The sequence below is a fragment of the Blautia sp. SF-50 genome, from assembly GCF_900101315.1.
Taxonomy (GTDB): domain Bacteria; phylum Bacillota; class Clostridia; order Lachnospirales; family Lachnospiraceae; genus Blautia_A; species Blautia_A fusiformis.
Genome location: NZ_FMUW01000003.1, coordinates 1 through 115,343, shown reverse-complemented (window position 1 = coordinate 115,343; position 115,343 = coordinate 1). Strand labels below are relative to the sequence as shown.

86 protein-coding genes, 3 tRNA genes, 1 other RNA gene and 2 pseudogenes (1 of these 92 running past the window's edge) are annotated in these 115,343 nt (G+C 44.9%); 21 read left to right on the top strand and 71 right to left on the bottom strand.

All coding sequences use genetic code 11. From position 1 onward, the window contains the following. The 4 genes from BLP57_RS02885 to BLP57_RS02870 all read right to left on the bottom strand — a co-directional run. A protein-coding gene (locus BLP57_RS02885) for a DNA gyrase/topoisomerase IV subunit A (protein WP_092069336.1) crosses the window boundary here: on the bottom strand, positions 1 to 1,115 show its 5' end (the start). The gene continues 1,132 nt to the left of window position 1, outside the view; only the first 1,115 of its 2,247 coding nucleotides appear in the window; its start codon is at positions 1,113 to 1,115; the stop codon falls past the left edge of the window. Positions 1,116 to 1,130: 15 nt separating this feature from the next. After that, a complete protein-coding gene (locus BLP57_RS02880) occupies positions 1,131 to 3,056 on the bottom strand; it encodes a DNA gyrase/topoisomerase IV subunit B (RefSeq protein ID WP_022426613.1) in 1,926 nt (641 codons plus the stop codon). Positions 3,057 to 3,342: 286 nt separating this feature from the next. Further along, the gene (locus tag BLP57_RS02875) at positions 3,343 to 5,247 is read right to left on the bottom strand and encodes a GGDEF domain-containing phosphodiesterase (protein ID WP_235812324.1); all 1,905 of its coding nucleotides are present in this window, start codon (positions 5,245 to 5,247) and stop codon (positions 3,343 to 3,345) included. After that, the gene (locus tag BLP57_RS02870) at positions 5,234 to 6,913 is read right to left on the bottom strand and encodes a GGDEF domain-containing protein (RefSeq protein ID WP_059085221.1); all 1,680 of its coding nucleotides are present in this window, start codon (positions 6,911 to 6,913) and stop codon (positions 5,234 to 5,236) included. Before BLP57_RS02870 ends, BLP57_RS02875 begins: the two co-directional genes overlap by 14 nt. A gap of 213 nt (positions 6,914 to 7,126) precedes the next feature. Here BLP57_RS02870 and BLP57_RS02865 point away from each other — a divergent pair. Further along, a tRNA-Glu gene (locus BLP57_RS02865) sits at positions 7,127 to 7,198 on the top strand. A gap of 224 nt (positions 7,199 to 7,422) precedes the next feature. Beyond that, entirely contained in the window at positions 7,423 to 8,586 is a 1,164-nt protein-coding gene (locus BLP57_RS02860; RefSeq protein WP_092069333.1) for a ComEC/Rec2 family competence protein, read from the top strand. 127 nt (positions 8,587 to 8,713) lie between these two features. Here the strand turns inward: BLP57_RS02860 and BLP57_RS02855 are convergent, their stop codons facing one another. From BLP57_RS02855 to BLP57_RS02835, 5 genes are read right to left on the bottom strand one after another with little or no spacing between them, the layout of a single operon-like run. After that, positions 8,714 to 10,867 carry an RNA degradosome polyphosphate kinase gene (locus BLP57_RS02855; RefSeq protein WP_059085223.1) on the bottom strand — a complete coding sequence of 718 codons (2,154 nt, stop codon included), beginning with the start codon at positions 10,865 to 10,867 and terminating at the stop codon, positions 8,714 to 8,716. A 16-nt stretch (positions 10,868 to 10,883) separates the two neighbouring features. After that, positions 10,884 to 12,419 (bottom strand): Ppx/GppA phosphatase family protein, encoded by a 1,536-nt coding sequence (locus BLP57_RS02850; RefSeq protein WP_021650327.1) that lies wholly within the window; start codon positions 12,417 to 12,419, stop codon positions 10,884 to 10,886. A 34-nt stretch (positions 12,420 to 12,453) separates the two neighbouring features. Further along, a complete protein-coding gene (locus BLP57_RS02845; protein ID WP_044960616.1) occupies positions 12,454 to 13,770 on the bottom strand; it encodes an ATP-binding protein in 1,317 nt (438 codons plus the stop codon). 25 nt (positions 13,771 to 13,795) lie between these two features. Further along, positions 13,796 to 14,926: a prephenate dehydratase gene (gene pheA / locus BLP57_RS02840; protein WP_021650329.1), complete on the bottom strand. Its 1,131-nt coding sequence runs from the start codon at positions 14,924 to 14,926 to the stop codon at positions 13,796 to 13,798. Beyond that, positions 14,923 to 16,221 carry a bifunctional folylpolyglutamate synthase/dihydrofolate synthase gene (locus BLP57_RS02835; protein ID WP_092069330.1) on the bottom strand — a complete coding sequence of 433 codons (1,299 nt, stop codon included), beginning with the start codon at positions 16,219 to 16,221 and terminating at the stop codon, positions 14,923 to 14,925. Before BLP57_RS02835 ends, pheA begins: the two co-directional genes overlap by 4 nt. A 253-nt stretch (positions 16,222 to 16,474) precedes the next feature. On the opposite strand from BLP57_RS02835, the gene BLP57_RS02830 reads away from it, so the two are divergent. From BLP57_RS02830 to BLP57_RS02815, 4 genes are all read left to right on the top strand, one after another. Further along, on the top strand, positions 16,475 to 16,876 hold the full coding sequence (locus BLP57_RS02830; RefSeq protein ID WP_022426606.1) for a putative ABC transporter permease: 402 nt from the start codon (positions 16,475 to 16,477) through the stop codon (positions 16,874 to 16,876). Positions 16,877 to 16,945: 69 nt separating this feature from the next. Next, positions 16,946 to 17,869, top strand: a complete 924-nt coding sequence (gene pyrB / locus BLP57_RS02825) for an aspartate carbamoyltransferase (protein ID WP_022426605.1) — start codon at positions 16,946 to 16,948, stop codon at positions 17,867 to 17,869. Beyond that, positions 17,863 to 18,300, top strand: a complete 438-nt coding sequence (locus BLP57_RS02820; RefSeq protein WP_015525765.1) for an aspartate carbamoyltransferase regulatory subunit — start codon at positions 17,863 to 17,865, stop codon at positions 18,298 to 18,300. Before pyrB ends, BLP57_RS02820 begins: the two co-directional genes overlap by 7 nt. A gap of 555 nt (positions 18,301 to 18,855) precedes the next feature. Further along, positions 18,856 to 19,740 (top strand): hypothetical protein, encoded by an 885-nt coding sequence (locus tag BLP57_RS02815; protein ID WP_059085225.1) that lies wholly within the window; start codon positions 18,856 to 18,858, stop codon positions 19,738 to 19,740. A gap of 89 nt (positions 19,741 to 19,829) precedes the next feature. Here the strand turns inward: BLP57_RS02815 and rnpB are convergent. The 25 genes and pseudogenes from rnpB to purF form a co-directional block, all read right to left on the bottom strand. Beyond that, positions 19,830 to 20,180, bottom strand: an RNA gene (gene rnpB, locus BLP57_RS02810) — RNase P RNA component class A. 68 nt (positions 20,181 to 20,248) lie between these two features. Beyond that, complete coding sequence (locus BLP57_RS02805) at positions 20,249 to 21,622, bottom strand: sodium-dependent transporter (protein WP_092069463.1); 1,374 nt, start codon at positions 21,620 to 21,622, stop codon at positions 20,249 to 20,251. A gap of 678 nt (positions 21,623 to 22,300) precedes the next feature. Then, positions 22,301 to 23,335, bottom strand: a complete 1,035-nt coding sequence (gene selD, locus BLP57_RS02800) for a selenide, water dikinase SelD (RefSeq protein ID WP_330389301.1) — start codon at positions 23,333 to 23,335, stop codon at positions 22,301 to 22,303. 215 nt (positions 23,336 to 23,550) lie between these two features. Further along, positions 23,551 to 25,218: a nucleoside kinase gene (locus BLP57_RS02795; protein WP_175442942.1), complete on the bottom strand. Its 1,668-nt coding sequence runs from the start codon at positions 25,216 to 25,218 to the stop codon at positions 23,551 to 23,553. Between the two features lie 148 nt (positions 25,219 to 25,366). Next, positions 25,367 to 26,149 (bottom strand): Nif3-like dinuclear metal center hexameric protein, encoded by a 783-nt coding sequence (locus tag BLP57_RS02790; RefSeq protein ID WP_092069324.1) that lies wholly within the window; start codon positions 26,147 to 26,149, stop codon positions 25,367 to 25,369. Continuing rightward, positions 26,136 to 26,864, bottom strand: a complete 729-nt coding sequence (locus BLP57_RS02785; protein WP_330389300.1) for a tRNA (adenine(22)-N(1))-methyltransferase — start codon at positions 26,862 to 26,864, stop codon at positions 26,136 to 26,138. Before BLP57_RS02785 ends, BLP57_RS02790 begins: the two co-directional genes overlap by 14 nt. Beyond that, positions 26,857 to 27,984, bottom strand: coding sequence for an RNA polymerase sigma factor RpoD (rpoD, locus tag BLP57_RS02780; RefSeq protein ID WP_021651146.1), 1,128 nt, complete (start codon positions 27,982 to 27,984; stop codon positions 26,857 to 26,859). The genes BLP57_RS02785 and rpoD overlap by 8 nt, the downstream gene beginning before the upstream one ends. A 39-nt stretch (positions 27,985 to 28,023) precedes the next feature. Beyond that, positions 28,024 to 29,817, bottom strand: coding sequence for a DNA primase (gene dnaG, locus BLP57_RS02775; RefSeq protein WP_092069321.1), 1,794 nt, complete (start codon positions 29,815 to 29,817; stop codon positions 28,024 to 28,026). Between the two features lie 19 nt (positions 29,818 to 29,836). Then, positions 29,837 to 30,847: a deoxyguanosinetriphosphate triphosphohydrolase gene (locus BLP57_RS02770; protein ID WP_015525757.1), complete on the bottom strand. Its 1,011-nt coding sequence runs from the start codon at positions 30,845 to 30,847 to the stop codon at positions 29,837 to 29,839. A 289-nt stretch (positions 30,848 to 31,136) separates the two neighbouring features. Continuing rightward, positions 31,137 to 31,221, bottom strand: a tRNA-Leu gene (locus tag BLP57_RS02765). Positions 31,222 to 31,713: 492 nt separating this feature from the next. After that, positions 31,714 to 31,887 (bottom strand): annotated as a pseudogene (locus BLP57_RS18825) (leucine-rich repeat protein); the annotation flags it as partial. Positions 31,888 to 32,022: 135 nt separating this feature from the next. Next, positions 32,023 to 32,107 (bottom strand) — tRNA-Leu (locus BLP57_RS02755). A gap of 272 nt (positions 32,108 to 32,379) precedes the next feature. After that, the gene (locus BLP57_RS02750; RefSeq protein WP_015525755.1) at positions 32,380 to 32,706 is read right to left on the bottom strand and encodes a cupin domain-containing protein; all 327 of its coding nucleotides are present in this window, start codon (positions 32,704 to 32,706) and stop codon (positions 32,380 to 32,382) included. 287 nt (positions 32,707 to 32,993) lie between these two features. Then, on the bottom strand, positions 32,994 to 34,217 hold the full coding sequence (locus tag BLP57_RS02745) for an LL-diaminopimelate aminotransferase (protein WP_021651140.1): 1,224 nt from the start codon (positions 34,215 to 34,217) through the stop codon (positions 32,994 to 32,996). Positions 34,218 to 34,223: 6 nt separating this feature from the next. Further along, positions 34,224 to 35,663 (bottom strand): Asp-tRNA(Asn)/Glu-tRNA(Gln) amidotransferase subunit GatB, encoded by a 1,440-nt coding sequence (gene gatB, locus BLP57_RS02740; protein WP_092069315.1) that lies wholly within the window; start codon positions 35,661 to 35,663, stop codon positions 34,224 to 34,226. After that, a complete protein-coding gene (gene gatA, locus BLP57_RS02735) occupies positions 35,660 to 37,132 on the bottom strand; it encodes an Asp-tRNA(Asn)/Glu-tRNA(Gln) amidotransferase subunit GatA (protein ID WP_092069312.1) in 1,473 nt (490 codons plus the stop codon). The genes gatB and gatA overlap by 4 nt, the downstream gene beginning before the upstream one ends. A 15-nt stretch (positions 37,133 to 37,147) precedes the next feature. Next, positions 37,148 to 37,441, bottom strand: coding sequence for an Asp-tRNA(Asn)/Glu-tRNA(Gln) amidotransferase subunit GatC (gatC, locus tag BLP57_RS02730; RefSeq protein ID WP_015525751.1), 294 nt, complete (start codon positions 37,439 to 37,441; stop codon positions 37,148 to 37,150). A gap of 14 nt (positions 37,442 to 37,455) precedes the next feature. Next, entirely contained in the window at positions 37,456 to 38,787 is a 1,332-nt protein-coding gene (gene aspS / locus BLP57_RS02725) for an aspartate--tRNA(Asn) ligase (protein ID WP_092069309.1), read from the bottom strand. A 130-nt stretch (positions 38,788 to 38,917) separates the two neighbouring features. Continuing rightward, complete coding sequence (locus BLP57_RS02720) at positions 38,918 to 39,472, bottom strand: ANTAR domain-containing response regulator (protein WP_092069306.1); 555 nt, start codon at positions 39,470 to 39,472, stop codon at positions 38,918 to 38,920. 38 nt (positions 39,473 to 39,510) lie between these two features. Beyond that, positions 39,511 to 40,833 (bottom strand): type I glutamate--ammonia ligase, encoded by a 1,323-nt coding sequence (gene glnA / locus BLP57_RS02715; RefSeq protein ID WP_092069303.1) that lies wholly within the window; start codon positions 40,831 to 40,833, stop codon positions 39,511 to 39,513. Positions 40,834 to 41,062: 229 nt separating this feature from the next. Further along, entirely contained in the window at positions 41,063 to 42,550 is a 1,488-nt protein-coding gene (locus tag BLP57_RS02710; protein ID WP_021651136.1) for a glutamate synthase subunit beta, read from the bottom strand. Positions 42,551 to 42,563: 13 nt separating this feature from the next. Next, on the bottom strand, positions 42,564 to 47,117 hold the full coding sequence (gene gltB, locus BLP57_RS02705) for a glutamate synthase large subunit (RefSeq protein WP_092069300.1): 4,554 nt from the start codon (positions 47,115 to 47,117) through the stop codon (positions 42,564 to 42,566). Next, the gene (locus tag BLP57_RS02700) at positions 47,114 to 48,742 is read right to left on the bottom strand and encodes a CTP synthase (protein ID WP_022426745.1); all 1,629 of its coding nucleotides are present in this window, start codon (positions 48,740 to 48,742) and stop codon (positions 47,114 to 47,116) included. Before BLP57_RS02700 ends, gltB begins: the two co-directional genes overlap by 4 nt. A 321-nt stretch (positions 48,743 to 49,063) precedes the next feature. After that, the gene (locus tag BLP57_RS02695) at positions 49,064 to 49,297 is read right to left on the bottom strand and encodes an HPr family phosphocarrier protein (protein ID WP_431833604.1); all 234 of its coding nucleotides are present in this window, start codon (positions 49,295 to 49,297) and stop codon (positions 49,064 to 49,066) included. 278 nt (positions 49,298 to 49,575) lie between these two features. Beyond that, on the bottom strand, positions 49,576 to 50,970 hold the full coding sequence (gene purF, locus BLP57_RS02690; RefSeq protein WP_015525743.1) for an amidophosphoribosyltransferase: 1,395 nt from the start codon (positions 50,968 to 50,970) through the stop codon (positions 49,576 to 49,578). A gap of 391 nt (positions 50,971 to 51,361) precedes the next feature. Here purF and BLP57_RS02685 point away from each other — a divergent pair, with 391 nt between their 5' ends. Together BLP57_RS02685 and BLP57_RS02680 are read left to right on the top strand one after the other, a co-directional pair. Next, complete coding sequence (locus BLP57_RS02685) at positions 51,362 to 53,464, top strand: glutamine synthetase III family protein (RefSeq protein WP_092069297.1); 2,103 nt, start codon at positions 51,362 to 51,364, stop codon at positions 53,462 to 53,464. A 293-nt stretch (positions 53,465 to 53,757) separates the two neighbouring features. Continuing rightward, positions 53,758 to 55,482 (top strand): ammonium transporter, encoded by a 1,725-nt coding sequence (locus tag BLP57_RS02680; protein WP_092069293.1) that lies wholly within the window; start codon positions 53,758 to 53,760, stop codon positions 55,480 to 55,482. A gap of 111 nt (positions 55,483 to 55,593) precedes the next feature. Here BLP57_RS02680 and BLP57_RS02675 read toward each other — a convergent pair whose 3' ends face one another. The 9 genes from BLP57_RS02675 to BLP57_RS02635 form a co-directional block, all read right to left on the bottom strand. Beyond that, positions 55,594 to 56,244 carry a trimeric intracellular cation channel family protein gene (locus BLP57_RS02675; protein ID WP_022426741.1) on the bottom strand — a complete coding sequence of 217 codons (651 nt, stop codon included), beginning with the start codon at positions 56,242 to 56,244 and terminating at the stop codon, positions 55,594 to 55,596. Between the two features lie 217 nt (positions 56,245 to 56,461). Next, a complete protein-coding gene (locus BLP57_RS02670) occupies positions 56,462 to 56,974 on the bottom strand; it encodes a transcription repressor NadR (RefSeq protein ID WP_021651124.1) in 513 nt (170 codons plus the stop codon). A gap of 188 nt (positions 56,975 to 57,162) precedes the next feature. Next, positions 57,163 to 58,017, bottom strand: coding sequence for a carboxylating nicotinate-nucleotide diphosphorylase (gene nadC, locus BLP57_RS02665; protein WP_092069290.1), 855 nt, complete (start codon positions 58,015 to 58,017; stop codon positions 57,163 to 57,165). A 101-nt stretch (positions 58,018 to 58,118) separates the two neighbouring features. Continuing rightward, positions 58,119 to 59,378 (bottom strand): FAD-binding protein, encoded by a 1,260-nt coding sequence (locus BLP57_RS02660; RefSeq protein WP_092069287.1) that lies wholly within the window; start codon positions 59,376 to 59,378, stop codon positions 58,119 to 58,121. Positions 59,379 to 59,451: 73 nt separating this feature from the next. Further along, positions 59,452 to 60,357, bottom strand: coding sequence for a quinolinate synthase NadA (gene nadA, locus BLP57_RS02655; RefSeq protein WP_021651119.1), 906 nt, complete (start codon positions 60,355 to 60,357; stop codon positions 59,452 to 59,454). A gap of 438 nt (positions 60,358 to 60,795) precedes the next feature. After that, positions 60,796 to 61,716 (bottom strand): sugar phosphate isomerase/epimerase family protein, encoded by a 921-nt coding sequence (locus tag BLP57_RS02650; protein WP_015525733.1) that lies wholly within the window; start codon positions 61,714 to 61,716, stop codon positions 60,796 to 60,798. Then, positions 61,713 to 63,821, bottom strand: a complete 2,109-nt coding sequence (locus tag BLP57_RS02645; protein WP_092069284.1) for a cytidylate kinase family protein — start codon at positions 63,819 to 63,821, stop codon at positions 61,713 to 61,715. The genes BLP57_RS02650 and BLP57_RS02645 overlap by 4 nt, the downstream gene beginning before the upstream one ends. Before the next feature lie 45 nt (positions 63,822 to 63,866). Next, on the bottom strand, positions 63,867 to 64,700 hold the full coding sequence (locus BLP57_RS02640; RefSeq protein ID WP_021651116.1) for a sugar phosphate isomerase/epimerase family protein: 834 nt from the start codon (positions 64,698 to 64,700) through the stop codon (positions 63,867 to 63,869). Between the two features lie 202 nt (positions 64,701 to 64,902). Continuing rightward, entirely contained in the window at positions 64,903 to 65,907 is a 1,005-nt protein-coding gene (locus tag BLP57_RS02635; RefSeq protein ID WP_092069281.1) for a Gfo/Idh/MocA family protein, read from the bottom strand. A gap of 512 nt (positions 65,908 to 66,419) precedes the next feature. Between BLP57_RS02635 and BLP57_RS02630 the strand changes: the two genes are divergently transcribed. Further along, positions 66,420 to 67,703 carry an O-acetylhomoserine aminocarboxypropyltransferase/cysteine synthase family protein gene (locus BLP57_RS02630; protein WP_092069278.1) on the top strand — a complete coding sequence of 428 codons (1,284 nt, stop codon included), beginning with the start codon at positions 66,420 to 66,422 and terminating at the stop codon, positions 67,701 to 67,703. A 189-nt stretch (positions 67,704 to 67,892) separates the two neighbouring features. On the opposite strand, the gene BLP57_RS02625 is transcribed toward BLP57_RS02630, so the two are convergent. Then, positions 67,893 to 68,186, bottom strand: coding sequence for a phage holin family protein (locus BLP57_RS02625; RefSeq protein ID WP_092069275.1), 294 nt, complete (start codon positions 68,184 to 68,186; stop codon positions 67,893 to 67,895). 255 nt (positions 68,187 to 68,441) lie between these two features. Further along, entirely contained in the window at positions 68,442 to 69,155 is a 714-nt protein-coding gene (locus tag BLP57_RS02620; RefSeq protein WP_021885873.1) for a TraX family protein, read from the bottom strand. Between the two features lie 542 nt (positions 69,156 to 69,697). Here BLP57_RS02620 and BLP57_RS02615 point away from each other — a divergent pair. Beyond that, complete coding sequence (locus BLP57_RS02615; protein WP_092069272.1) at positions 69,698 to 70,690, top strand: aldo/keto reductase; 993 nt, start codon at positions 69,698 to 69,700, stop codon at positions 70,688 to 70,690. Positions 70,691 to 70,904: 214 nt separating this feature from the next. Here the strand turns inward: BLP57_RS02615 and BLP57_RS02610 are convergent, their stop codons facing one another. Together BLP57_RS02610 and BLP57_RS02605 are read right to left on the bottom strand one after the other, a co-directional pair. Beyond that, positions 70,905 to 71,915, bottom strand: coding sequence for a GGGtGRT protein (locus BLP57_RS02610; protein WP_015525727.1), 1,011 nt, complete (start codon positions 71,913 to 71,915; stop codon positions 70,905 to 70,907). A 40-nt stretch (positions 71,916 to 71,955) separates the two neighbouring features. After that, positions 71,956 to 72,648 carry an iron-sulfur cluster assembly scaffold protein gene (locus BLP57_RS02605; RefSeq protein WP_015525726.1) on the bottom strand — a complete coding sequence of 231 codons (693 nt, stop codon included), beginning with the start codon at positions 72,646 to 72,648 and terminating at the stop codon, positions 71,956 to 71,958. A 246-nt stretch (positions 72,649 to 72,894) separates the two neighbouring features. On the opposite strand from BLP57_RS02605, the gene BLP57_RS02600 reads away from it, so the two are divergent. Continuing rightward, a complete protein-coding gene (locus BLP57_RS02600; RefSeq protein ID WP_092069269.1) occupies positions 72,895 to 73,632 on the top strand; it encodes a TraX family protein in 738 nt (245 codons plus the stop codon). Positions 73,633 to 73,754: 122 nt separating this feature from the next. On the opposite strand, the gene BLP57_RS02595 is transcribed toward BLP57_RS02600, so the two are convergent. The 7 genes from BLP57_RS02595 to BLP57_RS02565 form a co-directional block, all read right to left on the bottom strand. Beyond that, entirely contained in the window at positions 73,755 to 74,423 is a 669-nt protein-coding gene (locus tag BLP57_RS02595) for a UDP-N-acetylglucosamine pyrophosphorylase (protein WP_059086308.1), read from the bottom strand. Next, a complete protein-coding gene (locus BLP57_RS02590) occupies positions 74,420 to 76,471 on the bottom strand; it encodes a DNA topoisomerase (protein WP_059086309.1) in 2,052 nt (683 codons plus the stop codon). Before BLP57_RS02590 ends, BLP57_RS02595 begins: the two co-directional genes overlap by 4 nt. A gap of 1 nt (position 76,472) precedes the next feature. Beyond that, positions 76,473 to 77,228, bottom strand: a complete 756-nt coding sequence (locus BLP57_RS02585; protein WP_092069266.1) for a formate/nitrite transporter family protein — start codon at positions 77,226 to 77,228, stop codon at positions 76,473 to 76,475. A 181-nt stretch (positions 77,229 to 77,409) separates the two neighbouring features. Continuing rightward, positions 77,410 to 77,646 carry a DUF3343 domain-containing protein gene (locus BLP57_RS02580; RefSeq protein WP_092069263.1) on the bottom strand — a complete coding sequence of 79 codons (237 nt, stop codon included), beginning with the start codon at positions 77,644 to 77,646 and terminating at the stop codon, positions 77,410 to 77,412. 99 nt (positions 77,647 to 77,745) lie between these two features. Next, positions 77,746 to 78,831, bottom strand: coding sequence for an aspartate-semialdehyde dehydrogenase (gene asd, locus BLP57_RS02575; protein WP_015525720.1), 1,086 nt, complete (start codon positions 78,829 to 78,831; stop codon positions 77,746 to 77,748). Positions 78,832 to 78,924: 93 nt separating this feature from the next. Continuing rightward, positions 78,925 to 80,304, bottom strand: a complete 1,380-nt coding sequence (gene argH, locus BLP57_RS02570) for an argininosuccinate lyase (RefSeq protein WP_015525719.1) — start codon at positions 80,302 to 80,304, stop codon at positions 78,925 to 78,927. Between the two features lie 151 nt (positions 80,305 to 80,455). Continuing rightward, positions 80,456 to 81,121, bottom strand: coding sequence for an epoxyqueuosine reductase QueH (locus BLP57_RS02565; protein ID WP_092069260.1), 666 nt, complete (start codon positions 81,119 to 81,121; stop codon positions 80,456 to 80,458). A 129-nt stretch (positions 81,122 to 81,250) separates the two neighbouring features. Here BLP57_RS02565 and BLP57_RS02560 point away from each other — a divergent pair, with 129 nt between their 5' ends. Continuing rightward, positions 81,251 to 82,018: an ABC transporter ATP-binding protein gene (locus BLP57_RS02560; protein WP_092069257.1), complete on the top strand. Its 768-nt coding sequence runs from the start codon at positions 81,251 to 81,253 to the stop codon at positions 82,016 to 82,018. Continuing rightward, a complete protein-coding gene (locus tag BLP57_RS02555) occupies positions 82,011 to 82,805 on the top strand; it encodes an ABC transporter permease (RefSeq protein ID WP_059086313.1) in 795 nt (264 codons plus the stop codon). The genes BLP57_RS02560 and BLP57_RS02555 overlap by 8 nt, the downstream gene beginning before the upstream one ends. A gap of 29 nt (positions 82,806 to 82,834) precedes the next feature. On the opposite strand, the gene BLP57_RS02550 is transcribed toward BLP57_RS02555, so the two are convergent. Beyond that, positions 82,835 to 85,261, bottom strand: a complete 2,427-nt coding sequence (locus tag BLP57_RS02550; RefSeq protein ID WP_242872541.1) for a putative bifunctional diguanylate cyclase/phosphodiesterase — start codon at positions 85,259 to 85,261, stop codon at positions 82,835 to 82,837. Between the two features lie 159 nt (positions 85,262 to 85,420). Then, on the bottom strand, positions 85,421 to 86,074 hold the full coding sequence (locus BLP57_RS02545; protein ID WP_015525717.1) for a DUF3786 domain-containing protein: 654 nt from the start codon (positions 86,072 to 86,074) through the stop codon (positions 85,421 to 85,423). Between the two features lie 356 nt (positions 86,075 to 86,430). Between BLP57_RS02545 and BLP57_RS02540 the strand changes: the two genes are divergently transcribed. Both BLP57_RS02540 and glgD read left to right on the top strand, forming a co-directional pair. Next, positions 86,431 to 87,570, top strand: a complete 1,140-nt coding sequence (locus tag BLP57_RS02540) for a glucose-1-phosphate adenylyltransferase (RefSeq protein WP_021651100.1) — start codon at positions 86,431 to 86,433, stop codon at positions 87,568 to 87,570. A 1-nt stretch (position 87,571) separates the two neighbouring features. Further along, positions 87,572 to 88,693, top strand: a complete 1,122-nt coding sequence (gene glgD / locus BLP57_RS02535; protein WP_092069254.1) for a glucose-1-phosphate adenylyltransferase subunit GlgD — start codon at positions 87,572 to 87,574, stop codon at positions 88,691 to 88,693. A gap of 86 nt (positions 88,694 to 88,779) precedes the next feature. Here the strand turns inward: glgD and BLP57_RS02530 are convergent, their stop codons facing one another. After that, positions 88,780 to 89,490, bottom strand: a complete 711-nt coding sequence (locus BLP57_RS02530; RefSeq protein WP_092069251.1) for a hypothetical protein — start codon at positions 89,488 to 89,490, stop codon at positions 88,780 to 88,782. Positions 89,491 to 89,660: 170 nt separating this feature from the next. Next, positions 89,661 to 90,659 carry an acyltransferase gene (locus BLP57_RS02525; protein ID WP_092069248.1) on the bottom strand — a complete coding sequence of 333 codons (999 nt, stop codon included), beginning with the start codon at positions 90,657 to 90,659 and terminating at the stop codon, positions 89,661 to 89,663. 234 nt (positions 90,660 to 90,893) lie between these two features. Here BLP57_RS02525 and BLP57_RS02520 point away from each other — a divergent pair, with 234 nt between their 5' ends. The 4 genes from BLP57_RS02520 to rfbD all read left to right on the top strand — a co-directional run bounded on the left by BLP57_RS02520 (position 90,894) and on the right by rfbD (position 95,158). Further along, on the top strand, positions 90,894 to 92,075 hold the full coding sequence (locus BLP57_RS02520) for a MerR family transcriptional regulator (RefSeq protein WP_021976536.1): 1,182 nt from the start codon (positions 90,894 to 90,896) through the stop codon (positions 92,073 to 92,075). Between the two features lie 129 nt (positions 92,076 to 92,204). Beyond that, complete coding sequence (rfbA, locus tag BLP57_RS02515; RefSeq protein WP_015525711.1) at positions 92,205 to 93,101, top strand: glucose-1-phosphate thymidylyltransferase RfbA; 897 nt, start codon at positions 92,205 to 92,207, stop codon at positions 93,099 to 93,101. Positions 93,102 to 93,194: 93 nt separating this feature from the next. Beyond that, a complete protein-coding gene (rfbB, locus tag BLP57_RS02510) occupies positions 93,195 to 94,229 on the top strand; it encodes a dTDP-glucose 4,6-dehydratase (RefSeq protein ID WP_015525710.1) in 1,035 nt (344 codons plus the stop codon). Further along, complete coding sequence (gene rfbD / locus BLP57_RS02505) at positions 94,226 to 95,158, top strand: dTDP-4-dehydrorhamnose reductase (protein ID WP_092069245.1); 933 nt, start codon at positions 94,226 to 94,228, stop codon at positions 95,156 to 95,158. Before rfbB ends, rfbD begins: the two co-directional genes overlap by 4 nt. Positions 95,159 to 95,279: 121 nt before the next feature. Here rfbD and BLP57_RS02500 read toward each other — a convergent pair whose 3' ends face one another. The 3 genes from BLP57_RS02500 to glmM all read right to left on the bottom strand — a co-directional run bounded on the left by BLP57_RS02500 (position 95,280) and on the right by glmM (position 100,433). Then, complete coding sequence (locus BLP57_RS02500; RefSeq protein WP_092069242.1) at positions 95,280 to 96,905, bottom strand: LCP family glycopolymer transferase; 1,626 nt, start codon at positions 96,903 to 96,905, stop codon at positions 95,280 to 95,282. Positions 96,906 to 97,124: 219 nt separating this feature from the next. Next, complete coding sequence (gene glmS / locus BLP57_RS02495; protein WP_092069239.1) at positions 97,125 to 98,963, bottom strand: glutamine--fructose-6-phosphate transaminase (isomerizing); 1,839 nt, start codon at positions 98,961 to 98,963, stop codon at positions 97,125 to 97,127. Between the two features lie 81 nt (positions 98,964 to 99,044). Then, on the bottom strand, positions 99,045 to 100,433 hold the full coding sequence (gene glmM / locus BLP57_RS02490; RefSeq protein WP_015525706.1) for a phosphoglucosamine mutase: 1,389 nt from the start codon (positions 100,431 to 100,433) through the stop codon (positions 99,045 to 99,047). 429 nt (positions 100,434 to 100,862) lie between these two features. Here glmM and BLP57_RS02485 point away from each other — a divergent pair, with 429 nt between their 5' ends. Both BLP57_RS02485 and BLP57_RS02480 read left to right on the top strand, forming a co-directional pair. Then, a complete protein-coding gene (locus tag BLP57_RS02485; protein ID WP_092069236.1) occupies positions 100,863 to 101,240 on the top strand; it encodes a hypothetical protein in 378 nt (125 codons plus the stop codon). Beyond that, the gene (locus BLP57_RS02480; RefSeq protein WP_092069233.1) at positions 101,222 to 101,878 is read left to right on the top strand and encodes an Rpn family recombination-promoting nuclease/putative transposase; all 657 of its coding nucleotides are present in this window, start codon (positions 101,222 to 101,224) and stop codon (positions 101,876 to 101,878) included. The genes BLP57_RS02485 and BLP57_RS02480 overlap by 19 nt, the downstream gene beginning before the upstream one ends. A 59-nt stretch (positions 101,879 to 101,937) precedes the next feature. Here the strand turns inward: BLP57_RS02480 and BLP57_RS02475 are convergent, their stop codons facing one another. From BLP57_RS02475 to BLP57_RS02430, 10 genes and pseudogenes are all read right to left on the bottom strand, one after another. After that, positions 101,938 to 103,386, bottom strand: coding sequence for a flippase (locus BLP57_RS02475; protein WP_092069230.1), 1,449 nt, complete (start codon positions 103,384 to 103,386; stop codon positions 101,938 to 101,940). A gap of 23 nt (positions 103,387 to 103,409) precedes the next feature. Then, positions 103,410 to 104,864: an O-antigen polysaccharide polymerase Wzy family protein gene (locus tag BLP57_RS02470; RefSeq protein WP_092069227.1), complete on the bottom strand. Its 1,455-nt coding sequence runs from the start codon at positions 104,862 to 104,864 to the stop codon at positions 103,410 to 103,412. Positions 104,865 to 104,866: 2 nt separating this feature from the next. Then, positions 104,867 to 105,910 carry a glycosyltransferase family 2 protein gene (locus BLP57_RS02465; RefSeq protein ID WP_092069224.1) on the bottom strand — a complete coding sequence of 348 codons (1,044 nt, stop codon included), beginning with the start codon at positions 105,908 to 105,910 and terminating at the stop codon, positions 104,867 to 104,869. Between the two features lie 9 nt (positions 105,911 to 105,919). After that, positions 105,920 to 107,149, bottom strand: coding sequence for a glycosyltransferase (locus BLP57_RS02460; RefSeq protein ID WP_175442941.1), 1,230 nt, complete (start codon positions 107,147 to 107,149; stop codon positions 105,920 to 105,922). Between the two features lie 87 nt (positions 107,150 to 107,236). Next, entirely contained in the window at positions 107,237 to 108,442 is a 1,206-nt protein-coding gene (locus tag BLP57_RS02455; protein WP_092069200.1) for an ATP-grasp domain-containing protein, read from the bottom strand. 15 nt (positions 108,443 to 108,457) lie between these two features. After that, positions 108,458 to 109,048 carry a sugar transferase gene (locus BLP57_RS02450; RefSeq protein WP_092069197.1) on the bottom strand — a complete coding sequence of 197 codons (591 nt, stop codon included), beginning with the start codon at positions 109,046 to 109,048 and terminating at the stop codon, positions 108,458 to 108,460. Positions 109,049 to 109,063: 15 nt separating this feature from the next. Next, positions 109,064 to 110,263 carry an ATP-grasp domain-containing protein gene (locus BLP57_RS02445; protein WP_092069194.1) on the bottom strand — a complete coding sequence of 400 codons (1,200 nt, stop codon included), beginning with the start codon at positions 110,261 to 110,263 and terminating at the stop codon, positions 109,064 to 109,066. After that, the gene (locus BLP57_RS02440) at positions 110,260 to 111,465 is read right to left on the bottom strand and encodes a DegT/DnrJ/EryC1/StrS family aminotransferase (RefSeq protein ID WP_092069191.1); all 1,206 of its coding nucleotides are present in this window, start codon (positions 111,463 to 111,465) and stop codon (positions 110,260 to 110,262) included. The genes BLP57_RS02445 and BLP57_RS02440 overlap by 4 nt, the downstream gene beginning before the upstream one ends. A 50-nt stretch (positions 111,466 to 111,515) precedes the next feature. After that, on the bottom strand, positions 111,516 to 113,564 hold the full coding sequence (locus tag BLP57_RS02435; protein ID WP_175442946.1) for a polysaccharide biosynthesis protein: 2,049 nt from the start codon (positions 113,562 to 113,564) through the stop codon (positions 111,516 to 111,518). Between the two features lie 267 nt (positions 113,565 to 113,831). Further along, positions 113,832 to 114,995 (bottom strand): annotated as a pseudogene (locus BLP57_RS02430) (sugar transferase); the annotation flags it as partial. Positions 114,996 to 115,343: the final 348 nt, after the last annotated feature.

Below are 115,343 nucleotides of genomic sequence, written 5' to 3'. Positions count from 1 at the left end.
AGGGTTGTATATTTTCTGGAATTTACTTCAAATACAAAGTCCACATGGTGAGCAATGATCTGCTTCAGTCCCAGTGTTTCCGGTCTTCCGTCTGCAACTGCCAGCATGTTGACACCGAAGGTATCCTCCAGTCGGGTCTTCTTATAGAGCATGTTGGTAAGGTTCTCCACGTCTGCATCGCGCTTCAGTTCCAGAACGATACGGATTCCCTCTTTGGAGGACTGGTTGGAAATATCCACGATATCTGTGGTCTTCTTGGTCTCTACCAGGGTTGCGATATCATTAAGGAATTTTCCGATGTTTGCACCAATCATGGTGTAAGGAATCTCTGTGATCACCAGCTGCTGGCGACCGCCCTTCAGCTTCTCTATTTCCACCCGTCCACGGATACGGAGCTTACCTGTTCCAGATTCATAGATCTTTACAAGGTCGTCCTTATTTACTACGATACCACCTGTCGGAAAATCCGGGCCCTTGAGATAACGCATCAGCCCACGGGTGCTGATATCATTATTCTTCATGTATGCCTTCACAGCATCCACCACTTCGCCCAGGTTATGCGGCGGGATGCTGGTAGCCATACCAACGGCGATTCCATCTGCTCCGTTTACAAGGAGGTTTGGAATACGCACCGGAAGTACTACCGGCTCCTTCTCTGTTTCATCAAAGTTCGGCATAAAGTCCACAACGTTCTTATCCAGATCTTCCAGAAAAACCTCCTGGGTCAGCTTCTCCAGACGGGCCTCTGTGTATCGCATGGCTGCGGCTCCGTCTCCCTCGATGGAACCAAAGTTTCCATGTCCGTCCACCAGTGTACGGCCCTTCTTAAATTCCTGCGCCATGACTACAAGCGCATCATAAATGGAGCTGTCACCGTGGGGATGATATTTACCCATGGTATCTCCTACGATACGGGCACATTTACGGTACGGGCGGTCGTAGCGGATGCCAAGCTCATACATATCGTAAAGGGTACGGCGCTGTACCGGCTTCAGTCCGTCACGTACATCCGGCAGTGCTCTGGAAATGATAACGCTCATGGCGTAATCGATATATGATTTCTGCATGATCTCCGCATAATCGGTGCGGATGATATTGTCCTGTTTCGTATTCATAGTTTATTCTCCCAATCAAATATCCAGCTCTGCATCGGTTGCATGCTCATAGATAAAGGCCTTACGTGGCGGAACATCGCTTCCCATCAGGATCTCTGTCACATCGGAGGCCATGCGGGCATCTTCGATCTCCACACGCTTCATCATTCTTGTCTCAGGGTTCAGGGTAGTCTCCCAGAGCTGCTGGGCGTCCATCTCACCGAGACCTTTGTATCTCTGGAGTGTGAAGCTTCCCGGTTTATGGCTCTTACGGTATTTCTCAAGAGCCTTGTCATCGTAGAGATATTCCTCCTGCCCCTTCTTCGGCATTACCTTATAAAGAGGTGGCATGGCAATATACACATGTCCCTCATAGATAAGCTCCGGCATAAAACGGTAAAACAAAGTCAGAAGCAGAGTAGAGATATGAGCACCATCCACATCCGCATCGGCCATGATCACGATCTTGTCATAACGAAGCTTTGTGATATCAAAATCATTTCCGTAGCCTTCGGAAAAGCCGCAGCCAAAGGCATTGATCATAGTCTTGATCTCTGCGTTGGCCAGCACCTTGTCGATGGTAGCCTTCTCTACGTTGAGGATCTTACCGCGGATCGGAAGGATCGCCTGATAGTTACGGTCTCTGGCTGTCTTGGCCGAACCGCCGGCGGAATCTCCCTCTACGATAAAGATCTCACACAGTGACGGATCCTTCTTCTCACAGTTGGCCAGCTTGCCGTTGGAATCAAAAGAATATTTCTGTTTGGTAAGAAGGTTTGTCTTGGCACGCTCCTCGGTCTTACGGATCTTGGCCGCCTTTTCCGCACAGGAAAGGACGATCTTCAGTGTTTCCAGATTTCGGTCAAAAAACAGTACCAGCTGTTCTCCTGCTACCTTGCCGGTGGCTCTGGATGCGTCCTGGTTGTCCAGCTTGGTCTTGGTCTGTCCCTCAAAGCGGGGTGCCGGATGCTTGATGGAGACTACAGCAGTCATTCCGTTTCGGATATCTGCACCTGTAAAGTTGGGGTCTTTATCCTTCAGTACACCGATCTCACGTGCGTAGGTGTTCATTACCGTTGTGAAGGTAGTCTTAAATCCGGTCAGATGAGTTCCTCCCTCTGCATTGTAGATATTATTGCAGAATCCTAGAACGTTCTCACGGAACTCATTGGTAAACTGAAAAGCAACCTCCACCTGGATCCCGTCTGCCTCTCCTTTAAAATAAACCGGATCATGGAGAGGCTGTGCATTCTTGTTAAGGTCACGGATAAAGCCTACGATCCCCTCCGGCTCATGATACTCGATATCCTCAGGAGTGTCCCCTCTTCGATCCTCAAAATGGATGGTAAGCTCTGGATTCAGATAGGCAGTCTCATGAAGACGGCTCTTTACATCTGCTGCTCCGAATCTTGTTTTCTCAAAAATCTCCGGATCCGGAAGGAAATTCACACAGGTTCCGGTACCTCTGGTCTTCCCTAATTTGGGGAGAAGTCCTGCTTCCAGTTCAATGGTAGGGATTCCTCTCTCATAGTGGTCATGATGTATATAACCATCACGGCTGATCTTAATATCCAGATACGTAGATAATGCGTTCACTACGGAAGACCCTACACCATGAAGTCCGCCGCTTGTCTTATATGCGGAATTGTCAAACTTACCGCCTGCATGAAGGGTTGTAAAAACAAGACGCTCCGCAGATATTCCCTTGGCATGCATATCCACCGGGATCCCTCGTCCATTATCCTCTACTGTACAGGAACCGTCCTTCTCAAGAACAACATGGATACGGCTGCAGTACCCTGCAAGGTGCTCATCCACCGCATTGTCTACGATCTCATATATCAGATGGTTCAGTCCCTTTCTGGATACGCTTCCGATGTACATACCGGGGCGCTTTCGCACGGCCTCGAGGCCCTCCAGGACAGAGATACTGCCCGCATCATAAGTGTCTTTTTTTGCCATTCCACTGATTCCTTTCTTTTTATACTCGAACGTTTGTTTGTATTATACTCAAAATATATGTACTTGTAAAGTCCACATGATCATCTTTTCTCTGCAATTTTTCCAAAAGATACGCGTGGCAGTTCAAGGAACCGATCTTCCGAAAAATCGCTTTCTTCAGCCGCCACAGCCTATCTATTCTATCAAAAGTATCTGTAAACTTCAAGCAATTTGTGTCTGCCAGAATACAATAGGCGGAAAACCCTGCTTTTTATAAAAGCATGTTTTCCGCCTGTTTCTGATCATTTCAGGAAATTTTTTCCAGAAGCTTCTCCTCGCACAGGGGCCTGGAAAAATAATATCCCTGTATCATATCCACACCCCATTTTTCCAGAAGCTTTACCTCCTTTTCGGTCTCAGCGCCTTCTGCGATCACCTTATATCCCATATGCTGCAGGATCATGACAATGCTGCGATAAAAGGTAGCCGTCTGAGGATCGCTGCTGACCCCGGACAAAAGAGAACGGTCCATTTTTACTGCTGAAAACGGAATTCGAAGAACTGCGTTCAGATTTGCATAACCGGAACCAAAATCATCTAGGCACATGTGGATTCCCACTTCTGCAAAATCATCAATGGCTGTGCAGAAGCTTTCGCTGTATTCGGTTGCCACGTTTTCCGTGATCTCAAACTGAAAATATCCCGGATCTAATCCATACCCCTGTATGATCCCGATAAGCACATGGCTGTATCCGGGTTTCATCAATTCGGAAGGAGAAAGATTGAATTTCACATTCCGGATCTTCTTCATGATATATTCATGTTCTTTTATAAAACGGCAGACCTTGTGAAGCTGAAGACATCCCACTGCCGAGATCATTCCCTGTTTTTCCGCGATCCCGATAAACACATCCGGCGGGATCATTCCCAGAGCAGGATGTTTCAGCCGGCTCAGTGCCTCCAGAGTAATAAAATCCTGGTTTTTTATAGAATATACCGGCTGATAATATACTTCAAACAGATCCTCTTTCACAGCCTTCTGAAGAAAATGCTCCACTTCCTGTTCATAGCGGAAGCCCTCCAGGATCTTGCTGTCCGACTGAATCAGGACCGTATCCTGACGGTTCTGTATCAGAGAGATCATATATTCAATATAAGAAAGAATACTATCCTCTTTTTCCAGTTTTTCCGCATTCATGATCCCGCAGATCGCAGCATGGAACGACACCTTTTCGTTTTCGATAAAAAACGGCTTTTTCAGAAATTCTTCTATGCCATCTCTGGCTTTTTCATAATCTGTCAGCGAGTCCAGCACTGCCAGAAAGCAATTGCCTGTGATACGAAAGATCTGCACTGAATCCGTGATCTCCCGAAATCCCTTCGCCGCCCGGATCAGCAGCTGATCTCCCACTCTGGTACCGTAGATCCGGTTGATCTGCTTCATATTGCGGGCATCCACAGCAAGCAGATGAAAGCTTTCTTTTCGATAGAGCTTTTCTCCGATCCATTTGTCAAAATACTGTTTGTCAAATAAACCTGTCATACTGTCCGTATATTCACCTGGATTGTTCATAGTAAGATAGATCAGCCAAAGTCCTACAGAAAGTCCGAAGCCGGTAAGCAGTATTCTTTCCGCGGCAATCTGGAGAAACAGGCAGGCTGCTTCGATAAACCAAAATCTCCATATGGTGCGCCGTATTTCTTTTTCTGCTGTTTTTCCATAAAGTAACATAAATGCAACGATCACCAGCATAAAAAAGAATACATATCCATAGAGCAGAAAATGAAAACTTCCCCGGATAAATCTACCTTCCTGGTCAAAATAAAAAAGCCATCCCGTCCGTAAGTTTGCTGTAACTGCCAGCAGCATTGCAGCCGGCAGGACCACCCAGCCGGTTTTCAGCCATTTATACTTCTCCTTCTGTCTTCCGGTGATGATCCGAATGTAGCAGAAAAGCCCATAGGTAAGTATGACATCACAGAAATAATAGAGCGTCAGGACCAGCGCTGACATTCTGCAGACTTCGCTGCTGCCGCCTCCCGCGATCACCGCACTCAGCATATCCAGCAGCACGTAAACGCCGCTGAAAGCCAGAAAACATACAAAATTCCTGTTTTCCGCATTGTTCAGTCTTTTATGAGAAAAATAATGTATCGCGATCATCGTCACCAGAACAAGGGATGTGATCTGAAAACAGTTAATATACTCCATTTTTCAAATCCTCCTTCTTTTTGTTCTCATAAAGCTTCCTGTCTGCCTCATATTTCCATTCTCCTATGGATTTCAGAGAACCATCCTTATTCCGCAGATGGCTGTATCCCAGAGATAACGAAAAACGATGTCTGCATCCTCTCCCAATATTCCGGAGCTCTTCTTTCAGGCGTTCCGGCCAGAATTCGTCCGGTACTTCCGGCTCATAGACCAGAACCGCAAATTCATCCCCGCCGATGCGGTAGCAGGTTCCTTTTTCCCGGAAAACGTTCTCCACACATCTGGCCGAGATCACCACCATCTCGTCTCCTGCAGCCCGTCCGTATTCTTCGTTGATCACGCGAAGCTGATCGATATCGATATACATAAGAAGGATATCCCGGTATCTGCCCATATCTGCGGAAATACTTTCCAGTTTTTTCTCAAAATTGGCTCTCGTCTCAAGTCCTGTCATCCCATCCTCTCTGGACAGTCGTTCGTAAGCCTGGGATTCCAGACGGTAACGGACATTGTCTGCCATCATCATGACTGCGTCTGCAATGACCAGCACAAGAAACACAAGATTTCCCAATTCAAAAATGGATCCATAGTAGGAAATCTCGAACAGCCAGTACAGGATCAGCGCTATGATACCACTTGTTCCCACGATGATATATGCAATGAGAAGCAGATGTATCTCACGCTGTTTATGCTTCCGGTACTCCCGGATCAGAAGTACCGCTGATATCAGGACCCACACAAACAGCAGGATATGTGTTACAAACAGCATATCCTTAAATTCAAAGACTCCCAGGATCACCAGAACTCCCTGTAAAACAGCATTCAGATAAAATGTAAAGATTCCAAGATCCAGGAGCCTGTATTTTTTCATGTTTCCGATATTCTGCAAAAAACGCAACATCGGAACTGCTAGCAGCATGAACATATAAAAAGAAATGAGACATAATACTTCGGGGCATCTGCTGTAGCTTTGTGCCAGTGATGAGTCCGTCACCAGCCAGATACTGCACATCATAAGGAACAGTGCCACATCCCGGAACCGTCTGTCCGGCATCTGCCTTATTCTCATATAGATGCAGATGCACAGGGCGATCATACTTAATACGATCATGATCGTTGCCGCCCCTAAAGGAATGGCTGCTTTTCTGATCTGATACCAGGCTATTGCACTTCCGGTTCCTATGCATACCGGCTCTATAACATATTTTCCTCTCTGAGGCGCAGAATAGCTGAACGTCAGGACTTTTCCCTCTGTGTCATTACCCAGAGCGGCGATGCACTGCACCTTGGAACGCATCTGCACATTTTTGGAAAACATGGCCTCCTTATATTCATACAGGATCTTTCCATTCAGGCGTATCACCAGATCGTACTGGGCTCCTGTAGAAACCACGGTCATTCCTCTGCTTTCCGCTCCCAGACTTTCATTGTACAGGATCAGCTTTTCACCTGTTTTTGCCGGAATTTCCGCAGGCAGGGTGATCTCCTGTTTTTTTCCGTCTTTTATGTAGTACCATCCTTTGTTAAGAAGCTGTACACTGTCCTGCTTCTGGATCAGCCCCCCTGTGTGGATCGCCGCAAAGATCGCGCCAAAAACCAGCAGTACCACAACAAAAAGAAAGGATTCTCCCTTCCATATCAAACTTTTCTTTTTTCTGTAATCCATACTCTTCCTCTTTATATTTTTTTATTCCATTTCGTTTTGTATCTATCATATCATCAATAGATTTTTCCGTCAAAAAAATCATCAAAAAACAGGGTGAAAAATTTTTTCAAAAAAAGAAAAAAAGTGCTTGCATTTTGTAAGAAAGTATTATATACTAACGAAGTCGGTTGCGGGAAACAACAGAAATCAAGAGCAAACGACACAAATGAATATGGCCAGTTGGTCAAGGGGTTAAGACGCCGCCCTCTCACGGCGGAAACACGGGTTCGATTCCCGTACTGGCTATCAACTGAAAGCAGTTAGGATTTTTATTCTGACTGCTTTTTTGTGATTGTTATACTTCACTTTTTCCTGTTATCGTTATCAAACGTTGCTCTGAACATTGCATATAAAAATTTCGTTCTTCCTGTTTATCTGTTTTCTGTATTTTCACATATATTATTTTGCATTTCTTTCTCTTCTGTTTTATAATTTCCCCTGAAAATACTTAAGATAAGGGGTGACTTCTCATGCATCACAAACGTTCTTTTCGCAGAAAGCTGCAGACATTTTTTCTTTCTCTGCTGCTTGTTCTGCTAACAGTCGCAGGAGTTCCCTCTGCTGCTTACACAGCCGAGGCTGCTTCTGCTGACACAACAATGGCTGTACACTTTCTGGATGTAGGGCAGGGGCTTTCGATCCTGGTCCAGTCACAGGGGCAGAATCTCCTGTATGACGGCGGTGACCGAGGACATTCCAGTTTCGTGGTTTCCTATCTACAGAAACAGAATATTTCCATCATTGACTATATGATCTCCTCCCATTATGACGAGGACCATGTGGCTGGTCTTGTAGGATGCTTGGACAGCTTTTCCGTAAAAAATGTGATCGGTGCAGATTATGTACAGGATACAAAGATCTATCAATCTTTTGAAAACAGTGTTGCCGCTCAGGGATTAACTGTGCAGCATCCGGAGCCCGGAACGGATTTTACTTTCGGAGGCGGGAAATTTACGGTGCTTTCTCCTCAATCGATCAGCAGCAACGATAACGACAATTCTGTTGCGATCCGGCTGGAAAACGGAAATAACCATTTTCTTTTTACTGGGGATGCAGAATCTGCCGGGGAGGAAGCGATCTGTGATCTGGGACTTGATCTTTCCTGCGATGTGATCGTTCCGGGACATCACGGTTCTGCCACTGCCACCACCTGGGATCTGCTTCAGAAGACTGTTCCGGAATATGCAGTGATCAGCTGCGGCGCCGGCAATTCCTACGGACATCCTCATAAGGATACCATGGATAAGCTTGCAGATATGGGAATACAGGTATTTCGTACTGATGAGCAGGGTACGGTGATCGCAGTCAGCGACGGAAGCAATATCCAGTGGAACCAGAGTCCCTGTAATGATTATTCTGCTGGAGATGAATCGGATACCGGCACACAGCCTTCCTCCGCTTATAAGGATTCCGGTGCGTCCGGCTATGGATCTTCTGCTTCGGCTGCTGCAGATCCTCAGACCGGAGTGCAGGCCGATCCGGAGCCAGTGGGTGATATGGTCTGGATCTCCGCTACCGGAAGCAAGTACCACCGGATCCCTAACTGTGGAAATATGAATCCGGATAATGCCACAGAAATGACACGCTCCCAGGCTGAAGCTGCAGGGTATAAAGCCTGCAAGAAGTGTTATTAGAAACGCCCGCATGCTGTCAGGTTTTCTGAATATCATGCAGTATTGACATAATATGGATAATCTTTGAGAACATTATTTAAGGACAGCTGTATCATAAATTGATATGACAGGCTGTCCTTTTCTTTTACTATTTTATAATATCCTCCGCCGGTTCAGCCGGTACGAAAACTCTCTTCTTTTCTTTTTTCTCCTTTTTTGCTGCCTTTGCCCGCTCGGTAGCCTCCCTGCAGAATTCCATCTGGGAATTTATCAACGTTTTGCCACGTTTGTCCTGCTTCTCATACAAACCGGAGGGTTGCAGGATATGTGCTTTTACATTGTCACGGAATTCCAGATCCAGCACATGCATGATCTCTTCCTTGATCCGCTCATCTTCCACAGGGAAAACAATCTCCACACGACGGTCAAGGTTACGTGGCATCCAATCCGCACTTCCCATATAGATTTCATCGGAACCTCCATTGCGGAAATAGAAAATACGGCTGTGCTCCAGGAAATTACCAACGATCGAACGCACGTGAATATTTTCGCTGATACCCGGAATGCCCACCTTCAGGCAGCAGATGCCGCGGATCAGAAGATCGATCCTGACCCCACAGGAAGAAGCATAATACAGCGCTGCAATGATCTCAGGGTCGCACAGAGAATTCATCTTTGCCGCAATGTGAGCCTCTTCTCCCTTTTTCGCATGCTCCGCTTCTCTTTCGATCATTTTTACAAAACGGTCCTTCATCCAGATCGGTGCAACGATCAGGCGATTCCAGCGCTTCGGCTCGGAATATCCGGAAAGCATATTGAACACAGCAGTTGCATCCTCTCCAAACCGTTCATCACAGGTAAATATACCACAGTCTGTATAAAGCTTGGCTGTGGAATCGTTATAGTTTCCGGTTGCCAGATGCACATATCTGCGGATCCCGTTTTCTTCTCTTCTCACAACAAGAGTGATCTTACTGTGTGTTTTCAGGCCCACCAGACCATAGATCACATGACAGCCTGCCTTTTCCAGCATTTTTGCCCAGACGATATTGTTTTCCTCATCAAAACGCGCTTTCAGCTCTACAAGAACAGAAACCTGCTTGCCGTTTTCTGCGGCTTGAGCAAGTGCCGCGATGATGGGTGAATTGCCGCTGACGCGATACAGGGTCTGCTTGATTGCCAGTACATCCGGGTCCTTTGCCGCCTGACGCACGAAATTCACCACCGGATCAAAGCTCATATACGGATGATGCAGGAACACATCACCCTCCCTGATCACCTGAAAAATATCTTTATCATTCTGAAATGCAGGCACTGCTGCCGGTTTGTATTTCGGTTCCTTGAACTGATCGTATCCGTCAATACCATAAACCTTCATCAGCATGGTCAGATCCAGAGGTCCGTTGATAAAAAAGATATCATCTCCATGAACCTGAAACTCCATTTTCAGAATATCCAGAAGCCGCGGATCCATCTTATCTTCCACTTCCAGGCGGATCACCTCTCCCCACTGGCGCTTTTTCAGCTGTTTCTGGATCTCAACCAGAAGATCCTCTGCCTCATCCTCGTCAATAGGAAGATCCGCATTACGCATGATCCTGTACGGATGGGCACAGATCACATCATAGCTTAAAAACAGCTTATCGATGTTGCGCTCAATGATCTGTTCCAGAAGTGTTACGGTTGTATGGCCTTTTTTCTCAGATGGAATGATCACTACTCTCGGAAGTACAGAAGGCACCTGTACAGTGGCAAAATCAATCTCTTCTTTTCCTTTTTTGGTATCTTTTTTGGAAAGAAGCGCTCCGATATTCAACGTTTTATTACGGATCAGAGGAAACGGTCTGGAAGAATCCATTGCCATTGGTGTCAGGACCGGATATACATTATCTTCAAAATACTGATCCACAAATTCTTTCTGCTTCTCGGAAAATGCCTCGTGCTCAAAGATCACATGAAGTCCTGCTTTTTCAAGTGCAGGGACCAGAGACCGGTTTAATGTACTGTACTGTACGTGAACAAGATCATGTGTCTGCCGGCTGATGGCTTTCAGCTGTTCCTTGGCTGTCATTCCTGCAATATCTGTTTTTTTGTACCCTGCATGAACCTGATCCTTCAGGGATGCAACACGGACCATATAAAATTCATCCAGATTGGATGAGGTGATACTCAAAAATTTCAGTCTCTCAAACAGAGGTAGATTTTTGTCTCTGGCTTCACTGAGCACACGATCATCAAATTTGATCCAGCTCAGCTCTCTGTTTACAAAATATTCCGGTTTGTCAAATTCCTTAAATTTCATACAAAAACCTCCTCCGTTATCTTCTTCCCTTCCGTCTCATTACAAGCCGGATTCCAAACACCTCTTCAAAAAATTCCTTTTTATCTTTCAGAAGCCCCAGCTCCAGAGAAACATCCCTTGCGGAATCCACCACCAGGTAAAGAATCCTGTCTTTTAAGGTTACATTAAGCGCTTTTACCTTCTGGTAATGGCTTCTGTCCATAGCATTGGCCAGGCGGAGAATCGCGGTCAGCTTCGCAGTTAGGAGATAATTTTCCCTGCTCATGGATGTTTCACGGTTGATCTCTTTGTAGCAGCCGAATTCTCTGGTATTGTACCTCACCGCACTAGCGATCACCTGCCGCTCCTCTGTGGAAAGACCTATGATCTCCGTAGCCATGATGATCCGGTAAGAGCATTCTGCCACCTCACTCATACTGATATATTTTCCGCAGTCATGAAGAAGAACTGCAATCTGCAAAAGAAGCCGTTCACGTTTTCCCATGCCGTGGATCTTCCTTGTGCTGTCAAAAATATCCAGTGCCACATCGGTAGTTCCTGCAATGTGGTTCTTTCCGCTGGAATACCTTTTGGCAATGTTCCTGGATGCCACCAGGATATCATTTTCAAAATTGTGTACACTTTTCAGATATTTGTTTTTTTCCGCATAGTCATAGGCAATCCCGTCCAGAAGAGAAACACCCGGGATCCAGAGTGCTTCTGCCTGAAAGATTTCTATAAAATTTCGGATGATAACCATGTTCGGCACGATCAGAGACGCATATTCCGGTTCCAACTCCATGGATTCGGCAAGGTCATGATCGGACATGTTTACAATGGTCTCGTATTTCTTCAGGAATTCCTCCTTTGTGATGATATTCTCTCCGGATCTGTCCTGAAAGATCGTATCTGTGAGAAAATCTCCCATCAGGATCAGATTGGAGATTTCCTTGTCCTTAAGATAAAGACGTTGAAAGCTTATCAGATCATTTCGGATAAATTCCTCTATCAGCCGGTCATAATGTGGAGTTGTTTTCTCCAGTTCTTTCAGACGTTCGCGGATACGAAGACTTCCCATACGGATACTCTGGGTCAGCACCAGAGCATCTTTGTCAAAGAGAGAGATCTGCAGATTTCCTCCTCCGATATCCAGGATCGCCGTCCCCTTCTGAATAGCCTTTTTGAAGCCGGATTCAATGGCAGCAATGGATTTATATCCCAGAAAATGCTGTTCCGCATTACTCAGGATCTCTACCCGGATACCAGTTCTCTGATAGATCTGCTCCAGGATGATCACCGGATTTTCCAGCTCACGGAGAGAGCTTGTTGCACACGCACGCCAGCTTTCTACCCCAAATTCAGCCATCATGCGTTTAAAATCATTAAGGATCTCGCAGAGCTCATCCACAGTCTCCATCTCTAGCCGTCCTGCAGCATAAGTTCCACGGCCCAGCTCCAGCTGGTAACGGACATCATTGATCTCCCGGAAGCCGATCCGCTTTGACATTTCAAAGATCTTCATACTGACTTCATAGGAGCCTATATCAATTGCTGCAAAGGTTGTCACCGCCATAGTTTTTCATCCTTTCCCCCAATACACAGGTAAACTATTTCTTTTTTTCTTCCTCTGTTCCCACAATGTAATCAATAAACTGCTGCGCTGCACGTCCGGTCAGTCCGCCGTGAGAGATCTCCCACTGGTTGGCTTTCAGAAGAAGTTCCTCCTCCGGCATGGTAACTCCATAACGGGCTGCCAGTGTGCGGACGATCTCCTGGAACTGTTTTTTGTCCGGTTTGCCAAAGTAGATACGGACGCCAAAGCGATATACCAGTGAAAGCTTCTCCTGCACGGTGTCGGAGGAATGCAGATCATTGTCATCTGCGATCTCCAGCTTATCTGTGGCACGCTCACGGACAAGATTACGCCGGTTGCTTGTGGCATAGATCAGGACATTGTCCGGTTTTTTCTCAAGACCGCCCTCGATCACGGCTTTCAGGTATTTATATTCAATCTCAAATTCCTCAAAGGAAAGATCATCCATATAAATGATAAAACGATAGTTACGGTTTTTGATCTGGGCGATGACTTCATTAAGATCCTGGAACTGATGCTTATAGGCCTCAATGATACGAAGTCCCTGATCATAATACTGGTTCAGGATTCCCTTGATACTGGAAGATTTACCGGTTCCCGCATCACCAAAGAGCAGACAGTTGTTCGCCTTTCTCCCCTGTACAAATGCCTCTGTATTATCAATGAGCTTTTTCTTGGCGATCTCATATCCTACCAGATCATCGATCTTCACATGTGCGATCCTTGTGATAGGCTGGATCTCCACCTTTCCCTCCTCATCGTGGCCGATACGGAATGCCTTATGGAGACCAAGCTTGCCAACACCGAAATCTTTATAGAAGGATACCATATCATCCATAAATTCTTCGGTTGTGGTGGCTGCTGCCAGGGTTTTGCTCATCTGGCAGATACGGTCACGGATCCTGGTATTAAAGAGCTTGCTGTTCTCATCCGGTGTCTGGTAATCACAGATCACCCTGCAGCATACAGTTCCGAACACTTTATCAAAGACCGTGATGTCAAAATCATACAATTCCTTGAAAATCTGGAAATCATTTTTTGCCAGGTCGTTAATGCTGCCCTTGATCGCTCCTCGTATCTCGCTTGCCATACTGAAAGCGTTCTCATGATTTACCAGAAGGAAGGTAAGATATGTATGCCAGATATTTCCGGAAAAACCGTACATTCCTGCCAGCTCCACCAGCCCGTTGACACTTTTGAAAAACTGGTCTTCTCTTGCCTTGAGTGCTTCTTCATCTGCTTCATAAAGATTAATAAGTTCTGTCATATCGTCCAGTATCTCACCGTTTGAAAATCCACGGTAAAGGATACATTCCTGAATTCTTGCCAACATAATAATTTAGCTCCTCTGTCTCTTAATAATTTCCAAGAACACGGAGAACATTCGCCTCCGCCTCGATTCCTCTTAACGCATTCTCCACAGCGCTTTCGCCAAGTTTCCCTGTGAAATCCACGAAAAAACGGTATTCCCAGGATTTTCCCGGAATCGGACGGGATTCAATTTTGGTCATGTTCAGTCCGTTGTAGATAATATGTGAAAGCATGTTGTAAAGAGTTCCGCTTTCATGAGGCAGCTCAAAACAGATGCTGATCTTCCCGGCCTTTTCCTCATATTCCGGTTTCCTGCTTACAATAATAAAACGTGTAGAGTTTGCTTTTTCTCTGCAGATATTTTCTGCAAGGACCTTCAGACCGAATACCTCACCAGCCTCACGGCTTGCGATAGCTGCCACGCCTTTGTCCCCCACCTCACTGACCTTTTTGGCCGCGCCTGCGGTGTTTTCCACTTCCTTCTTTTTCCAGGAAGGGTTTTCCTCCAGAAATGCCTTGCACTGGGCAAGCCCCTGAGGATGAGAGCAGACTTCCCTGATATCCCCTATCTGTGCATCCGGCATGCCCAGAAGCACATGATCCACACGGATGATCTGCTCGCCTACGATATACAGCTTGTACTCCATAAGAAGGTCATAGATATCAGCCACGATACCTGCAGTAGAATTCTCAATAGGAAGTACCGCATAATCGGCCTTGCCATGGGTTACATCCTCCATAGCTGTCCTCCATGTTTTTACATGGTAGCTTTCGATATTTTTCCCAAAGTACTGCCGCATAGCCGCATAGCTGTAGGCTCCCTCTACACCCTGGAACACAACCGTTGCGTTTTCAAGGGGAACATGCTTCACAGTTGTGAAATTGCGCTCTCCGTAAATCCCATGCTCTGTCAACAGCTGGTACTGTCTCTTACGGCTGATGGCCATGATCTGACGGAAAAGTTCCTGCACGCCGAGGCTGTTAAAGTCCCCGTGGGCCTTGTTTTTCAGCGTATGGATCTTCTGGCTCTCACGTGCCGGATCCAGTACCTGCTTACCGGTTTTTATTTTATATTCAGCGACTTCCTCACTCACCTTCATTCGTTTTTCAAAGAGACGTACGATCTCACTGTCGATCTCATCGATCTCGTCTCTGTATCTTTCCAAATCCGTCATTGGTTTCCTCCGTTATGTTTCCTGATAATTTCTGTAAGATCCCCCAGAAACGCCAGGGAACCAAAAGCAATGATCACATCCTCTTTTCCTGCCAGCTGATAGGCCTCTGCTACTGCGGCTTCGATGTTGTCAAAGGGCCTTACATCAGAATGAAATTCCCGCACCGCATCTGCCAGCTCCTGCGGGGTCAGAGCCCTGGGGTTATCCGGTGCCGCAATCGTCAGGATGGTATCTGCGTATTTTTCTGTTTTCTGGATGACCTTGCGGTAATCCTTGTCACGGAACATTCCCATGATGTAGATGATCCTTTTTCCCTTAAAATACCGTTCAATGGATGCAGCCAGCATGTCTGCCGCTGCAGGGTTATGAGCTCCATCAACCACAAAATCCGGTTCTGTCCCGAGAAGTGCAAATCTTCCCGGCCAGGTGGTACGTTTCAATCCATCCTGTCTCTGGACCAGTGTTGTGGGATATCCCTGTTCATTCAGGATTTCCAGTGCCCGGAGCGCTGCCACCGCATTTTCCTTCTGATAGGCACCTGCCAGGGATATTGTATATTTTTCTCCTTTATAAAGAAAGGTCTGGCCGGTTATGGATGCTTCCAGTACCTCTGCGCTGTCCCGGTCTGCTGCCTCGTATGGCACATTCTGTTCTTCGCATATTCTTCGTATGACCGCCTCTGCCTCCGGCTGCTGCTTTACAGTTACCATATGACTGTTCGGTTTAATGATGCCGGCCTTTTTTTCTGCTATCTCGCCCAGGGTATTTCCAAGAAATGCCGTATGATCCATACTGATGGATACCAGAATGGAAAGAACTGTAGTACTTATAATGTTGGTGGCATCCAGATCCCCGCCCATACCAACTTCCATTAATACCAGATCGCATTTCTCATCCCGAAAATAAAGAAATGCGGCTGCAGTTTCAATTTCAAATACTGACGGATGCGGTTTTCCCTCTTTTACGATCTCATCGATCACCTCCGCGATCCTTGTCACATATGCTGCAAATTTCTCTCTGCTGACAGGTTCTCCGTTAACCTCCATCCTCTCTCTGTAGGAATAGACCGCCGGGGAAATATATCTTCCGACCCGGTAACCTGCACCTGATAAAGCGGAATACAGATATGCGATCACAGAACCCTTTCCGTTAGTTCCCGCTACATGAACATACTTCAGTTCATCCTGGGGATCTCCAAGCCGCCTCATCAGTTCTCTCATATTTTCCAGTCCCAGAACAATTCCCTTTTTCAGTTCCGCAGCTCTGATGTAGGCACGACTTTCTTCATAATTCATCGTCTGTTTTCTCCTTCCGCATGTGTTGATGATCCATTACTGCTTTTTCACTTTGCAGTAATAATTTTGTTCATTATAACCCACGTGTATATTTTTTTCAAGGCAGGGAAGGCTATTAAAGACGCTTTTCCACGTTAAATATATTTAAAGTCCAGGCGGATATTCGCAGCCCCGCAGAGGACTTTCATAATTCAGTTAAACTGACATTTTTCCGGAAAGCGCAGGATTTCTGCTGATGAGAAGGAGCTTTAAAATGCAAAAGAAGGATTTTTTTCTGTGCGGTTTTACAGGCTGGTGTCTGGAGATCTTATGGACAGGACTGCACTCTCTTGTCACCGGACATTTTACTATGATGGGCAAAACATCTCTTCTGATGTTCCCTGTTTACGGACTTGCAGCACTGATCCGTCCGGCTTACTACAAGCTTGCCCGCTTTCCGGTTATGGTACGGGGGATCATTTACAGCTGCGGGATTTTTTTCGTGGAATTTTTAAGCGGATCTTTTTTTCAGAAGCTTCACATCTGTCCCTGGGATTATTCTCATGTTCCGCTTCAGTATAAAGGAGTGATCCGGCTGGACTATGCTCCTCTGTGGTTTTTTACCGGTCTCTTTTTCGAATGGCTTCTTCGACAAAATCCTCGGAAAGTCTCTTGAAAATCTCACAGTTATATTATATGATAACTGGAAGGAATCTTATTTCCAGTAAATAATTGGAGGTACAACATGAGACATTTAATGAGTCCATTGGATTTCTCGGTTGAAGAGCTTGATAAGCTTCTGAATCTCGCCGACGACATCGGGAAAAATCCAAAAAAGTATGCGCATACCTGTGATGATAAAAGGCTTGCGACATTGTTTTACGAACCAAGTACACGTACACGTTTAAGTTTCGAAGCAGCCATGATGAATCTTGGAGGAAAGGTTCTCGGTTTTTCTTCTGCTGATTCCAGCTCCGCATCCAAAGGCGAAAGCGTTGCCGATACTATTCGCGTTGTTTCCTGTTATGCAGATATCTGTGCTATGCGTCATCCGAAAGAGGGTGCTCCGCTTGTAGCTTCTATGTCATCCAACATTCCGGTGATCAATGCCGGTGATGGCGGCCACCAGCATCCTACCCAGACATTAACCGATCTTTTAACTATCCGTTCCCTGAAGGGCAGACTTGACAATATTACCATCGGCCTCTGCGGTGACCTGAAATTCGGCCGTACCGTTCACTCTCTGATCGAGGCTCTGGTCCGTTATGAAAATGTGAAATTTGTTCTGATCTCTCCGGAGGAGCTTCGTATTCCAAGCTATATCCGTGAGGATGTTCTGAAACGCAACAATGTCGAGTTTGTCGAGGAGGAACGTCTGGAGGATGCACTTCCGGATCTGGATATCCTGTACATGACCCGTGTTCAGAAGGAACGTTTCTTCAACGAAGAGGATTATGTCCGCATGAAAGATTTCTATGTTCTGGACAAACAGAAAATGGAGCTTGCACCGAAGGATATGTATGTCCTCCACCCACTCCCACGTGTTAACGAGATTTCTGTTGAAGTGGATTCTGATCCACGTGCCGCTTATTTCAAACAGGTCCAGTATGGTGTGTATGTCCGTATGGCCCTGATTCTTACATTACTGGAGGTGGAACTGCCATGTTAAACGTAGGTGCTCTTCGTGAGGGTTATGTTCTGGATCATATCAAAGCCGGCAAGGCAATGACGATCTATCATGACCTGAAGCTGGATAAGCTGGACTGTACGGTTGCTATCATCAAAAATGCCCGCAGCCAGAAAATGGGAAAAAAGGATATCATCAAGGTTGAATGCCCCATCGAGGATCTGGATCTGGATATCCTTGGTTTTATCGATCATAATATTACCGTAAATATCATCAAGGACGAAAAGATCGTTGCAAAGAAAGAGCTGAAGCTGCCGAAGCAGGTTGTGAACGTGATCAAATGCAAGAATCCTCGCTGCATTACTTCCATCGAGCAGGGACTGGATCAGATTTTTGTTCTTGCAGATGAAGAGAATGAGGTTTACCGGTGTAAGTATTGCGAGGAGAAATATAGAGGTAAACGGAATAAATAGAGTTCATATGAGCATGATTAACAAACGGACGCGTCCGGTCCCCGCTTCGATATTTGGCTGTTTCGGAGCCTAGTAATACTAAGCCTGCGAAAGACTGCTAAAAACATTTTCCAAAATCATGAACTCGCTCCTGACGTCGCTCAGACAGCATGATTTTGAAAAATAACGCAGTCTCCCGCAGACCAAGTATTACTACGGCTCCTGTAAAGGCCTGAATATCGACGCGGGGACCGGGCGCTGTGTTTTCATAGATTTTGAAATGGTGGGTTTCTGCTCATTGCTCCTCTGTTTTTTTATTGTTGACTTTTTATGTTAGATATTTTATTCTTTTAGAAACAGATTTGCATTTCCGGAAAGGATTGTCTGTATTACATTTTTTAGTTTTTCTATTTCTATTCTTATTATAATCTACCGATTCTGGTATTTTTTCATTTTATCAAGTTTACATACACATAGCTGTTGCGCAAAGGAAAATGTATTGTCTGTTTTTATTTTTTCTGTTATATTGTAATCAGACAATTTCTTTCTGATTTCCTTTTGCAGGAAGGATTTTTTATGACACAGAAAGAAATGATTACAAATGATAAAATCGGTTCTGCAACTGTATTTCAGCATGAAGATACGGTTCTAAAGACTGCCGCTCAATTCTTTGCCGAGGAGCTGATTCCTTATCTTGGCATTGATGGAAAGGTTGTATCTTCTGCTCCTACAGAGTCCATTGTTCTTAATCTTAAGAAATTCTATGAAGATATCAATCTCATCATGGAAGATGGTACGTGGAAACACTTTGAATTTCAGAGTAAGAATGAAGGGATTCCCGGTTTGAAGCGTTTTCGATCCTATGAAGCTGTGACCAGTTATCAGTATGGCGTTTCTATCACCACATACGTTCTTTATTCGGGAAATATCCGAAATCCGGTCACTTCATTTACTGAAGGAATAAATACTTATCGTATTATTCCGATCATAATGAAGAATCACAATGCAGATAGGCTGATTGAAACGCTGAAAGAGAAATTTTCCTCTGAAGACATTCTTACAAAGGCTGATCTCGTTCCGTTAACACTTATCCCTCTGATGGATGGTCAACTTTCTCAAAAGGAACGATTCATTCAGGCATTCTCTCTGACCGAAAATACAAAAGATATTCCATCGGAAGATCTGCAAAAAATTGAGGCAATGCTCTACACTATGGCAGATAAGTTTCTTGAAAATGATGATTTTGAACATGTAAAGGAGTGTATTCGTATGACACGTTTGGGTCAGATGCTGTTTAATGATGGTTTTAATGATGGTTTCAACAATGGTTCCCAGAAAAAGCAGCTTGAAATTGCCCGAAATCTGATAGGAAAACTCAGTGATACTTCTATCGCTGAAACTACCGGTTTGTCTTTGGATGTGATTTTGGAGCTGAAAAAAGAAAAAACTATGAAACTATAAAAAGCTGTCATTCTTTATCAAAAAAGCAACTGGTATTTCACAGATCAGATCTGCAAAATACAGTTGCTTTTATTATGTGCTTATTATCATACACAGTCAGACCGATAAGCCGGGTTATGTCGTTGGGTGATCATCTATCTAGGCCTTCCGTTGCCAGAAGGCTCCAGCGACCTACCTGAAAGCACGACGGGCCGCCGTATGGCTTTCTTCTCGGTCTTGCTTCGAATGGAGTTTACATGTGCCCGCTCTGTTACCACAGCGGCGGTAGTCTCTTACACTGCCTTTCCACCCTTACCCCGCAAAACGGGGCGGTTTATTTCTGTTGCACTGGTCTGGGAGTTACCTCCACCGGACGTTATCCGGCATCCTGCCCTGTGAAGCCCGGACTTTCCTCGTCTGGACCCTTTCGTCTGTCCAGCCGCGATCACCTGGCCTGGCTGCGCACCTGCTATTTTAACACAGGTGTATAGACTTGTAAAGTTGGAATTTTCTTGGTCTCCTATGTCTTTTACATGGAAATCCATCCAAATGCATTTGCCACAGAACTGAAAAGAATGATCGCCGCAAAGATTGGGCAAAGATACTGGATCATAAAATTAAAGATTCTTTTTCTGCGGAAAGTACCACCTTCCTGCAGTACTTCCTCTTCAATCTTCTTTGTACCAACTACTCTGGATATCAGAAGACAGGTAGCAATCGCTGCGATCGGCATCATGACAGAGTTCGTCAGGAAATCAAAGAAATCAAGGAACTGCATTCCAATGATCTTAACACACGCCAGAGGACCATAGCCAAGAGAAGAAAGACTTCCGAGAACAACCATGATAATTCCGACAAATACTGTTGCCTTCTTGCGTCCCCATTTCAGTTCATCCTGAAAAGTAGATACTGCACTCTCAGTCAATGCAATAGAACTGGTCAAGGCTGCACAGAGAACCAGTACAAAAAACAGGATTCCAACCAGAGTTCCAAATCCCATGCTTGCGAATACCTTCGGAATCGTAATAAACATCAGTGCCGGTCCCGCCTGTAACGTATCCGGATCTCCACCGGAGAATGCAAACACAGCCGGAATGATCATCAGACCTGCCATCATTGCGATCGCTGTGTCAAAAATTTCTACATTTTGTGTAGACCCTTCAATAGATACATCCTTTTTCATATAAGAACCAAAAGTTACCAGAATACCCATTGCGATCGACAGAGAATAAAACATCTGTCCCATTGCCGCAACCACTGTCATCCAGGAGAAGTTTTTGATATTTGGTATCAGAAAATATTTCACACCTTCCAGTGCTCCTGGCCTCGTTACCGAATAAATGACAATGACCACAGACAAGAATACCAGTATCGGCATCATTAATTTGGAAACTCGTTCCACGCCATTCTGCACACCTGCATAAATGATCACCAGCGTAAGCAGTGTAAAAAACAGGAAACAGGTTTCTGTAGAAAATCCATCCGCTATAAAAGCAGAAAAATATCCGTCTTCAGCAAGAGTCTGACTGCCTCCCTTTACATACTCCACCAAGTATTTAATTACCCAGCCACCGATCACGGAATAATACGGCACGATCAGAACCGGTATGATCGCATTGATCCAACCGCCCAAAGACAGCCACTTTGATTTACCAAAAGTTCCAAACGCACCTACCGGACTTTTCTTTGTCATACGTCCCAGAGCTGTCTCTGCCACGATCATAGAATATCCAAAGGTCAATGCCAAAATGATATAGATCAGTAAAAAAATTCCACCGCCGTACTTTGCCGCCAGATAAGGGAATCTCCATATATTCCCAAGCCCTACCGAAGCACCAGCTGCAGACAGTACAAATCCAATCTTCCCGGAAAATGTACTCCTCTCATGTTTATGTTTCTCCATAATTCTTCCTTTCCCGTCACATATTTGTTTTTCATATTCTTTATGTCTTCTCAATTTCCGCTCATATGATAATACCATGCTTTTATCCCTCAGGCAAACAATATATTAAAAAAATGCAGAGCCTATATTTCCTGAATTACTGTTCACTCCATTCTCAATAACACGCTTCGCGATGCTCAGAATTTATGCTAATCACATAAATTCGCACAGTATGGCTCGGGTTTTCTGTGACCTTCGCTCACAAAAAACACCTCGCGGAATATTACCAGTGAGCAGTAACTTTCCTTCTCTGCATCTCACAACCATACTCTCCGCACATTTTATGTTTTTCCTACCAGTTGGATGCACCAGCCTGGGGGAGAGGATATCGGTTTGGGCTGCTGCGGAGGAGGGGTGATAACTACTTGGGCTGCGGGAGTCGGCGTTATTGCGGCAGGGTCAGCTGTCTGAGCCAACGGCGAGTTCTGGCCCTGCCACAATGCTTTTAGCCGACTCACGGAGTCCTAGTAGTATCCCCCGACGGAGTCCCTGCCCGGACCGATATCCTCTCCCCCAGGCGTCCGTCGTCCGCCATCCACCATCCGTCATTCTGCTACCACCACTTTCCCCAGCAGTATCCCCCTACGCAACCATCCACTCTGACGTTATCGTCCAAACATTTGTTCGTAAATTAATTTCCTACCGGAGCACCAACGTCCACTCCTGCCGATCCACAACCTCACCGATCACCCCAGCCTGCAGACCAGCCGCATCCAGCCGCTTCATGATCTCCGGCACATCCCTCTCCGGAACCGCCGCCAGCAATCCCCCAGAAGTCTGCGGATCAAACACCAGATCCTCCCGCCAGAGTACCGCCGAACTCTTCACTCCGGTTTTCTCAGCAAACTCCCGGTTCCTGTAAGCCCCACCCGGAATCAATCCCATAGAAGCAAACTCCTTCACATCCGGAAGCACCGGCAGCTTCTCCGTATCGATCACAACCGTCCGGTCACTGGCCACAGCCATCTCCGTAGCATGTCCCCCAAGACCAAACCCCGTCACATCCGTACAGGCATGAACCTCAAACTTTTTTAAAACCTCACAGGCATCCCGGTTCAGTTTCTTCATGGAAGCCAAAACCGCCTTACGTGCACCTTCCGTCACCAGATCCGCCTTGATCGCCGTATTCACGATCCCCGCACCCAGCGCCTTCGTCAGGATCAGCTTATCCCCGGTCTGCGCTCCAAAATTCTTCCAGAACTTCCTCGGATCTACAAAACCCGTCACACTGAGCCCATACTTTGGTGTATCATCCTGGATCGTATGGCCACCGGCAAGAACCGCACCAGCCTCCATCACCTTATCTGCACCACCACGCAGGATCTCCCCGAGGATCTCCACATCCATATCCTTCGGAAACGCCACAATATTCAAAGCTGTCTTCGGAGTTCCACCCATGGCATATACATCACTCAATGCATTTGCCGCCGCGATCTGCCCGAAATCATAAGGATCATCTGCCACCGGAGTAAAAAAATCCAGTGTCTGGATCAGTGCCAGATCTTCGGAAACCTTATAAACGGCAGCATCATCCGAAGTGTCTGTTCCAACCAGAAGATCCGGATCAGAGAACTTTGGCAGCCCTCCAAGAACTCCCGCCAGAGTCCCCGGTCCTACCTTAGCTGCACAGCCACAGTTTGGAGCCAGTTTTGTCAGTTGTACTTTTTCTTTCATGATCATTTTCCCTTTCCTTTAAGCCCTGTAAATCCCGTTATCCATCCGCAGCACCACAGAAAACTTTAACTTTTCCGATTCACACTCAAAAGGCTCCACACACCACAGATCCTATGCACAGAGAAATCCTAATCTTCTCATCTTTGCGCCAACCGATATCTGCACTGCATAGAGCCTTATATCTACACATAGCTTTTTTTATTCATACAATTAATTTATACATTAAAACAACTACCGCCAATAAACTCCCTCAGAAGCGAATTAAACGGAACACCCTCACTGGGCACCGACACAAAATAATCCAGGAACTTCAAAAGCCGCTTCGCCTCCTGATACTCCGGTTCACTCTTGTCAATTCCAAAAAGCAGCGGTTCCGCATAAACCTTCAGGCAGGCAAGCTCATACACAAGAGCAGAATTAAACATCACATCTGCTTCCTCCTGGAACGGAAAAATATTCTGCTCCTCGCCTCTCCGTACAGAAGGCCACCTTGCAATGGTATCCTTTGCGGAAGTTCCACGTGTACGTGCATCACGGACAATCCGGCGGATCAGCCTTCCATCCGTTGTGGGGATCCGGTTATGCTCATCAATGTTCAGCTGTGTCAACGCACTGATATAGATCTTAAACTTACTCTCTTTTGGAAGGGCATAACTCAGCTTGTCATTAAGCCCGTGAATGCCTTCGATGACCAGGATATCATCTTTTCCAAGCTGAAGCTGGTCTCCCCGGTATTCCCTGCATCCGGTCTTGAAATTAAATGTAGGAAGATCCACGGTTTTTCCCGAAAGGAGATTCAGCATATCTTCATTAAACTGCTGCGTGTCAATGGCTTCCAGACACTCATAATTCTTTTCTCCGAATTCATCCAGCGGCGTATGTTCACGATCCACAAAATAGTTATCCACAGCAATGGGATGCGGCTTCAGACCATGAGCAGAAAGCTGAATAGATAATCTGTGAGAAAAACTGGTCTTTCCGGAAGAAGACGGACCTGCGATCATTACGAACTTTACATTGCCCCTTCTCCGGATCTCCTCGGCAATCGAAGAAATCTTGGCCTCATGGAGTGCCTCCTGAATCAGCATCAGGCTCTGCACACCTTCTCTTGTGATCCGGTCATTGAGATCTCCTACAGTGGCAACATCCAGCTTATCGCCCCACTCTTCCGATTCCTTCTGCACATGGAAGATCTTAGCCTGGGGTTCAAAAGGCTCCAGCACATCCGGGTTCTTCTGCCTCGGAAGGATCAGCACAAAGCCTTCATCATAAAGCTGCAGATCAAAATACTTCACATAGCCGGTATCTGGTGCCATAAATCCGTAAAAATAATCCTCGAAATTTTCCAGGCTGTAAATATTCACTCTGGAAACCCGTCGATAACGGAACAGCTTTTCTTTATCATACATATGATGCCTGTGGAACATGGAAACAGCATCATCCGTGCTGACACTGCGTTTGCAAATCGGAAGCTTCCGTTCTACCAGTTCCCGCATCCGCACTTTTACCCGGTCAAGAAGCTCCTGATCCAGGGTAGCACTGCCTTTCATGGTAAAATAAAGAGCATTTCCAATAGAATAATGGATCACAACATGATCCACATTCTCTTTTCCAGCTACATCAAAAATTGCCTTCAAAAGAATAAAGATCGCACTTCTCCGATAGGTTTTTCGACCGGCACTGTCCTTTGCGGTTATAAATCCCAGTGTACAGTCATGCTGAAGCTTCTTGTGAAGCTCACGGAGCTTTCCGTTCTCAGTCACAAGGATCACCGGATACTCTGTTTTGCCCTCATAATCCCTTATGATCTCAGAATACGGTGTCATTTTGGGGTATTCCCTTGTTTCTCCGTTTATGGTCACTTTAATCATTGTCTGTTCCATAACGATCCCCTCCACAGGCTTATATATTTATACAGCTGCCCGATTTTTCGGACAGCCATGTGTTTCACAATTCATTTTTCCGAAACGGATAATCGTATTCCGTCCCACTACATATTCATGAATACAAACACTTTTTTGCAATCCGCTTTTACAAAACAATATATGGATTTTTCACACTGGCGCAGGTTGTCTTAAGCGCAGGGAATGCCGCATTCAGCTCCTTCTCCATAGCTTCCGCAAAAATATACTCCGTACCGTAATGTCCGGCATCTACAATCGCCAGACCATCTGCCATAGTATCAATGGCAGTATGATAATCAATATCTCCGGTCACATATACATCCGCACCGGCGGCCATTACATCACCGATCATACTCTTTCCGCTTCCTGTACAGATCGCCACAGTCTCGATCTTCCGATCCAGATCACCGTAAACCCGCACATCCGGAAGATGATTGCATTCTTTTACATATTTTCCAAACTCACCAAGAGTCATAACATGGGGAAGCTTTCCCACTCTTCCGAACCCCTCCGGCTGCTCCCCGGATCCATCGGTAACTGTAAGCACCCTTGTATCCTGAAGCTTCAGATGCTCTGCACTTAAATCTGCCATTCCGATCACATCATAATTGGTATGCATGGCAAAATACGGGATATCCTCCTTTATCAGACGGAGGATCTTTCTTCCGGTAAAGGTATGATTGTTGATCTTTTTGATCCCGGAAAAGATCATTGGGTGATGGGTAAGGATCATATCCGCACCAGCAGCCACCGCCTCATCCAACACCGGTTCCGTAAGATCCAGCGCAAGAAATACATGGGAAATCTCTTTCTGGTCATCTCCCACCAGCAGTCCCACATTATCCCAGTCCTCCGCAAATTTTTGCGGATGGTGCTCATTCAGCCATTCGATCAGTTCATATGCTTTCATATCGTTTCAGAGCTGTATGGATCAGCTCCATTTCCTCCTTTACTTCTTCCAGACGAGTTTTTGCGGAAACAGACTCTGCCCCGGAAAGACCGGCAAGTAGTTTCTTACGGATCATTTCCTCCCGTAGAAGATACTCTTTAAGGACCGGGTGACATTTTTTCAGAAGGAGAGGTCCAAACCAGGCCTCTTCCTCTGTGTAAACAGTCTTTTCTCCCGAATTGTTACGTACCGCTTTCATCATAGGATAAAATTTTCCGTCTTCTTTTATCATTTCTTCCCTTACGATCTCCCAGCCGATCTCAGAAAGAAAATGCCGGAAATGAGGAAGGTCCGACTGAGGCTGCAGGATCAGTTCCTGAAACCCCTCCCGGACCTTCGCTCCATCCTTTAATATCCTTTCCATCAGAGGACCACCCATTCCCGCGATCACCAGGGTATCACCTTCTCCCGGCTCAAGCTTCGCAAGCCCGTCGCTCAAACGGGTCTCTATGTAATCTTCAAGGCCATAACGGGTAATATTCTCCCTGGCTCTTGAAAGCGGTCCCGGACGTACATCCATGGCAATGGCTGACGGAACTGTTTTTTCACTGACAAGCCAGATCGACAGATAGCCATGGTCACATCCTACGTCTGCCAGCCGGTTTCCTTTTGTTACCATACCGGCAATGGCACGAAGACGCATGGAAAGCTGTACGGATATATTTTTATCAGTCAAGATAATCCTTCAGCTTGCGGCTGCGGCTGGGATGACGCAGCTTGCGCAGAGCTTTTGCCTCGATCTGACGGATACGCTCTCTTGTGACATTGAACTCTTTACCAACTTCCTCCAGAGTTCTGGCACGTCCGTCGTCCAGTCCGAAACGGAGGCGGAGAACCTTCTGTTCACGGTCAGTAAGCGTACTTAAGACTTCTACCAGCTGCTCCTTCAGAAGTGTAAATGCAGCTGCATCTGCAGGTACCGGAACATTATCATCCTGGATGAAATCGCCAAGATGACTGTCTTCCTCCTCACCGATAGGAGTTTCCAGAGATACCGGCTCCTGGGAGATCTTAAGGATCTCACGTACACGGTCTACCGGCATGTCCATCTCCTCAGCGATTTCCTCCGGCGTAGGTTCACGTCCAAGCTCCTGGAGCAGCTGACGGGAAACACGGATCAGCTTGTTGATAGTCTCAACCATATGCACAGGGATACGGATGGTACGTGCCTGATCTGCAATGGCTCTTGTGATAGCCTGACGGATCCACCAGGTTGCATAGGTACTGAACTTGTAGCCTTTTCTGTAATCAAATTTTTCAACAGCTTTGATAAGGCCAAGATTTCCCTCCTGGATCAGGTCGAGGAACAGCATTCCACGTCCAACATAACGCTTTGCAATGCTGACAACAAGACGGAGATTGGCCTCTGCCAGACGTTTCTTGGCAGCCTCATCCCCCTTTTCCATTCTCTTGGCAAGCTCGATCTCCTCATCTGCACTTAACAGACTGACTTTACCGATTTCTTTCAGGTACATACGGACCGGATCCTCGATGCTGACACCTTCCGGTACAGAGAGGTCGATCTTATCAAGCTCTACCTCTTCTTCATCTTCCATCCCATCCATATCCATATCGTTATCAAGGAGGAGTTCGTCACCGCTGTTTTCTGTGATACGGAGAACGTCCACACCGCTGGCCTCCAGGAAGTCAAAAACCTTCTCCATCTGATCCACTTCCAGTGGAGAGTCCTTGAAAAAGTCGCTGATCTCCTGATATTCCAGCACATTCTTTTTCTTTTTTGCAAGTTCAAGAAGCTCTACAAGTTTCTCGCTGAATTTTGCCATATTCATTTCCATAGGTGCTCTATACCTCCATATAGTGTTTATATTTTATCCTTAATTGAAAGAAATATGCAGCTGCTGCCTCTTTCTTCCAAGGTCTTCCAGTTCTTTTTTTGCTTTTATCAGTTCCTGAAGCCCGGCCATGTCTGACGGGTCCCAGGTACGGTTTTTTTCTTTGAGGCTTTCTTCCTTGATCCGCAGCAGCGCATCGGAAAAAGCCCTCTGCTGTTCTCCTTCGTTTTCCAGATGGATGGTGGCGTTAAAAAGAGATGCCACCTCCCGCTGCTCCTCACTGTCTGTAAAGGCGTTGAGAAGCTTTCCCGGATTGGTCTCTCCCTCCTTATGCTGTTCAAACAGCATCTGGGCTACCTCTTTATACAACGGTACCACAAAATCGGAAGGGGAAATGTATTTTTCCACCTGTTCAAAAATACCCGGATAATTTACAAGCCAGGTCAGCATCAGCTTCTGTGCTTTGTCTGCGGCGGATTCCTTTTTCTTTGTTTCCGGAGTCCCGGACTTTGGCTGGATCCGTTTCTCTGCAGGCGTTCCCTTCAGAGCCAGCGTGTTGACCCTTTTCCGGATATCCTCCGTGCCCACTCCATAGCGGCCGTATTCCTTTACAATGGCTTCTATATAAAGATTCCTCTCCAGTTCATCGGAAAGCTCCAGAAGCATCCCGGCACACCGCTCAAAAAACTGATTCTGTCCCTGGGGTGCATCCATGGCAAATTCCTGTTCCGCAATATGTACACGGAACATAAAGCTGTCCATGGCCCGGTCCAGACGTTCCTCAAAGGCCTCCGCTCCTTCATTCTTGATGAACTCGTCCGGATCCTTCCAGGGCTTCAGGCTTACTACCCTGGACGTGACTCCCGCCTCCCGCAGGATCGGGATCGCACGAAGGGCCGCCCGGATCCCTGCACCGTCACTGTCATAAAGAAGCAGGACTTCCTTGGTGTAACGTTTCACAAGACTTGCATGTCCGGAGGTCAGTGCAGTTCCAAGCGACGCCACTGCATTGGTAAAGCCTGCCTGATGCATGGCGATCACATCCATATATCCCTCACAGAGGATCAGATAATTCTTCCTGGTGGTCCTGGCCACATTCAGCCCGTAAAGATTCCGGCTCTTATCAAATATCTTCGTCTCCGGTGAATTCAGGTACTTGGGCTTGCCATCTCCCATGACACGACCTCCGAAACCAATGACCCGGTTGTTTACATCCATGATCGGGAAGATCACACGGTTCCAGAACTTATCATACATGCCTCGCCGCTCATCTACATTGAACAGGCCGGATTCCCTGAGAAGTTCATCACTGTAGCCCTTACCCTTAAGATATTTGTACAGATCATCACTATACTTATCCGAATATCCAAGACCGAATTTACGGATGGTTTCCTCGGAAAGACCTCTTCCTGTCAGATATCCGTAAGCCGTCTTTCCGCCTTCTCTCCGGAGCTGATAATAAAAGTACTGTGCTGCCAGCTTGTTGATCTCCAGAAGATTTGCTCTCTGTTCTGCTTTTTCTCTGGCTTCTCTGGAATACTCGATCTTCGGAAGCTCTACCCCTGCCCGGTCAGCCAGATATGACAGCGCCTCACCAAACGAGTAATTCTCATATTCCATGATAAAATTGTATACGTTTCCTCCTGCCCCGCAGCCAAAGCAGTAATACATCTGCTTGGATGGTGTTACGGAAAAGGAAGGGGTTTTCTCATTATGGAAGGGACACAGCCCAAAATAGGAACTCCCCCTCCGTGTCAGTTTCACATACTGGGATATCACGTCTACAATGTCATTTTTCATTCGGACTTCTTCTATGATGTCATCTGAATAACGCATGCTTATCCCTCTTTTCCATTTAATAGACCTCCCAGGCTCTCGGTATATAGATCTCCCTGAATTTCTCCATGGAATACTGATCCGTCATTCCCGAAATATAATCACATACTGCCTGTTCCTTAGGTACTCCCCGGTATTCCACCAGTTCCCTGTATTCCCGGGACATTGCCTCCGGATGGTCAGTATAATATCCGTACAGTTCACTCAGCATCTGGATCACTTTATCCTCTTCCTTCCTGGCAACCGGATTCTCATAGACATTCCGGAACATCAGCGCCCGAAGCTCCATCATCGCCTCAAAAACATCCGGCGACATGGAGATGCTGTCTTTCCCCATACTGTTCTCTATAATATTATGTACGAAAGTATTCAGCCGTTCTCTCGTGGTATAGCCCAGAAAAGTTCTCATTGTGACAGGAATATCATCTTCTGTGATGATCCCTGCCCGCTGGGCATCGTCCATATCATGGTGGATATAGGCGATCTTGTCAGAAAAACGTACCACCTGTCCTTCCAGTGTGAAAGGATTTCCGCTGGTGCGGTGATTCATGATCCCATTGCGGACTTCCCAGGTAAGGTTCAGCCCGTTTCCGTTCTTCTCCAGTACTTCCACAACCCGGACGCTCTGCCTATAGTGTGCAAAGCCACCCGGATGTACCTGATCCAGTGCTCTCTCTCCTGCATGTCCAAAAGGCGTATGCCCCAGATCATGTCCCAGAGCGATGGCTTCCACCAGATCTTCATTTAAGCGAAGTGCCTTGGCAATAGTCCGGGCGATCTGCGATACCTCCAGTGTATGTGTCAGCCTGGTACGGTAATGATCTCCCTGTGGTGCCAGAAACACCTGTGTCTTATCCTTCATACGGCGAAAAGCCTTACAATGAAGGATCCTGTCTCTGTCTCTCTGATACGTTGTCCGCACATCGCATTCCTCTTCCGGGTGCTCCCGGCCTCTGGTATCTGCGCTGTGAGAAGCATAAGGACTCAAAAGCTCCCGTTCTCTCTGTTCCATGCTCTCTCTGATGTTCATAAGCATTTCCTCCACAGTCTGACAAACAGCGGCGACAAAATACCCTCTGTTAATTATATTCTACACAAAACCACAAATTCCTCTTTTCTGAAAAAATAATTCAAAAAATATTGGGGTTACGGTCTGATCAGCACTTAAGATGTCCAAAATTATCCTATTGTATATGAAACGAATACAAATATATCATGCAGATCTTCCCATTTTAGCTTCTCACCAGTGCAGGCATGCAATAATTTACTTTCATATAGCCAAAAACAGAGCTGCAATTCACAGCTCTGTTTTTTAGTCATGCGGAAGATGGGACTTGAACCCACACGAGCGCAATGCTTACAAGATCCTTAGTCTTGCTCGTCTGCCAGTTCCGACACTTCCGCATGACCGCATTTCCTTGGGATTTTTTATTTTCTCCCTCGCGACAAGTGATAGTATAGCAAAGTGGATCTTGTATGTCAACACCTTTTTTCAAAAGTTTTCTATTTTTTCGGTTTTTCTGTTATTTTGTCACGATTATCTTTGGTCCGGCACCCTTTGCACGGAGGAGTTTCGTCGGGATCGTAAGGGCCTTTCTTGCTGCCTTGTCCGTAGCTCCGGTAAAGACTACGGTTCCCTTGCCGGACGTGTCTGCATTGGATATCTTATATTTCAGCCTGCTGACTGTATAGACCGCGTTTTTCTGAACCGTGATCCGGAATTTTTTTGTAACAGAACCGTTATATTTTCCTTTTCTTTTGATAGTAACGCATGCAGTTCCGATGTTTTTATTATTCTTCCAGGTAAGGGTGTAATCCCTTCCGTTTACAAGCTTCTTACCGCCGTAGGTTATGGTGAGTGCCTGGGTCAGCGGCTTTCCGGTAAAGGCCCTGGTCTTAAGTGCGGATATCTTTGTTTTGCTGACTGTTATAACGTATTCCTAATGCCAGTTCGCCAATATTCGTAACTGATTTCGGAATACGGATCTTTTTCAGCTTAAGGCAATCATGAAACGCCCAATCTTCGATCTTCGTCAGTCCCTCATGTAAGGTCACACTGGTCAGCCCGGTATTGCGAAATGTGTCATACTTGCTATCATATCATATAAACACGATATATTCTATCCGGATTCCTTTTTTACAGATATTTTTAGGCAGCAAAAAAACCCGCATCCGTTTCCAGATGCAGGTTTCCTAAATAAAAAATGCGGAAGATGGGACTTGAACCCACACGAGCGCAATGCTCACAAGATCCTTAGTCTTGCTCGTCTGCCAGTTCCGACACTTCCGCATATCGCATTTCTTCGGGATTCTTTATCTTCTCCCTCGCGACAAGTGATAGTATATCAAAGTGCTTTTTGTATGTCAACAGTTTTTTTCTAAAAAAATCCAAAAATATTTTTTGTTTATACAATTAATACATTTCGTTTAATAACAATCTGAGACAGAGAATCTTTCATCCCAGAATTTATACTCCGACACAGGTTACGCCTCAGTCGTAAAAAGAGCAGCCTCTTCAAAAAGGCCGCCCTTCTGTCTCACTTCTGTTTTCTTCTATATGGATCAGTCAAAAATGATCAGTGCCATAAACACAAGATCTGTGTCACCTGTATTGGTAAGACCGTGTCCTTTTCCATCTGGTGTGATGGTGATGTCGCCGGCCTTTACCGGACGTTTCACGCCATTATCGTCGTACTCGCCTTCACCGCTTAAGATATAGTAGGTTTCTGTCTCGCCATGATGCTCATGGTATCCCAGAGAACATCCTTTTTCGATGGTAACCTGTGCGTAAAGTCCGCATTTCCCTTTCAGCTCGTCTCCCTCAAGAATGTCTTTGATGATCACATGGCCTTTACCGCCGCACATATTTTCTACTCTTCTGATACCCATGATAAAATCCCCTTTCGTGATTGCGTAAATTTGTGAAATTTTATGAACACAGACTTTCTGCGGCCTGTGCCTTACTTCCTGTACAATTATAAATGATATGATAAATTTTCGCAATCCTTATTATTATTTTCACAAATTAACTTACAGGCAAATTTTTCCCACTGCTGATTGCTTTTCGCAACCCTGCCGGGAGCTTCTATTCGCAATTGAAGCAGGATACTTCTTTGATCCGGTTAAAAAACGAAGCAGCTCTTTTCCAAAGACCTGCTCCGCAATTTATACTCATATTACAGATTTTTAATTCTCTCAATTGCCTCAAGAGTATTCTCATAGCTTCCGAATGCTGTCAGACGGAAATATCCCTCGCCGTGTGCACCAAAGCCTGAACCTGGTGTTCCTACGATGTGTGCTTTCTCAAGGAGATAATCAAAGAACTCCCAGGAGGTCATCTGATCCGGTGTTTTCAGCCAGATATATGGAGCATTTTTTCCACCAGACACGGAAAATCCTGCTGCGGAAAGTCCCTCCAGGATCGTCTTTGCATTACGCATGTAATAAGCGATCTGCTCCTTCAGCTGTGCTTTTCCCTCCGGAGAGTAAACAGCCTCGCCTGCTCTCTGTACAATGTACGGAGCACCGTTAAACTTGGTTCCGTGGCGTCTTGCCCAGAGACTGTGAAGCTCTACGCCATCACGCACCAGTTCCTTCGGAACAACGGTAAAGCCAAGACGAACGCCTGTAAAGCCAGCATTTTTGGAAAAGCTTCGAAGCTCGATGGCACAGGTTCTCGCACCCTCGCACTCATAAATGCTGTGCGGGACATCCTCCTCGGAAATATATGCCTCATATGCTGCATCATAGATGATCACGCAGCCGTTTTTGTTGGCGTAGTCGACCCACTCCTGAAGAGCTGCCTTTGTGATCGCACCACCGGTGGGATTGTTCGGGAAGCAGAGATAGATCAGATCCGGTACCTCATCTGCCGGGATCTCCGGAAGGAAACCATTCTCCTCTTTGCAGGGCATGTAGATCACACCGTCAAAGTTCTCACGCTCTTTGTTATAAAGGCCAGTACGTCCAGCCATAACGTTAGTATCTACATATACAGGATAAACCGGGTCGCAAACTGCAACCTTGTTATCCAGTCCGAAGATCTCCTGGATGTTTCCGGAATCACTTTTTGCTCCATCGGAAACAAAGATCTCGTCTGCGCTGATGTCGCAGCCTCTGGACTGATAATCATTTTTTGCAATGGCACTTCTTAAGAATTCATATCCGAGATCCGGAGCATATCCGTGGAAGGTTTCTGCGTGTGCCATCTCGTCTACGGATTTATGAAGGGCATCGATGATCGCCGGTGCAAGGGGCTGTGTCACATCACCGATTCCAAGACTGATCACAGAATCCTTAAATTCCGGATTGGCCTCCTTATATGCGCTTACCTTCTTTGCGATATTGGAAAACAGATAGCTTCCCGGAAGTTTTAAATAATTCTGATTTACTGTAACCATAGTATTTTATCTCCTTCTCTCAATTTCCTCTGCCAGTGCTTTTCTGACGCTGTCAGGATTTGCCTTGCCTTTCAGTTCTCTCATCAGCTGTCCTACAAAAAATCCCATAACCTTATCCTTGCCGCCCAGAAGTTCTGCCAGCGGTCCAGGGTTTGCATCTACGATCTTTTTCACAGTTTCGGTGAGAAGTCCTGTATCTTCTACGATCTTAAGACCATTCTCTTCTATATATACAACCGGATCAATATCCTCGTCAAACACTTTTTCAAATACTTTCTTGGCATTCTGTGCGCTGACCTCTTTTTTCTCCACCATGGAAAGAAGGTCTGCCAGATGCTTCGGGGTAAAGCTTACCCTTTCCGGATCAAGGCCCTTGTCCTTTGTCAGGCGGAGAACCTCCACCATAAACCAGTTTGCCACCTTTTTCGGGTTTCCGAGAAGAACTGCTGTCTCCTCAAAAAGTCCTGCCAGATGTCTGGATTCGGTCAGGATCCCTGCATCATAAGCCGGAAGCTCATACTCCTTCTGATAACGCTCCATCTTGGCTTCACGAAGCTCCGGAATGGAAGTACGCAGCTCTTCGATCCATGCATCGGAAATGTGGATCGGCGGAAGATCCGGGTCCGGGAAGTAACGGTAATCCTTTGCATCCTCCTTGGAACGCATAGCATGAGAAGACTCTTTGTTATCGTCCCATCTTCTTGTCTCCTGTACAACGGCTCTGCCTTCCTCCAGAAGCTCGATCTGACGTTCTCTCTCTCCTTCGATCGCTCTCGCAATGGCCTTGAAGGAGTTCAGGTTCTTCATCTCTGTTCTTGTTCCGAAGGTCTCACTTCCCACCTCACGGACGGAAAGATTGACATCGGCACGCATGGAGCCCTCCTGGAGCTTACAGTCAGAAACTCCAAGATACTGCATGGTGCAGCGGAGCTTTTCCAGATAAGCGATAACCTCCTCGGAGCTTCTCATATCCGGCTCGGATACGATCTCGATCAGCGGTACCCCGCTTCGGTTGTAGTCAACCAGGGAGCAGTCTTCCCACTCGTCATGGATCAGCTTACCGGCATCCTCCTCCATATGCATCTCATGGATACGTACAGTCTTTTTGCCTGCGGAAGTCTCGATCTCAACAGCTCCGTCATAGCAGATCGGCAGATACAGCTGAGAGATCTGATAGTTCTGGGGGTTATCCGGGTAAAAATAGTTCTTACGGTCAAACTTACAGTACTGATGGATATGACAGTTTGCCGCAAGACCTGCCTTGATGGCAAACTCTACCACTTTTTTGTTGAGGACCGGAAGAGAGCCCGGCATACCGGTGCAGACCGGGCAGGTATGTGTATTTGGTGCGCCTCCGAATTCTGTGGAGCATCCGCAGAAGATCTTTGTTTTTGTGGCAAGCTCCACATGCACCTCAAGTCCTATGACTGTCTCATACTGTTTCATACCTTTTCTCCCCCTTCCATTGCTGTTCCGAAATCACCGCGTTTTTTCTCATAGGCGTGTGCTGCGCGGAACAGGTTGTTTTCTTTGAAGCAGTCACCGATCATCTGGATCCCGATCGGAAGTCCTGCTGCGTCTTTTCCGCATGGAACTGTGATTCCGGGAAGTCCGCACAGGTTTACTGCTACCGTATAAATATCGCCAAGATACATGGCAAGAGGATCTTTCAGACTCTCTCCCAGCTTCGGCGCCGTAAAGGGTGATGCCGGGGCAAGAAGAACGTCATATTTGGAAAAGGCCTGATCAAATTCCTTTTTGATAAGGGCTTTTGTGCGAAGTGCTTTCAGATAATAAGCATCGTAGTAACCGGAGCTTAACACAAAGGAGCCAAGCATGATACGGCGTTTTACTTCCTCGCCGAAACCTTCAGTCCTTGTCTTCTTGTACATATCATGAAGTCCCTCGTACTCTTTTGCACGGAAGCCGTACTTCACACCGTCAAAGCGCTCCAGATTGGAGCTGGCCTCTGCGCTGGCAATGATGTAGTAGGCAGGGATCATATATTCTGTTGTCTTCATGGAGAAAAATTCTACCACTGCGCCCATCTCAGTAAGGCTCTTCAGCGTATTCATAAAAGCCTCTTTTACCTCCGGGTTCAGTCCCTCTGAGAGATATTCCTTCGGCACGCCGAATTTCATTCCCACGATCTTATCCGTCATAGAAGCGGAGAAATCAAGATTCTCTCTCTTCATGGAGGTGCTGTCCTTGGCATCGTGTCCGGCAATGATCTCAAGAAGTGCCGCACAGTCTGCAACATCCTTTCCTACCGGTCCGATCTGATCCAGAGAGGATGCATAGGCAACCAGTCCGTAACGGGATACTGTTCCGTAGGTCGGTTTGATTCCGGTAACACCGCAGTAGGAGCTTGGCTGACGGATGGAACCGCCGGTATCAGAACCCAGTGCCAGGTAAGTTTCCCATGCTGCCACTGCCGCACAGGAGCCGCCGGAAGATCCGCCCGGAACATGCTCCAGATCCCACGGGTTTCTGGTGACGCCGTAAGCGGATGTCTCTGTGGTACTTCCCATGGCGAACTCATCCATGTTTGTCTTTCCGATGATCACAAGACCCGCCTGTTCCAGACGGTCAATAACCTCGGCATTGTACTGCGGCACAAAATTCTCAAGGATCTTTGATGCACAGGTAGTTGTTTTTCCCTTAATGCAGATATTATCCTTAATTGCAATAGGTACACCGGCAAGAGGTCCTGTATAGGTTCCATCCTCAATGCCCTTCTGTACCTCTTTTGCTCTTGCATAGGCTTCTTTTTTGTAAGTATCAAGATAAGCGTGGACCTTGTCCTCTTTTGCTTCGATCTGATCAAATACGTATTTCACACCGTCCAGGACGCTTATCTGATGCTGCTTGATCTTTTCCGCAAGCTGTAATGCGGTTAATTTTCCCAAATCCATGTCCTGTCTCCTGTCTTATCCAATTGTTTTCGGAACCTGATACTGGTTTTCTTTCTGCTTCGGTGCATTGGCAAGCATCGCCTCATGGTTGTCTCCGTTTGTCACAACATCTTCACGGAATACGTTTTCGTCCTCAAAAATATGGGACATAGGCTCTACGGAAGAGGTGTCAAGCTCATCCAGCTTGTCTACATAGTCCAGCATCTTCTGCATATCCTCTTTTGCTTTTTCCTTCTCATCCTCTGTCAGAGAAAGCTTTGCAAGGATGCAGACATTTTCCATTGTTTCATCATCGATTATCTTTGCCATCTTTTTTCTCCTTATTACGGCTCAAGTCTGTTCATATCACGTGGGAACAGACAGGTCTCACGAACGTTTTCTTCTCCGAGGATCTGCATGGTAAGACGTTCCAGTCCGATTCCAAGTCCTCCATGAGGCGGCATTCCATGCTTGAAGGTATCCAGGTACTGCTCCATACCCTCTTCATCCATACCACGGGCTGCGATCTTATCCTTCAGCATCTGATAATCATGGATACGCTGTCCGCCTGTAGTTACCTCAAGTCCCTTGAACAGAAGGTCAAAGCTTAATGTAAATTTCTCATCTGACGGATCATCCATTGCGTAGAACGGACGCTTCTTAGACGGATAATGTGTGACAAAAACAAAATCAGCATCATATTCTTCTTTGAAATATCTTCCGATCAGCGCTTCTTCCTCCGGCTCCAGATCATATGGGTTGCGGATCTTACGTTTATATTTTTCAGCTACCAGCTCTTTGGCCTTGTCAAAACGTACTGCCGGGATCTTGTCCACCTTCGGAAGCTCCACCTTCAGAATGGAAAGCTCATGAGCGTAGTCTTTCTTAAGAAGTTCTACCGCATACTGGAGAAATCCGGTTTCCATCTCCATGATATCCTCAAATCCGTTGATATAGCCCATCTCAAAATCAAGGCTTGTATATTCATTCAGATGACGTTTTGTGTTATGCTTCTCTGCACGGAATACAGGACCGGTCTCAAATACACGGTCAAAAACACCTACCATCATCTGTTTATAAAACTGCGGGCTCTGTGCCAGAACTGCCGGTTTATGGAAATAGCTCAGCTTGAACAGGTTTGCACCACCCTCTGCACCTCTGGCTCCGATCTTCGGTGTGTGGATCTCGGTGAACCCCTTCTCATAGAGGTAATCACGAAATGCCCGCACCAGAGCCTCCTGGATCTTGAATTTTGCACGCTCCTGCACATTACGCAGGGCGATAGGACGATAATTCAGCTTTGCCTCCAGGGAAGTGTTCAGCTTCCATTTGTCGATGGCCAGCGGAAGAGGCTCTGCAGGTGAGGAAAGGATCTCCACATGGCTGATGCGGAGTTCTCTTCCGTGAGGCGCTCTTTCTTCCTCATGAAGAGTTCCTGTGAGGCGCACACACATTGCCTCCTTCAGATCATGAATGGAAACATTTGTCTTGTCGTTTTCATATACGGTCTGAAAAAGCCCTTCTTTTTTTCGAAGTATCACAAATGCCACGTCACCCATATTACGGATGCTGTGTATTGCACCTTCCACTATTGCTTCCTGGTCTTTCATGCTCTCGGAAAGAAGCACATCCCAGGCACATTCTCTAGTCTTACAGATTCCATCCATAAATTCCATTCCCTCATCCTCCAATTCAAAGTAGTTTCACCGAATCAGGAAATCCCCTGCGGAATTTTTCCCGATCCGGTGTGATATCAGTCATTCAGAACAGATCATTCCTGTCCGCTCTGCTGTTTTTTGTTGTTTTTTACATAGAATCATATAAAAGCATCAGAACCATCTGGGCTGTCTCCACCATATTGGTCCCGGAATCCATACTGCATTTCTGGATATAGCGGTATGCGTCATCCTCGCTCAGGTGATTTCTTTCCATTAGAAGCATCTTTGCATTTGAAATATAATTCTGTTCTTTCCATGAACGCTGCTTCGGCTTTTTCTTATCTTTTTTCCAACGCCTTTCGATCTGGGAAAGCATCATGCTTACCGTATTTACCAGATCTCCGACTTTCAGAGGCATTCCCACGCATAAAATGGATGTTGGCGCCTCACTGATCACTCCCCGGGAAGCCATAAGCAGCATTTCAAAATAATCCGGCATATAGTCCAGAAGATCACGGTAGTACATATCCTGAAGATGATAACCGCAAAGCAGAACGCCGCCATCAAGCTCCGAGATACTGGCAAGGGCATTGGCACCTGAATTGCATACTGCCGCCACCGTGAATCCATATCGGTTAAGGACTGTGCGGATCTTTTTTGCATCTTCTATTTTCGGTAATGCAATCACGATACTCGTGTTCATAAGCCGCCACTCTCTTTCGTCCCATTATGCCTCGTTCATCAGATCCGATACAGATACTCCTCGATCTCCCAGTCGGAAATCTCCTGGGAATAACGCAGCCACTCTTTTCTCTTTGCCTGCGCATACTGTTTGCAGAAAGCTTCTCCAAGGATTTCCTTCATCCAGCTGCTGTCCTCAAACAGTGTGATCGCTTCCCGCAGGTTCTCCGGTAAATTCTCGATACCCTGTTCCTTCTGATCCGACTCGGAAAGAGAACGGTTAGAAGCTTTTGTAGGATAGATCTTCTTCTGGATTCCATCCAGGCCCGCTGCCAGGCATACCGCAAAAACAAGGTATGGGTTGGATGCAGCATCCGGGCTTCGAAGCTCGATCCTGGTATCAGCACCATTGACTCTCGGGATCCTTACCAGTGAATTCTGGTTATTTCTCGTCCAGGTCAGCTCTGTAGGCGCATCAAATCCAGGTACAAGACGCTTATAAGAATTTACAAGCGGATTGGTGATCAGAGTCATCTCACGGCTGTGAGCCAGAAGACCTCCGATAAAATAGTATGCCTCTTCACTTAATCTGGTCGGATCCTCCGGATCCACGAAAATATTTTTTCCATTTTTAAACAGCGAAAAATGGATATGCATGGCTGAACCGTTTACTTCCCGTCTTGGCTTCGGCATAAATGTCGCATGAAGTCCATGACGTTTGGCTACAGTTCTTACCGCCATCTTAAAGGTTATAACTTCGTCTGCCATCTCACGCGCTTCCCCGTAATGAAGGGCAATCTCATGCTGTGCGGGTGCTGTCTCATGATGAGAGGATTCCACCTCAAATCCCATATCCTCAAGAGTCAGTACCATGTCACGTCTTGCATTTTCGCCCAAGTCCACCGGACTTACATCCAGATATCCGGCCTTTTCGTGAGAAACCGTTGTAGGCATTCCGTTATCATCAATATGAAACAGGAAAAACTCGCATTCCGGGTCAACATAACAGGTATACCCTGCCTCCTCTGCTGCCTGCGCTGTTTTTTTCAGAATATATCTGGAGCTCATCTCATGCTCAGACCCATCTGCACGGCGCATATCACAGATCAGTCTTGCGACCTTTCCCTGCTGAGGACGCCATGGGAGAATTGAAAAGGTATCATAGTCCGGATACAGGATCAGATCCGGCTCCTTCTCTCCCACAATGCCCGCAATATGAGAGCCATATACAACGCACTGGTTATCCAGGGCTCTTGGAAGCTCTCTTGCTGTGATCGCAATATTTTTCAGAGTTCCAAACATATCTGTAAACTGGAGGCGGATGAACTCTACGTCTTCCTCCTCTGCCATTGCAAGAATCTCTTCTCTGGTATAATTCCCCATAGTATTCTCTCCTTTATTTCCTCATCACACAAAATAATTACCCTCAAAATCAGAAAAAGGGTGCACTTCAGAGAGCTTCCGCTCCTGAAGAACACCCTTGTTCATGGACGTAATTATAGCAATCGGTCAATTCTTTGTCAACCATTTTTTAAAAGGGGCAAAAGTTCAAAAGCTTTATCGCGGAAACACGAACAGTTTTTTTGACCTTTTGCCCCTGGTATCTGTTATTTTACTGTAAATATGAATAGCTCATCAGTGATTCATCCACTGCTTTCGCAGCCTCACGTCCCTCATGGATCGCCCATACGACAAGGGACTGTCCACGATGCATATCACCTGCTGTGAACACACGATCTACGCTTGTTGCATACTGCTCCGGTTTTGTTTCCACATTAGTTCTTGGTGTAAGCGCTACACGGAAGGCATCTGTCACATATTTCTCGCTGCCAAGGAAGCCGGCTGCAATAAGGACCACATCTGCAGGGATCACTTCCTCACTGCCCTCAACCGGTACCATATTGAATCTTCCGGTCTTTTCATCCTTTACGCTTTTCAGTTTTACGATCTTGGCCTTGCAGACATTTCCTTTTTTGTCCTTGATAAACTCGGTAACGGTTGTCTGATAGATCCGAGGATCATGGCCGAATACTGCAATAGCCTCTTCCTGGCCGTAATCGGTTTTCAGGACCTTCGGCCACTCCGGCCATGGATTGGAAGGAGTTCTTGCTGCAGGAGGCTGCGGCATCATCTCAAGCTGTGTTACAGATTTCGCCCCCAGACGGATGGATGTTCCCACACAGTCATTACCGGTATCACCACCGCCGATGACCAGAACATTTTTGCCCTTTGCAAGCTCATATGGGAATTTTGCAAAATCTGTATCCAGAAGACTTTTTGTTACCTGCTTCAGGAAATCCACTGCAAAGTAAATTCCCTTAGCATCTCTTCCCGGAACCTTGATATCTCTCGGATGAGAAGCTCCACAGCAGAGAAGGACACGGTCATAATCCTTCAAAAGCTGTTCTGCAGTGATGTCAACACCAACATTGATATTGGTAACAAATTTCACGCCTTCCTCTTCCATCAGCTTCAGTCTGCGGTCAATGACCTTTTTCTCCAGCTTCATGTTCGGAATGCCGTAGCGGAGAAGTCCTCCGATACGGTCGTTTCTCTCAAATACGGTTACGCTGTGGCCACGGCGGTTCAGCTGCTGTGCTGCTGCCAGTCCGGAAGGACCACTTCCGATGACTGCGATCGTCTTTCCTGTGCGGACAGGCGGGATCTGCGGTTTTACCCATCCTTCTGCATAGGCTGTCTCAATGATCGCTTTCTCATTCTCCTTTGTGCTGACCGGATCTCCGTTCAGGTTACAGGTACATGCAGCTTCGCAAAGTGCTGGACACACTCTGGATGTAAACTCCGGAAAGCTGTGTGTCTTGTTTAAACGAAGGAATGCCTGCTTCCAGTTTCCTGTGTACACAAGATCATTTGTCTCAGGAACCAGGTTGTGCAGCGGGCAGCCGGAAGCCATTCCGCCGATCATCATACCTGACTGGCAGAAGGGGACGCCGCAGGCCATGCAGCGTGCTCCCTGAAGTTTCTGTTTTTCTTTATTTAATGGAATACGAAATTCGTTGAAATTCTGAATACGTTCCTTTGGCGGCAGAACCTTTGCCGTTTCTCTTTCATAATCTAAAAATCCAGTTGGCTTTCCCATTTCCTCATCCTCCTTAATGTTTCACGCCGATGCTCTCATAGAACGCTTCCATCTGTGCCTGCTGGCTGGTCAGACCTTTTTCTTCCAGCTTTGCACTTAATGTGATCATTCTCTTGTACTCATCCGGAATGAGTTTTTTGAAGTGAGGCAGATAGGAATCAAAATCAGCCAGCACCTTCTTACCGATCTCAGAGCCTGTTGCTTCCACATGAGCCTCGATAAGATCACGAAGCTCTTTTTTATCATATTTATTATCCACTTTTTCAATGGAGATCATTGCTTTATTGAGGTTCTTGTAAAGAACGTTATCCACATCAAGGACATAAGCGATACCGCCGCTCATACCTGCTGCAAAGTTCTTTCCTGTTTTTCCAAGAACTACCACACGGCCGCCTGTCATGTACTCGCAGCCATGCTCGCCAACACCCTCAACAACTGCAACCGCACCGGAGTTACGTACTGCAAAACGCTCACCGGCAACACCGTTGATAAATGCAGTTCCGCTGGTCGCACCATAGAGTGCCACGTTTCCGACGATGATGTTCTCTTCAGCCTTGTATCCGGCCTTCTCCGGAACCTTAACGATCAGCTTTCCACCGGAAAGGCCTTTTCCGAAGTAGTCGTTGCTGTCACCGGTCAGTTTCAATGTCAGTCCTTTCGGAATAAAGGCACCGAAGCTCTGTCCGCCTGCACCTGTACAGTTCACAGTTACCGTATCCTCCGGAAGTCCATCCTTATGATTTCTTGTGATCTCAGATCCGAGGATGGTACCAAATGCACGGTCTGTATTGGTAACATTTACATCAACAGAAACTTTCTCACCCTTCTGGATCGCCGGTGCACATTTCTTGACCAGAACTTTTTCATCCAGAGTTTTCTCAAGATTGAAATTGTATACAGCCTTCGGATCAAAGGTTACTTTGCCCTTTCCTGCATATGGGTTATTCAAGATGGCACTTAAGTCAACCTTACCCTTATGCGGCTCCTGCACACTGTCAGAAACTGTAAGAAGGTCTGTACGACCTACCATCTCATCGATGGTGGCAACACCAAGGCGTGCCATGTACTCTCTCAGCTCCTGTGCAATAAAGCGCATGAAGTTCTCCACATACTCCGGTTTTCCGCGGAATCTCTTACGCAGCTCCGGGTTCTGTGTAGCCACACCTACCGGGCAGGTATCCAGATTGCAGACTCTCATCATCACGCAGCCCATCGTTACAAGCGGCGCTGTTGCAAAACCGAATTCCTCTGCACCGAGAAGTGCTGCAATGGCAACGTCACGGCCGCTCATCAGCTTACCGTCTGTCTCGATACATACACGGTTACGAAGTCCGTTCATGATCAGCGTCTGGTGTGTTTCTGCAAGTCCAAGCTCCCATGGAAGTCCTGCATTATGGATAGAGCTTCTTGGCGCTGCTCCTGTACCTCCGTCATATCCGGAGATCAGAACAGTCTGTGCACCGGCCTTTGCAACACCGGCTGCAACCGTACCAACACCCGCCTCAGAAACCAGCTTTACGGAAATATCCGCATATTTATTGGCGTTTTTCAGGTCATAGATCAATTCTGCCAGATCCTCGATAGAATAGATATCATGATGTGGCGGCGGAGAGATCAGGCTGACTCCCGGTGTGGAATGACGGGTTTTTGCGATCCACGGATATACCTTCTTTGCAGGAAGATGTCCACCCTCACCCGGCTTTGCACCCTGTGCCATCTTGATCTGGATCTCTCTTGCGGAAACCAGGTAACGGCTGGTAACGCCGAAACGTCCGCTGGCTACCTGTTTGATTGCAGAGCAGCGGTCATTGTCTGTTCCTGCTGAATCCAGACGCTCATCACTTTCACCACCCTCACCGGTATTGGATTTTCCATGGAGATGGTTCATGGCAATAGCCAGTGTCTCATGTGCTTCCTGGGAAATAGAACCATAGGACATGGCACCTGTCTTAAATCGTTTTACAATATCCTCAACACTCTCAACCTGGTCGATCGGAATAGGCTCCTTGGCAAACTTAAAGTCCAGAAGACCTCTTAAGTTTCCATGACCCTCGTCATCTACCAGTTTTGTATATTCCTTGAACATCTCATAGCTGCCCTGTTTTGTGGACTGCTGGAGAAGATGAATGGTACGCGGGTTATATTTGTGCTCCTCACCCTGGCTTCTCATCTTATGGGCACCTACGCTGTCCAGAGTAAGATCTGTGGCAAGTCCAAGGGGATCAAATGCCTCAGAATGAAGTTTTTCTACATTATCCTCGATATCTTCCAGTGTGATTCCGCCTACACGACTTACGGTTCCTGTAAAGTAACGATCGATCACATCCTGGGAAATTCCGATTGCCTCAAAGATCTGAGATCCCTGATAGGACTGGATAGTGGAAATACCCATCTTGGAAGCGATCTTTACGATACCGCTGATCACTGCATGATTGTAATCATCAACGGCTGCGTAATAGTCCTTATCCAGCATATGTGTATCGATCAGCTCATGGATCGTATCCAGTGCCAGATACGGATTGACTGCACTTGCACCATATCCGAGGAGTGTTGCGAAATGATGTACCTCTCTCGGCTCACCTGACTCCAGGATCAGGGCAAGGGAAGTGCTCTTCTTTGTTTTTACAAGATGCTGATGTACTGCGGAAACCGCCAGCAGGGACGGGATCGGCATATGGTTCTCATCCACACCGCGGTCAGAAAGGACCAGGATGTTTGCTCCCTCACGGAAGGCTTTGTCTACCTCTACGAACAGACGGTCAATGGCACGTTCAAGCTTTGTGCTCTTATAATATAATGTAGAAAGTGTTACAACCTTGAAGCCGTCCTTTTTCATATTCTTGATCTTCAGCATATCGGTGTTGGTCAGAATCGGATTGTTGATCTTCAGCACCTGACAGTTCTCCGGCTTCTGGATCAGAAGATTTCCGTCTTTTCCTACATATACACTTGTAGAAGTAACGATCTCCTCACGGATCGCATCGATCGGCGGGTTTGTTACCTGTGCAAAAAGCTGCTTGAAATAATCGAACAACGGATAATGTTCCTTGGAAAATACCGCAAGGGGAGTATCATGTCCCATGGCTCCGATGCTTTCTGCGCCGTTTAATGCCATGTTTCGGATCGAAGTACGGTACTGCTCATAAGTATATCCAAAGGCTTTCTGAAGGCGTGCTCTCTCCTCCGGAGTGTATTCGACAACTCTCTGATTCGGGATCTTGATATCACGAAGCTGTACCAGATTGCTGTCCAGCCACTCACCATAAGGCTGTTTTTTCGCATATTTTTCTTTGAGCTCATTGTCATCAATGACACGACCCTGAACGGTATCAACCAGAAGCATTTTTCCCGGATGAAGACGTTCTTTTAATACGATCTTCTCCTCATCCACAGGAAGAACACCAACCTCGGAGGAAAGGATCATATAGCCATCCGATGTGATATAGTATCTGGATGGACGAAGACCGTTTCTGTCAAGAACTGCTCCCATCACATCACCATCTGAGAACAGAATGGACGCAGGACCGTCCCATGGTTCCATCATAGTCGCATAGTACTGATAAAAATCTCTCTTCTCCTGAGAAATCGTATCGTTGTTTGCCCATGGCTCCGGAATCGTGATCATCACTGCAAGTGGAAGATCCATTCCACTCATAACCAGGAATTCCAGGGTATTGTCAAGCATTGCAGAGTCAGAACCATTGCGGTTAACTACAGGAAGGACCTTGTGAAGCTCATCCTTCAGATACGGAGACTCCATGTTTTCCTCACGTGCAAGCATCTTATCGGCGTTTCCGCGGATTGTGTTGATCTCACCGTTATGTACGATGAAACGGTTCGGATGTGCTCTCTCCCAGCTTGGATTCGTGTTGGTACTGAAACGGGAATGTACCACTGCAATGGCAGACTCGTAATCCTGGCTCTGAAGATCGCCAAAGAAGGTACGGAGCTGTCCTACCAGGAACATACCTTTGTATACGATGGTACGGCTGTTCATGGAAACTACGTAAGTATTATCATTACTCTGTTCAAATTCACGACGTGCGATGTAAAGCATACGGTCAAAGGCAAGACCTTTTTCCACATCCTCCGGTTTTTTAACAAATGCCTGCATAATGCACGGCATGCACTCTTTCGCTTTATGACCAAGAACCTCCGGGAAGACCGGTACTGTACGCCATCCAAGAAGTTCCAGGCCCTCTTTTTCCACGATGATCTCGAACATCTTCTTTGCCTGGGCACGTTTGATCTCCTGCTGTGGGAAAAAGAGCTGGGCTACACCGTATTCTCTCTCTCCGCCGATATCAAAGCCTTCTTTTTTACAGACCTTCTTAAAAAATTTGTGGGAGATCTGAAGAAGGATACCGACACCATCACCGGTTTTTCCTTCTGCATCCTTACCAGCACGATGCTCAAGATTCTCTACGATCTTAAGAGCATTGGCAACTGTATCATGTGTTTTCTTTCCTTTTATATTAACAACGGCTCCGATACCGCAGTTATCATGTTCAAATTCAGGGCGGTAGAGGCCCTGCTGCTGATTTGCTACTTCTCTCATTTTTCTCATCCTTTCATTGCAGCTTCTTCTGCCGTCTTTTTATCAACTGCCGCCTGCACAAATCCACGGAACAGTGGATGTGCATGGTTTGGCCTGGATTTAAATTCCGGATGTCCCTGTGTTCCCACAAAGAACGGATGTCCGGCAATTTCGATCATCTCAACAATGTGAGCATCCGGGGATGTTCCTACAATGGACATTCCCTTTTCGTCCAGTTCCTTACGGAATGCGTTGTTTACCTCATAACGATGTCTGTGACGTTCCTGGATCTCTTTCTTTCCAAAAAGCTCATAGGATCTGGAGCCTTCTGCAAGCACACACGGATAGCTTCCAAGACGAAGAGTTCCTCCAAGATCTTCCACATCCTCCTGATCCGGCATCAGGGCAATGACCGGATGTGTTGTTTCCGGTGCCAGCTCAATACTGTTGGCATCTTCATATCCAAGCACATGGCGGGCAAATTCCACAATAGCCATCTGCATTCCCAGGCAGATCCCAAGGTATGGGATCTTATGAACTCTTGCATACTGTGCCGCAAGGATCATTCCTTCTGTACCACGGTTTCCGAATCCTCCCGGAACCAGGATTCCATCTACAGAATGGAGAGTCTGATCCAGATTTTTTTCATTGAGTTCTTCGGAGTCCACCCAGGTGATATCAACCTTTGCACGGCAAGAGATCCCGCCATGCTTCAGTGCTTCCACAACACTCAAATATGCATCATGAAGCTGTGTATATTTACCAACCATGGCGATCTTTACTGTTTTATCCGGGTGGCGGAGATTTTCTACCATATTTTCCCAGTCTGTAAGATCTGGTTTGCGATTCTCCAGTCTTAAGCTCTGCAGTACTACGTCTGCAAGCTTTTCTCTCTCCATTGCAAGAGGAGCTTCATATAAATATTCCACATCCAGATTCTGAAGCACATTGCTTACAGGCACATTACAGAACAGGGCGATCTTTCCACGGATATCCTCGGTAAGAGGATATTCACTTCTGCATACCAGGACATCCGGCTGGATTCCCATTCCCTGAAGTTCTTTTACACTGGCCTGGGTGGGTTTGGTCTTCATCTCTCCGGAAGCACGGAGATACGGGATCAGAGTTACATGGATAAGGATCGCATTGTCATGTCCCACATCATGCTGGAACTGACGGATGGATTCCAGGAACGGCTGGCTCTCAATATCACCGACTGTACCACCAACCTCGATGATGGCAATTCTGTCTTCGTCTGCGGATTTTGCTCTGTAAAAACGGCTCTTGATCTCATTGGTAATATGCGGGATCACCTGAACGGTACCTCCGCCGAAATCACCATGACGCTCTTTCTGAAGAACAGACCAGTAAATCTTACCGGTTGTCACATTGGAATTTTTGTCAAGGCTTTCATCAATGAAACGCTCATAATGTCCAAGGTCAAGGTCAGTCTCTGTACCGTCATCCGTTACAAAAACCTCTCCATGCTGAATGGGATTCATAGTTCCCGGGTCAATATTAATGTAGGGATCAAATTTCTGCATGGTCACCTGATACCCTCTGGCTTTCAGAAGGCGCCCAAGAGACGCTGCGGTAATTCCTTTTCCCAGACCGGAAACAACTCCACCTGTTACAAAAACATACTTTACTGCCATCTTCGATTTCCTCCTCCATTTTGTGTCCCACAACAAAAAGGCGTCCGGAACAGATTCCAAGGGGTGAGAATTCCCCTGTGGTATCCGTTCCTGACGCCTTTGTCAGTTATCTTTCATATAAAATATGGTTTACTATAAACTATTTTTTTTTATTTGTCAATAACTGATTTTTCATATAGTCTGCGGAATTTCTTCCTATGAAATGGATGCAAAGAAAAAACAGACGCCTGCTGAGGATTTCAAACTGATCTCCTGTCTCTGCAGTCACGTCTGCCTTTTCTTTTTATGTCTTTCATATCTTGTCTGTCTCTGCACTGTCTGTCAGGCAACTGCATATTTCTGAAGGAAACGATCAAACTCATGATCCTCGCCATGACAGGTTACTGTAAGAACTCTGGTCAGATCCATGCTGAGGATTCCAAGAATAGATTTTGCATCAATTAAAATTCTGTTATATGAAATATCTACATCAAAATCACATTTACTTGCAGCCTTAACAAATTCTTTAACATCCTCTGTCGCATTCAATCTAATTTTTTTAGACATAAATATCATCCTCTCTTTTATCTCGGCAAAAAACCGGCCTTTTTTCGGCCTTGCTGTTTTCCTGTATATTCCAGACCAGCGGCCTTTTTCATCTGGCTGTTCCACATTATGTCTCATGTTGTCAGATTTGTCAAGTTGATGTTTTTTATCGTTTTTAAGAGTCTTTCTATAAAAACCCGGATTTTATATGACAAAATCCGGGTTTTTTATATATTTATTGTGCAGTTTTTACATTTTCGTTTTTCAATCCATTATTTTTTACTGTGAGATTAATTCCACATAGTTCATTAATCCTGTTTGATTTCTGCCGGTATTTCCATCGGATAATTGCCATCAAAACATGCTTTACACAGCGGAAGTCCACCTGCCATGCCTTCCAGATAATCGATCTGCATATAACCCAGGGAGTCTGCACCGATCATCTTACGGATTTCTTCCGTGCTGTGCTGTGCTGCGATGAGCTGGTCATTGGACGGCACATCGGTACCAAAATAACAGGGATGTAAAAATGGCGGGGAGCTGATACGTACATGGACTTCTTTTGCTCCTGCTTCTTTCAGCATGTGGATCAGATTGGCAATGGTAGTTCCGCGGACAATGGAATCATCCACCAGAACGATTCTCTTCCCCTTCACCACGGATTCCAGAACGCTCAGCTTCAGATGGACACTGGACTCTCTCTCCTGCTGTGTAGGCTTGATAAAAGTTCTTCCAATGTAACTGTTTTTATAGAACGCAAAGCCAAACGGGATTCCGGATTCCTCAGAATAGCCTTTTGCTGCCGGAAGTCCGGATTCCGGTACACCGGTCACCAGGTCCGCTTCTACCGGATAGGATTTTGCAAGAGATTTTCCTCCACGGATCCTTGCATCATAGATTTTCACGCCATCCATGGTGCTATCCAGTCTTGCAAAATAAATATATTCAAAAACACAATGAGCATGCTTTTTCTTCTCAGTCAGTTTACTGGATTTCAGTCCGTTCTTGGTGATCGTGACGATCTCACCCGGTTCAATATCACGGATAAATTCCGCTCCTACAGATGTCAGCGCGCAGCTTTCAGATGCAAGGACATAGGCATTATCTCTTTTTCCAAGACAGAGGGGTTTCAGTCCGTAAGGATCACGGGCACCGATCAGCTTCCGGGGGCTCATGATCACAAGAGCATATCCTCCGCGGATCTTCTCTACGGTTTTATGTACTGCTTCCTCTACAGTGGCAGAATGCACACGTTCTCTTGCGATATGGAACGCGATAACCTCTGAGTCGGTAGTTGTATGGAAAATTGCGCCTGTCTGAATCAACTCCCATTTCAGAGCTTCTGTATTAACCAGATTTCCGTTGTGCGCAAGTGCCAGACTTCCCTTGATATAAGAAAGTACCAGCGGCTGTGCATTCTCTGCGACAGATTCTCCGGTGGTGGAATAACGAACATGTCCGATTCCAATATCACCATTCATATTATGTACAACATCTTTTCGCAAAACTTCGCTTACCAGTCCGAGATCTTTATGGAACTGTACGTTTCCTCTTTCTCCGTCCGTCCTTGAAACGGCCATTCCGCAGGACTCCTGTCCCCTGTGCTGCAGCGAGGTAAGACCATAATAAATAGATGGTGCAATATTCCCTCCATCCAGATCATAAATCCCGAATACGCCACATTCTTCCTTTACTCCTGACATATTTCCCTCCATCTGTTCTTTCCGTATTGTACATCTTTGTCACTGGTCAAAAAGCTTCTTTTGCCTCAATCACTTATAGCGATTGCTGACTTTTCGACTGTATAACTACGATATCAGATTATAATAAAAGGACAAGATTTGTCAACCCTGCCTATTTTCCGACAGTCCGATCGCCCTGGTCAATTTTTTAGATTTTTTCAAAAAAGCTCTTGACAATATTTTATTTTGGTGTATACTGCAACACATAAAGCAAAGGCGCTTTGGATACGGCAAGTATCTGAAGCGCTTTTTTTGTTTTCCGGTCCGTTTATACCCGGTTCTTCCGGCAGCGGTCCTTATAAAATAATTAAAAATTATAATGAATGAGTGAAATCGAAAGGAGTGTACCTATATGGCACAGAGTATCCCTGAAATGTATGGCAGCCTTGTATTCAATGACAAAGTGATGCGAAGCAAACTGCCAAAGGACATGTACAAAGCATTAAAGAAAACAATTGAAAACGGAACTCATCTGGAACTGGACGTTGCAAATTCCGTAGCAGTTGCAATGAAAGAATGGGCTACTGAAAACGGTGCGACACATTACACACACTGGTTCCAGCCGATGACAAACGTAACTGCTGAGAAGCATGACAGCTTCATCTCCCCTACAGGTGACGGACAGGTGATCATGGATTTCTCCGGTAAAGAGCTGGTAAAAGGTGAGCCGGATGCATCCAGCTTCCCGTCAGGCGGACTTCGTGCTACTTTTGAAGCAAGAGGATATACAGCATGGGATCCTACTTCACCTGCATTCATTAAAGATAAAACTCTTTACATTCCTACTGCATTCTGTTCCTACAGCGGAGAGGCACTGGATAAGAAAACTCCTCTTCTTCGTTCCATGGATGTTCTGAACAAAGAAGCGGTTCGTATTCTTCACATCCTTGGAAACAAAGAGGTCCGTCACATCGACACAACCGTAGGACCTGAGCAGGAATATTTCCTGGTTGACAAGGATCTTTACAAAAAGAGAAAAGACCTGATCTTCTGCGGCCGTACTCTTCTGGGCGCTTCTGCACCAAAAGGACAGGAAATGGAAGATCATTACTTCGGAGCCCTGAAGCCTCGCGTTGCTGCTTACATGCATGATCTTGACGAAGAACTTTGGAAGCTTGGCATTCCAGCAAAAACAAAACATAACGAGGTTGCTCCTGCACAGCACGAACTGGCTCCTGTATTTGATACCACAAATGTTGCTGTTGACCACAACCAGCTGACCATGGAGATCATGAAGAAGGTTGCCGACAAGCACAACATGGTCTGCCTCCTTCACGAGAAACCATTTGAGGGAATCAACGGAAGCGGTAAACACAACAACTGGTCTATGAGCACAGACACAGGTGTAAACCTTCTTGATCCAGGAAAAACACCGGCAGAAAATACACAGTTCCTGGTATTCCTGGTAGCTGTCATCAAAGCCGTTGACGATTATGCTGATCTTCTCCGCGTATCCGTTGCAAGCGCCGGAAACGATCATCGTCTTGGAGCAAACGAGGCACCTCCTGCGATCGTATCCATCTTCCTTGGAGATGAGCTGACAGACGTACTGAAATCTATTGAAAACGATACCTTCTTCAGCAATAAGCATGCGGTACAGATGGATATCGGAGCAAAGGTACTTCCGCACTTCATAAAGGATACCACAGACAGAAACCGTACTTCACCATTTGCATTTACCGGAAACAAATTTGAGTTCCGTATGCTTGGTTCTGCAGCATCTGTCGCAAACCCGAACATCGTACTGAATACCGCTGTTGCAGAGGTTCTTGCAGAATTCAGCGCAGCTCTTAAGGATGTTCCGGAAGAAGAAATGGAAAGCGCAGTACATGCACTTCTTAAGAAGACCATTGAAGAGCATAAACGCATCATCTTTAACGGAAACGGATATACAGACGAATGGGTTGAAGAAGCTGAGAAACGTGGTCTCTACAATCTGAAAACAACTCCGGATGCACTTCCGCATTTCATTGCTGAGAAGAACATTGCGCTGTTTACAAAGCATGGCATTTTTACAAGGGAAGAGCTTTTCTCCCGTTACGAGATCTGGCTTGAGAACTATTACAAGACCATCAACATCGAGTCCAACACTCTGGCTGAGATGATCCAGAAGCAGGTAATTCCTTCTGTATATACATATGTTGAAAAGCTTGCAGATACTGCAGCTGCAAAGAAATCCGTAGTAGCTGATATTTCTGTAGCAAGTGAAGCTGCTCTGATCTCCAAACTGAGTACACTTGCAGATACCATGGCAAAAGATCTGGAAACTCTGAAAGCAGATACAGAAAAAGCTCTTGCTTCTTCTGACGATGTACTTGCATGCTCCAAGGCTTATCAGGAAACTGTTCTGGAAGACATGGAAACTTTAAGAAAATCTGCAGATGAGGCAGAGGCTCTGATCCCGGATGAGTTACTTCCTTATCCGACCTACGACGAGCTGTTATTCTCCATCTGATCACGGATATCAGATAACAATTTCATACGGTAAATACAGGGGATATCCCTTATGAACTCTACTTCATAATTCATTATCGATTTCCTCATCCATTAATCACACGATACAGATATCCCCTGTTTTACATATACTAATTTTGATTTCGTAAAGGCGCGGAAGAGAATTTCCTCTCTCCTGCGCTTTTTCGTTATACTGATACTGGATAAATTCTATCTGTTTTTTTCTGTCCGGTATTACAAAAATTCTTTCTATACATAATAAGAAAGAAAAAAATTGGGAAAGGGAGTGTTACTATGTATTCTTCAGTAAACACAACTTGGGTCCTCGTCGGTGCAGCACTGGTCTTCTTCATGCAGGCTGGATTTGCAATGGTCGAAACAGGATTCACAAGAGCAAAAAACGCAGGAAATATCATCATGAAAAACCTGATGGACTTCTGTATCGGTACACCGGTCTTCTGGCTGGTTGGATTTGGCATCATGTTCGGTGCAGGAAACGGTTTCTTCGGCAAGATTGGCGGAATCGCCTCAGAGGCAAACTACGGAAACGCAATGCTTCCGGATGGAGTTCCTTTCTGGGCATTTCTCATCTTCCAGACTGTATTCTGTGCTACTTCTGCTACCATCGTATCCGGTGCCATGGCAGAGCGTACTAAATTCATCTCCTACTGTATCTACAGTTTACTGATCAGTCTCGTTGTATATCCTGTATCCGGTCACTGGATCTGGGGCGGCGGCTTTATCAGCCAGATGGGATTTCATGATTTCGCAGGTTCCTGTGCCGTTCACATGGTTGGTGGTGTTGCTGCACTGATCGGTGCCATCATCCTCGGACCTCGTATCGGAAAATATTCCAAATCCGGTAAATCCAGAGCGATCCCGGGACATAACCTTACAGTTGGTGCACTTGGTGTATTCATTCTCTGGTTCTGCTGGTTCGGTTTCAACGGTGCATCTACTGTCAGCATGGAAGGCGATGCCATTGTAAGCGCCGGAAAGATCTTCGTAACAACAAACCTTGCAGCTGCTGTTGCTACTGTAACAGTTATGCTGATCACATGGATCCGCTATAAAAAACCGGATGTTTCCATGTCCCTGAACGGTTCTCTTGCAGGACTGGTAGCCATCACAGCAGGCTGTGATACCGTATCTCCTACATCTGCAGCTATCATCGGAATCCTCTCCGGATTCATTGTAGTATTTGGTATTGAATTTGTTGATAAAGTTCTCAAAATTGATGACCCGGTTGGTGCTGTTGGCGTTCACGGTCTTAACGGTGCTTTCGGAACTCTTGCTGTCGGTCTTTTCTCCGACGGTGCAGGTACCGAGTGGAAAGGTCTTCTCACAGGCGGTGGTTTCCATGGCTTCGGTGTTCAGTTTATTGGTATGGTTATCACCATCGCATGGGTTGCTGTTACTATGACAATTATCTTCCAGGTGATCAAACACACGATCGGACTTCGTGTTTCCGCTGAGGAAGAGATCGCAGGTCTGGATATGAAAGAGCATGGCCTCGCAAGTGCATACAATGGATTCTTTGTACAGGATACCATGACAAAGGCTCCGACTCCAATGGGAACTTCCGTAAAAGCCCCTGTTGTAAAGCATGCTCCTTCTGCTCCTGCTGAATCTGTTCCTGAAATTCCTGCAGACGGCGTACATAAACTGACAAAGGTTGTTATCATCACACGTCAGAACAAGCTGGATGAGTTTATGCAGGCTATGAACGAGATCGGCGTAACCGGCATCACTATCACAAACGTTATGGGCTGTGGTGTTCAGAAGGGTGCTCCAACCTACTATCGTGGTGTTGAAGTCGACATGAACCTCCGTCCGAAGGTTAAGATCGAGATCGTTGTAAGTCTTGTACCGGTTCAGAAGGTTATTGATACTGCAAAAGAAGTTCTTCATACCGGTCAGATCGGTGATGGTAAGGTCTTCGTTTACGATATCGAAAACGTTGTCAAGATCCGTACCGGCGAGGAAGGCTTCCTGGCTCTGCAGGATACAGACGCATGATTCTCTTATGAGAGGAACAGATAAAATCTTCTACGCAATATAAACCAAATAAAAGCCAAAAAACTCCGGAACATTATTCCTTAAATGTTCCGGAGCTTTTCATAGCTTTTTTTATTCTCTTCTCAGTCTCGGCAGATTCCACCGGTAATGTGCCGCCAGGTACCGGATCAGGATCACTACTACCGTTCCGATCACCATGGCCGGCACTCCGCCCCACAGCCTGTATATCCAAACACAGGCAATGGCCCCTACAATAGACGCACAGGCATAAATATGGCGCACAAAAATATATGGCGGTACTCCTGCCATCATATCACGGATAAGGCCGCCTCCAACTCCTGTGACAGTTCCAAGAAATACAAGAAAAAATGTTCTTTCCATATACCCCTGGGAAATCCCCTTATCAACCCCCATGACAGTAAACACACCAAGGCCAACCGTATCCATCACCAGCATCACCTTATCATAGACCAGCCGGTTCCCGCCTTCCAGCAGCTCCTGCTTCCAGTACATCACTGCAAAAACAATACAGGACGTCACGGTTGCCACAATGGTATACAGCGGATCCTGAAACATTCCCGGCGGCACGATTCCCAGGATAATATCCCTGGTAGCTCCTCCGCCCACTGCAGTCACCACTCCAAGAACGCAGACCCCGAAAATATCCATTCCTCTCTGCGCCCCCACCATAGCTCCGGAAGCAGCAAACGCAATAGTTCCTGCCATCTCCAGCATAAATGTAAACATACTCTGATAATCCATTTCCCCCTCCATGCATATCAAGCCGTATTTTTTCTCACCCTCATATCTGCATTCTGTTTTCCCTGTCTGCACATTTCCACAAGGTGCACATTTCCGCAGGGTGTAAGAAGGAACCCTGCCATGCAGGATTCCTTCTCCTATTTTCGTGATCACTATATTTTCATATTAACAGAATTTTCTCATTCTGTATATCTTTTCTTTTTGTATCTGACTTCTGCTATTCTGCTTCGATCAGAAATCCTCGTCGTTTCAGCATATCCTGGATCATATCCAGGATTTCCTCGGATTCTGCTTCTACTTTATGATAATGATAATCCGATGTGATATTCTTCAGAGGACTGGACTTGCCGCTTCGGATATCCTCCATAAAATTCTCAACCTGGCGCCTGGAGCTGATATTCAGTTCTGCCTCGATATGCCCGTAAACTCTGTGATTCACCATTACGTTGATCACTTTTCCGCCAAGATCCACAATCCCGCAGAGCTCGTTTTCCAGATCTGCATCTGTATGATGCACCTTGAATATCCGGCTCACAGTATGGGGAGCAGTAAAAATATATCCTCTGTTGGTGGAGATCACGTCATTTCCCTCCGCGCGTATCAGCGCAATATCCTGCACGATCACCTGTCTGCTGACCTGAAATGTTCTGGCCAGAGCACTTCCTGAGACCGGCCGTTCACTGTTTTTAATTTGATCCATGATCGCTGTCCTGCGTTCTGAACCAGTCATTTAAGTTCCCCTTTCCTGGCTGTGCCTGTACTTTTTATTCCGATACCTCTCTCCTTCATTCTCGCGATCTCTCCAACCCGGCCCGACATCACCTGCTATGCCTCTGCTTCCGGCAATTCACGCTTCTTTTCTGATATTCGGGGTATTTCCTGGCACAGCACTCGGTATTCTGTAAAATCCTGCATTTTTCAGGAAAGCGGATGAAGATTCTTAAGCGAAATATCAAGGATCGGTGCAGAATGCGTTAATGCACCACTTGATACATAGTCTACACCAACATCCCTGATCTTTGCAATGTTTTCTTTTGTAACATTTCCAGAACATTCAGTTTTTGCTCTTCCGCCGATCAGCTGCACCGCTTCTTTCATCATCTCCGGAGTCATGTTATCAAGCATGATGATATCTGCGCCGGCCTCAACAGCTTCTTTTACCTGATCAAGAGTTTCTACCTCAACTTCGATCTTGCGGACAAAAGGAGCGTACTCCTGCGCCATTTTTACAGCATTCGCAACGCTTCCTGCTGCTCCGATGTGATTGTCTTTCAAAAGAACTCCATCTGAAAGATTATATCTGTGGTTCTGTCCGCCGCCTACACGAACAGCATATTTCTCAAAAATACGCATATTCGGCGTCGTTTTTCTGGTATCCAGCAATGTGATCCCTGTTCCTTCAAGAAGTGACGCAACCGAATGTGTATAGGTTGCGATCCCGCTCATTCTCTGAAGATAATTCAGCGCCACACGCTCGCCGGAAAGAAGCACCCGGATATCTCCTGTAACTTTTCCCATTTTCTGACCTTTTTTTACTTCATCGCCGTCCTTGCAGAACAGCTCCACTTTTGTGTCAACATCCAGAAGCATAAATACACGGCTGAAGATTTCCAGTCCCGCAATGATTCCATCCTCTTTACAGATCAGATCTACCTCTCCCGGAACTGCTTCTTTCATAACAGAGTTTGTGGTAACGTCTTCACTTGAAATATCTTCCTTTAAAGCCTCCAGAATCAGGTGATCTACCTGAAGTGTCATTGTGATCTTATTCATTTTACAATCCCTTCTCTTTCTTAATTATCACAGCAGCCCTGTTCTCCAAAGCAAGGCTGCTCCTGTCTTTCATAATACGGATATTTATATTACGGCTGCATTTATGCCGCACCTGCAGCACTTTTCTTTTCTGCTGAGATTGCTTTGGCTGCACGTTTTGCAAATACAAGGCTCTCCAGCAGGGAATTACTTGCCAGTCTGTTCGCGCCATGTACACCGTTGCAGCTGGTTTCTCCCACTGCATAAAGCTGGTCCATGCTGGTCTTGCTGTCAGAATCCACCCAGATACCGCCCATGAAATAATGCTGAGCAGGAACAACAGGGATGCATTCTTTTGTCACATCATAGCCTTCTTCCAGACACCTCTGATAAATATTCGGAAAATGATTCAGGATCGTATCTTTATCAATATTTTCCATGGAAAGCCATACATGGTCTGTTCCTTCTTTTTTCATTTCTTCCCGGATCGCATTTGTTACTACATCTCTTGGAAGAAGTTCATTGACAAAACGCTCTTTTTTGCTGTTATAAAGCACTGCACCTTCTCCTCGAACCGATTCTGAGATCAGGAATCTGCGGCCCGGTTTCTTGGAATACAGCGTTGTCGGATGGATCTGCACATAATCCAGATGTTCCAGACGCACATTGTGTTTTTTTGCAATATCAAGAGCATCCCCTGTAAGATGCGGATAGTTGGTGGAATGCTCATATCTTCCTCCGATCCCGCCGCTGGCCAGGATCGTATCCTGTGCATAAATCTCTACCTGGATCTCTCCGCCCGGCTGGATCTCTTCCTGGGTTTTCACTACTTTTCCGGCTTCCATAGCTTCAAGACGTGCCCTGTTCGCTTCTGCGGAAACTGCCTTCAGGCCTGTACATTTGCCATTTTCCACCAGAATATCCTGCATGGTAGTATATTCCAGAATTGTTACATTTTCAAGCTTCAGAACCTGCTGGAGCAGTTTTTCGGAAATTTCTTTTCCTGTGATATCCTCATGATAAAGGATCCTCGGTCTGGAATGTGCACCTTCTCTTGTATAGGCAAAATCATCTCCATCCATCTTGAAATCCACGCCATATCCGACAAGATCATTAATGATGTCTCTGGAGCCTCGGATCATAATGTCTACCGACTCTTTTCTGTTTTCGTAATGTCCTGCCTTCATGGTGTCTTCAAAATAGCTGTCGTAATCGTTTTCATCACGGAGCACACAGATTCCCCCCTGCGCCAGGAAAGAATCACTACTCCTCATATCCTCCTTTGTGATGATCACGATCTTTTTGTCCCGCGGAAGCTTTAAGGCACTGAACATACCCGCAACACCTGTTCCCACGATTACTACGTCTGTTTTAATTCTCATTGCTTTTCGCCTCTCTGTCTTGATTTCTCTTTTCAGCCAACTCAGACAAATCTTTTATACAAATGTGTTTTATTTATTTTGCCAGTTCCAGCATCCGCTCCAGCGGTCTCTTCGCGTTTTCACGGGTCTCGTCTGTTACATGAACCTCATTCTCCCCGGTTTTCAGAACGTGGAGAACTTTTTCCAGAAATACTTTTTTCATGTTTTTGCAGACCGGTACGGTTTCTGTGAAATAGAATTTTTTATCCGGGCAGGTAGTTTCCAGCTTGTACTGAACGCCACATTCTGTGCAGATGATAAATTCTTTGTTGTCACTTTCCTGTGCATATTTGATGATTCCCGATGTGCTTCCGATGTAATCAGCCTGTTTCAGAACTGTCTGGGGACATTCCGGATGTGCCAGAACCAGTGCATCCGGGTGCGCTTCTTTTGCCGCTTTTACTTCTTCCGGATCCATAAATTCATGGACAATACAGAAACCTTCGTTATAAATAAAGTTCTTCTCAGGAACCTGTTCTGCAATAAAATGTGCAAGATTTCTGTCCGGGATAAAAAAGATGTTTTTGTTCGGAAGCGCTTTTACGATCTTTACTGCATTTGCGGAAGTAACACATACATCAGAAAGCTCCTTCAATGCAGCTGTGGAATTAATGTAACAGACAACTGCCACATCGTCATATTCCTCTCGCACCTTGCGGATACCTTCTTCTGTTGCCATATGAGCCATCGGACAGTCTGCATCCATGGCAGGCATCAGAACAGTTTTATCCGGACTTAAGATCTTGGCGCTCTCTCCCATAAAGCCTACTCCACAGAACACGATCGTCTTCTCTTTCGCGCTGGCTGCGATCTTGCTGAGATAAAAGGAATCTCCTATATAATCAGCTACATCCTGTACTTCGGGACGCACGTAGTAGTGTGCAAGGATGATGGCATCTTTTTCTTTTTTTAATTTCTGGATTTCTTCTGCAACTGTCATTATCTTTCACCTTTCCTGCAGGATTTCTTTTTTGAATTCCTGCTTTTGCTTTCTAGTACAGCGAATATTAAGTAACCGCCATATTGACTTGTCTGATTTTTCATCTGCTGCGTCAATATAGCAGAAACTTAATTTTCGCTGTACTAGTCTTTATTATGCAGATACTTCTGATCTGCTTTTTATTATCATGTAACTTTTTTCAAAACATCTTACACATAATACCACAGTCCTTTACATGTGACAAGACAGTTGTTTGATATATGTAAAGTTTTTTTGTAAAGAAAGACATCAAAAAACACGGTTTCCACAATGAAACTTTCATCCTGGAAACCGTGTTTCTGCACACATTCATTATTTTATCAGTCTTATTCACCGTTCTGCGTACTGTCAGCTGCTCATTTATTACAGTTTTCTTTCTGATCTGCCGCGATCACCCGATCATTTCCCCAGCAGTTCTCTCTCAATCCTCTCTCTTGCTTCCGGTGCCTGCTTATCCATCTTTTCCGGAAAACCAAACATGGAAACGCAGGCAATGTTATCGCCGCCGGCTTTCGGTGCATCCGGTTTCAGCTGCTTGCTGGCAAAATCCATTTCTCTCAATGTTTCAAAAATACCATCAAAATCCACATCACCCTCACCCATTGCAAGATGCTGATGCACCGTCACATCCGCTTTTCCACGGCCATTCAGCCACGGCGGATTTAAAATGTATCTGCAGTCCATGGTCTGGTTAAAGGTATCCGCAAAAAGTACATGGGTCAGTTCATCTCCCGCATATTTCAGCATGGACCGCACATCTCCTTTGCCCTCATCGTAGAAGAAGCCATGAGGAGAAGAATACACATAACCAAGGTTTGGAGAACGGAAGGATTTCACCATATCACAGGTCTCATTATTCAGCTCACAGAAATCATAAGGATGAGACTGGATCTCCACACGGATACCCTCACGCTCGATCAGCGGAAGCAATTCCTCCATGGATCTAAACCACATTCCATTGCAGATTTCCTGCTGGTTCGGATCACCCGAAAGTTCTGTATTGATAACCTTCACTCCCATATCTCCGGCGATCTGGATCATTCGTTTCCAGTTTGCAACTGCAAACTGTCTCTGTTCCTCCGTCGGACCAGACCAGCGATACACCACGATAAAGGACGAAATCTCAACGCCAGTCTCTTTAAGAGCCTGTCTGTATTCCTGTTCACATTCTTTTGAAAATAACGGATGCTTATAGAACGGATTGATCCTCGGATGCGGAGACTGTTCAATATATTTATATCCCCAGTCCGCCACCTGATGGACCATACGGTTGATATCCATCTGTTTCGCAAGAACATCTACGTCAAATGCAATCTTCATGATGCATTCCCTCCTTTTTCCTCTTCTTTATTCCGGATATAATCCAGGATCAGGCTGGCCGCTCCGGCTACACCTGTTTTGGATACATTGATCACCATATCGTAATAATGGGGATCGTCTCTGCGGATTCCGGTAAACTTCTCATAATATTCATTTCGGATCTGATCACGTTTCTTCAGTTCTCCAAGAGACTGGCCTTTATAATATTCCTGGCCCTCTTTTTCCCGGTAAGCATCATCTGCATAAACGAAAAAGCTGTATGTATGCGGCTCTCCACGAAGCACATAGTTGGCACATCTTCCCAGGAATACACCTGGTCTTCTCTCAGAAAGCTCACGAATGATCCGGCTCTGCACCTCAAACATCTGAACACCTGTATAATCTGCTGCCGCACCTGCCGATGAATGTCCATACGGGGAAAATGTAAGCTCAGAATCCTCATAATTGTAGGAATCCAGATACTGCCTTACACTTTCCAGATCTGCTTTTTCCATACCGAACTTTTCTGCCATAAGACAGATGATCTGGCGATCATAAACCTTGCAGTCCAGTGCTTTTGCAACACCCTCGGCAATCTTTCTTCCACTGCTGCCATACAGTCTTCCAATTGCCACGTTGATCCGGTTTCCGGAAGCTTCCGGTAACGGCATGGACTGAATCTCACCCGGCACAGAGACGCTTTCCTCTCCCGATTCTCGCTGGATCAGTTCACGCATCATTTTGTCATAAACTTTGTCCAGCTGGTAGCATGCTGCGATCACAAACATCACTACCCAGATTGCTATCGGAACATACAGATAAAATCCCTTGATCACGCGGATTGCCTCTGCAGACTGCTCTGCCGCTGTCGCCTTTGTTCCGTCAAAGTATGCCGCCGAAAGAATTCCTCCCATAATAGCAGAAGTCAGTCCGGAACCGGCTTTCTGACCCATGCTCATAGATGAGAACATCAGACCCTCCACACGCTTGCCTGTTTTCCACTGGCCATACTCAATCGCATCGCTTGGAAGAGAATACTGCACACCATAGAATGGGGCGATTCCGATACCTCTCATGATACAGGTTACAACACCAAGCGAAACACTGGTAATATTCATCAGGAACAGAAGCTGTCCTGCAACGCCCAGGATACAGCCGGCACAGATGAGATTTCTTTTTCCATAGCGGGGAAGCACCTTCGGCAGAAGGGCAATTCCTGCCACAGTTGCCAGTTTCTCAGCTGCGGAAAGAGGCATGACGAGGTCTACATTTCCGAGTACATACTGGCAGTAATAGGTAAGGTCCGTTCCGATAATGATCTGATATGCGGTATAAAAGATCATCAGCCCCAGAGCGATAAGGAAATACCGGTTGGTAACGGTTGCTTTAAATGCTTCCACAAAAGGAATATCTTCCTTTTCCTGTTTTGCTGCAGAAACACGCTCTGTACAGACCATATAAGTATTCACAAGTACACCGACAGAAATGATCGCATAGCCGGCAGTTACCAGGATCCAGGCCATCTGCTGATTGCCGGTAATATTCGCTACGATGTTGATCAGCGGCAGTGTGAACGCAGTAATGATCATACTTGCTGTGATCGACAATACCATGCGGATGTTACAGATCACATCACGTTCACGACGGTCACGGCTCATCAGAGATCCCAGTGCATGGAATGGCTGGCTGATAGCCGTGTATACAACCGTATTCATGATATTATAGGTAACAAAAGCATAGATGATCTTTCCCATATTTCCCATTGGCGGCATGGTGAACAAAAGCACCGCTGCCAGCGCATAAGGAACCGCAAGTCTTAAGATCCAGATCCTGGCTTTTCCATACTTGGAATGAGTCCGGTCGATAATAGTTCCCATCAGCACATCGGAAAATCCATCAAAAACACGGGACAAAAGCATGATCATTCCTACCGCACCTGCTGATATTCCAACAACGTTGGTATAAAAATAGATCAGCAGAGTTGTAGTCATGGTATACATCAAGGTCAGTGCCGGATCACCAAAACAGTATGCCAGCTTTTCCGACAACGGAACCTTGATGAATTCATTCAAGTCTTTCCCCTTCTGCTTGTAATTCAACAATTCAGGGATTCCCTTACCAGCCATAGTATCTACCTCCTATCGGTTTAAGGTCGGACCTTTCTGAATGAATTATCCGAAATATTTCTGCACAAAGTCTCTGGTAACTTCCGCAGCCTTTTTCACGTTGTCCTCATGGCTCATTGCATAGTATTCCGGACGGAACTCTTCGATGGTGCAAACGCCATCAAAACCGATCTCCTTCAGTGCAGCTGCGATTCCTGCATGATCTACAACACCCTCACCCGGCCACAGTCTCTTGTCGTCTCCGCAGGAGCCAAGCGGAAGATCCTCACAGTCATTTAAATGGTATGCAAAAATCTTCTTGCCATCAGCAGCCCTCAGGTCCTCAAGGCGGGAGCACATCTCATGGAAATGGAAGGTATCCACGGTAACGCCTACATTATCTCTGTCTACTGCTTTTACCACATCATAGGCTGTTCCAAACTGATTGATGGAGCAGTTCGGTGCACCACAGAACTCCAAGGAGATCTTCATATCCGCGCCAACCTTATCGGAAAGATAACGAAGACGTGCAACTGCTTCTTCTTTGATCTCACTGACAGATTTGTCTTTTACATCAAAGCTTGGAACGGTGATCAGCATTTTCATTCCGATCGCTTTGGAAACCTTCAGGATAAAATCAACTTCTTCGTCAATCTCTTTTTCCCCTGCCTCATCTCTCTGGTTAAAGAAGATCAGAGTGTTGTATGCCCATGGTTTCAGATGATGATTCTTAAACCAGTCTGCAAGTTCTTCCAGTGTATGCTCTTTGAGATAGTCCTTTACGCAGTCAAAGCGGATCTCAATATAATCAAAACCATATTTCTCGCACATCTCCAGGTCTGCCATAAGAGACTGTCCTTTACATTCCAGTGCAGTTGCTTCATTAAATCCTAATTTCATCTTCAATACCCTCCATATGTTTTTACTTTTCAGCCAATTTTTCCAGTTAATCTCACCGGCAGGTTTTCCACTGCAGTTTCAACAAAGCCGAAGCGGAATCGGATCCGGCCGGTAACTGCCGCCGCAGACTCATTGGGGAAGTCTGTAGCAATAAGTTGGTATGATAACTCACACTTGATGAGGTGGAGCTCGTAAAATATATTTATTTATAAAATTCCGGCTTCTCAACCGCTGTAACGATCTTTTCGATCTGTCCGGTTTCCTGCGCTTTTACAAGAGCATCTGCAGTGATCGCTGCCAGGTATCCATCCCATGCATTCGGTCCTGTGATCACTCCTGCCTCTGCGTTATCAACCCAGTCCTGAACCTCTTTATCATAAGCGTCTTTAAATCTTACGAAGCAGTCTGTGTCAATAGCAGTGGACACTGCCGCATTCTTGCGGATAGACGGGTAAGCCGGCTGTGCCATTTTCAGTGCACCATCCTCGCATACAACTTCACAGTTGATATCATATCCGAACTTGCAGTTAACAAATACTTCTACATCAATGCATACACCTTTTTTAGTACGAAGCATCATGATCTGCGGATCTTTCAGCTCGGAGTGGGAATATTTCGTCACTTTTGGCATTACTACCTGTGCTGATTCATACTCATCATCTACAAGCCAGTGAAGGACATCGATCTCATGGATTGCGGTATCGTGCACAGCCATTGGTGTATTGTAATTGGTACCTACCTCCGGATTTCTGTGTGTACAGTGAAGGATCAGCGGCTCGCCGTATTCTCCGGTTGCAAGTGCTTCCTTGATCTGCTGATATCCCTTGTCATAGCGTCTCATAAATCCAAGCTGGATGAGATGTTTGCCGGCTGCCTCCTCTGCCTTTACTACTTTCAGGCAGTCCTCAGCAGTTGTACATAATGGTTTCTCACAGAAAATCCTCTTGCCGGCCTCGATTGCCTGAAGAAGAGAATCTACATGTGCAAAGCCCGGAGATACGATAAATACTGCATCTACGTTCTCTGCATTGATGAGCTCCTTACTGTCTGCATAGACTTTTGCTCCGCAGATCTCGGCTGCTTTCCTGGCACTTTCCTCAAATACATCGGAAACAGCTACTACTTCTGCTCCCTGAATCTTCTCTGTCAGTCTTCTGATATGATCTCTTCCCATTCCGCCGCATCCGATAACTCCTACTCTTAACATTTTAAATTCCTCCGTTCATTTTTTATTGTTTTCTGTTTTTGTGTTCTTTTTGATGATGTTATATTATCATTTTGTGCACGTGAACGCAATGTCTTTTTTGTACAAAATTTCCATTTTGTTTTTATGCGATTTTCACTATTTGTTACTTCATTCACATATTTTGTTTGTTTTACAGTATTTTTTCGGCATTCACTCACATTTTCGCATCTATAAAATGACTTACTATGCTTATTATAAACGTTGATCATATAGCGTTTTATTATGTGCACCAGAACGCAATATTTCATTTCCCTTATACCCTAGTAGAGTTTATGTAGAATATTATTGTATTTCAACACATAAAGAGTTATACTTGTATGTAGTTTTATTTAAAATACACAAATGCATTTTTCATACTTTATTTAACCGAACTGTAAGGATCAAAGCTTCCCTCAGAAATCCCTGAAACGCAGGCAAACTTCCCTGATTCGGTTAAATTCATACGAAAAACACAGCAGAAAGGACTTATCCCTATGAGCGACTATAATTTAGAAACTAAATGTATCCACTCCGGCTATACCCCATCCAAGGGCGAGCCCTGTGCACTTCCTATCTATCAAAGCACTACTTACAAATATGACACCACTGACGAAATGGGCCAGTTATTTGATCTGAAGGCAGACGGATATTTTTACACCCGTCTCCAGAACCCGACCAACGATGCCGTAGCTGCAAAGATCGCAGATCTGGAAGGCGGTGTTGCTGCGATCCTAACTTCTTCCGGACAGGCAGCCAACTTCTACGCAGTATTTAATATCTGTGAGGCAGGCGATCACGTTGTTGCCGCTTCTACCATTTACGGAGGAACCTTCAACCTTCTTGCCGTCACCTTCAAGAAGCTTGGCATTGACTGCACCTTTGTTGATACCGATGCAACAGAAGAAGAGATTGCTGCCGCATTTAAACCGAACACAAAGGTTCTTTTTGCAGAAACCATCGCCAATCCGGCTCTGGTCGTCCTGGACATCGAGAAATTTGCACACGTTGCACACCAGAACGGCGTACCTCTTATTGTGGATAACACCTTTGCCACACCGGTAAACTGCCGTCCCTTCGAGTGGGGTGCAGATATCGTTACCCACTCCACCACCAAATATATGGACGGGCATGCCGTTCAGGTAGGCGGCGCCATTGTCGACAGCGGTAACTTCGACTGGGATGCCTATGGCCATAAATATCACGGTCTGACAGAGCCGGATGAATCCTATCACGGTGTTGTCTATACAAAGCAGTTTGGAAAAAAAGCTTACATCACTAAGGCTACTTCCCAGCTGATGCGTGATCTGGGCTCTATTCCGTCTCCGATGAACTGCTTCCTTCTGAACCTCGGCCTGGAAACGCTTCCACTGCGTGTTGAACGCCATTGCTCCAATGCCCAGAAGATCGCAGAATACCTAAACGCACACGAAAAGGTTTCTCATGTAAATTATGCAGGACTTCCGGAGGATAAATATCACGCACTGGCTCAGAAATATATGAAGGATGGCCGTACCTGCGGCGTTATCTCCTTTGAACTGACCGGTGGCCGTGATGCAGCAGTCCGTTTTATGGACAGTCTGAAGCTTGCCACCATCGCAACTCATGTTGCTGCTTCCATCACTATGGTCCTTCACCCAGCCAGCCATACACATCGCCAGATGAACGACGAGCAGTTGGTTGAAGCAGGAGTTTCTCCTGGAATGATCCGTCTTTCCATCGGTATCGAAAATGTGGATGATATTATCAAAGATCTGGAACAGGCACTGAAAAATGCATAAATAACCAATTCAAAAAGGAAGGATACATCTGCTCATGCATGATGTATCCTTCCTTTTTATGATATATTTTCTCCTACTCTCAATTATGGCATTTCCGCCAATTACCTGCATCCTGTTCTGAACGGCTTTCTTCTGGCACATAAATTCCTGCAGCTGCTGCAAGTATCTGAAACTACCTTACAAAATCCATTATTCATCTTTTTCCAGCTGTTTGATCAGCTGGTTCACATATGTAGAAAGCCCCGCCACCAGGACTCCCTGTGTTGTGGATGTAAATACTGCCATTGCAATATCCTGTGCATTTTTACAGGAACAGGTAGCAAAAACATAAATTCCGCATATAAGGATTCCTGCACACCCCAATATCAGCGGAATATATTTGTCCTTCACAGCCTGAGCCTCCTTCAGTGCGATCCCCATAAAATACAAAGCGATTGCTGTGATCAGCAATTCCGGTTTAATATAATTCACAAGCGCTTCCATGAATATTCTCAGTATCTCCCCTGCCGCTTTGATTTATTTTATGAATTTCTCCAAGAAATATTTCACAAATTCCCCAAAAATGTAAGCTACGTGTAAGCTATCTGTAAGCTACGCATAAATTTTCATGCGTTCTCAGACTGATTTGTTCTATTTTTCTTTAGACACAAAGAAAGGGGCTGTGAAATAACAGTCATCTACGCAAAAAGAGGACTTTTCGTTCATTTTAAAAGAAAAGTCCTTTTTTAAATTTCATATTCAAATCTTAAGACACATTCTTATAATTCCTAAAATCAGCAAATGTACTGGATAAAAAAGATAATTAAACCACTTATTCTGTTTTCCACGTTCTCCATTATAAGTAAGTGTCAGGCCAAATCCAAGCAAAGCCCATGGTTCTTTGAACATGGAAAGATAGGAAAATGGAATCGCAAGTGCCTGTCGGTCATGAAAAATATAATAGAAATATCCAATCAGCACCGCATGGTGTTCATAATCTAATCCCAGATTCATTGCAGCAAAGCACAATACTGCCACAATGAGAAATGATACGAAATACCATAAAGCTTTCGGCAATGCTGCCATCTTTTCCTTGAGTACATCAATCAGCCAGATCATGGCAAGCACCAAGGCTAACGTAAACATAATATTGTTCCAGTTGGCTTCAAAAAATGTAGCTGTTGTACACATATCAAAAGGAATTTCTGATATTACTCCAAATACAAGAAGTGTAATTAAATACTTCCATTTATTTTTTGTGTGGAAATAGCCTTCCACGAGAAGGAAGATGAATATTGGAAATGCGATTCTTCCTAAAATATCAAAAAAGTCACTCAACCGATTCAATGCTCCTCCATCCAAATTCGGATAGATTAACGCTTTGTTTGTGTGATCGATAAGCATAGATAGAAAAGCAATGTATTTAAGCTGCGCCCCTGAAAATATTTTTATTCTTTCTTTTATATTGTTCATAAAAAATAGTCCTTTTTTTAATTTCTTCAATTACATTCACTTATTGGGTCATCTTTACCCACCCCACTGGATATGGCGAAAAGGAACCGTTGAATAGTAGAAAGCTAAGATTGTGATAACTCTATATTACTATAGTTGTTTTGAAAAAACTATATAAAAGAAGAGTTTATGAAGCATAAAGCTTTAAAGAAAATCGAAGGAGGAAAGTCCACTCAAAGAGTGAATATACAAAAACAAAAGATTAAGGTGCAGAAACTTCATCTGGAATTGTTGGAGAAATTGCAGTAGCATACAGGTTACTGTTCACTCCCGTGTCAATCACTTCGCTGATTGACACGGAGGATGCATGTTTTGGCTTGAATGCATCTCGCCCCATCGCCAAAGGCAATTTAAAATGGCGAGATGCGTTGCTGGTCGCACATCGTGTGAACAGTAACGCATACAGCGAAAACAGAGGCTGAAATGAAGAGCTGGATGCAATTGAAGAAAAAATATGATATCCTAAGTGTAGCAGAAAGATATAATCATGGAGGTATATACACATGTACATTGCAGACAAAAAAAGATACGACACAATGGTTTACAACCGCTGCGGTAAAAGTGGCTTGAAGCTGCCTGTTGTTTCACTTGGACTCTGGCACAATTTTGGTGATACAAGTATCTACGAAAATATGAAGCAGATGTGCTTTACCTCTTTTGACAATGGAATCACTCATTTTGACCTTGCCAATAATTATGGGCCTGCTTATGGCAGTGCAGAACGCAATTTCGGCAAGCTTTTCAGGGAAGAACTTCATCCATACCGAGATGAAATGCTCATCAGCACAAAGGCCGGATTTGATATGTGGGAAGGACCTTATGGCAATTGGGGAAGCCGCAAGTACCTTATTGCAAGCCTGGACCAGAGTCTTAAGCGACTTGGACTTGATTATGTCGATATCTTCTATCATCACAGAATGGATCCTGAGACACCACTTGAGGAGACTATGGGTGCTCTTGACTCTATCGTTCGAAGTGGAAAAGCCCTTTATGTAGGTCTTTCAAATTATGATGGTCCCACACTTAAAAAAGCTACAGAAATCCTAACCGATTTGAAATGTCCTTTCGTAATCAACCAGAACCGTTATTCTATCTTTGACAGAACAATTGAGAATAACGGGCTTAAGGACACTGCCTATGAGCTTGGAAAAGGTATCATAGCTTTCTCTCCTCTCGCACAGGGACTTCTTACGAAGCGCTACCTCAATGGTATCCCTGCTGATAGCAGAATTGCCACTGACGGACGATTCCTTAATGAGACTGCACTTACATCAGAAAAGCTTTCCCAGATTCAGGCACTTAACGAAATTGCTATGGAAAGAGGACAGACGCTTGCCGAGATGGCTCTTAGCTGGATTCTAAAAGATGATAAAGTAACAAGTGTCCTAATTGGAGCTTCAAAACCTGAGCAGATTCTTGATAATATCAAGATAATCGGACATACTGATTTTTCAGATGAAGAACTTAAGAAGATTGATGATATCGTTAATTCTTAATCAATGAAAGGGGCTGTGATCGGCTCTTCTTTTTGTTTCCTTCGCTCTGTTACCTACTTGTTACCTACCTGTTGCCTATCTTACCATTTTCAAGACTTCTCACACTGACTCAAATTACATCTTCTTTTTTACGATCAAAATTAAGAAAAGTACCGCAGCCCTTGGAACTACGGTACTTTCAAGGTTTGTTGACTCTTTAATTAAAAAGGTTTTATTAGAACTTGCCAGCGTCAGCAGCTTCCTGTACGGAAACAGCTACAGCAACTGTCATACCAACCATCGGGTTGTTTCCAGCGCCGATAAGACCCATCATCTCTACGTGAGCCGGTACGGAAGAAGATCCTGCGAACTGAGCGTCAGAATGCATACGTCCAAGTGTATCAGTCATACCGTAGGAAGCAGGACCTGCTGCCATGTTGTCCGGATGAAGTGTACGTCCTGTACCACCGCCGGAAGCAACGGAGAAGTATTTTTTACCTTTCTCGTTGCACTCTTTTTTGTATGTTCCTGCTACCGGATGCTGGAAACGAGTCGGGTTTGTAGAGTTTCCTGTGATGGAAACGTCAACGCCCTCTTTCCACATGATCGCAACACCTTCCGGAACGCTGTTAGCGCCGTAGCAGTTAACTTTTGCACGAAGTCCCTCTGAATAGGATTTACGGAATACTTCCTTAACCTCGTTCTTATATGGATCATACTCTGTCTCTACATATGTAAAGCCGTTGATACGGGAGATGATCTGAGCAGCGTCTTTTCCAAGACCGTTCAGGATAACACGAAGAGGTTTTTTACGAACTTTGTTTGCTTTCTCGGCGATACCGATAGCACCCTCAGCTGCTGCGAAGGACTCATGTCCTGCAAGGAAGCAGAAGCAGTCTGTCTCTTCCTCAAGAAGCATCTTTCCAAGGTTTCCATGTCCAAGACCTACTTTACGTGTGTCTGCAACGGATCCCGGGATACAGAAAGCCTGAAGGCCTTCTCCGATAGCTGCTGCTGCGTCAGCGGCTCTTCTGCAGCCTTTTTTGATCGCGATAGCTGCACCTACTGTGTAAGCCCAGCAAGCGTTCTCGAAGCAGATCGGCTGAATGCCTTTGATCTGATCGTAAACGTTCAGTCCTGCGTCTTTAGTGATTTTCTCAGCTTCTTCGATAGAAGCGATTCCATAGCTGTTTAAAACAGAATTGATCTTGTCAATTCGTCTCTCATATGATTCAAATAAAGCCATTTCCTGTAACCTCCTGATATTTTTACCTTACGAAGTGTAATTACTCTTTTCTTGGGTCGATGATCTTAACAGCATCTGCAACACGACCGTACTGACCTTTTGCTTTCTCCCATGCTGTGTTCGGGTCATCACCTTTCTTAATGAAGTCAGTCATTTTTCCAAGGCTTACGAACTGATATCCGATGATCTCATCGTTCTCATCAAGAGCGATACCTGTAACATAACCCTCAGCCATCTCAAGGTAACGAGGTCCTTTTTTCAGAGTTCCATACATTGTACCAACCTGAGAACGAAGTCCTTTTCCAAGGTCCTCAAGACCAGCTCCTACTGCAAGTCCGTCCTCGGAGAATGCAGACTGGGAACGTCCGTAAACGATCTGAAGGAAAAGCTCTCTCATAGCTGTATTGATTGCATCACATACAAGGTCTGTGTTCAGCGCCTCCATAACGGTAAGTCCTGGAAGGATCTCAGAAGCCATAGCTGCAGAGTGAGTCATTCCTGAACATCCGATCGTCTCAACAAGTGCCTCCTGGATGATTCCCTCTTTAACGTTAAGGGAAAGCTTACAAGCACCCTGCTGCGGAGCACACCAGCCAACACCGTGTGTAAATCCGGAGATATCCTTTACTTCTTTTGCCTGAACCCATTTTGCTTCTTCCGGGATCGGAGCGGCACCATGATGTACGCCCTGTGCCACTGGACACATTTCTTCTACTTCGCGTGAATAAATCATTTTAAAACTCCTTTCAAGTATAGATTGACCGATGTTATTGAGAAAAAAAGTTCGATAACACCCTATGGCTATTTTCTCACAAAACCTTTGTTTCGTCCAGTCATATTTGATAAAATTTTGCCATAAAACGCATAATATTGGTAGTTATTCCGGCAGTATTGCATGCCTAACTGTCAAATATTTCTGGCAACTACTGTATGTATGTGATAATATATTAGCAAGTTTAACCTTGGAGGTATATTTTTCATGAATGCATCTGTGGATTCTGTTTTTCCAGAAAAATACCGCATTCTCAGCGGAAGCGCTCTGAAGATGATCGCGATCATCACCATGCTGATCGATCATATCGGAGCTGTGCTGCTCAGTATGTATCAGCCTGCACAGAAAATCCTGTTTACACTTTTCGGCAGAGAATATACTGTATATCTTATTTTCCGCGATATCGGAAGAGCTGCTTTTCCCATCTTCTGTTTTCTCCTGCTGGAAGGCTTCCGTCATACACGGAGCCGGTTCCTCTATGGAAGAAATCTCCTTCTTTTTGCGCTGCTCTCAGAAATTCCGTGGAATCTGATGTTTACAAATACGCTGCGTTACGAAAGACAAAATGTGTTTTTTACGCTTTTCCTCGGATATCTGGCCTTTTGTGCCATTGAATATTTCCAGGCCAGACCTTCGATGCAGCTTCTCTGCATCCTTGGACTGCTTGTCATTTCCATTTTTCTGAAAGCAGACTATGGATGGCGGGGGTATATCTTCCTGCTGATCATGTTCTATATGCGAAACGATAAGCCAGGCCAGGCAATCCTCGGAAGCTGCTGGCTTTACTATGAATGGAGAGCCTCCTTTGCCTTTCTGTCCATTAACCTGTACAATGGAAAAAGAGGCTTCATCCGCGGAAAATCAGCAAAATATTTCTTTTACTGGTTTTACCCAGTCCATATTATAGGACTGGTCATACTTCGACAGCTTTTGTTTTTATCTTAATCCCGCCCGCTCCCGGTCGGTTCATCCTTCCACGACCAATACTGTTGCATCCATCACCCCATCAAAAAAGCTGCACTCTCTCAAAAGTGCAGCCTAAATGCGTGTCCAGAAGAATCTGTTTCTTATTTTTTCTTTACGATCTCTTTTGCATTTTTATAAATGGAATCTGCAGGAACACATCCACGTACCGGTGACAGCGGGTAGATATTAGAATTCCGTCCGATCACAGTACCGGGATTCAGCACAGAACCGCATCCGACTTCAACATGATCTCCGAGCATCGCTCCGAATTTCTTAAGACCGGTTTCGATCTCTTCATCCCCGTCTTTTACGACAACCAGCTTCTTGTCTGATTTTACGTTGGAACAGATCGATCCGGCACCCATGTGGGACTTATATCCCAGCACAGCATCTCCAACATAATTATAATGAGGAACCTGAACCTTGTTAAACAGCACTGCATTCTTAAGCTCTGTGGAATTTCCCACAACTGCGCCCTCACCAACGATAGCCTTGCCGCGGATAAATGCACAATGGCGCACCTCGGCGTCTCTGCCAATGATAGCCGGTCCGGTGATACTTGCAGTCGGCGCAACTGTAGCGGACCTTGCGATCCATACATTTTCGCCCTTCTCCTCATATTCAGAAGGATCCAGTGTTTTTCCCAGCTTAATAATGAAATCTCCGATCTCCGGAAGAACCTCCCACGGATAGGTTTTTCCCTCAAAAAGCTCTGCTGCAATGGTCTCATTCAGATCCAGCATATTGCTGATAGTAAAATCTTTCATCATGATGATCTCTTTCCTCCCTGTCCGGAAGCTCGCTCCGGCTTCCTGTAGTTTACAGCGGCCGCATCAAAAAACTGCCGCAGGTTATACTGATAATTGCTTGCCTCCACCTGCCGGGTACGTACCCGCACAAAATGCTCCAGCTTGTCCATATATTCCTGTTCCGTGATGCTGCCCTCTGCCACATAGGTGAGGCCCTTTTCCCAGCTTGCCGTAAGCTCCGGGTTCAGAAGCTGCCGGATAGAACAATTTACCACATCGAAGATCATTTCCCCAAGAAGTGTTGGAGTGATCACCTGGGTCTTTTTGTTCAGTGCCAGATATTTGATGTTAAAAAGCTTCTTCAGGATCTCGGCACGGGTAGCACTGGTGCCGATCCCGCTTCCCTTGATCTGGGCTCGAAGCTCCTCATCCTCGATCAGCTGTCCTGCATTTTCCATGGCAAGGATCATGGAACCGGAATTGTATCGTTTGGGCGGTGAAGTCTCACCCTCCTTGATACTCAAACCGTTCACAGGAAGTATATCACCCTTTTTCAGCTTCTGCAACGCCTCCAGGAGCACAGTATCACAGGAAACCTCGTCTTCCTCTCCATTTCTATTTTTCTCACTGTCTGAAGCCCTTTTCTGCGAAAAAGAATTCGTGGCGATCTTCAGATAGCCTTCTTCTTTGAGAACCTTAAAGGATGAAAAGAATGCCTCGCCGTCCAGTTTCGTCACAAGACTCACCTTCTGATAAACGGCCGGCGGATAAAAAATACACAAAAATCTCCGTACAATAGTCTCGTACACACGCTGCGCAGTAAGAGACACGCTTCCCAGTGCATTCAATCCCTGACCGGTAGGAATGATCGCATAATGGTCTGTGATCTGCTTGTCATTCACATATCTGGTCTTTGCAATGCTTTTCCAGGATTCCATCCCCAAAACCTCTGCCGCCGCAGCACCGGCCTGCTGATAATTTCGAAGACCGGATATATTCTTGTATATCTCCTTGGCCACTGCCGTGGAAAGAACTCTGGCATCCGTTCTCGGATAAGTCACCAGCTTCTTCTCATAAAGCTCCTGTACGATCCGGAGTGTCTCGTCCGGACTGATCTTAAACAGCTTTGAGCACACATTCTGAAGCTCCGCCAGGTTAAAAAGAAGCGGCGGATTTTTGTTTTCTTTTTTTCGTTCCACCTTTTCCACAATACAGGAAAGGGGCTGGTTCACCATCAGCTGATCGATCAGCATCTGTGCATGCTCTTTTTTCCTGAAGCCGTTTTCTTTATAAAGATACGGGGACTGAAAATACCTGCTGCCTTCCACAGCTCTCCATTCACCGTCAAAATTTTCGCCTGCAAGTCCAATACTGCCAAGGACACGATAGAAGGGTGTCTTCACAAAGACACGGATCTCCCGTTCTCTCCGCACCACCATGCCAAGAACACAGGTCATCACACGCCCAACTGCAATAGCCTGATATTTGGAATGGAGATAATTGGTGACACTGCTTCCGTAGCGCAGGGTCAGAACTCTGGAAAAATTGATTCCCATAAGATAATCTTCCTTTGCGCGGAGATACGCAGACGCTGCCAGATTATCATACTCCGAGATGTCCTTCGCTTCACGGATCCCTCTTAAGATCTCTTCCTCTGTCTGGGAATCGATCCACACACGTTTCTGGACTTTTCCCTTTACTCCTGCCATCTGGGCTACCAGACGGTAGATATATTCACCCTCACGTCCGGAGTCGGTACACACATAAATGGTATCCACATCCGGCCGGTTCAGCAGTCCTTTTACGATCTCGAACTGCTTTTTGACCCCGGGGATCACTTCATATTTGAATTCGCGCGGCAAAAAAGGCAGGGTATCAAAACTCCACCTTTTAAACTTGATATCATATTTTTCGGGATAGCTCATGGTAACCAGATGTCCTACACACCAGGTTACCACAGAATCATCAGATTCCAGATATCCGTCTTTTCTCTGACCGTTGATCTTCAAAGCCTTCGCAAATTCCTGTGCCACGCTGGGCTTCTCCGCTATGTATAAAGCCTTTGCCATACTATTTATCTGCACTCATCTTTCTAAGCGGCCATGCCAGAAGCACAGCTCCGCCAACTATATTTCCCAGTGTTACGATCACCATGCTTTTAAGCATAGCGCCGACAGACAATCCTGGCACCATACAGAATGCAACTGTAAAAATACCCATATTTGCAATACAATGCTCAAATCCGCTGACAACGAAACCTGAAATACAGATCACGATCATCAGGAACTTGCCTGACTCACTCTTCAGCTTAATGCCGCAGAGAACAGCAAGACAGACGAAGAAATTACAAAGTACCGCACGGAAAAACATCTGTCCTGCCGGAATACTCAGTTTTCCGTTTATAAATCCGGCAAAATAATCTGCTGTACCGGACGCTCCGGCACCTACAAAGATCAGCGCCAGGATCAGGCATCCCACAAAATTGCCGATGTAACTGATTCCCCAGACCTTTCCAACATCTTTCCATGATACGCTCTTGTCATACGCACCAAAAGCCATTACCAGATTGTTACCGGTAAACAGCTCTCCTCCTACCATTGCGATCAGCAGGACCGCAATAGAGAACACGATGGCTCCAAGGAATTTCCCCCATTCCGGGAATGTCTTGGAAAATACATTTCCAACAACGTTACTGTAGATCATCGCCACATCAATAAAAAATCCGGCCATGATCGCCCGCATAAAGTATTTTCCGAAATTGCTGTTCAGTAAGTTTATCTTACCCTTCGCAGCGGTTGACAGTTTCTCTACATCCTCCCTGTTCATAAATAGCACCTCCACATATTTTTAGCAAGCGTGGCACTTTGTTGCTGCTTCTTTGTTCACAGCAACACGCTTTCCGGAAATCTGCTTGTTATATTGTAACACTTTACTAATTATTTAACAATAAAAATGCGAAAATTTTCAAAAATTTCCGTTTTGTTACATACAACAAACAATATCCGTTTTATACCAGAACACGATAGATGCCATCCCAGGCCAGTTCCTTTTTTTTCAGGAAATTTTCTGTTTCCTCCTCTGATTGCTCCACGCATTTCCATGCCAGTCCGCACTGGGCACTGATCTCTGAAGGGATCGGGATCAGCCTTCCCGGAAATTCAGATTTCCTGGCCATTTTTTCCATTTTCATGGCAGCCGTGGTTGTGGAAAATGTCACAACTGTAGTAATTACTTTTCTGCGCATATCTCCTTTGTTCCTTCCATATACGCAAAAACAGGACACCGGAAAAACCGATATCCCGTTTCTGATGATTTTCTTTATTTCCTGTAAAGGATCCAGTTCTTATTTAGCCTGGATATATCCTTTCGCTTTCAGAGTTTCTGCACAGAGAACTGCTCCGCCTGCGGCACCTCTTACTGTGTTATGGGAAAGTCCGATGAACTTGTAATCATAAACAGTATCCTCACGAAGACGTCCTACAGATACTCCCATTCCATTCTCATAGTTTACATCCATCTGTACCTGCGGACGGTTGTCCTCCTCAAGATACTGGATGAACTGCTTCGGAGCGCTTGGAAGCTCAAGCTCCTGCGGAAGTCCCTTAAACTCAACCAGCTTCTGGATCAGCTGCTCTTTGGTAGGTTTCTTGCGGAATTTAACGAATACAGCTGCTGTATGTCCGTTGAGGACCGGAACACGTACACACTGGCATGTGATGACAGGTGTGGTAGCCGGAACGATCACGCCGTCCTCGATCTTGCCCCAGAGTCTTAATGGCTCCTTCTCACTCTTCTCTTCCTCACCACCGATGTACGGAATGATGTTGTGCTCCATCTCCGGCCAGTCCTTGAAGGTTTTTCCTGCTCCGGAAATAGCCTGGTATGTAGTGGCAACTACTTCATACGGCTCGAACTCTTTCCATGCGGTAAGTACCGGAGCGTAGCTCTGGATAGAGCAGTTCGGTTTAACAGCTACAAAGCCGCGTTTTGTTCCGAGACGTTTCTTCTGGAATTCGATAACCTCGAAGTGCTCCGGATTGATTTCCGGAACTACCATCGGAACGTCCGGTGTCCAGCGGTGTGCGCTGTTGTTGGACACAACCGGTGTCTCTGTCTTTGCATATTCTTCCTCGATCGCCTTGATCTCATCCTTAGTCATATCAACTGCGGAAAATACAAAGTCAACAGTAGCTGCAACCTTCTCAACCTCGTGGATATCCATAACAACCAGCTTCTTTACTGCCTCCGGCATCGGAGTATCCATTTTCCATCTGCCGCCTACAGCCTCCTCGTAGGTCTTGCCTGCGCTTCTCGGGCTTGCCGCTACAGTAACCACCTCAAACCACGGGTGATTCTCCAGAAGAGAAATGAATCTCTGACCAACCATTCCAGTTGCACCTAAAATACCGACTTTAAGCTTTTCACTCATAATAAAACTCTCCTCATCTTGTGTCCCTCCATGGCACACATTTGTCTTTTCTGTAAATACTATACCAATTTTTTCTAAAATGCAAGCATTATCTTAATTTTTTTCAAGATATTCTTTATTCTGAGCGATCACCTGCTCCATCACGTCCGGTCCCGGCGCTCCCAGAGTCACACGTTTTTCCACGCAGGTCTTCATACTGATGGCTTCATAGATGTCCTCCTCAAACACAGGACTGATCTCTTTGTACTCGGAAAGCGGAAGCTCATCCAGAGAGATTCCCTTATCCAGACAGAGAAGGACCAGTCTTCCGACGATGCCGTGAGCATCACGGAACGGTACACCGTGGTTAACCAGATAGTCTGCTGCGTCTGTGGCGTTTGTAAAGCCTCTCTTTGCACTTGCCTCCATGTTGGCTTTGTTGAACTGCATAGTGGAAACCATGCCGGTAAACAGGGCGATACAGCCCTTTACAGTGTCGATGGCATCAAAGGTCAGCTCCTTGTCTTCCTGCATATCTTTGTTGTATGCAAGCGGGATTCCCTTCATGGTTGTGAGAATAGATGTCAGCGCTCCATAAACACGGCCTGTTTTTCCACGGACAAGCTCTGCGATATCCGGATTCTTCTTCTGCGGCATGATACTGCTGCCTGTGCTGTATGCGTCATCGATCTCAACGAAACGGTACTCATTGGAATTCCACAGAATGATCTCCTCTGAAAAACGGCTCAGATGCATCATGATCGTAGAAAACGCACTGAGAAGCTCGATGACATAATCTCTGTCAGATACGGAATCCATACTGTTTCTGGTTGGTGCATCAAAGCCGAGAAGCTCTGCAGTATAGGCACGATCCAACGGATAAGTGGTTCCTGCCAGTGCTCCCGCTCCAAGCGGACAGGTATTCATTCTCTTACGGATATCAAAAAGTCTGTCACGGTCTCTGCGGAACATCTCAAAATATGCGCCTACATGGTGTGCCAGAGTTACCGGCTGTGCCTTCTGAAGGTGGGTAAATCCCGGCATGTAGGTGTGAACATTCTCTTCCATGATCTTCTGCAGGGCAAGAAGAAGGTCCTTCAGCTCCTTATCTGTCTCATCGATCTCGTCGCGGACATAAAGCTTCATATCCAGAGCTACCTGGTCATTACGGCTTCTTCCTGTGTGAAGCTTCTTTCCGGCATCTCCGATACGGTCGATCAGGTTTGCCTCCACGAAGCTGTGGATATCCTCATACTCCGCTGTGATCTCCAGCTTGCCTGCTTCCACGTCTGCAAGGATACCGTCCAGTCCTTCTGTGATCTGCTCCTTTTCTTCCTCTGTCAGGATCCCCTGTTTTGCAAGCATGGCAACATGTGCCTTGCTTCCACGGATATCCTGTCTGTAAAATTTTTGATCAAAGGAAATGGATGCGTTAAAATTGTAAACCAGCTTGTCCGTTTCTTTTGTAAAACGGCCTCCCCATAACTGTGCCATATTGATTCTTCCTCACTTTTCTTTTTTGCGGCAGAACTGTCTTCTCCGGACATACACGAGCTCCGTCTCCCGGACGTCTGCACTTTTCTGTGTTAGTGTAACATATTTTTATAAAAATGCAAAGTTTTTCATAATTATACGTTTGCTGTCTTCAGCCGTTGTTACTGTTCACTCGATTCTCAGTAACCAGCCGTTCTCTGTCCATGGCTTCTTTCTTTGAAAATACACAGCCGCAATAATTCTGCCGGTACAGAGCATGCTCATGAGACAGTTCAATAGAACGCTTGTAGCCATTCTTTTTCTTAAAATCCGAAGTCAGATGTGGCACTTTATAGATTTCTGCCAGCTCCTCGCCAATCTCATTGATCTTCTGTGCATTTTTCAGCGGACTGATACTTAAGGTTGTGGTGAAATAATCATATCCGCCCTCCTTCGCCAGTTTTGCCGCCTCTTCCATCCGCAGACGGTAACACCGAAAGCACCTCTCTCCTCCTTCCGGAACATCTTCCAGGCCTTTTGCCATTTCATAAAATTCCTTCGGGTCATACCGGCCCTCCATAAGAGTTACCGGATGGACAAATTCCATCTCCCCGATCAGGCGGCGGATCTCAGCCACGCGGTGTGAATATTCCTCCACCGGTGCGATATTGGGATTATAAAAAAATATCGTGATTTCAAAATACTGCGATAGATATTCCATCACATAGCTGCTGCATGGCGCACAGCAGGCATGCAGAAAAAGTCTGGGGGTTTTCCCTTCTTTCTGGTTTCTTTCAATCAGTTTATCCAGTTCTTTCTGGTAGTTTCTCTTGTTCAATGTTTGTAATTCCTTTCTCTATGACTGTTTTCAGGCAGACATCAAAGTATGCATCTCTGCCATTGGCCTTCTCATGTTTCAGACATATGATAATATTATATCATTATCTACGAAAAGGAGGCAACATCCATGAATCCTGTCCTGAAAGTGCGGGACGTGTGTCTCTCTTATCACACATTGTCCGGTGAGACACCCGCCCTTTCTCATATATCCTTTGATCTGATGCCCGGTGAATTTCTGTCCATTGTAGGACCTTCCGGATGCGGAAAATCCACTCTTCTGAATCTCATTGCCGGCCTGCTCACTCCTGAGCACGGTTCCATTACTCTGGGAGGCCGGCCGGTATCCTCCGGCAGTGCCGCTGTAGGATATATGCTCCAGAAGGATCATCTTCTGGAATGGCGGAGCATCTACAAAAACATCCTTCTCGGCCTGGAGATCCGGAAAGAGCTCACACCTGAAAAGCTGGCACATGCAGAAGCCCTTCTTCAGACCTACGGTCTGGACCGTTTCCGTGATGCCCGCCCTTCCCAGCTTTCCGGCGGTATGCGCCAACGTGCCGCTCTGATCCGGACCCTGGTGCTGGAACCGGAGCTCCTTCTTCTGGACGAACCATTTTCCGCTCTGGATTACCAGACCCGCTTAAATGTCAGTGATGATATCGGAAAAATCCTCAAAAGCTCCGGCAAACCTGCGATCCTGGTCACTCATGACATCTCCGAAGCCATCAGTATGGCCGACCGGGTACTGATCCTTTCTGCACGTCCTGCCACTGTACGAAAGATCATTGATATCGATCTGGATATCAGCGACCGCACTCCCCTCTCCTCCAGAAATGCTCCGGATTTTAAAAAATATTTTAACATCATATGGAAGGAGCTCAATGAAAATGCCTGAAATTTCCAGACAGCAGAAACAATATCTTGCACGGCAGAAAAAAGAAAAAAACATTATCCTGGCTGCGCGGACACTTCTTTTTGTTCTGTTTATGGGACTTTGGGAAATATCCTCTGATCTTGGATGGATCGATTCCTTTATCTTCAGCAGTCCTTCCCTGATCGCAAAGACCTTTCTTTCCATGTGCAGGGATCAGTCCCTGTTTGCACATATTGCCGTGACACTGGCAGAAACTCTTGTCAGTTTCTTTTTTGTTGTGATCCTGGGTGTAGGAACCGCAGTACTTCTCTGGTGCTCCCGACGGATCGCACGGATCCTGGAGCCATGTCTGGTGGTACTGAACAGTCTCCCGAAATCTGCTCTGGCCCCTCTTCTGATCGTATGGCTTGGTGCCAACGAACGTACCATTGTGGTCGCCGGCATGTCTGTAGCCATCTTCGGTTCCGTTATCAATCTGTACTCCGGCTTCTGCCAGGCAGATCCGGAAAAGCTGAAGCTGATCGAAACTCTGGGGGGACACAAAAAGGAAAAGCTTCTGAAGATCGTCCTGCCCTCCTCCGTTCCTCTTATCCTGAGTGTGATGAAGGTCAACATCGGGCTTTGCTTGGTAGGCGTGATCATCGGAGAATTTATCGGTGCCCGAAAAGGCCTGGGATACCTGATCATTTACGGAAGCCAGACATTCAGACTTACATGGGTCCTGATGTCCATTGTGATCCTCTGCATCATTGCCATGCTGCTGTATTTTGCACTTTATCTTATTGAAAAACAGGTCCGGAAACATTAGCTGTAAAAAGGGCGTGTAAAAATGATCTCTCATTTTTTACACGCCTCTTTTGCTCTTATAACCTTTGTTTCAAAGTTTTCCCACGGCAAAGGCCGTGCATAATAAAAGCCCTGGATCTCATCGCAGCTCAGGCTTCGCAGGATCTCCACCTGTTTTGCTTTCTCCACGCCCTCGGCAAGAACCTTCATTCCAAGGCTATGTGCCAGCGAAATGGTATGACGGATCACCTGCTGCCCACGAAAATTCTCTATGTAATCGATCAGACTTTTATCCAGCTTCAGAGTATCGAATGGCAGCTGGTTCAGGCTTGTCATAGATGAATAGCCGGAGCCAAAATCATCCATATGCAGCTCGAATCCTGCATCCACCATCTTCTCTATGAGCTTACTGATCCGATCATTATACAACGCAGCAGTTTCTGTCAATTCAATGGGAACAGAAGAAAACGGAATGCCATTTTCTTCCACGATCTTCACATAACGACAGATCATATTATCGTAATGGATACTGGCACGTGACAGATTCACCGAAATCGGAAGTATCTTTTTCCCTGATCTTATACGTTCCCCCTGGATGCTGCATACCTTTCGGAAAACATATTCATCAAGGCGTACGATCAGACCATCCTTCTCAAAAAGAGGGATAAATTCTCCCGGCGAAACCATAGTTCCTTCCGCTCTCTTCCAGCGCACCAGTGCCTCCGCCCCAACGATCTCTTCTGTCTCCACACTGTATTTCGGCTGCAGGTAGACTACGAATTCTTCATTGCGTATAGCCTCCACGAAAGCATTCTCCATCTGTCCGTTACGGATATGCCTCTGTCTCATCTCATCATCATAAAAAGCGATCTGGTGCTCATAGTCATCCCGGATACTCTTCATGGCCAGAAAAGCCCTGTCACAGATCAGGGTAAAAGGCAGTGTCTTATCCACATTCTCATAGACCCCATAGTTGACCACCAGATTAGGAATCGGCGCTCCGCTCTCGACCCTGTGGATAAATTTCTCCATATCTGTCATACGGATCTCTTTCTTTCCATATATGATGGCTACAAACTGGTCTCCTCCATATCTGCCCACCGTCCCGTAGCGAACCTGATTTCTATACGTATCTCCCAGATAGGTAAGAACCTGATCACCGGTCTTCTCTCCATAGGTTCCGTTGATCCATTTAAAGTTCTTTATATCTGCCACCACCACATGAAAATCCTGATTCGTATTAAAGCGCATCAGCGTCTTTGCATGATGGAAAAAGGCCTGTCTGATATAAAGCCCTGTAAGATCATCATATTCCAGAGCTGAGAGTACCATCACGGACTCTCTCAGCTTGATCACATTGTTGATCTTACTTTTTAATATACGGACATTATACGGTTTCCGTACGAAATCCACTGCTCCCAGTTCCAGACATCGCACCTCATCCTCCAACCGGTTACTTCCGGTTATGATGATCACAGGCACAGAGGTCAGCATCACATCATCACGGATCAGCTCCAGAAACTGAAATTCATCACATACCGGCACACTCATATCAAGAAGAATTGCAGAAAGGGTTTTGTAATTCTCAGACAGACGCTTCATCCCCTCTGCTTCATTCATCGCAGAGATAACCTCAAAACTGCCCTCCAGATGTTCTGTAAGCGCTTTCCGATCCGTCTCGTCATTCACTACAATAAGAAGTTTTCTTCCGGATGCTGTTCCTCCTGGTTCCAGTATGGCCTCCATCTCACTGTACCGTACATCCATATCCTCATTGGCAAAAGCAAACACCACGGTCTGAAAATCCTCAGCCGTTCCTACCCTGGCACATTTCACATAGAAATATTCAATCCTCCCGTTGCTTCGGCGTACACGATAATGTACCATCAACTGGGGAATCCTTGTAAGACGTTGGCATATCTTCTCAAAATCCATCATCTGATGCATCCGGATCCTGTCCTCTGCCGCAACACTGCTCTCAATATAAATATCCATGATCTTCTCATAGGATTCATCCCTGCGAAGTCCCTCCTCCCCATAAGCTCCACTCTGCCCCTGGAAGCGGCATACCTGGACCTTATGAGTCTCTCTGTCAACAGAGTAGATATTGATAAAATTTTTTCCGAGAACATTAATGATCCCCATAAGAATCGGATTCTCCATCATTCCGCTGCTGATCTCATCATTCGTCTCTGTATCCGAAAAAACAAGGGCATGTCCTGTCCCGCCGGATTCCAGCGGAATCTCCACAGCATCAACCGAACGCAGGATATTCCGTCCCGGTTCCAGATAATTCTTCGGACCTTTGATCCCGTTAACGACCGGACAGATCTCACAGGGAGTTTCTCTGTTTCTCAGACAGTGATAGCATTTCTCGCCCCTCTTCAGCTGCGGATAGATCTCACGTGCTGCCAGGTTATAGCTGATAATCTTATAATCCTCATCTATGACATACATTCCCGATGCATTTTTCCCCACGAGCATCACCTCCGGATTCGTAAATTTCTCATAGATCCTTCGTGACAGTTACTGTCTCAAAATCCTTAAATATTCCTTCATTATATACGATTTTTCTGATAACTGCAATTATCTTTCGTATTATTTATTTTTCATATTGGTTTTATTATATTTCGGTTATCAGCGCATCTGAAAAGATTTCCCCCTGAGCGGAACCCCGGCAAGCTCCGCAAGCCTTTTGATCCCGGAATCTGCTATGGATACCGCACTCTCCACATGATTGAAATCTGTGGCACTGTAATCAAACAGGATATTTCCCTGTGCTTCAAACTCCTCGTCCCGTTCCCAGAAAAAGAATCTCATAGGCATACAGTCAAAGGCCCTGATCTCATATCCCACATCACCCTGGGGCAGTTCCCTGCCGTCAAGCTTCTGAAACGCCTCCCTCAATTCCTTTTCATGGCCGGAAAATGTAGCACTGAACACATCCGTCTCTCCGATCTGATACGCCGGCGCAAATGGTCTTGCATTCCTGAGATCTGCAAAAGGGACCCACTTATCCATAATAAAAGCCCCCTCTTTCGCATACCCCAGAAGCGTATAAATATTCAGCATCTCCGTAGTATCCGGTTCTCTCTGTCCATCCAGGCTCCGGATACTGCCGTCTTCCAGACTCACCCCATATCTTCTTCCGAAATGAATGATCGTGAGAAACCCGTTTTCTTCCTTCAGTTCCGGCACCCGTTTATGCAGATCTGCCTGATCCATCTTCAAAAAGCGTTGTGCCCACTCTTCACATAGTTTTACATAATTGGAAATTCTTTCTTCTTTCATCCTGTCTTCTCCCTGTCTGATATCAATATCCTTTCTCCGCTGTATTCCGGACTTTTTTTACAGAATACACTGCTTTCACATTTTCCGCAAGAATCTTCGCCGATGTATCCGAAATCCGGCTATTTTCAGTGTTACTGTTTTTTCAGCATCCCGGAACCTTCTTAAGCGTTTCTTTTTTTCGACAGATCATCCATCAATTTTCCCAAATCCGTCTAATTTCCCAATATAAAAATAACGTTTTTTTGCACAAAAAACTGGATTTTCTTTTTTAAAAGGTGTATAATATTAACAAAGTTTATTGTTTTTATGGTTAAAGACACCTGGCAGTAAACAAGAAATGAAAGTGAGGATTCGCCATGAAACAAAACAGTATGTTAGCAATGATCCTGGCCGGTGGAAGAGGAAGTCGTCTTCACGAGTTGACGAATAAAGTTGCCAAGCCAGCCGTTGGTTATGGCGGTAAATACCGTATCGTGGATTTTCCGCTCAGTAACTGTGCCAACAGCGGCATTGATGTCGTAGGTGTACTGACACAGTATGAATCAGTTTTACTGAACAGCTATGTAGCAGCCGGTGGCCGCTGGGGCCTTGATGCCAAGGACAGCGGAGTTTATGTACTTCCTCCACGTGAGAAGGCTGATGCCGGTCTGGATGTATACCGTGGAACAGCTGATGCGATCTCTCAGAATATTGATTTCATCGACTCACAGAACCCGGAATACCTTCTGATCCTTTCCGGTGACCACATCTATAAGATGAATTATGCAAAGATGCTTGATGACCATATCCAGCATAAGGCAGATGCGACTATTGCAGTTATCGAGGTTCCCATGAAGGAAGCCAGCCGTTTCGGTATCATGAACACCGGTGAAGATGACCGCATCGTGGAATTTGAAGAGAAACCGGAACACCCGAAGAGCAATCTTGCCTCCATGGGTATCTACATATTCAACTGGAAGCTTCTGCGCAAGCTCCTGCTGGCAGATATCAAAAATCCGGATTCCAATCACGATTTCGGTAAAGACATCATCCCTACACTCCTTGCACAGGACAAGGCACTCTACGCCTACAAGTTCAAAGGCTACTGGAAGGATGTAGGAACCATCGATTCCCTCTGGGAAGCAAACATGGATCTTCTCAGTCCTAACAGTGAACTGGATCTTAACGATCCTACCTGGAAAATCTACACTGAGGATGCTACCTCTCTTCCACAGTATATCTGTGATACAGCTGTGATCAACACTGCTTTCATTACTCAGGGCTGTGTTGTAGAAGGTGAGATCACCAACTCCGTACTTTTCACAGGCGTCAAGGTCGGTCCTGGTGCCAAGATCATCGACAGTGTCCTGATGCCGGGTGTTGTTGTTGAAGCAGGTGCCGTTGTCCAGCGTGCTCTCGTTGCAGACGGAGTCGTGATCGGTGCCAATGCTCGTGTCGGTTCCAAGGACAGTGAGCACATCGAACTTGTATCAAAACGTGTAAAGGGGGCTGAGTAATATGTTTAAAGCATTTGGAATCGTGAATTCCTCAGAAAGAAATATCCATGTGGAGGGGCTTCAGGACTACCGTGCGATCGGCGCCTTTTCATTTCTCGGAAGATATCGTGTCATCGACTTCCCAATCTCAAATATGACCAACAGCGGAATTGAGTACATTCAGGTCTATGTAAAGAACAAACCCCGTTCTCTTGTAGAACATCTCGGAACCGGACGTCACTACAACATCAACTCCAAGAGCGGTAATCTCCAACTCCTCTTTTCAGAGCATTCCGGAGTCAACGATATCTATAACACCGATATCGACAACTACTACTCCAATCTGGAGTGCATCGAAGCAGTTCATTATCCGTATGTTGTTATCGCTCCGAATTACATGATCTACACCACCGACTATTCCAAGCTGATCGATGCCCATATCGAATCCGGTGCAGATGTGACCATGCTTTATCATTCCGTTGATAATGCCAAGGAGAACTATCTGAACTGCCACATCCTGAACCTGAACCGTCAGAAGGGTGTTCTCTCCATTGAGCACAACCACGGCAATGCAAAGAACCGCAACATTTTCATGGATACCTACGTAATGAGCAAGGAGCTTTTCATCAGCCTCATCCATAAGGCAAAAGAGATCTCCTCTCTTTATACCCTTGCAGACGTGATCAATGCCGGCTGCAGAGACGGTGAGCTGGATGTACGTGGTGTATCCCATCGCGGATATTTTGCATCGATCACTGATTTCAAGAGCTATCACGATGCAAATATGGATCTGATCGACTACAAAACTGCAACGGATCTTTTCCATGATAACTGGCCAATCTATACACGCACCAATAACTCCTGCCCGACTCATTATTTTGACACAGCCAATGTTTCCAACTCCGTTATCTCCAACGGCTCCATGATCGAGGGAACTGTAGAGAATTCCATTGTCGGACGTGGCTGTACCATCAAAAAGGGCGCTGTTATCAAGAACTGTGTCGTTCTTGCAGACTGCACCATCGGTGAGAATGTCCATATCGAAAATCTGGTGGTAGACAAGCATGCCAAGATCACGCATGCCAAGGAGCTCATCCGTCCTGCGGATGAGCCTGGCTACATCAAACGTAACGATACACTGTAATATTCATATATAATAAGGCCTCCGGTTCCTGTGTTACGAACCGGAGGCCTTATTTATCTCTGTACTCAGCTAAGCATATGGATCCATCATTTCAGAACAGACTGGATCCATTTCAACGCATTCTCTTTATTCTTCACATTACCCGGAAGGCAGATGCACACCGGATCATATCTCAGGCCAAATTCCTGAGCAACACTACTACTGCCGTCAAGCTCCAGATGCTGATCATCCACAGCGCCCAGAGACTCAAACACCTCATCTCCAAACGTTTCCCTGAGATTTGCATACATTCCGCTATCTTTCTCATGTTCATAGAGTTCCTTCGGCATGATCAGGACATCAACGGTAGCACTCTGGATTTCCGTCACATATGCGATCCTGGCATAGTAATCAAAATCCTCTCCTGTCTCGTCCGTCATCAGATTCTGCGCCACACTGACTTCTGCATATTTATCCTCTGTTCCCAGTGTCTTCAAAACATCCTCTTCCACCTTCTCAGAGTCATAATTCCCTGCATTCACCACCGCAATGGAAAGCACCGTCTTCATCTGTGCGTGACGATAAATATTCACTCCCAGACAGACTCCGCCAATGGCAAGAAGCACGCACAGCATATGTATCTTATAATACATCCAGATATACTGAATCTTCTTACCTGTTCCCATTCCCTTCAGTTTCTCTCTTTCGATCCGGCGGCGTTCCTTCTTCGTCAGATCAGTTTCGTTGGGCATCTCCGGATTCAGTACACTCTCATCGTGTCCGTCACTGCCGGCCTCCGCTCTGTTTTGTAAATCCATAAAAATCTCCTTTTTCTTTCATGTCTCAGTATTTCTTACCCTGAAGCGGGATATTCCAGTCGCTTTCCCCTCATCCTCCGGGTGGGTGCTGTGACTTATCAATAAAGGATATTTTAGCATATTTTGGTACAAAATCACAGCGCATAAATATGAAAATACCATAAACTCTTCTATTTCCGGCAGATCTTCATTCCATATCCATACATTACCGCCACAGCAGTCACAAGAACACAGACCATCACCGGTCTCATCCACAGATATAAAAGATTTTTCTCAATTCCAGCTACCACAGCCACATCCTTCAGGATATCAGCCACGCAGAGATGGAACAGATAAATAAAAAACGCATATTTCTGACCGATGGCTGCCGGAAGCTCGGGCACTTTCCGATTCTTTCCCATGATCGCAATGAGAAAAAGACCAACAGCCATAGATACTGACCCCAGAAACAATTCCAGTTTGCCAAAATACCGGTATTCCAGCAGACTTGCGATCCCGCCGCCAGCTGCCATGCCATACAAAAGAAGCACTTTTTTTCCGGCAAACCAGGCTTCCAGCTTTTCCTGATGTCTGTGTATCAGATGTCCCAACATAAAAAACGGAAATCCGGTAAACAGATAGTTTCGAAACTGCATAACACGGAAATGCTTTTCCGGGAACAGGAAGGTCGAAAATTCCTCCATTCCGAAATGGATCAGAAGAAGCACCGGTATCAGAACATATACCTGCTTACAAATCCGGAATCTTGCTGCCAGGGCAAAAAGAAGATAACAATAGAGCAGTGCCGGGAGAAACCACAGATGCCATTTCACCTGAGAGCTGTTATTATATAGAAGAAACTGGCGGATATGTTCCCCCGAAACCAGGGCTTCCAGCCATTCCTTCTGGCTTGCTCCGTCGATGTGGTTCTGGATCAGCTCCCACAGACAGCAGACCGGAAATGCCACAAGCATCAGCTTCAGAACATGCCGGATCTTTTTTCCGGTTCTTATAAATTCCGTATCATCGCCACGGAAACAAAAATATCCGGATACCATAAAAAACACAGGTACTGCAAATCTGGCAAGTACATTGGCTATAATTCCGGCATTTCCCGGAAAATGGACGTGAAGAAGCACAACTGCATAAGCACAGATTGCCTTTACCATATCCAGAGTACGGTTTCGCATAAAAATTACTCCTTTTTATATCGAACGCTTATCCCGGAAATATGATTCCGGGGTTCCCTTTTTTTCGAAACGATATACTAACAAACCAGCAGAATTTTGTCAATGCTGTTTTTCTCCTGTACGGTTTGCTCTTATACGTTTTACTCTTGTACGGCTTCCGGATCTGAATTATAATTCTTTTATGACTTCTATGACAGGATGTTTGTTATTTCCTCAGAAAGGATTCTATTTTTTATGAAAAAAGACGGCTACTATTCTTCCGGCGAATTTGCACGCATGGCACACGTAACTCTGCGTACTGTCCGCTATTATGATAAACAGGATATCCTGAAACCCTCTCTCGTCACCGAATCCGGCGCACGTTTTTATACAGATGAGGATTTTGCAAGGCTTCAGCAGATCCTCCTTCTGAAATACCTGGGCTTTTCCCTGGATGACATCCGTGAAATGACCATCGGTGATTCCGATTATCATTTCATGCTGAATTCTCTGAATATCCAGCTTCGTCTGGTCCGTGACCGGATCGAACAGATGCAGCTGGTGGAAAAAGCGATCCAGGATACCGCACAGATGATAAAGGAACAGCACACCATTGACTGGAGCCAGATGCTGAACCTGATCCACCTGACCGGCATGGAAAAAAGCCTCAAGAATCAGTATCAGAATGCCACCAACATTTCCTCCAGGATCAACCTCCACAGCCTGTACTCCCAGAACAAACAGGGATGGTTTCCCTGGATCTTTGAGCAATGCCGGATCTCACCCGGTCTTCGTATTCTGGAGCTGGGCTGCGGGGACGGAACGTTATGGACCGACAATCTTTCCCTTCTGCCGGAGGATATCTCCATCACACTTTCCGATATTTCCAGCGGTATGCTCCGCGATGCCAGACGAGCCATCGGTTCCTCGGATACCCGGTTTGCATTCCGGGCCTTTGACTGCAGAAAAATCCCCTGCAAGGACGAAAGCTTTGATCTGGTGATCGCCAATCACGTGCTTTTTTACTGCGATGATATTCCTTCCGTCCTGAAGGAAGTCCGCCGTGTCCTCGCTCCCGGCGGAAGATTTCTCTGCAGTGCTTACGGAAAGGCACATATGCAGGAGGTCAGCCAGCTGGTGCAGGATTTTGATGAACGGATCGTGCTTTCCGCAGACCGGCTTTATGAACGGTTCGGACGTGAAAACGGTCAGAGTATCCTAGCGCCTTTTTTCCCAAAGGCTCAGTGGCTTTCTTATGAAGACTGCCTTCTGGTCCAGGATGCGGAGCCGCTGATCTCCTACGTCCTCTCCTGCCACGGCAACCAGAATCAGTATATATTGGACCGTTACAAGGAATTCCGGGCCTACACCGCCAGAAAAACTGCCAAAGGATTCCGCATTACCAAAGATGCCGGCGTATTTCTTTGTGAAAAATAGCCAAAAATAAAAAATATGAAAAAAGCTCTTGAAGGTGACCTTGCGTCACCTTTTATAATACAGTTACAGTAACAAAGTTATGTGCAGGCACGACTTATGCTGCACATCATCACGCAAAGGAGAAAACATATGAAAGGAATTATTTTAGCCGGAGGCTCCGGAACACGTCTTTACCCACTTACCATGGTGACCTCCAAACAGCTTCTGCCGATCTTTGACAAACCGATGATCTACTATCCTATGTCTGTTCTTATGAACGCAGGCATCCGTGATATCCTGATCATCTCCACCCCGCAGGATACCCCGAGATTTGAGGAGCTTCTCGGTGACGGCCATCAGTTCGGTGTCAACCTTACCTATGCTGTACAGCCAAGCCCGGACGGACTTGCTCAGGCATTTATCATCGGCGAGGAATTCATCGGCAACGACACCGTATGTATGGTCCTTGGTGACAACATTTTCGCAGGACATGGCCTCAAAAAGCGCCTGAAAGCTGCTGTAGACAACGCAGAAACAGGCAAAGGTGCCACTGTTTTCGGATACTATGTAGATGATCCGGAGCGTTTCGGCATCGTGGAATTCGACCAGAACGGAAAAGCGGTTTCCATTGAAGAGAAACCGGAAAAGCCCAAAAGCAACTACTGTGTAACCGGTCTCTACTTCTACGACAACAAGGTTGTAGAGTACGCAAAAAATCTGAAGCCAAGCGCAAGAGGCGAGCTTGAGATCACAGACCTGAACCGTATCTACCTTGAGAAAGGACAGCTGAACGTTGAGCTTCTGGGCCAGGGCTTCACATGGCTGGATACCGGTACACATGAAAGCCTTGTAGAGGCAACCAACTTCGTAAAAACCATGGAGCAGCATCAGCACCGCAAGATCGCATGCCTTGAGGAGATTGCTTACTTAAACGGCTGGATCACAAAGGAGGACGTGCTCAAGGTTTACGAAATCCTTAAGAAAAACCAGTATGGCCAGTATCTCAAGGATGTTCTGGATGGAAAATATCTGGACGCGCTTCACTAAGCCGATCTGATTTTCCGACACTGAATTTACCTGCGGACTCCGTTTCGACGGAATCCGCATAAGATCAATCATTTATTATAAAGGAGATTTTTTATGACAATCATCGTTACCGGCGGCGCCGGATTTATCGGAAGCAACTTTATTTTTCATATGATGGAGGCTCATCCGGATTACCGTATCGTATGCCTGGACTGCCTGACCTATGCCGGAAACCTTTCCACTCTTGCACCGGTCATGGACAAACCGAACTTCCGCTTTGTAAAGGAAAGCATCACAGACCGTGACGCTGTTTACAAGCTTTTCGAGGAGGAGCATCCGGACATCGTGGTAAACTTCGCAGCTGAGAGCCACGTAGACCGTTCCATCGAAAACCCGGAGGTATTCCTTGACACCAACATCAAGGGTACTGCTGTTCTCATGGATGCCTGCCGTAAATACGGAATCCAGCGTTATCATCAGGTTTCCACAGACGAGGTTTACGGAGATCTTCCGCTTGACAGACCGGACCTCTTCTTCACAGAGGAAACTCCGATCCATACAAGCAGCCCGTACAGCTCCTCCAAAGCAGGTGCTGACCTTCTTGTTCTCGCATACCACAGAACCTACGGCCTGCCTGTGACCATCAGCCGCTGCTCCAACAACTACGGCCCGTATCACTTCCCGGAAAAGCTGATCCCGCTGATGATCGCCAACGCTCTGAACGACAAACCACTCCCGGTTTACGGAAAGGGCGAAAATGTCCGCGACTGGCTCTATGTTGAGGATCACTGCCGTGCCATCGACCTGATCATCCACAAAGGACGTGTAGGCGAGGTTTACAATGTAGGCGGACATAACGAGATGAAAAACATCGATATCGTAAAACTGATCTGCAAGGAGCTTGGCAAACCGGAAAGCCTGATCACACATGTAGCAGACCGTAAAGGCCATGACATGCGCTACGCTATCGACCCGACCAAGATCCACAACGAGCTTGGATGGCTTCCTGAAACAAAATTCGCAGATGGAATCAAAAAGACCATCAAATGGTACCTTGACAACAAGGAATGGTGGGAAACCATCATCTCCGGTGAGTATCAGAACTACTACGAAAAAATGTATGGAAACCGCGAGGAGGTTAAAGCATGAGATTTTTCGTAACAGGTGTTGGCGGCCAGCTTGGCCATGACGTAATGAATGAACTGTCCGGCCGTGGACATGAAGGCGTAGGAAGTGACATTGCTCCTTCCTACAGCGGCATCGCTGATGGTACTCCTGTTACCACCATGCCTTATGTGCAGCTTGATATCACAGATAAAGAAGCGGTAGCAAAAACCATCCGTGAGGTAAAGCCTGATGCAGTGGTACACTGTGCCGCATGGACAGCCGTAGACGCTGCAGAGGACGAGGAAAACCGTGAAAAGGTACGTCTTGTCAATGTTGTAGGAACACAGAACATTGCGGACATCTGCAAGGAGCTTGGCATCAAGATGATGTATATTTCCACAGACTACGTTTTTGACGGCCAGGGAACCACACCATGGGATCCGGACTGCAAGGACTACGCTCCACAGAACGTATACGGTCAGACCAAGCTTGACGGTGAACTGGCAGTATCCGGCACTGTAGATAAATTCTTTATCGTACGTATTGCATGGGTATTCGGCAAAAACGGCAAGAACTTTATCCGTACCATGGTAAATCTGGGAAAAACCCATGACAAGCTTACCGTAGTCAGTGACCAGATCGGAACTCCGACCTATACCTACGACCTTGCCCGTCTTCTGGTAGACATGGTCGAGACAGAGAAATACGGCTACTATCACGCAACCAACGAAGGCGGCTTCATCAGCTGGTATGATTTCACTAAAGAGATCTTCCGCCAGGCTGCTGCCCTCGGCCACAAGGAATACGAAAAAGTAGAGGTATCTCCTGTCACAACTGCAGAGTACGGCGTTTCCAAGGCTGTACGTCCATTCAACAGCCGCCTGGATAAATCCAAGCTTGTAAAAAACGGCTTTCAGCCACTTCCAACATGGCAGGATGCCCTGGAAAGATATCTGAAAGAGATCCTGTAAAAAAAAATCCATCGGTGATCGCCGGTGGATTTTTTTTCGTTCTGTTTCTCATGAAAAAACAGCCGGTGGAAAGCTTTACGCTTCCCCGGCTGTTCTTATGCTAAAATTTAATAATTTTATCTTACTGCTGTGCAACAGTTCCGTCTGCACTCTGGGCATCTGCTGTGCCATCCTGTGTGGCAGCTGCAGTCTCACCCTGCGCTTCTGCTGTACTTCCCTCTGCAGCTGCCTGTGCATCATTATCCGTAGCTGCTGCCGCTGATGTTGCACTGTCTGCCTCCTCCTGGGAAACAGTCTCTCCGTCACGAACCTTCTTCATCATGGCCTCCGCCTTCTGAACGGTAGACTCATCCGGAATCATAACGTAAGCCTTCTGGCTCATAGAATACGGCTTCTGTGTGTCACCGGTACCATTTACACTGTAGCTTACGATGTTCCAGTCACCGCCGTTGTTCAGCTGCTGCTGGAGCAGTCTGGCGATCTCCTCGTAGGAGATATTGGTCTCAAAGCATCCCTGGATGCTGGAAAGAACAGAAGAATAATTCTTCAGAAGCTCCGGTGAAAGAGCCTTGTTGATCACACCCTTGATCACTGCCATCTGGTTCTTGCCACGCTGACGGTCGCCCTCTTTAAAGGCATAACGCTCACGGCTGAATACCAGAGCCTGCTCACCGTTCAGGTAGTTCTCTCCCTGATTGAAGTGATATCCTGTCTCATTCTTGGAATCAAAGTCATAGTCAGAATAAACAGTAACTCCGCCAAGCGAATTGATCAGCTGCTCAAATCCCGCAAAGTTGATACGGAAATAATAGTTGATATCCTCATTATAAAGCATTCCCAGAGTATCCATACATACATTGATACCATAGATACCTGCATGTGTCAGCTTATCTCTCTGTCCGCCTGAAATAGAAAGCGGTACAAAATAATCACGAGGTGTGGAAACCAGAAGCACCTGTCTGGTAGCTGTATTTACCGTAGCAATGATATTGGAATCGCTGCGGCTCTTTGCAACAAGACCGCTGCGGCTGTCGATACCACTGATAAAGATGGTATATACAGAACCGTCATTGGTACTCTCTTCAGCCTTCGCCTCTGTCTCCTGGGGCTCAATGGTCGTCTCCACCTTCTTCACGGTCAGCTCTTTGATCCTGGAAGAAATATCAGAATATCCATCCATCTCTTCAATAACGCTTAAATATGCGCTGTTCAGCACGATTGCACCTGTCTGTCCGTTCAGAAGACCGTCAACCAACTCTGTAAGTCCTGCATACTCCTGGACCTGCACAGTCTTGCCTGTCTCGGAATCCACTTCCTGAATAGCCTTGTCCGAATTGGCTCTGTCAAGATCTGTCAGCACACCATACACATAATCTGCTGTAGCCTCTATGGAATCTGCAGAATCATCTGCACGGACATAAATGCCGACCTCCGTAACCTCTGTGTTCACACCGGAAATCCCTGCCAGTGTGGAATGTGTCTTATAAACATACATACTTCCGAGAATGAATACTGCTGCAAAAACTGCTGCCAGGATCACTCCCACTACAAATCTTATCTTACCATCCGTACTCCATACAAGCGCTCCGACGATCACGATCAGGACCAGCATTACCAGTCCGATCACTGCAATGAACTTCGTCGGGATCACCTTCATATTCAGAAGCATGACCGCAAATACGATTGCTGTGATCAGAACCACAAGCGTCACGATCAGCCCTGGGATATGTTTTCCCATTTTTCTCATATGCAATCCTCCATTTTTGATGGTACAGAGAATATTACATATGGACACTCTCTGTACAGATTCAAATATCCTAATCATTTTACGCTTTTTTACTGATAAAAGCAAGAAATATCGTAAATCGCCAAATGCAAAAACAGTTCCGTGATATCATGATCCTTTTATGCTCTCACGATGTCACGGAACTGCCTCTAAAATGTTCCTTCCATGAAACAGATATCCTTATTCCACGGTAACACTCTTGGCAAGATTTCTCGGCTTATCCACATCCAGACCTTTATTTACACTGACATAGTAACCCAGAAGCTGCAGCGGGATCACTGCCAGAGAAGTTGCAAAATGCGGATCTGTTTTCGGGATATAAACCGTAAAATCTGCAGTATCCTCGATATTATAATTTCCAAACGTAGTAAGCCCCATCAGATACGCCCCACGACTTCTGCACTCCACCATGTTGCTGACTGTTTTCTCATAAAGCTCCGGCTGTGTCAGGACACCGATCACAAGAGTGCCGTCCTCGATCAGGGAAATGGTGCCATGCTTCAGCTCGCCAGCCGCATACGCCTCAGAATGAATGTAGCTGATCTCCTTCATCTTAAGGCTGCCCTCAAGGCTGATGGCATAATCGATCCCTCTTCCGATAAAAAAGATATCCTTTGCATTGGCCTGCTTGGAGGCAAACCACTGAAGCCTTTCCTTATCCTCGATGATCCTGCCGATCTTGTCCGGAAGTGTCTTCAGTTCCTTAATGTAGGACTCACACTGCTCCTCTGAGATCTTTCCGCGGACCAGTGCCATCTGCAATGCCAGCACATAGGAAGCGATCAGCTGTGTACTGTACGCCTTGGTGGTAGCGACCGAGATCTCCGGTCCTGCAAGTGTGTAGAATACATGATCCGCCTCTCTTGCAATGGAAGAGCCGACCACATTGACAATAGCCAGCGTGCGGATCCCCTTCTCCTTACATTCCCGAAGTGCAGCCAGACTGTCCGCAGTCTCACCGGACTGACTGATGATCACTGCCAGGCCATCAGGATCCAGAAGCGGCTTCCGGTAACGGAACTCCGAAGCAAGCTCCACACGCACCGGAAGACCTGCAAGATCCTCGATCACATACTGTGCAGCCATTCCCACATGGTAAGCAGAGCCGCAGGCCACGATATAAACCTGGCTGATGCTGCGGATCCTCTCATCATCCAGACCGATCTCTGTCAGATCCAGCTTGTCCTCCCGGATAACGGAATTCAGTGTATCTGCGACTGCCTTCGGCTGCTCATGGATCTCCTTCATCATGAAATGCTCAAAACCGGCTTTCTCCGCCGCCTCTGCATCCCACTCAATGATCTTAGGCTCCTTCTCGATCTCCTCACCATCCAGATTGTAAAAAGTGATCTCACCCGGTTTTACACATGCCAGCTCCAGATTTCCGATATAATAAACATTTCTTGTATACTTCAGGATCGCAGGAACATCCGATGCGATATAGGATTCTCCATTCTCCACACCCAGGATCATAGGGCTGTCTTTTCTCGCTACAAAGATCTCTTCCGGATAATCACGGAACATCATTGCCAGCGCATAGGAACCACGGATACGCACCATGGCATGACGCACTGCCTCAACCGGAGATCCGCCGTATTTCTGGTAGTAATAATCCACCAGCTTCACAGCAACCTCCGTATCTGTGGAAGAATAAAAAGAATATCCCCTGCGGAGAAGCTTCTCCTTCAGCTCCTGGTAATTCTCGATAATACCGTTATGCACAGCTGCCACATTTCCGTTATCACTGACATGAGGATGGGCATTGACCTCTGATGGTTCTCCGTGAGTTGCCCAGCGGGTATGACCGATCCCGCACATACCCGGAACAGATTCACCTGCGTTTGTTTTCTCTAGAAGGACCTTCAGACGGCCCTTCGCCTTAATGATCTCAATATCCTTTTCCCCGTCACGCACTGCGATGCCGGCGGAATCATATCCTCTGTATTCCAGTTTGGAAAGCCCGTCCAGAAGGATGGGTGCTGCCTGATGCCTGCCTGTAAAACCTACAATTCCACACATGATTTTTTTCTCCTCTTATTGCATTTTTATATTCTTCTGACTGCTCCGTTCTTCAGACACCTGCGGTCTGCATCCAGGACATCACTCTGCCACATGCCCCTTCTTACGGACGATCTCAACCACCTGGTCCACATATTTTCTGCAAAGCTCCTCACTCTCTGCCTCAACCATAACACGAAGCAGAGGTTCTGTGCCGGATTCTCTCACCAGGATCCTTCCGGTGTCTCCAAGCGCCTCAGCCACACTCTCTACTGCTGCCTGCACATCCACATCTGCCTGCGCTGCTGCCTTGTCATGGACACGCACGTTCTCAAGAACCTGGGGATAGATCGCCAGATCAGCAGTAAGCTCACTGAGCTTTTTCTTCCTTGCCATTATAACTTCCATCATCTTCAGACTTGTAAGGATGCCATCCCCAGTAGATGCATACTTGGAAAAAATAATGTGCCCGGACTGCTCACCACCAATACGGCAGCCATTCTGCATCATATATTCATAAACATATTTATCCCCTACTGCAGTCTTCGCATACTCGATATCAAGAGCATCAAAAGCCTTGTAAAGGCCAAAATTGGACATTACCGTAGTTACAACCGTATTGGTGAGAAGCTTTCCGCGCTCCTTCATATAACGGCCGTACACATAAAGGATCGCATCCCCGCTGACCACATTTCCCTTCTCATCCACACAGAGACAACGGTCCGCATCTCCGTCGTAGGCAAAGCCAACATCCAGCCCCTTCTCCACTACAAGCTTCTGGAGACCCTCGATATGGGTGGAACCGGCATTGTTATTGATATTGGTACCATCCGGCTCAGCATTGATCACATAAGTCTTCGCTCCCAGCGCATCAAAAACCGCCTTTGCGATATTCCATGCACTTCCGTTGGCACAGTCCAGTCCAATCCTCATTCCCTTAAAGGAATATACTCCCAGGGAGATCAGATATCCTATGTAACGGTTCCGGCCTGCCGAATAATCCACCGTCCTGCCGATCTCACCGCCCTTTGTAAAAGGAATCTCATGCCATTTCTCTCCGAACAGCTGAAGACGGTCATCCAGATAATCCTCCACCAGAGCGATGATCTCCTCCTCCATCTTTTCACCCTGGCCGTTGATCAGCTTGATCCCGTTATCATAATAAGGATTATGGCTGGCAGAGATCATAATACCGCAGTCAAAGCCATCGGTACGGGCAACATAAGCCACAGACGGCGTTGTTGTCACGTGGAGAAGATAAGCATCCGCTCCGGACGCCACCAGTCCTCCAACCAGCGAATACTCAAACATATAGCTGGAACGTCGGGTATCCTTGCCGATCACGATCCTGGCCGCAGCCGTCTCCCCCGCTCTTCTGCGCAGCTCATTATAATACCATCCCAGAAAACGCCCGATCTTGAAAGCATGATCTGCAGTTAACGAAACACCCGCTTCTCCACGGAAGCCATCTGTACCAAAATATTTTCCCATTTCTTGCTCTCCTTTGTATGTTAATATTTATAACTTATCTTATATATTGATGTGTCATACAGATCGATCAGAATTCCTTCTGCCATTTCTGTATGCACATCCATAATACTGTTTATTCAATCATCTTAGCTGAATCAATTTTATCTTCAAATAAATACCAATTATGATGTGTTTTTCCCTCTTGAAATTCTGCTGGTCCATATTGACTGTATATAATTCGTGCCTTCAGAGTAGCACAATACGCTCTTTTTGTCTATTGATTTATTTCGACTCCGTTCGACAAACCTATCTTCTTTACCTGCACAGCTCTGAAGCTTTTTCACAAAATCCTCTTTCCAAAAGGGAAAGCAACAAACTATGTTTCCCTGAAAATGGATCAGATGATAAAATAACTCTGATTACATAACAAGATCGAAGGTGGTGAAACCTATGGGTACAAAGGATACCATCACCAAAGATTACATGGCTGACAACCGCATTTTTGCGGATGTGTTCAACCATATGCTGTACAAGGGAAAAAACGTCATAGACCCTGACACTCTTCATCCACTGGATACCACAGCTCTCGCTGTCCCCTACGGATCCGGCACTTCAGAAGTTCCTGTCCAGAAATTCCGGGACGAACTCAAATCTCTTAATGTTATGCATGATGATTCAAGACTTTATCTTCTCCTGGGAATTGAGAACCAGTCGGAACAGCACTATGTAACGCAAGTGCAAAGCAATTGCGTTCATGAGCATATAGCAAAGCGGAATGCGAATGTCCGTTTTTTTGCCGGTCAAAAAGCATGGTCTATGATGCATTAGAATACGCAGGGCAGGTCAAAAATTCCGCCAGATCCCACAGAGAAGCAAAACAATGGCCTTCCACATCCGGAGAATATCTCACCGGCTTCTACAAGGATGACCGGCTCATCCCGGTCATAACCATAGTCGTATACTTCGGCTCCGATACCTGGAACGCTCTCAGAAGCCTCCACGAAATGCTCTCTGTCCAGGACCCCGAGATCCTTTCTCTGGTCCCGGATTACCGGATCAATCTCTTCTCACCTGCCGAGATAAAGGATGAAGAACTTGATAAACTCCAGAGCAATCTCAAAGAAGTCATGCTCTTCATCAAATACTCCAAAGATAAACGAAAGCTTCAGGAGCTTACATCACAGACCCCCGGCTTCCAATCACTCGAGCTCAAAGCAGCCCGGGTCATTGACTCCATAACGGGTATCCATTTACGTTTCACAGAAACAGAAGGGGGTGTTAATATGTGCCAGGCTGTTCAGGAAATGTGCGATGACGCACGTGCCGAAGGTCACGCCCAAGGCCTTCAGGACCAGGCTTTGCTCACTGCGCAACGCATGCTACAGGATCCCAGGTTCTCGCCTGAGGACATCAGCAGATTCTCAGGGGTGCCACTTGAGGATGTTTTGAAATTGCGGGAGATATGATGATTTGAGAAAATGCTCAGGAAGCATCTCTCTTCCTGAGCATTTTCATACTCTCTATTCTAATATAATTCACTTTTATTTTTTTTCTTAAAAAATGCCCATATAACTTTATTTCTCATTAATATAAGACACATTCCATATACAATACACGATAATAGAATAGATAATACTAATGTTGCAATACTTGAAAGAAAAAAATGTTTTACAAATTTACAGCTCAGCCATATACCAATGCATCCGGCACAAACCGTACAAATATTATATGCTACGCCTGCATTAAGTCGAACAATTTTCCGTCCAACATAAACACAAACAATCATCATTATAGCTTCTGCAACTATAGTTGAAAAAGCCACTGCATTTTCTCGCCAAAATGGAATACAAACAAAATTTATTGCAATATTTGCTAATGCACTAACCAAGGTTGCTATAAGCACGACTTTTTCCTTACGCGCCGGAATTAATACACACTGATTATATATCCATCCAAAAATACAAAATATAAGCGCTATACTTAATAATTTCAATGAACCTGTAGCTTTTATATAATCTTTTCCAGAAATCAATAATACGGCTTCTTTGCTTAATAATATCAATCCTGTAACTGAAGGAAGCACTAACATAATCAGGACATTAAAAATCTGAGTTAAAATATTTTTATATTCTTCTATTCTTTTTTGTCCCATTAACAATGATAACCGTGGAATTGTAACAATCAGAATAGCAGCCAACATCTGTTTTACGATTCTATATATTTTTGAGGAAACAGAATATATGCCTACCTCGAAATCTGTTCCCATAAATCCTAACATGGTCGTATCGGAATTAATATAAATAGTTGTTGCAACTGTAGATGCAAAAATGATCACAATAGGTTTCAGATGTCTCTTCAATGCCAAACCCATATCAAATTTTAACGAACAATACTTTTTAGCATGAATAAAATTCAATATATTAGATCCTGCATTTGCAAATACTGTTATTCCTGCATATACAATATAGTCATCAGGTTTTTTAACAAGCAAAAACAGCAAGATAATTGAAATTACTTTAAATACAATACTTCGAATCGTTATGTACGCGTATTCCTCATATATAGAGTAAATCCATTCTGTTCCGATCGTTGTAAAAAGAATTTCAATACTAAACACAGCAATTATCACCGCATAATCTTTAAATTTAGGAACAGCTGCAACTGTAAACACTAATAAAATATAAGCTGTTATTGTTGATATAATATTAATTGTAAATATTTCATTAGCAAATATACTGAACTTTTTTTTATCATCCCGAAATTTTGTTCCTTCTCTAACTGCATATGTCGATATCCCCAATGCGGCAATCAGTAAAAAATATTGAATAACTGATAATGCAAAATTATATTTCCCTACATTTTCAACAGAAAGAACTCTGGAAATATATGGAAACGTAATTAATGGAAATAATGTATTCAAAACTGTTCTTATACCATTTAATAATGCATTTAGACCAAGTGACTTTTTTTTCATATTTCTAACTATTCCTCTTAATTTTAAATTACAATTTTATGCTTCGATTTGGAAGTCAAATAAGCTAATCCCCAAATTATTATTATCGGAGCCCAAAATTCTGGATATAACAATCTTCCAACAAATGCATCAAATGTTGATCGCGGTGCCTGAAATAAAGAATTTAACATAAAAAGACCAACTGCTATCTTCCAAACATTTTTGCCATCAGATATAATTTTGGATAATAATCTAAAAGTCAAGCCGTAAATAATATTTCCTATAAATACACCTATATATCCATAATCAATATACAGTTCTTCAAAGTAACATGAACCGTATCCAGTACCAACTGCATACCCATATGAATTTGCATAGTAGGAAACAAAATCCGCTAAATATGTTCCATGTAAAGCAGTACTTAATGATTGATTTCCAAAAGAAAAATCTAAATTCAAATTAAATAAGCTATTAAATGGACTATTTTGTAGCCATCTCAATATATTATATAAAGAATAGTGTGCTTCAGAATCTAAATTATTTTTATATAACTCAGCATACTTTACTGCATTTACAGATGTACCTTGTCTTACAAAAAAGCCTACAATAGGAGAATAATCATTTGCATGCCCTACATAATTATTAGATCTAATATATTCAAATAAATACATTGCTCCCATAAGTATTGGAACACATAAACATATTGCCCAAATACCTTTTTTTCCAATCCACGGTTTTTCACCTGGTTTTATTTTATTTCTACACATTGCATATGCAAAAATTATAAGTAAACTTGTAATAAAATTTACTCTTCGTCCCGTTCCTAAAGATAAAAATGCATATAAAATATATAACATTATTGGAACTTTAGCATCCTTTTTTTCTGGTAATGTTGCCAAAAATATATAAAATGCTGTCGGCGCAAAATATCCAATCTGTCGTACATACCATGGTATTCTACTTGAATATGAAATGTAATACGATGTATAACCATAATGTCTTACATATAAAACAACATCTATAACTGTTAAAATCCAAAACACATAACAGCCATAATACATTCCTTTGCTGATTTGGATTATATTATTCATATAACCTTTTTTATTTTTATATTCAATTTTAGGTATATTATTTTTTATTTTAATTCTTTTTCTTGTTACGCCAAAATATCCTATACATAGTCCTACAAGACTAATAAAAATACATACATCCACATGTTTCTCTATTACATCTGGAAAATTATAATAATAAACTTTCATAAAACGATTCAATATCTGTCCACATAATAAAAATGTAAAAAAGCATACAAGAAATGAAAACATAAATATATTTTCATCTATATTTTTTACAGTAAGATAAAAAAAGCAAATAAAAATAACCGCATTTAATGCTAATATTCCATTTGTATTTCCTATTCCAAAAACAATAACAGATATAATAGAAAATATAATCAATAGTATTATATTATAATATACTTTGTTGCCTGTTTTTGAAGCCATCTTTATTTTCCTTTCCTTTTATATAATTCACATATTTGTTTAATATGTATAATTCCAAAATAGATTCTATATTGATATAAAATACTCTTCATTTTATTTCTATTACTCATATATTTTCTATTTTCTCTATTGCCTGCGAATATCCAGGGTTTCTCCGAATATAATTTTTTCTTGATTATCTTTTTTTCTTTTCTACTCAAATCACACTGTGTATTTCCAATATAACAATCGTAAATTTTTTTTAGTTCATCCAGAATATGAATACTAAATGCAGATTTCATTGGTTCACTTTCAAAATTTATTTGTTTTCTAATACAAGGCAGCTCTTTTTCTATATTATAAAGCATTTTGGAATTGTACTTATGATTTGCTGAATTGTTATTCACATAATATAAATACCATATTCTTTCTACAAGCATTGTTTTTTTACACTTATCTAACAGTTGGAGATTCCATACTATGTCTTCTCCCATTTTTAACTCAGTATTAAATAAAGTATTTTCAGCTATCTCTCTTTTTATCAATCTTGTCCACGGTCCTCGTCCATAATATCCTTTCATATTTCCAAAATATTTTAACTCTCCAACTGAATTACATTTAAAACTTTCTTTTTCTATATCTGATATAATTCTATAATTTATAGGAATCTGTTTTTGCTTTTCTTCATTGAATTCTTCATTATCTAATAACGTATTACCTCCAATAAGAAAATCTACATTTTCTTTTTCACATAAATGTACCGCTTCTGAAAAAAAATATGGCACTAATACATCATCCGCATCTACAAATGTAAGGTATTTTCCTTTAGAATGTTTAATGCCTTCATTCCTTGCAGCGGATACTCCTAAATTGCTTTGTGTTATAACTTTTATTCGTTCATCAAGTCGAGCAATGTCTCTTATTTCGCTTCGAAACGACTCTTCGCTTCCATCATCAATTAAGAGTATCTCATAGTTCATATATTCTTGATTTAATACACTTAAAATGCATCTCTGCAAGATTTCTTTTTCTACGTTATAGCATGGAACAATTACACTTAAAAACATTTTTTTACCTCAATTGCTTATTTCATTTATAAATTTCTGATAGTTGTAGTCTGCATTAAATTTTTTATTCCAAAAATATCTAGCATCATTTCTATTTTTTTTATATTGGTATGAATCTAATTTGCAAAAATCTGTTATTTTTTTAGTCAATTCATTTGCTGTTATATTCTGAGATAAAAGAACCCCATTTTCTTTATCCCTAATTATCTCCTTCGTTCCCCCTGCATCTGTTGCGATGCACGGAATTCCAAAAGATGTTGCTTCCATAATTGATACAGGAATTCCTTCTGATGAACTTACATTCACGAACACATAGTAATTTTTATCCTGATATTGTTTCATTAATTCTGTGTTACTGACATTTCCTTTAAATTCATATTGAATATTATCTCTCAGTTTGTCTTTTGCCATTTTTTTTATTTCATCCATTAAAATTCCATCCCCATAATGTGTCCACTTAATCGGGATAGTCTTAATTTGAGATAATGCATTTATCAATAAATCCAGTCTTTTTACCTTTGTCACTGTAGAACAGCTGACAATTTCATAACATTTATCATTGAAAAGATACTCCTTTTCTCCATGATCTATTGTTCCTAAGAATCTGGTATGCACTTTCTGTTTATATTGAGGAAATCTTTTTCTCAGATAATCGGTACCATGATCTGAACATGGATATATATTATCAATTTTTGAAAGAATTCCCTCTCTCATTGGTATATAATTCCCTTTATGTTCTTCTTCATAAAGATCATACCGATGTGCCCTGCTTACAATCTTACTGTTCAATTTCCATTTCTTTTTTAATAACATTGCCACATATGGCTGATATTCAAAACGATATGAATAAAATATTGACTCTTTATTCACATGTCCTTTCATTTTTTTATCTATTAGATCTGCTTCATAATGAGAACGACTGAAATAAACAAACATGTTTACAAAATTTCGCACAGATAATCTACGTGATTTCACCAGACGTGCAAATTCTTTATATAAATTAATATCTGTCAGAGTCCTGAAACTATATAATAAATAGGTCTTATTTGACGCTTTCATAATTGGAATTACTTTCACATTGTTTCCAACAGTTCTTTTTCTTTTTAAGTGTTCTTTTCTGATCTGCAATGCAAAAATATATACTTCATCAAAGTTATCATAATATTTTATTTCTGTTTCCAAATAAGGCTCCCAATCTCCATACGGAAAAGAATTTGTAAGCAAATACAGCGTTTTCATTAATCTTCCTCTTCTATCTTTTCTTAAAAATCGTATACAGCTGGCCATTTATAATTTTTATAAACAGCCAGCTATACTGCAGTTCTCCTATTTGAGTTTTATTTCAATATTACTCATGATTTTATTGATTTTTTCTCTACACTCATCCAACCTAGAAGCTTTTACAATAATCTGTCCAATACAATCTGCTGAAAATACAAATTTTCGTATCTGCTCTCCTGTTTTTTTAAAGAATGTTATTTCCAGAATATCTTCATCCATTGCTCCGGTATATTTGATATCTTCCAAGGTTCCACTTTCTTCTGTTGAAAGAATCATTCGTGCCAGTCCTGCAGTTGTTTTGGAATTTCTCTTTTCCCAATACTCCAACGGATTTTCTCCAACAGCCATTGCTGCGATCATTTTGTAATATTCGATTCCAAAGTTGATTTCCACAAGCTCTGGAAGGCAGTTTGCACCTACACGTCCGGTAAGCTCAATGACATACACTTTATTATCCCGGAGGATCAGATCCACATTTACTGCACAGTTATTTAATCCCAATGCCTTGATTGCGCTTTTTACTGCTATTTCTGTCTGTTTGTGAACATCTTCATCACAGTCAAGCGGAACATAATGGCCTACCGGTACTGCCGTATGGCTCATATAAGTTTCGTCACCATGTGGCATAACAAAAAGTACCTCATTGTTATATACAAATGCCTGCGCACCAAATTCCCATCCTTCTATGAACTCTTCTACAATACAGTACGATCTTTTTGTTAATCCCATTGCTGCATGAAATCCGTCATAGGCATCTTTTTCTGTTTTTGCTATGTAAATTCCATTACTTCCCTGTAAATCCGTTGCTTTAATGATCACTGGTAATTTAATTTTATCCAATGCATTTTTTAATTCCTCTTCACTGGAAATTTCAAAATACTGTGCTGTACTTACACCGTATTCCATAAATGCTTTTTTCATTTTTGACTTATCATTACACATGATGGCTGCTTTTTCCGGAAGTCCTGTTAATCCTAAAGAATCACAGGTTTTTCCAAGAGCTGAAATCCCTGTATCCAGACAGCAAGTAGCCACTCCGTCCAATTTAAGCTTCGCTGCTTTTTTAGCAACCTCATCAGGATTTGCGATATTCATAAAGCACACTTCATCTGCCAGAGGAATTCCTGGAGGATTATTATCAGGCATGGTTCCTGCAATTGTTGTGATTCCCATCTCTTTTGCTGCTTTATATAGTCCGATCTGTCCTCTTCCAGCACCTAATACTAAAAGTCTTTTTCCTTCAACACCCATTTTTTCTTCTCCCTTCTAATTTGTATAAACATTTTTTCTGCATACTACAGTTTCAATTGTTTTAAAGAAAATCTTCAAATCTCCCAGAAATGTTACTTTTTGTGCATATTTTGCATCCAAAGCCAGTTTGTCCTCCTGCGAAATATTATTTCGATAATAGGCCTGTGTATACCCTGTAATGCCTGGTTTTACTTTTAAACGATCTTTTCTTTTCTGGTCATACTCAGACAATGGTCTGTCTGTTGTTACTGGCCTTGGTCCGATCCAGCTCATGTCTCCTTTCAGAATATTAAATACCTGCGGTAGCTCATCAACTGAAATTTTTCTCATCAGCTTTCCGATTTTTGTTACTCTTGGATCATCTGCACTGTTAAAAGTTGAATTATCCTTATTTCTAATATCTGGCGCATTTACCTTCATGGAACGAAGCTTATACATATTAAAGATTGTCCCGTCTTTTCCCCTTCTCTTTGCCAGATAAAAAATTGTTTCTCTGTCCTCCAGCCAGATCAGTGCCCCAAAAATAATACAGACTACTAATACGATTGGCAGTGCAATGACTGCAAATATAACATCCAAACATCTTTTTATGTATCTTTCATACATGAATTTATACTTCCCTTACTCCATTTCTATTTCTATTAAATCCAGTGCTTTTTCACATATTTCTACAGCCTCTTCAGCTGTATCTGCCTGAGCGATTACAAAGCCGCTGCGATCTCCACTACTCTTTATGCCATTCATTTTTTCCCCGATCCCATGTACAACATAAATCTGTTTTACACCTGGAATCTTTCTGGCTTCTTCAAGTCCCCTGATATCTCTGATGAAACCTTGCTCAACTCTAAAATATCTTATAGCAGATGCTTTATGAAATTTAGGCTCTAAGTCTGCAGTTTCACCAAGTGCAATTCGTATACAACTTTCAACCATATCAACACCTGTGGAAAGAGGCGTAAGATAAGTCGTAATATTATCTCCTCCCAGCCGCGCTCCAAGCTCTACAACTTTAGGTCCATCCTTCGTTATTTTGATTTCTGTATGGGATGGTCCATTTGAAATACCAATTGCGTGATTCGCTGCAATAGCCACCTCCGCTATCTGCTTTTTTATTTCTTCTGTATGACCTGATGGCTGTGAATGTCCCATTTCTACAAAATATGGTGCATCTGTTGTCAGCTTATCTGTAATCTGAATAACATGGCATACGCCGTTGACACTTAAAGTTTCTACACTTACCTCTGATCCTTCCATATACTCTTCAACCATGAGATCTCCGGACCTTGAAGATTCCTTACTGTAGTTATAAGCCTTTTCCACAGTTTCACTGTCATAATCTTTAAGCAGATCGATTCCCCTGCTTCCCGAATTATCTGCCGGTTTTATAATACATCGATAACCTGCTTCTTTTATTTTTCCTACTGCTTCCAGATATTCTTCTTTAGTAGATACTTTGTAAAATACAGGAATTGGAACACCTGCTTTTTTCAGTGCCTTCCGCATTTCTGCTTTATTTGTTGCTTTCACAGCTGTATCTGCACTGATTCCAATCAAATTCATTTCCTTTGCCACTGCCGCTACTGCTCTCATTGGCATATCCGTAGCAAGTGTCATGATTCCATCAATAGCATGTCTTTTTGCGGCTTTCACTATCTCAGGTATATCAATCGTGCTTATGATTTCTTTTTCGATTCCTTCTGTCTGAAAGCCTACTGCGTCCGGATTCATATCGACAACTACAACTTCCAGCCCCATTTCCTTTGCCTTTTTTATCGCTGGAAGCTGTAATATACTTGCTCCCAAAATCATGATTTTTTTCATTTAATATATTCCTTCACAATCCCACAAAACATCTCACACACATACTCCACTTCCTCATCCGTCAATTTCGTATGCAGCGGCAATGTGATCTCATTTTTAAATCGCTTATAAGCATTCGGGTAATCCTTAATATCAAATCCCATATTTTTATAAGCAGTCATCATTGGCAGTGGTTTGTAATGTACGTTGCAGGCAACACCTTTTTCTGCCATTTTGACGATGATCTCGTGTCTCTGCTCCAGAGTGATTCCCGGAATTCTGGTGATGTATAGGTGTCCGGAGGACTGATGCTCTTCGTTGTAATGATCCAGTACTTCAATGTCAAGTGGTTTAAATACTGCATCATATCTGCTGATGATTTCTTTTCTTCTTGCAAGCAAAGCTTTATACCGTTTCATCTGCGCCAGTCCGATCCCGGCAACTACATCAGTCATATTGCATTTAAACCAAGGTCCGATGATGTCATACTCCCAGGCGCCAAGCTGTGTTTTGGCAAGGGCATCCTTTGACTGACCATGAAGTGATAACAGCTGATACTGATGATAGATTTCTTCATTATCGATTCCCTCAATATCTCTCCATGCCACAGCGCCGCCTTCCGCTGTCGTAAAGTTTTTCACTGCATGGAAGCTGAAGTTTGAAAAATCCGCAATGCTGCCCACGGGTTTTCCATGCCAGGTCGCACCAAATGCATGGGCTGCATCTGCCATTACGATGACTCTTCCGATTGCTTCCTGAAGCTTATTGGCTGGATGGAAAAGCTTCTTTTTCTCTTCTACGATAGAGAAGATCCTGTCATAGTCGCATGGCACTCCGCCAAGATCCACCGGAATGATCACTTTTGTTTTTTCTGTAATAGCTTCTGCCAGCTTGTTATAATCCATTTCCAGAGAATCTTCCTGGGTATCAATAAGAACCAGCTTTGCCCCGACATGACACACCACCGATGCACTTGCGGTATAGGTATAAGCGCAAGTGATCACTTCATCGCCTTCGTGAATTCCCAGAAGACGAAGTGTCATTTCCGCACATGCAGTCTGAGAATTCAGGCATACAGCTCTGTTGGTGCCGCATAAATCCGCAACTTCTCTTTCCAGTTCTTTTGTTTTCGGTCCTGTTGTGATCCATCCGGATCTTAAAGCTTCTGCTACCTGTTCGATTTCTGCCTCTGTAATATCTGGCGGTGAAAATGAGATTTTCATTTTTTCAACACTCCTTCGTTTTCGTATATATGTAAATTATTGACCAGTTATCAATTCTTCTCCGCAGCCACAGCCGCTTCACTCATCAGTTCCTCATACACCTTCTTATGCAGCTTCAGGTCGGAATCCGCAGAGTGATAGGTCGGTACGATCGCGGCTACAATGTCTCGGATCTTTTCACTATTGGCGTAGCCGTATGTTGCCAGGACTTCCAGCTGTTTGAAGAATTCCTGTACGTCCATTTCGATGGGTTTGCCGATGTGGATGAGATCGTTTGGAGTTTTCTCCATGCCTTCCTCGGCCATCAGCTTTTCTTCGTAGAGCTTTTCGCCTGGGCGGAGACCGGTGTAGGTGACTTTGATGTCTACATCCGGGGTGTAGCCGGAAAGCTTGATCAGGTTTCGGGCAAGGGTGTCGATCTTTACCGGGGCTCCCATGTCCAGGACGAAGATTTCTCCGCCTTTGGCGTAGGTTCCTGCCTGGAGGACAAGGCTTACGGCCTCCGGGATAGTCATAAAGTAGCGGATGATGTCCGGATGTGTGACGGTGACAGGGCCGCCCTTTTCGATCTGGCGCTTGAACAGCGGGATCACACTTCCGTTGCTACCGAGAACGTTTCCGAATCGTACAGCTACGAATTCTGTGCCGGTTCCTGTTTTCGATGTATGGTTCTCACTTACATATGCCTGACCTTCGTTGTCGTGAAGTGCATCCAGGGTATCCTTTCTGTGTCCGCCAAGTCGTGGCAGCCAGTCGGTGTGTCCGTTGTGGCTGACCATGTTCATGCTCTGGACTACCATTTCGCAGAGTCGTTTGCTGGCGCCCATGATGTTGGTCGGGTTTACAGCCTTGTCGGTACTGATCAGCACAAAACGCTGGCAGCCGTTCATCATTGCCGCATATGCAGTCTTATAGGTTCCTACCACATTGTTCTTGATTGCCTCACAGGGGCTGTTCTCCATCAGCGGTACGTGCTTATGTGCGGCTGCATGATATACGATCTCCGGCTTGTAGGTTTCAAATACCCAGTTGATCCTTTTGCTGTCGCGGACGGAGCCGATCAGTACCTTCAGGTTCAGGTTCGGATAACTGGCCTTCAGTTCCTGCTCAATGTCATATGCGTTATTTTCATAAATATCGAAGATCACCAGAAGCTCCGGCTCATGACCTGCGATCTGACGGCAGAGCTCGCTTCCGATAGAACCGCCGCCTCCTGTTACCAGGATCCTTTTGCCCTTCAGATACTGAAAGATCTCTGACATGTTGACTTTGATGGTGTCTCGTCCAAGAAGATCCTCCACTGCTACTTTTTTCATCTTGCTCAGGGATACTTCTCCGTTTACAAGCTGATATACACCAGGAAGCTGCTTCAGCTCGCAGCCGGTTTCCTTGCAGATGTTCAGGATATCCCGCTTTTGATGCGGTGTTGCCGTCGGGATCGCAAGAAGGATCTGATTGATATGATACTTGTCCACATTGAGAAAAATATCGTCTCTTCCACCTACCACCGGAACGCCTTCCATGTATCTTCCCCATTTATTCGGATTGTCATCGATCAGGCAGCGTACTCTGGAATTGGTTTCCTTTGCATTCTGAAGCTCCCGGACAATGGTCCTGCCCGCTTCTCCTGCACCGATGATCATCACGTTTTTGCTCCGCTCCTCACGCTCGCTCTTTTCTCTGCGGTTCCGCTCAAGAAGTACAAAACGATAGGAGAAACGTACGCCTACAGTCAGGAAAAACTGCAGCATGATACCGATCAGATAATAGGAAGCCGGCATCCGTTCCCAGAAGATCGTGATACCCACAATATGCAGAACGCCAGTGATCACAGTTGCTACCGTGATCTTGATCAGCTCATGGAAGCTTGCGAAACGCCATACACTGTTATACAGATGCATGCATCCGAACACTACCAGGATGATAATGGTATAGATTGGTGCAAAACTCCTCCATGCGGCAAAATAGTCTGTGGGGATCGAGGAATACCGAAAATCGAATCTCACCAGCAGCGCCATAAAATAAGAAAAATTAACAGCTATCATGTCATAGATGATCAGATATATCGCAATTACTTTCCAATGTTCTAACTTCTTCATACTTCCTCCGGTCTGTCTTACTGTTTCTGCATAATCCCTGATGTATTCTTCCTGCTCTTTGTCTTCTGTCTGCTTTTCCCTGGGACTTTGTTTTGCCAGTGCCAGAAGCAGGACCGAGAACGCAAGGAATATTACGATCAGCATGATCAATAAAATCTGCATTTTTTTACTTCCTCTTTTATATTTATAACTTATCTAATTTATTTTTATCCCCGAACTGCGTCTCCGCAGCCCGGGTCATTATATTCGAATCTCAATATGTATGGATCATTTGGCGCCGCTTCCGCGGAAAACGACCATAACTGTCTTAACCAGGATCTCTATATCCAGCTTCAGACACCATTCGGCAATGTACTTTGTGTCAAGCTCTACGACTTCCTCGAAATCTGTAATATCACTTCGACCGCTTACCTGCCACATACCGGTAAGTCCCGGCTTGATGGCCAGACGTTTGCGATGGTGAAGCTCATACTTCTCCCACTCATCCATTGTCGGCGGTCTGGTTCCTACAAGACTCATATCTCCTTTCAGAATATTCCAGAACTGTGGAAATTCATCCAGGGATGTCTTTCGGATAAAATGTCCTACTCCTTTGATGATTCGTGGATCATCATCCATTTTGAACATCATTCCATCTTTTATGTTATTCTGTTTCATCAGTTCTTTTTTGCGTTCTTCTGCATCCATATACATGGAGCGGAATTTATAGATCTTGAACGGACGACCGTTCTTTCCCATGCGGACCTGTGAGAAAAATGCAGGACCCGGAGATTTGATCTTAATGGCCGGAACCAGAAAGATCGCTGCGATTCCTGTAAAAAGACAACCTACCAGACCGCCTGCGATATCCATAGCTCGTTTCACAAACATCTGGCGCGGTGTCACAATGTGGATACTGCTGGAAAGCACAGTGTATCCGCCAAGCTCCTCCACCACCTGGTTCTTGCCAAGGGATTTCATGGTTGCCAGTCTCATATGGATAACAACTCCCATTGCAGAACAATCCTTGATCATCTGCTCCGGGATCGGAATTTCCTTAGGCACTGCAAAAAATACTTCATCGATCCAGTTCTTATGGATATAGGAGATCATATCCTCCTTTCCGGCTACTACCGGCACTCCACAGACGGATGCTCCCTTCTTGTCACAATCCATAAAAACAATTCCTGCCAAATGATAGGTTCCGTAATTATTCTTGCGGATGGTTTCCACCACATTGTCTGCATTTTCACTGACTGTAACGATCAGCAGGGATCGCTTCTCGCTTTCTTCGTATCTGTGATCCTTCAGGAATTTCTTCAATGCCTGTCTGCCGCAGTAGCTGAAGCAGATATAAAGTACATAGGTGATCAGCAGGATCATTCTGGAATAATTGTTTCCAATTCTTAAAAGAAACATATATGCCAGGACCAGAAGACAGACCAGTGTACACTGTTCAAAGGTGCTTGAATGAAAAAGTAAATTCTACATTCTAATATACCTTGATTTTATGCGGGATTTAATTCTATTTTCGGAGATATACAACTTGATTTTTTTAGTATATAATGCTTTTATACGGCATAAACAGCATAGTTTTTTGCATGATAAAAGGACATCTGGAAATAGTGTGCAGGACTAAATTCCACATGTCTGTTGGAAAGACTAAATTCTATGCAATGAAACTTGCCTGTGCCTGTATTGTTATTATTATTTTATTAATGCTGGTATCAATGTGACTTCATCGGCTGGTATCTCTGCTAATCCTAATGCTTTATGAAGTCTGTTATCCAGCAGGAGACG

Excerpts from the sequence above, each read along its gene's own strand:
- BLP57_RS02770 (WP_015525757.1), bottom strand. The coding sequence starts at position 30,847 with ATGAACATCAGAGAGAGCATGGAACAGAGAGAACGGGAGCTTTTGAGT.
- BLP57_RS02615 (WP_092069272.1), top strand. The coding sequence starts at position 69,698 with ATGTACATTGCAGACAAAAAAAGATACGACACAATGGTTTACAACCGC.
- BLP57_RS02600 (WP_092069269.1), top strand. The coding sequence starts at position 72,895 with ATGAATGCATCTGTGGATTCTGTTTTTCCAGAAAAATACCGCATTCTC.
- rpoD (WP_021651146.1), bottom strand. The coding sequence starts at position 27,984 with ATGGAAATGAATATGGCAAAATTCAGCGAGAAACTTGTAGAGCTTCTT.
- BLP57_RS02455 (WP_092069200.1), bottom strand. The coding sequence starts at position 108,442 with ATGGGTGTTGAAGGAAAAAGACTTTTAGTATTAGGTGCTGGAAGAGGA.
- BLP57_RS02595 (WP_059086308.1), bottom strand. The coding sequence starts at position 74,423 with ATGATGAAAGATTTTACTATCAGCAATATGCTGGATCTGAATGAGACC.
- BLP57_RS02870 (WP_059085221.1), bottom strand. The coding sequence starts at position 6,913 with ATGGATTACAGAAAAAAGAAAAGTTTGATATGGAAGGGAGAATCCTTT.
- BLP57_RS02835 (WP_092069330.1), bottom strand. The coding sequence starts at position 16,221 with ATGAATTATGAAGAAAGTCGTGCCTACATCAGAGCTGCGGAACTGAAA.
- gltB (WP_092069300.1), bottom strand. The coding sequence starts at position 47,117 with ATGAGAAAAATGAGAGAAGTAGCAAATCAGCAGCAGGGCCTCTACCGC.
- nadA (WP_021651119.1), bottom strand. The coding sequence starts at position 60,357 with ATGACAGTTGCAGAAGAAATCCAGAAATTAAAAAAAGAAAAAGATGCC.
- rfbD (WP_092069245.1), top strand. The coding sequence starts at position 94,226 with ATGAGATTTTTCGTAACAGGTGTTGGCGGCCAGCTTGGCCATGACGTA.
- nadC (WP_092069290.1), bottom strand. The coding sequence starts at position 58,017 with ATGAATAAGATCACAATGACACTTCAGGTAGATCACCTGATTCTGGAG.
- BLP57_RS02640 (WP_021651116.1), bottom strand. The coding sequence starts at position 64,700 with ATGAAATTAGGATTTAATGAAGCAACTGCACTGGAATGTAAAGGACAG.
- asd (WP_015525720.1), bottom strand. The coding sequence starts at position 78,831 with ATGAGTGAAAAGCTTAAAGTCGGTATTTTAGGTGCAACTGGAATGGTT.
- BLP57_RS02465 (WP_092069224.1), bottom strand. The coding sequence starts at position 105,910 with ATGTTTTTAAGTGTAATTGTTCCATGCTATAACGTAGAAAAAGAAATC.
- BLP57_RS02880 (WP_022426613.1), bottom strand. The coding sequence starts at position 3,056 with ATGGCAAAAAAAGACACTTATGATGCGGGCAGTATCTCTGTCCTGGAG.
- dnaG (WP_092069321.1), bottom strand. The coding sequence starts at position 29,817 with ATGCGTTATTCAGATGACATCATAGAAGAAGTCCGAATGAAAAATGAC.
- BLP57_RS02450 (WP_092069197.1), bottom strand. The coding sequence starts at position 109,048 with ATGTATGAAAGATACATAAAAAGATGTTTGGATGTTATATTTGCAGTC.
- BLP57_RS02590 (WP_059086309.1), bottom strand. The coding sequence starts at position 76,471 with ATGGCAAAGGCTTTATACATAGCGGAGAAGCCCAGCGTGGCACAGGAA.
- BLP57_RS02440 (WP_092069191.1), bottom strand. The coding sequence starts at position 111,465 with ATGAAAATCTCATTTTCACCGCCAGATATTACAGAGGCAGAAATCGAA.
- rfbA (WP_015525711.1), top strand. The coding sequence starts at position 92,205 with ATGAAAGGAATTATTTTAGCCGGAGGCTCCGGAACACGTCTTTACCCA.
- BLP57_RS02480 (WP_092069233.1), top strand. The coding sequence starts at position 101,222 with ATGGTCTATGATGCATTAGAATACGCAGGGCAGGTCAAAAATTCCGCC.
- glmS (WP_092069239.1), bottom strand. The coding sequence starts at position 98,963 with ATGTGTGGAATTGTAGGTTTTACAGGCAGGCATCAGGCAGCACCCATC.
- BLP57_RS02560 (WP_092069257.1), top strand. The coding sequence starts at position 81,251 with ATGAATCCTGTCCTGAAAGTGCGGGACGTGTGTCTCTCTTATCACACA.
- BLP57_RS02580 (WP_092069263.1), bottom strand. The coding sequence starts at position 77,646 with ATGCGCAGAAAAGTAATTACTACAGTTGTGACATTTTCCACAACCACG.
- BLP57_RS02685 (WP_092069297.1), top strand. The coding sequence starts at position 51,362 with ATGGCACAGAGTATCCCTGAAATGTATGGCAGCCTTGTATTCAATGAC.
- glgD (WP_092069254.1), top strand. The coding sequence starts at position 87,572 with ATGTTTAAAGCATTTGGAATCGTGAATTCCTCAGAAAGAAATATCCAT.
- BLP57_RS02675 (WP_022426741.1), bottom strand. The coding sequence starts at position 56,244 with ATGGATTATCAGAGTATGTTTACATTTATGCTGGAGATGGCAGGAACT.
- BLP57_RS02850 (WP_021650327.1), bottom strand. The coding sequence starts at position 12,419 with ATGGCGGTGACAACCTTTGCAGCAATTGATATAGGCTCCTATGAAGTC.
- BLP57_RS02585 (WP_092069266.1), bottom strand. The coding sequence starts at position 77,228 with ATGAACAGGGAGGATGTAGAGAAACTGTCAACCGCTGCGAAGGGTAAG.
- BLP57_RS02680 (WP_092069293.1), top strand. The coding sequence starts at position 53,758 with ATGTATTCTTCAGTAAACACAACTTGGGTCCTCGTCGGTGCAGCACTG.
- BLP57_RS02700 (WP_022426745.1), bottom strand. The coding sequence starts at position 48,742 with ATGGCAGTAAAGTATGTTTTTGTAACAGGTGGAGTTGTTTCCGGTCTG.
- BLP57_RS02445 (WP_092069194.1), bottom strand. The coding sequence starts at position 110,263 with ATGAAAAAAATCATGATTTTGGGAGCAAGTATATTACAGCTTCCAGCG.
- gatC (WP_015525751.1), bottom strand. The coding sequence starts at position 37,441 with ATGGCAAAGATAATCGATGATGAAACAATGGAAAATGTCTGCATCCTT.
- BLP57_RS02660 (WP_092069287.1), bottom strand. The coding sequence starts at position 59,378 with ATGAGAATTAAAACAGACGTAGTAATCGTGGGAACAGGTGTTGCGGGT.
- BLP57_RS02555 (WP_059086313.1), top strand. The coding sequence starts at position 82,011 with ATGCCTGAAATTTCCAGACAGCAGAAACAATATCTTGCACGGCAGAAA.
- BLP57_RS02620 (WP_021885873.1), bottom strand. The coding sequence starts at position 69,155 with ATGAACAATATAAAAGAAAGAATAAAAATATTTTCAGGGGCGCAGCTT.
- BLP57_RS02545 (WP_015525717.1), bottom strand. The coding sequence starts at position 86,074 with ATGAAAGAAGAAAGAATTTCCAATTATGTAAAACTATGTGAAGAGTGG.
- aspS (WP_092069309.1), bottom strand. The coding sequence starts at position 38,787 with ATGGAATTTATGGATGGAATCTGTAAGACTAGAGAATGTGCCTGGGAT.
- BLP57_RS02520 (WP_021976536.1), top strand. The coding sequence starts at position 90,894 with ATGAAAAAAGACGGCTACTATTCTTCCGGCGAATTTGCACGCATGGCA.
- BLP57_RS02750 (WP_015525755.1), bottom strand. The coding sequence starts at position 32,706 with ATGGGTATCAGAAGAGTAGAAAATATGTGCGGCGGTAAAGGCCATGTG.
- BLP57_RS02695 (WP_431833604.1), bottom strand. The coding sequence starts at position 49,297 with ATGATATTTATGTCTAAAAAAATTAGATTGAATGCGACAGAGGATGTT.
- BLP57_RS02855 (WP_059085223.1), bottom strand. The coding sequence starts at position 10,867 with ATGAAATTTAAGGAATTTGACAAACCGGAATATTTTGTAAACAGAGAG.
- BLP57_RS02605 (WP_015525726.1), bottom strand. The coding sequence starts at position 72,648 with ATGATTTATTCACGCGAAGTAGAAGAAATGTGTCCAGTGGCACAGGGC.
- selD (WP_330389301.1), bottom strand. The coding sequence starts at position 23,335 with ATGAAAGAAAAAGTACAACTGACAAAACTGGCTCCAAACTGTGGCTGT.
- BLP57_RS02540 (WP_021651100.1), top strand. The coding sequence starts at position 86,431 with ATGAAACAAAACAGTATGTTAGCAATGATCCTGGCCGGTGGAAGAGGA.
- glmM (WP_015525706.1), bottom strand. The coding sequence starts at position 100,433 with ATGGGAAAATATTTTGGTACAGATGGCTTCCGTGGAGAAGCGGGTGTT.
- rfbB (WP_015525710.1), top strand. The coding sequence starts at position 93,195 with ATGACAATCATCGTTACCGGCGGCGCCGGATTTATCGGAAGCAACTTT.
- BLP57_RS02625 (WP_092069275.1), bottom strand. The coding sequence starts at position 68,186 with ATGGAAGCGCTTGTGAATTATATTAAACCGGAATTGCTGATCACAGCA.
- BLP57_RS02435 (WP_175442946.1), bottom strand. The coding sequence starts at position 113,564 with ATGAAGAAGTTAGAACATTGGAAAGTAATTGCGATATATCTGATCATC.
- BLP57_RS02485 (WP_092069236.1), top strand. The coding sequence starts at position 100,863 with ATGGGTACAAAGGATACCATCACCAAAGATTACATGGCTGACAACCGC.
- BLP57_RS02805 (WP_092069463.1), bottom strand. The coding sequence starts at position 21,622 with ATGGAGAAACATAAACATGAGAGGAGTACATTTTCCGGGAAGATTGGA.
- BLP57_RS02820 (WP_015525765.1), top strand. The coding sequence starts at position 17,863 with ATGTTAAACGTAGGTGCTCTTCGTGAGGGTTATGTTCTGGATCATATC.
- BLP57_RS02500 (WP_092069242.1), bottom strand. The coding sequence starts at position 96,905 with ATGAGAAAAATGGGAAAACATATCCCAGGGCTGATCGTGACGCTTGTG.
- BLP57_RS02630 (WP_092069278.1), top strand. The coding sequence starts at position 66,420 with ATGAGCGACTATAATTTAGAAACTAAATGTATCCACTCCGGCTATACC.
- BLP57_RS02815 (WP_059085225.1), top strand. The coding sequence starts at position 18,856 with ATGACACAGAAAGAAATGATTACAAATGATAAAATCGGTTCTGCAACT.
- pyrB (WP_022426605.1), top strand. The coding sequence starts at position 16,946 with ATGAGACATTTAATGAGTCCATTGGATTTCTCGGTTGAAGAGCTTGAT.
- BLP57_RS02875 (WP_235812324.1), bottom strand. The coding sequence starts at position 5,247 with ATGGAGTATATTAACTGTTTTCAGATCACATCCCTTGTTCTGGTGACG.
- purF (WP_015525743.1), bottom strand. The coding sequence starts at position 50,970 with ATGTCAGGAGTAAAGGAAGAATGTGGCGTATTCGGGATTTATGATCTG.
- BLP57_RS02710 (WP_021651136.1), bottom strand. The coding sequence starts at position 42,550 with ATGGGAAAGCCAACTGGATTTTTAGATTATGAAAGAGAAACGGCAAAG.
- BLP57_RS02645 (WP_092069284.1), bottom strand. The coding sequence starts at position 63,821 with ATGGCTGGTAAGGGAATCCCTGAATTGTTGAATTACAAGCAGAAGGGG.
- BLP57_RS02720 (WP_092069306.1), bottom strand. The coding sequence starts at position 39,472 with ATGAACACGAGTATCGTGATTGCATTACCGAAAATAGAAGATGCAAAA.
- BLP57_RS02635 (WP_092069281.1), bottom strand. The coding sequence starts at position 65,907 with ATGTTAAGAGTAGGAGTTATCGGATGCGGCGGAATGGGAAGAGATCAT.
- BLP57_RS02650 (WP_015525733.1), bottom strand. The coding sequence starts at position 61,716 with ATGAAGATTGCATTTGACGTAGATGTTCTTGCGAAACAGATGGATATC.
- argH (WP_015525719.1), bottom strand. The coding sequence starts at position 80,304 with ATGGCACAGTTATGGGGAGGCCGTTTTACAAAAGAAACGGACAAGCTG.
- BLP57_RS02530 (WP_092069251.1), bottom strand. The coding sequence starts at position 89,490 with ATGGATTTACAAAACAGAGCGGAGGCCGGCAGTGACGGACACGATGAG.
- BLP57_RS02470 (WP_092069227.1), bottom strand. The coding sequence starts at position 104,864 with ATGGCTTCAAAAACAGGCAACAAAGTATATTATAATATAATACTATTG.
- BLP57_RS02795 (WP_175442942.1), bottom strand. The coding sequence starts at position 25,218 with ATGGAACAGACAATGATTAAAGTGACCATAAACGGAGAAACAAGGGAA.
- BLP57_RS02670 (WP_021651124.1), bottom strand. The coding sequence starts at position 56,974 with ATGACTGGTTCAGAACGCAGGACAGCGATCATGGATCAAATTAAAAAC.
- gatA (WP_092069312.1), bottom strand. The coding sequence starts at position 37,132 with ATGGATTTGGGAAAATTAACCGCATTACAGCTTGCGGAAAAGATCAAG.
- BLP57_RS02610 (WP_015525727.1), bottom strand. The coding sequence starts at position 71,915 with ATGGCTTTATTTGAATCATATGAGAGACGAATTGACAAGATCAATTCT.
- gatB (WP_092069315.1), bottom strand. The coding sequence starts at position 35,663 with ATGAAACAGTATGAGACAGTCATAGGACTTGAGGTGCATGTGGAGCTT.
- BLP57_RS02830 (WP_022426606.1), top strand. The coding sequence starts at position 16,475 with ATGCAAAAGAAGGATTTTTTTCTGTGCGGTTTTACAGGCTGGTGTCTG.
- BLP57_RS02745 (WP_021651140.1), bottom strand. The coding sequence starts at position 34,217 with ATGGTTACAGTAAATCAGAATTATTTAAAACTTCCGGGAAGCTATCTG.
- BLP57_RS02460 (WP_175442941.1), bottom strand. The coding sequence starts at position 107,149 with ATGAAAACGCTGTATTTGCTTACAAATTCTTTTCCGTATGGAGATTGG.
- pheA (WP_021650329.1), bottom strand. The coding sequence starts at position 14,926 with ATGACGGATTTGGAAAGATACAGAGACGAGATCGATGAGATCGACAGT.
- BLP57_RS02790 (WP_092069324.1), bottom strand. The coding sequence starts at position 26,149 with ATGAAAGCATATGAACTGATCGAATGGCTGAATGAGCACCATCCGCAA.
- BLP57_RS02860 (WP_092069333.1), top strand. The coding sequence starts at position 7,423 with ATGCATCACAAACGTTCTTTTCGCAGAAAGCTGCAGACATTTTTTCTT.
- glnA (WP_092069303.1), bottom strand. The coding sequence starts at position 40,833 with ATGGGGAATTATACCAGAGAAGAGATTCTTGCAATGGCAGAGGAGGAA.
- BLP57_RS02475 (WP_092069230.1), bottom strand. The coding sequence starts at position 103,386 with ATGAAAAAAAAGTCACTTGGTCTAAATGCATTATTAAATGGTATAAGA.
- BLP57_RS02525 (WP_092069248.1), bottom strand. The coding sequence starts at position 90,659 with ATGCGAAACCGTACTCTGGATATGGTAAAGGCAATCTGTGCTTATGCA.